At 39.7% G+C, this 115343-nt stretch carries 119 protein-coding genes, 1 tRNA gene and 2 pseudogenes (2 of these 122 cut by a window edge); 89 read left to right on the forward strand and 33 right to left on the reverse strand.

Annotated elements, in window-relative coordinates; all coding sequences use genetic code 11:
- The 27 genes from A3217_RS00515 to A3217_RS00635 all read left to right on the forward strand — a co-directional run.
- Nucleotides 1-896: the 3' portion of a menaquinone biosynthesis family protein gene (locus tag A3217_RS00515; protein WP_082807824.1), read on the forward strand. The gene continues 64 nt to the left of window position 1, outside the view; the window shows 896 of its 960 coding nt (coding positions 65-960); its start codon lies off the left edge, out of view; its stop codon occupies nucleotides 894-896.
- A gap of 17 nt (nucleotides 897-913) precedes the next feature.
- Nucleotides 914-1681, forward strand: a complete 768-nt coding sequence (gene yaaA, locus A3217_RS00520) for a peroxide stress protein YaaA (protein WP_066386689.1) — start codon at nucleotides 914-916, stop codon at nucleotides 1679-1681.
- Between the two features lie 53 nt (nucleotides 1682-1734).
- Nucleotides 1735-3528, forward strand: coding sequence for a sodium-extruding oxaloacetate decarboxylase subunit alpha (gene oadA / locus A3217_RS00525; protein ID WP_066386690.1), 1794 nt, complete (start codon nucleotides 1735-1737; stop codon nucleotides 3526-3528).
- Between the two features lie 83 nt (nucleotides 3529-3611).
- A complete protein-coding gene (mqnE, locus tag A3217_RS00530; RefSeq protein ID WP_066386692.1) occupies nucleotides 3612-4697 on the forward strand; it encodes an aminofutalosine synthase MqnE in 1086 nt (361 codons plus the stop codon).
- A 94-nt stretch (nucleotides 4698-4791) separates the two neighbouring features.
- Nucleotides 4792-4917, forward strand: coding sequence for a hypothetical protein (locus A3217_RS09525; RefSeq protein WP_257722273.1), 126 nt, complete (start codon nucleotides 4792-4794; stop codon nucleotides 4915-4917).
- A gap of 27 nt (nucleotides 4918-4944) precedes the next feature.
- Nucleotides 4945-5844: a UDP-3-O-acyl-N-acetylglucosamine deacetylase gene (lpxC, locus tag A3217_RS00535; protein ID WP_066386694.1), complete on the forward strand. Its 900-nt coding sequence runs from the start codon at nucleotides 4945-4947 to the stop codon at nucleotides 5842-5844.
- Nucleotides 5845-5972: 128 nt separating this feature from the next.
- On the forward strand, nucleotides 5973-7361 hold the full coding sequence (locus A3217_RS00540; protein WP_082807825.1) for a TolC family protein: 1389 nt from the start codon (nucleotides 5973-5975) through the stop codon (nucleotides 7359-7361).
- Nucleotides 7362-7395: 34 nt separating this feature from the next.
- Nucleotides 7396-8112 carry an efflux RND transporter periplasmic adaptor subunit gene (locus A3217_RS00545; RefSeq protein ID WP_066386696.1) on the forward strand — a complete coding sequence of 239 codons (717 nt, stop codon included), beginning with the start codon at nucleotides 7396-7398 and terminating at the stop codon, nucleotides 8110-8112.
- Between the two features lie 91 nt (nucleotides 8113-8203).
- On the forward strand, nucleotides 8204-11278 hold the full coding sequence (locus tag A3217_RS00550; protein ID WP_066386704.1) for an efflux RND transporter permease subunit: 3075 nt from the start codon (nucleotides 8204-8206) through the stop codon (nucleotides 11276-11278).
- 41 nt (nucleotides 11279-11319) lie between these two features.
- Entirely contained in the window at nucleotides 11320-11442 is a 123-nt protein-coding gene (locus A3217_RS09530; protein WP_257722274.1) for a hypothetical protein, read from the forward strand.
- A gap of 90 nt (nucleotides 11443-11532) precedes the next feature.
- Nucleotides 11533-12444: a tetraacyldisaccharide 4'-kinase gene (locus tag A3217_RS00555; protein ID WP_066386706.1), complete on the forward strand. Its 912-nt coding sequence runs from the start codon at nucleotides 11533-11535 to the stop codon at nucleotides 12442-12444.
- A gap of 148 nt (nucleotides 12445-12592) precedes the next feature.
- A complete protein-coding gene (locus tag A3217_RS09600) occupies nucleotides 12593-15046 on the forward strand; it encodes a cation efflux transmembrane domain-containing protein (protein ID WP_082807826.1) in 2454 nt (817 codons plus the stop codon).
- Nucleotides 15047-15347: 301 nt separating this feature from the next.
- On the forward strand, nucleotides 15348-16493 hold the full coding sequence (locus A3217_RS00565; RefSeq protein WP_082807827.1) for a quinone-dependent dihydroorotate dehydrogenase: 1146 nt from the start codon (nucleotides 15348-15350) through the stop codon (nucleotides 16491-16493).
- Between the two features lie 47 nt (nucleotides 16494-16540).
- Nucleotides 16541-17842 (forward strand): M16 family metallopeptidase, encoded by a 1302-nt coding sequence (locus A3217_RS00570; protein WP_066386708.1) that lies wholly within the window; start codon nucleotides 16541-16543, stop codon nucleotides 17840-17842.
- A gap of 39 nt (nucleotides 17843-17881) precedes the next feature.
- Nucleotides 17882-18745, forward strand: coding sequence for a 4-hydroxy-tetrahydrodipicolinate synthase (gene dapA, locus A3217_RS00575; protein WP_066386709.1), 864 nt, complete (start codon nucleotides 17882-17884; stop codon nucleotides 18743-18745).
- Between the two features lie 21 nt (nucleotides 18746-18766).
- A complete protein-coding gene (locus A3217_RS00580) occupies nucleotides 18767-19369 on the forward strand; it encodes a methyltransferase family protein (protein ID WP_066386710.1) in 603 nt (200 codons plus the stop codon).
- A 72-nt stretch (nucleotides 19370-19441) separates the two neighbouring features.
- Entirely contained in the window at nucleotides 19442-20242 is an 801-nt protein-coding gene (locus tag A3217_RS00585; protein WP_066389644.1) for an enoyl-ACP reductase, read from the forward strand.
- 24 nt (nucleotides 20243-20266) lie between these two features.
- On the forward strand, nucleotides 20267-21175 hold the full coding sequence (locus A3217_RS00590; protein WP_066386711.1) for a cation diffusion facilitator family transporter: 909 nt from the start codon (nucleotides 20267-20269) through the stop codon (nucleotides 21173-21175).
- An 8-nt stretch (nucleotides 21176-21183) separates the two neighbouring features.
- Nucleotides 21184-22893: an ATP-binding protein gene (locus A3217_RS00595; RefSeq protein ID WP_066386713.1), complete on the forward strand. Its 1710-nt coding sequence runs from the start codon at nucleotides 21184-21186 to the stop codon at nucleotides 22891-22893.
- A 1-nt stretch (nucleotide 22894) separates the two neighbouring features.
- Nucleotides 22895-23611 carry a 1-(5-phosphoribosyl)-5-[(5-phosphoribosylamino)methylideneamino]imidazole-4-carboxamide isomerase gene (gene hisA / locus A3217_RS00600; RefSeq protein WP_066386715.1) on the forward strand — a complete coding sequence of 239 codons (717 nt, stop codon included), beginning with the start codon at nucleotides 22895-22897 and terminating at the stop codon, nucleotides 23609-23611.
- Between the two features lie 84 nt (nucleotides 23612-23695).
- A complete protein-coding gene (locus A3217_RS00605; RefSeq protein ID WP_066386720.1) occupies nucleotides 23696-24073 on the forward strand; it encodes a chemotaxis response regulator CheY in 378 nt (125 codons plus the stop codon).
- Between the two features lie 55 nt (nucleotides 24074-24128).
- A complete protein-coding gene (gene prmA / locus A3217_RS00610; protein WP_066386722.1) occupies nucleotides 24129-25151 on the forward strand; it encodes a 50S ribosomal protein L11 methyltransferase in 1023 nt (340 codons plus the stop codon).
- A 25-nt stretch (nucleotides 25152-25176) separates the two neighbouring features.
- The gene (gene ftsH / locus A3217_RS00615) at nucleotides 25177-27087 is read left to right on the forward strand and encodes an ATP-dependent zinc metalloprotease FtsH (protein WP_066386724.1); all 1911 of its coding nucleotides are present in this window, start codon (nucleotides 25177-25179) and stop codon (nucleotides 27085-27087) included.
- 37 nt (nucleotides 27088-27124) lie between these two features.
- Complete coding sequence (locus A3217_RS00620; RefSeq protein WP_066386727.1) at nucleotides 27125-27730, forward strand: phosphatidylserine decarboxylase; 606 nt, start codon at nucleotides 27125-27127, stop codon at nucleotides 27728-27730.
- Nucleotides 27731-27732: 2 nt separating this feature from the next.
- Nucleotides 27733-28434: a CDP-diacylglycerol--serine O-phosphatidyltransferase gene (pssA, locus tag A3217_RS00625; RefSeq protein ID WP_066386729.1), complete on the forward strand. Its 702-nt coding sequence runs from the start codon at nucleotides 27733-27735 to the stop codon at nucleotides 28432-28434.
- Between the two features lie 20 nt (nucleotides 28435-28454).
- On the forward strand, nucleotides 28455-29126 hold the full coding sequence (locus tag A3217_RS00630) for a coiled-coil domain-containing 22 family protein (protein ID WP_066386731.1): 672 nt from the start codon (nucleotides 28455-28457) through the stop codon (nucleotides 29124-29126).
- A 48-nt stretch (nucleotides 29127-29174) separates the two neighbouring features.
- Nucleotides 29175-29396, forward strand: a complete 222-nt coding sequence (locus A3217_RS00635; RefSeq protein ID WP_066386733.1) for a hypothetical protein — start codon at nucleotides 29175-29177, stop codon at nucleotides 29394-29396.
- Nucleotides 29397-29454: 58 nt separating this feature from the next.
- Here A3217_RS00635 and A3217_RS00640 read toward each other — a convergent pair.
- Nucleotides 29455-29545: transfer RNA gene (locus A3217_RS00640), tRNA-Ser, on the reverse strand.
- 192 nt (nucleotides 29546-29737) lie between these two features.
- Here A3217_RS00640 and fabD point away from each other — a divergent pair.
- The 9 genes from fabD to A3217_RS00685 all read left to right on the forward strand — a co-directional run bounded on the left by fabD (nucleotide 29738) and on the right by A3217_RS00685 (nucleotide 37043).
- Nucleotides 29738-30673 carry an ACP S-malonyltransferase gene (gene fabD / locus A3217_RS00645; protein WP_066386735.1) on the forward strand — a complete coding sequence of 312 codons (936 nt, stop codon included), beginning with the start codon at nucleotides 29738-29740 and terminating at the stop codon, nucleotides 30671-30673.
- Nucleotides 30674-30683: 10 nt separating this feature from the next.
- Nucleotides 30684-31394 (forward strand): 5'-methylthioadenosine/adenosylhomocysteine nucleosidase, encoded by a 711-nt coding sequence (locus tag A3217_RS00650; protein WP_066386737.1) that lies wholly within the window; start codon nucleotides 30684-30686, stop codon nucleotides 31392-31394.
- Entirely contained in the window at nucleotides 31391-31906 is a 516-nt protein-coding gene (locus tag A3217_RS00655) for a SixA phosphatase family protein (RefSeq protein WP_066386745.1), read from the forward strand. Before A3217_RS00650 ends, A3217_RS00655 begins: the two co-directional genes overlap by 4 nt.
- A 137-nt stretch (nucleotides 31907-32043) precedes the next feature.
- On the forward strand, nucleotides 32044-32496 hold the full coding sequence (locus tag A3217_RS00660) for a type II secretion system protein (protein ID WP_066386752.1): 453 nt from the start codon (nucleotides 32044-32046) through the stop codon (nucleotides 32494-32496).
- 9 nt (nucleotides 32497-32505) lie between these two features.
- Nucleotides 32506-32946 (forward strand): hypothetical protein, encoded by a 441-nt coding sequence (locus A3217_RS00665; RefSeq protein ID WP_066386754.1) that lies wholly within the window; start codon nucleotides 32506-32508, stop codon nucleotides 32944-32946.
- 118 nt (nucleotides 32947-33064) lie between these two features.
- A complete protein-coding gene (locus A3217_RS00670) occupies nucleotides 33065-33685 on the forward strand; it encodes an isochorismatase family protein (RefSeq protein WP_066386755.1) in 621 nt (206 codons plus the stop codon).
- A 210-nt stretch (nucleotides 33686-33895) separates the two neighbouring features.
- Nucleotides 33896-35149 (forward strand): hypothetical protein, encoded by a 1254-nt coding sequence (locus A3217_RS00675; protein ID WP_066386757.1) that lies wholly within the window; start codon nucleotides 33896-33898, stop codon nucleotides 35147-35149.
- 7 nt (nucleotides 35150-35156) lie between these two features.
- On the forward strand, nucleotides 35157-35831 hold the full coding sequence (locus A3217_RS00680; RefSeq protein ID WP_066386759.1) for a hypothetical protein: 675 nt from the start codon (nucleotides 35157-35159) through the stop codon (nucleotides 35829-35831).
- A 48-nt stretch (nucleotides 35832-35879) separates the two neighbouring features.
- Nucleotides 35880-37043, forward strand: coding sequence for a glycosyltransferase family protein (locus A3217_RS00685; protein ID WP_066386761.1), 1164 nt, complete (start codon nucleotides 35880-35882; stop codon nucleotides 37041-37043).
- 44 nt (nucleotides 37044-37087) lie between these two features.
- On the opposite strand, the gene A3217_RS09710 is transcribed toward A3217_RS00685, so the two are convergent.
- The 14 genes from A3217_RS09710 to A3217_RS00760 all read right to left on the reverse strand — a co-directional run bounded on the left by A3217_RS09710 (nucleotide 37088) and on the right by A3217_RS00760 (nucleotide 50194).
- Nucleotides 37088-38848: a methyl-accepting chemotaxis protein gene (locus A3217_RS09710; protein WP_066386763.1), complete on the reverse strand. Its 1761-nt coding sequence runs from the start codon at nucleotides 38846-38848 to the stop codon at nucleotides 37088-37090.
- A gap of 93 nt (nucleotides 38849-38941) precedes the next feature.
- Nucleotides 38942-40114 (reverse strand): FAD-dependent oxidoreductase, encoded by a 1173-nt coding sequence (locus A3217_RS00695; RefSeq protein ID WP_066386766.1) that lies wholly within the window; start codon nucleotides 40112-40114, stop codon nucleotides 38942-38944.
- Entirely contained in the window at nucleotides 40104-41093 is a 990-nt protein-coding gene (locus tag A3217_RS00700; RefSeq protein ID WP_066386769.1) for a Gfo/Idh/MocA family oxidoreductase, read from the reverse strand. The genes A3217_RS00695 and A3217_RS00700 overlap by 11 nt, the downstream gene beginning before the upstream one ends.
- Nucleotides 41081-41845, reverse strand: a complete 765-nt coding sequence (locus A3217_RS00705) for a glycosyltransferase (protein ID WP_066386770.1) — start codon at nucleotides 41843-41845, stop codon at nucleotides 41081-41083. Before A3217_RS00705 ends, A3217_RS00700 begins: the two co-directional genes overlap by 13 nt.
- Nucleotides 41842-42612 (reverse strand): glycosyltransferase family protein, encoded by a 771-nt coding sequence (locus tag A3217_RS00710; protein WP_066386772.1) that lies wholly within the window; start codon nucleotides 42610-42612, stop codon nucleotides 41842-41844. The genes A3217_RS00705 and A3217_RS00710 overlap by 4 nt, the downstream gene beginning before the upstream one ends.
- Before the next feature lie 294 nt (nucleotides 42613-42906).
- The gene (locus tag A3217_RS00720; protein WP_066386778.1) at nucleotides 42907-43092 is read right to left on the reverse strand and encodes a DUF5408 family protein; all 186 of its coding nucleotides are present in this window, start codon (nucleotides 43090-43092) and stop codon (nucleotides 42907-42909) included.
- A 29-nt stretch (nucleotides 43093-43121) separates the two neighbouring features.
- Nucleotides 43122-43949, reverse strand: a complete 828-nt coding sequence (locus tag A3217_RS00725) for a metal ABC transporter solute-binding protein, Zn/Mn family (protein WP_066386779.1) — start codon at nucleotides 43947-43949, stop codon at nucleotides 43122-43124.
- Between the two features lie 16 nt (nucleotides 43950-43965).
- Nucleotides 43966-45315: an SH3 domain-containing C40 family peptidase gene (locus A3217_RS00730; RefSeq protein ID WP_066386781.1), complete on the reverse strand. Its 1350-nt coding sequence runs from the start codon at nucleotides 45313-45315 to the stop codon at nucleotides 43966-43968.
- A gap of 16 nt (nucleotides 45316-45331) precedes the next feature.
- On the reverse strand, nucleotides 45332-45682 hold the full coding sequence (locus tag A3217_RS00735; RefSeq protein WP_066386783.1) for an arsenate reductase family protein: 351 nt from the start codon (nucleotides 45680-45682) through the stop codon (nucleotides 45332-45334).
- Between the two features lie 51 nt (nucleotides 45683-45733).
- Nucleotides 45734-46468 carry a TerC family protein gene (locus A3217_RS00740; protein WP_066386785.1) on the reverse strand — a complete coding sequence of 245 codons (735 nt, stop codon included), beginning with the start codon at nucleotides 46466-46468 and terminating at the stop codon, nucleotides 45734-45736.
- A gap of 5 nt (nucleotides 46469-46473) precedes the next feature.
- Complete coding sequence (gene corA, locus A3217_RS00745; RefSeq protein WP_066386787.1) at nucleotides 46474-47424, reverse strand: magnesium/cobalt transporter CorA; 951 nt, start codon at nucleotides 47422-47424, stop codon at nucleotides 46474-46476.
- A 28-nt stretch (nucleotides 47425-47452) separates the two neighbouring features.
- Nucleotides 47453-48211 carry a hypothetical protein gene (locus A3217_RS00750; RefSeq protein WP_066386790.1) on the reverse strand — a complete coding sequence of 253 codons (759 nt, stop codon included), beginning with the start codon at nucleotides 48209-48211 and terminating at the stop codon, nucleotides 47453-47455.
- 324 nt (nucleotides 48212-48535) lie between these two features.
- Nucleotides 48536-48781, reverse strand: coding sequence for an RNA recognition motif domain-containing protein (locus A3217_RS00755; protein ID WP_066386793.1), 246 nt, complete (start codon nucleotides 48779-48781; stop codon nucleotides 48536-48538).
- Nucleotides 48782-48931: 150 nt separating this feature from the next.
- A complete protein-coding gene (locus tag A3217_RS00760) occupies nucleotides 48932-50194 on the reverse strand; it encodes an ABC transporter permease (protein WP_066386796.1) in 1263 nt (420 codons plus the stop codon).
- A 256-nt stretch (nucleotides 50195-50450) separates the two neighbouring features.
- On the opposite strand from A3217_RS00760, the gene A3217_RS00765 reads away from it, so the two are divergent.
- A complete protein-coding gene (locus A3217_RS00765; protein WP_066386799.1) occupies nucleotides 50451-52097 on the forward strand; it encodes a lactate permease LctP family transporter in 1647 nt (548 codons plus the stop codon).
- A gap of 95 nt (nucleotides 52098-52192) precedes the next feature.
- Here the strand turns inward: A3217_RS00765 and A3217_RS00770 are convergent, their stop codons facing one another.
- From A3217_RS00770 to A3217_RS00780, 3 genes are all read right to left on the reverse strand, one after another.
- On the reverse strand, nucleotides 52193-52471 hold the full coding sequence (locus A3217_RS00770; RefSeq protein WP_066386801.1) for a putative Se/S carrier-like protein: 279 nt from the start codon (nucleotides 52469-52471) through the stop codon (nucleotides 52193-52195).
- A gap of 62 nt (nucleotides 52472-52533) precedes the next feature.
- Nucleotides 52534-53097 (reverse strand): YceI family protein, encoded by a 564-nt coding sequence (locus A3217_RS00775; protein WP_066386804.1) that lies wholly within the window; start codon nucleotides 53095-53097, stop codon nucleotides 52534-52536.
- A gap of 17 nt (nucleotides 53098-53114) precedes the next feature.
- The gene (locus A3217_RS00780) at nucleotides 53115-53540 is read right to left on the reverse strand and encodes a MarR family winged helix-turn-helix transcriptional regulator (RefSeq protein WP_066386808.1); all 426 of its coding nucleotides are present in this window, start codon (nucleotides 53538-53540) and stop codon (nucleotides 53115-53117) included.
- 325 nt (nucleotides 53541-53865) lie between these two features.
- On the opposite strand from A3217_RS00780, the gene rplU reads away from it, so the two are divergent.
- From rplU to obgE, 5 genes are all read left to right on the forward strand, one after another.
- Complete coding sequence (gene rplU / locus A3217_RS00785; RefSeq protein WP_066386811.1) at nucleotides 53866-54180, forward strand: 50S ribosomal protein L21; 315 nt, start codon at nucleotides 53866-53868, stop codon at nucleotides 54178-54180.
- Nucleotides 54181-54209: 29 nt separating this feature from the next.
- Nucleotides 54210-54467: a 50S ribosomal protein L27 gene (gene rpmA, locus A3217_RS00790; protein ID WP_066386813.1), complete on the forward strand. Its 258-nt coding sequence runs from the start codon at nucleotides 54210-54212 to the stop codon at nucleotides 54465-54467.
- A gap of 166 nt (nucleotides 54468-54633) precedes the next feature.
- Nucleotides 54634-54948, forward strand: a complete 315-nt coding sequence (locus tag A3217_RS00795) for a hypothetical protein (RefSeq protein WP_197456892.1) — start codon at nucleotides 54634-54636, stop codon at nucleotides 54946-54948.
- The gene (locus tag A3217_RS08900) at nucleotides 54936-55091 is read left to right on the forward strand and encodes a hypothetical protein (protein ID WP_231860249.1); all 156 of its coding nucleotides are present in this window, start codon (nucleotides 54936-54938) and stop codon (nucleotides 55089-55091) included. Before A3217_RS00795 ends, A3217_RS08900 begins: the two co-directional genes overlap by 13 nt.
- A gap of 13 nt (nucleotides 55092-55104) precedes the next feature.
- Nucleotides 55105-56100, forward strand: a complete 996-nt coding sequence (obgE, locus tag A3217_RS00800; RefSeq protein WP_066386817.1) for a GTPase ObgE — start codon at nucleotides 55105-55107, stop codon at nucleotides 56098-56100.
- An 80-nt stretch (nucleotides 56101-56180) separates the two neighbouring features.
- Here the strand turns inward: obgE and A3217_RS00805 are convergent, their stop codons facing one another.
- Entirely contained in the window at nucleotides 56181-56948 is a 768-nt protein-coding gene (locus tag A3217_RS00805) for a tRNA 2-thiocytidine biosynthesis TtcA family protein (protein ID WP_066386819.1), read from the reverse strand.
- A 130-nt stretch (nucleotides 56949-57078) separates the two neighbouring features.
- Between A3217_RS00805 and A3217_RS00810 the strand changes: the two genes are divergently transcribed.
- The 10 genes from A3217_RS00810 to A3217_RS00855 all read left to right on the forward strand — a co-directional run bounded on the left by A3217_RS00810 (nucleotide 57079) and on the right by A3217_RS00855 (nucleotide 65290).
- Nucleotides 57079-58065: a hypothetical protein gene (locus A3217_RS00810; RefSeq protein WP_066386821.1), complete on the forward strand. Its 987-nt coding sequence runs from the start codon at nucleotides 57079-57081 to the stop codon at nucleotides 58063-58065.
- Complete coding sequence (gene flgA, locus A3217_RS00815; RefSeq protein ID WP_066386823.1) at nucleotides 58055-58978, forward strand: flagellar basal body P-ring formation chaperone FlgA; 924 nt, start codon at nucleotides 58055-58057, stop codon at nucleotides 58976-58978. Before A3217_RS00810 ends, flgA begins: the two co-directional genes overlap by 11 nt.
- On the forward strand, nucleotides 58975-59568 hold the full coding sequence (locus tag A3217_RS00820; protein WP_066386824.1) for a UbiX family flavin prenyltransferase: 594 nt from the start codon (nucleotides 58975-58977) through the stop codon (nucleotides 59566-59568). The genes flgA and A3217_RS00820 overlap by 4 nt, the downstream gene beginning before the upstream one ends.
- Before the next feature lie 2 nt (nucleotides 59569-59570).
- On the forward strand, nucleotides 59571-61166 hold the full coding sequence (locus A3217_RS00825) for an ATP-binding cassette domain-containing protein (protein ID WP_066386825.1): 1596 nt from the start codon (nucleotides 59571-59573) through the stop codon (nucleotides 61164-61166).
- A gap of 46 nt (nucleotides 61167-61212) precedes the next feature.
- Nucleotides 61213-62178, forward strand: coding sequence for a hypothetical protein (locus tag A3217_RS00830; protein WP_066386827.1), 966 nt, complete (start codon nucleotides 61213-61215; stop codon nucleotides 62176-62178).
- A 36-nt stretch (nucleotides 62179-62214) separates the two neighbouring features.
- On the forward strand, nucleotides 62215-62415 hold the full coding sequence (gene thiS, locus A3217_RS00835; RefSeq protein WP_066386829.1) for a sulfur carrier protein ThiS: 201 nt from the start codon (nucleotides 62215-62217) through the stop codon (nucleotides 62413-62415).
- Nucleotides 62378-62998 (forward strand): hypothetical protein, encoded by a 621-nt coding sequence (locus A3217_RS00840; protein ID WP_066386830.1) that lies wholly within the window; start codon nucleotides 62378-62380, stop codon nucleotides 62996-62998. The genes thiS and A3217_RS00840 overlap by 38 nt, the downstream gene beginning before the upstream one ends.
- 131 nt (nucleotides 62999-63129) lie before the next feature.
- Nucleotides 63130-64500 (forward strand): sodium-dependent transporter, encoded by a 1371-nt coding sequence (locus A3217_RS00845; RefSeq protein ID WP_066386831.1) that lies wholly within the window; start codon nucleotides 63130-63132, stop codon nucleotides 64498-64500.
- Nucleotides 64467-64658 carry a hypothetical protein gene (locus A3217_RS00850; protein WP_066386832.1) on the forward strand — a complete coding sequence of 64 codons (192 nt, stop codon included), beginning with the start codon at nucleotides 64467-64469 and terminating at the stop codon, nucleotides 64656-64658. Before A3217_RS00845 ends, A3217_RS00850 begins: the two co-directional genes overlap by 34 nt.
- Nucleotides 64655-65290 (forward strand): TIGR02757 family protein, encoded by a 636-nt coding sequence (locus A3217_RS00855; RefSeq protein ID WP_066386835.1) that lies wholly within the window; start codon nucleotides 64655-64657, stop codon nucleotides 65288-65290. Before A3217_RS00850 ends, A3217_RS00855 begins: the two co-directional genes overlap by 4 nt.
- 89 nt (nucleotides 65291-65379) lie before the next feature.
- Here A3217_RS00855 and A3217_RS00860 read toward each other — a convergent pair whose 3' ends face one another.
- Entirely contained in the window at nucleotides 65380-66009 is a 630-nt protein-coding gene (locus A3217_RS00860) for a class II aldolase and adducin N-terminal domain-containing protein (RefSeq protein WP_066386836.1), read from the reverse strand.
- 253 nt (nucleotides 66010-66262) lie between these two features.
- Between A3217_RS00860 and A3217_RS00865 the strand changes: the two genes are divergently transcribed.
- From A3217_RS00865 to dnaK, 3 genes are read left to right on the forward strand one after another with little or no spacing between them, the layout of a single operon-like run.
- On the forward strand, nucleotides 66263-67051 hold the full coding sequence (locus A3217_RS00865; protein WP_066386838.1) for a hypothetical protein: 789 nt from the start codon (nucleotides 66263-66265) through the stop codon (nucleotides 67049-67051).
- A gap of 24 nt (nucleotides 67052-67075) precedes the next feature.
- Entirely contained in the window at nucleotides 67076-67633 is a 558-nt protein-coding gene (gene grpE / locus A3217_RS00870; RefSeq protein ID WP_066386839.1) for a nucleotide exchange factor GrpE, read from the forward strand.
- 29 nt (nucleotides 67634-67662) lie between these two features.
- On the forward strand, nucleotides 67663-69540 hold the full coding sequence (dnaK, locus tag A3217_RS00875; RefSeq protein ID WP_066386840.1) for a molecular chaperone DnaK: 1878 nt from the start codon (nucleotides 67663-67665) through the stop codon (nucleotides 69538-69540).
- A 22-nt stretch (nucleotides 69541-69562) separates the two neighbouring features.
- Here dnaK and A3217_RS09535 read toward each other — a convergent pair whose 3' ends face one another.
- Nucleotides 69563-69688 carry a hypothetical protein gene (locus A3217_RS09535; protein WP_257722275.1) on the reverse strand — a complete coding sequence of 42 codons (126 nt, stop codon included), beginning with the start codon at nucleotides 69686-69688 and terminating at the stop codon, nucleotides 69563-69565.
- A 19-nt stretch (nucleotides 69689-69707) separates the two neighbouring features.
- On the opposite strand from A3217_RS09535, the gene A3217_RS00880 reads away from it, so the two are divergent.
- Entirely contained in the window at nucleotides 69708-71303 is a 1596-nt protein-coding gene (locus tag A3217_RS00880; RefSeq protein WP_066386844.1) for a YifB family Mg chelatase-like AAA ATPase, read from the forward strand.
- Between the two features lie 147 nt (nucleotides 71304-71450).
- On the opposite strand, the gene lptA is transcribed toward A3217_RS00880, so the two are convergent.
- The 3 genes and pseudogenes from lptA to A3217_RS00895 form a co-directional block, all read right to left on the reverse strand.
- Entirely contained in the window at nucleotides 71451-71933 is a 483-nt protein-coding gene (gene lptA, locus A3217_RS00885) for a lipopolysaccharide transport periplasmic protein LptA (RefSeq protein ID WP_066386845.1), read from the reverse strand.
- Between the two features lie 9 nt (nucleotides 71934-71942).
- Entirely contained in the window at nucleotides 71943-73034 is a 1092-nt protein-coding gene (locus A3217_RS00890) for a lytic transglycosylase domain-containing protein (protein WP_066386846.1), read from the reverse strand.
- Nucleotides 73035-73123: 89 nt separating this feature from the next.
- A pseudogene (locus A3217_RS00895) lies at nucleotides 73124-73882 on the reverse strand (TatD family hydrolase); the annotation flags it as partial.
- A 62-nt stretch (nucleotides 73883-73944) separates the two neighbouring features.
- On the opposite strand from A3217_RS00895, the gene ribE reads away from it, so the two are divergent.
- The 9 genes from ribE (at nucleotide 73945) to A3217_RS08910 (ending at nucleotide 83546) form a co-directional block, all read left to right on the forward strand.
- Entirely contained in the window at nucleotides 73945-74640 is a 696-nt protein-coding gene (ribE, locus tag A3217_RS00900) for a riboflavin synthase (protein ID WP_231860250.1), read from the forward strand.
- Between the two features lie 33 nt (nucleotides 74641-74673).
- On the forward strand, nucleotides 74674-74970 hold the full coding sequence (locus tag A3217_RS00905; RefSeq protein ID WP_066386854.1) for an EscU/YscU/HrcU family type III secretion system export apparatus switch protein: 297 nt from the start codon (nucleotides 74674-74676) through the stop codon (nucleotides 74968-74970).
- Between the two features lie 15 nt (nucleotides 74971-74985).
- Nucleotides 74986-75627 (forward strand): ABC transporter ATP-binding protein, encoded by a 642-nt coding sequence (locus tag A3217_RS00910; RefSeq protein ID WP_066386856.1) that lies wholly within the window; start codon nucleotides 74986-74988, stop codon nucleotides 75625-75627.
- A gap of 172 nt (nucleotides 75628-75799) precedes the next feature.
- Nucleotides 75800-76375, forward strand: a complete 576-nt coding sequence (locus tag A3217_RS00915; protein WP_066386862.1) for a cytochrome c3 family protein — start codon at nucleotides 75800-75802, stop codon at nucleotides 76373-76375.
- On the forward strand, nucleotides 76372-78891 hold the full coding sequence (locus A3217_RS00920; RefSeq protein ID WP_066386864.1) for a molybdopterin guanine dinucleotide-containing S/N-oxide reductase: 2520 nt from the start codon (nucleotides 76372-76374) through the stop codon (nucleotides 78889-78891). The genes A3217_RS00915 and A3217_RS00920 overlap by 4 nt, the downstream gene beginning before the upstream one ends.
- A gap of 130 nt (nucleotides 78892-79021) precedes the next feature.
- Nucleotides 79022-80614 carry an ABC-F family ATP-binding cassette domain-containing protein gene (locus A3217_RS00925; RefSeq protein WP_066386865.1) on the forward strand — a complete coding sequence of 531 codons (1593 nt, stop codon included), beginning with the start codon at nucleotides 79022-79024 and terminating at the stop codon, nucleotides 80612-80614.
- Between the two features lie 817 nt (nucleotides 80615-81431).
- A complete protein-coding gene (locus tag A3217_RS00935; RefSeq protein WP_066386870.1) occupies nucleotides 81432-81782 on the forward strand; it encodes a hypothetical protein in 351 nt (116 codons plus the stop codon).
- A 19-nt stretch (nucleotides 81783-81801) separates the two neighbouring features.
- Nucleotides 81802-83034 carry a phosphoethanolamine transferase gene (locus A3217_RS00940; protein ID WP_066386872.1) on the forward strand — a complete coding sequence of 411 codons (1233 nt, stop codon included), beginning with the start codon at nucleotides 81802-81804 and terminating at the stop codon, nucleotides 83032-83034.
- Nucleotides 83035-83039: 5 nt separating this feature from the next.
- Nucleotides 83040-83546 carry a hypothetical protein gene (locus A3217_RS08910; RefSeq protein ID WP_156471813.1) on the forward strand — a complete coding sequence of 169 codons (507 nt, stop codon included), beginning with the start codon at nucleotides 83040-83042 and terminating at the stop codon, nucleotides 83544-83546.
- A gap of 227 nt (nucleotides 83547-83773) precedes the next feature.
- Here A3217_RS08910 and A3217_RS00950 read toward each other — a convergent pair whose 3' ends face one another.
- Nucleotides 83774-85858, reverse strand: coding sequence for a methyl-accepting chemotaxis protein (locus tag A3217_RS00950; RefSeq protein WP_066386874.1), 2085 nt, complete (start codon nucleotides 85856-85858; stop codon nucleotides 83774-83776).
- Nucleotides 85859-86118: 260 nt separating this feature from the next.
- Between A3217_RS00950 and A3217_RS00955 the strand changes: the two genes are divergently transcribed.
- Genes A3217_RS00955 through A3217_RS00965 form a run of 3 tightly spaced genes read left to right on the forward strand, consistent with a single transcriptional unit; the run spans nucleotide 86119 to nucleotide 88567 of the window.
- A complete protein-coding gene (locus A3217_RS00955; protein WP_066386882.1) occupies nucleotides 86119-87138 on the forward strand; it encodes a flagellar basal body P-ring protein FlgI in 1020 nt (339 codons plus the stop codon).
- Nucleotides 87138-87494, forward strand: coding sequence for a rod-binding protein (locus A3217_RS00960; protein WP_082807830.1), 357 nt, complete (start codon nucleotides 87138-87140; stop codon nucleotides 87492-87494). Before A3217_RS00955 ends, A3217_RS00960 begins: the two co-directional genes overlap by 1 nt.
- Entirely contained in the window at nucleotides 87494-88567 is a 1074-nt protein-coding gene (locus A3217_RS00965; RefSeq protein WP_066386884.1) for a sensor histidine kinase, read from the forward strand. The genes A3217_RS00960 and A3217_RS00965 overlap by 1 nt, the downstream gene beginning before the upstream one ends.
- Nucleotides 88568-88604: 37 nt before the next feature.
- Here A3217_RS00965 and A3217_RS00970 read toward each other — a convergent pair whose 3' ends face one another.
- The gene (locus A3217_RS00970) at nucleotides 88605-89918 is read right to left on the reverse strand and encodes a hypothetical protein (RefSeq protein ID WP_156471814.1); all 1314 of its coding nucleotides are present in this window, start codon (nucleotides 89916-89918) and stop codon (nucleotides 88605-88607) included.
- 105 nt (nucleotides 89919-90023) lie between these two features.
- On the opposite strand from A3217_RS00970, the gene A3217_RS00975 reads away from it, so the two are divergent.
- The 4 genes from A3217_RS00975 to A3217_RS00990 are packed head-to-tail and all read left to right on the forward strand — an operon-like array spanning nucleotide 90024 to nucleotide 93349.
- Nucleotides 90024-91226, forward strand: coding sequence for a 2,3,4,5-tetrahydropyridine-2,6-carboxylate N-succinyltransferase (locus tag A3217_RS00975; protein ID WP_066386888.1), 1203 nt, complete (start codon nucleotides 90024-90026; stop codon nucleotides 91224-91226).
- A gap of 16 nt (nucleotides 91227-91242) precedes the next feature.
- Nucleotides 91243-91893 (forward strand): amino acid ABC transporter permease, encoded by a 651-nt coding sequence (locus A3217_RS00980; protein WP_066386890.1) that lies wholly within the window; start codon nucleotides 91243-91245, stop codon nucleotides 91891-91893.
- Nucleotides 91894-91896: 3 nt separating this feature from the next.
- Nucleotides 91897-92580 (forward strand): amino acid ABC transporter permease, encoded by a 684-nt coding sequence (locus A3217_RS00985; protein WP_066389649.1) that lies wholly within the window; start codon nucleotides 91897-91899, stop codon nucleotides 92578-92580.
- Between the two features lies 1 nt (nucleotide 92581).
- Nucleotides 92582-93349 (forward strand): amino acid ABC transporter ATP-binding protein, encoded by a 768-nt coding sequence (locus tag A3217_RS00990; RefSeq protein ID WP_066386892.1) that lies wholly within the window; start codon nucleotides 92582-92584, stop codon nucleotides 93347-93349.
- 239 nt (nucleotides 93350-93588) lie between these two features.
- Here A3217_RS00990 and A3217_RS00995 read toward each other — a convergent pair whose 3' ends face one another.
- The 5 genes from A3217_RS00995 to hslV form a co-directional block, all read right to left on the reverse strand.
- A complete protein-coding gene (locus tag A3217_RS00995; RefSeq protein ID WP_066386895.1) occupies nucleotides 93589-94278 on the reverse strand; it encodes a Bax inhibitor-1/YccA family protein in 690 nt (229 codons plus the stop codon).
- 66 nt (nucleotides 94279-94344) lie between these two features.
- Nucleotides 94345-94896 (reverse strand): hypothetical protein, encoded by a 552-nt coding sequence (locus A3217_RS01000; RefSeq protein WP_066386896.1) that lies wholly within the window; start codon nucleotides 94894-94896, stop codon nucleotides 94345-94347.
- Between the two features lie 87 nt (nucleotides 94897-94983).
- Nucleotides 94984-95454, reverse strand: a complete 471-nt coding sequence (gene bcp / locus A3217_RS01005; protein ID WP_066386898.1) for a thioredoxin-dependent thiol peroxidase — start codon at nucleotides 95452-95454, stop codon at nucleotides 94984-94986.
- A gap of 43 nt (nucleotides 95455-95497) precedes the next feature.
- On the reverse strand, nucleotides 95498-96814 hold the full coding sequence (gene hslU, locus A3217_RS01010) for an HslU--HslV peptidase ATPase subunit (RefSeq protein ID WP_417935355.1): 1317 nt from the start codon (nucleotides 96812-96814) through the stop codon (nucleotides 95498-95500).
- 11 nt (nucleotides 96815-96825) lie between these two features.
- On the reverse strand, nucleotides 96826-97410 hold the full coding sequence (gene hslV / locus A3217_RS01015) for an ATP-dependent protease subunit HslV (RefSeq protein ID WP_066386902.1): 585 nt from the start codon (nucleotides 97408-97410) through the stop codon (nucleotides 96826-96828).
- Nucleotides 97411-97547: 137 nt separating this feature from the next.
- Here hslV and A3217_RS01020 point away from each other — a divergent pair, with 137 nt between their 5' ends.
- The 6 genes from A3217_RS01020 to A3217_RS01045 all read left to right on the forward strand — a co-directional run bounded on the left by A3217_RS01020 (nucleotide 97548) and on the right by A3217_RS01045 (nucleotide 103649).
- Complete coding sequence (locus A3217_RS01020; RefSeq protein ID WP_066386904.1) at nucleotides 97548-98633, forward strand: tyrosine-type recombinase/integrase; 1086 nt, start codon at nucleotides 97548-97550, stop codon at nucleotides 98631-98633.
- A gap of 12 nt (nucleotides 98634-98645) precedes the next feature.
- Nucleotides 98646-99404, forward strand: a complete 759-nt coding sequence (locus A3217_RS01025) for an NTP transferase domain-containing protein (protein ID WP_066386907.1) — start codon at nucleotides 98646-98648, stop codon at nucleotides 99402-99404.
- Nucleotides 99405-99491: 87 nt separating this feature from the next.
- Entirely contained in the window at nucleotides 99492-100484 is a 993-nt protein-coding gene (argF, locus tag A3217_RS01030) for an ornithine carbamoyltransferase (protein ID WP_066389650.1), read from the forward strand.
- Between the two features lie 54 nt (nucleotides 100485-100538).
- Complete coding sequence (locus A3217_RS01035) at nucleotides 100539-100982, forward strand: DUF2603 domain-containing protein (RefSeq protein WP_066386916.1); 444 nt, start codon at nucleotides 100539-100541, stop codon at nucleotides 100980-100982.
- Nucleotides 100983-100985: 3 nt separating this feature from the next.
- Complete coding sequence (gene hemN / locus A3217_RS01040; RefSeq protein WP_066386917.1) at nucleotides 100986-102353, forward strand: oxygen-independent coproporphyrinogen III oxidase; 1368 nt, start codon at nucleotides 100986-100988, stop codon at nucleotides 102351-102353.
- A 9-nt stretch (nucleotides 102354-102362) separates the two neighbouring features.
- Nucleotides 102363-103649, forward strand: a complete 1287-nt coding sequence (locus tag A3217_RS01045) for a (Fe-S)-binding protein (RefSeq protein ID WP_066386919.1) — start codon at nucleotides 102363-102365, stop codon at nucleotides 103647-103649.
- 142 nt (nucleotides 103650-103791) lie between these two features.
- On the opposite strand, the gene A3217_RS01050 is transcribed toward A3217_RS01045, so the two are convergent.
- Complete coding sequence (locus tag A3217_RS01050; RefSeq protein WP_066386921.1) at nucleotides 103792-104841, reverse strand: agmatine deiminase family protein; 1050 nt, start codon at nucleotides 104839-104841, stop codon at nucleotides 103792-103794.
- Nucleotides 104842-105143: 302 nt separating this feature from the next.
- Here A3217_RS01050 and A3217_RS01055 point away from each other — a divergent pair, with 302 nt between their 5' ends.
- The 4 genes from A3217_RS01055 to A3217_RS01070 all read left to right on the forward strand — a co-directional run bounded on the left by A3217_RS01055 (nucleotide 105144) and on the right by A3217_RS01070 (nucleotide 108637).
- Nucleotides 105144-106211 carry a methionine ABC transporter ATP-binding protein gene (locus A3217_RS01055; RefSeq protein WP_066386923.1) on the forward strand — a complete coding sequence of 356 codons (1068 nt, stop codon included), beginning with the start codon at nucleotides 105144-105146 and terminating at the stop codon, nucleotides 106209-106211.
- A 117-nt stretch (nucleotides 106212-106328) separates the two neighbouring features.
- Nucleotides 106329-106928, forward strand: a complete 600-nt coding sequence (locus tag A3217_RS01060; RefSeq protein WP_231860286.1) for a methionine ABC transporter permease — start codon at nucleotides 106329-106331, stop codon at nucleotides 106926-106928.
- A gap of 25 nt (nucleotides 106929-106953) precedes the next feature.
- Complete coding sequence (locus tag A3217_RS01065; protein ID WP_066386925.1) at nucleotides 106954-107796, forward strand: MetQ/NlpA family ABC transporter substrate-binding protein; 843 nt, start codon at nucleotides 106954-106956, stop codon at nucleotides 107794-107796.
- A 10-nt stretch (nucleotides 107797-107806) separates the two neighbouring features.
- Nucleotides 107807-108637 carry a MetQ/NlpA family ABC transporter substrate-binding protein gene (locus A3217_RS01070; protein ID WP_066386926.1) on the forward strand — a complete coding sequence of 277 codons (831 nt, stop codon included), beginning with the start codon at nucleotides 107807-107809 and terminating at the stop codon, nucleotides 108635-108637.
- Nucleotides 108638-108667: 30 nt separating this feature from the next.
- Here A3217_RS01070 and A3217_RS09540 read toward each other — a convergent pair whose 3' ends face one another.
- A complete protein-coding gene (locus tag A3217_RS09540; protein ID WP_257722276.1) occupies nucleotides 108668-108796 on the reverse strand; it encodes a hypothetical protein in 129 nt (42 codons plus the stop codon).
- 56 nt (nucleotides 108797-108852) lie between these two features.
- On the opposite strand from A3217_RS09540, the gene rpe reads away from it, so the two are divergent.
- The 7 genes and pseudogenes from rpe to A3217_RS01105 form a co-directional block, all read left to right on the forward strand.
- Entirely contained in the window at nucleotides 108853-109494 is a 642-nt protein-coding gene (gene rpe / locus A3217_RS01075) for a ribulose-phosphate 3-epimerase (protein ID WP_066386927.1), read from the forward strand.
- A gap of 63 nt (nucleotides 109495-109557) precedes the next feature.
- On the forward strand, nucleotides 109558-110406 hold the full coding sequence (locus A3217_RS01080) for a class 1 fructose-bisphosphatase (RefSeq protein ID WP_417935356.1): 849 nt from the start codon (nucleotides 109558-109560) through the stop codon (nucleotides 110404-110406).
- A gap of 24 nt (nucleotides 110407-110430) precedes the next feature.
- A complete protein-coding gene (locus A3217_RS01085; protein WP_066386932.1) occupies nucleotides 110431-110646 on the forward strand; it encodes a hypothetical protein in 216 nt (71 codons plus the stop codon).
- Between the two features lie 32 nt (nucleotides 110647-110678).
- Nucleotides 110679-112658, forward strand: a pseudogene (metG, locus tag A3217_RS01090) (methionine--tRNA ligase); the annotation flags it as partial.
- Between the two features lie 50 nt (nucleotides 112659-112708).
- Entirely contained in the window at nucleotides 112709-113500 is a 792-nt protein-coding gene (locus A3217_RS01095) for a 3'-5' exonuclease (protein WP_066386938.1), read from the forward strand.
- A 20-nt stretch (nucleotides 113501-113520) separates the two neighbouring features.
- The gene (locus A3217_RS01100; RefSeq protein ID WP_066386940.1) at nucleotides 113521-114741 is read left to right on the forward strand and encodes a metallophosphoesterase; all 1221 of its coding nucleotides are present in this window, start codon (nucleotides 113521-113523) and stop codon (nucleotides 114739-114741) included.
- 345 nt (nucleotides 114742-115086) lie between these two features.
- Nucleotides 115087-115343, forward strand: the start of a protein-coding gene (locus A3217_RS01105) for a homoserine O-succinyltransferase (RefSeq protein WP_066386942.1). It continues 625 nt past the right edge of the window; the window shows 257 of its 882 coding nt (coding positions 1-257); it begins with the start codon at nucleotides 115087-115089; its stop codon lies beyond the right edge, outside the window.

The following is a 115343-nucleotide window of genomic DNA, read 5'->3' on the forward strand; positions in this document are numbered from 1 at the left end:
CAGGGAATAAAAGCCAAATTTTCACACCCAAAACGCGCAATTTAAGTGTGGCGCATAGCCCTGATGCTGATGATTTGTTTATGTATTATGCGCTCAATTTTGGCTGGATTAGCACACCGCATTTGCGTTTTGAATCTTGTGCGCAGGATATTCAAACCCTCAATGACGCCGCTTTGCAATCACACTTTGATATAAGCGCGATTTCTTTTGCACTTTATCCACTTATCGCGCAAAATTACGCGCTGTTGCGCACGGGCGTGAGCTTTGGCAATGGCTATGGACCAAAACTTATTAAAAAATCCCAAACGCATTTAAAGCAAAATTTTAAAGTAGCCCTTAGTGGCGCACACACGACAAATGCGCTACTTTTTAGGCTTGCGTATCCGAATGCGCGCATTGTGTATAAAAATTTCCTTGACATAGAATCTAGCGTGTTAAATGGCGAAGTTGATGCGGGTGTGCTAATCCACGAATCGATTTTAGAGTTTGATTCTAGCCTTGTGGTGGAAGCCGAGTTGTGGGATATTTGGGAGGATTTGAGCGGTGGTGGGTTACCATTGCCTCTTGGTGGTATGGCGATTTCGCGCTCACTTCCGCTTAATATTGCGCTTGAGTGCGAGGACGCGCTCACACAAGCTGTCAAAGTCGCGGTAAATAACAAAAAAATCCTAAGCAAAATGCTTTTAGAGCGCAATTTGGTGCGGGTGGATTCTCAAAAGCTAGAAGTGTATTTGAATCTCTACGCAAACGCAGATTCTGCGACTTTGAGCGATTTGCAAAAAAGCGCGATTGATAGGCTGTTTGCGCTAGGATTTGATGCGGGCATTTATGCTCAAAAGCTTTTGAGCGAGGATTTTCTTTTGCCCAAAAATTATAATTCCTTGCGTTATAGCTAGATTCTAAGTGAGTAAAAATGACTTTGCTTTTTAGCCCTAGTGAAGGCAAAAACACGCCAGATTTTCAGGGCTTTGTGCAATTTAGTGCGCCTTTAAAATATCTTTTTTCCACAAAAACCTACAAACAAAATGCGCTTAGTGCGTATTTGCACGCGTTAAAAGAATCTAGCCAAAAAGAGTTGCTTTCTTTTTTTGGTGCAAAAGAGCTTGATTTACAAACGCTAAGCTTGTGTCAAAATTTGCTTACTTTGCCTCGCATTGAAGCTATCAAACTTTATAGTGGTGTGGCGTATAAGGCGCTTGGGTTTGAAAGTTTGCCAAAAAATGCCCAAAATTTTTTGTATGAAAATCTCTTTATTTTTAGCAATCTCTTTGGCACAATTCGCGCAAGTGACGCCATTCCTTTTTATAATTTACACCAAAATAAGGGCAAGGGTGCTTTTAGCCTAAAAACACTTTTTAAAGCTCAAGATTCTGATTTGCACACATTTTTGCAAACGCGCCAAACACGCATAGAAAACCAAATTATTGATTTACGCGCAGAAATTTATATCAAAGTCGCGCCAATCGCGCTTCCGCACACGCAAATAGAGTTTTTAAAAAATAATAAAAAACTTAGCCATAGCTCAAAATTTTATCGTGGAATCTACGCAAGAGAGCTTGCACTTAAAGGGAAAAATCTCACGCTAGAATCCTTAGAGCGCGTAAAATTTGAAAACCTAGAGTTTGTGGGAAAAGAACACCAAAATGCGCGCACAATTTTGCGCTATGAAATAGTAACTTAGCAAAACATAGGTATAATGCAACTTTAAAGATTTTGCACTTTTAAGGAAGCGATATGATAAAAATCACAGAAAATTCTTTGCGTGATGGACAACAATCCCTCCTTGCGACAAGAATGCGCACGGAGGATATGATAGAGGCAGCAAGGCTGTTTGAAAAAGTCGGCTTTCATAGCGTGGAAGTGTGGGGTGGCGCGACCTATGATGCGTGCTTGCGCTATACAAAGGAAGACCCATTTGAGCGTCTTGCGACTTTTAAGGAAATTTTTAAAACCACACCATTGCAAATGCTCGTGCGCGGGCAGAATCTCATCGGTTATCGCCATTATGCTGATGATGTAGTGGAGGAATTTATCCGCTTAAGTGCGCAGGCGGGAATGGATATTTTTAGAATCTTTGATGCTTTCAATGACGCGCGCAATCTCAAAACCTGCATAGAATCTATCAAAAAATATGGTAAGCACGCGCAAGGCGCGATTTGCTACACGACTTCACCCGTGCATACGACAAAGGGCTTTGTGGAATATGCAAAAGAAATGGTGAAAATGGGCTGCGATTCTCTAGCAATTAAGGATATGGCGGGCTTACTAACGCCTTTTAAAGCGTATGAACTTGTGAAAGCTTTAAAAGAAGAGATTAATTTGCAGCTTAGTCTGCATACGCATTCAACGGCTGGGTTTGCTTTTGGTGCGCATTTAAAAGCGCTAGAGGCAGGCGTTGATGTGCTTGATTTGGCAAATTCTGCATTGAGTGAAGGCACAAGTCACCCTTGCACGCAATCAATGGTAGCTACGCTCAAAGGAAGTAAGTATGATAGCGGGCTAAATATTGAACTAATGGAGCAGGCAAGTGATATTTTGCGTCGCAATCGCAAGAAATACGCGAAGTTTGAATCTGTGTATAATCAAATCGATACGCGCGTGCTTCTCTCTCAAATCCCCGGCGGTATGATTTCAAATATGGCAAATCAACTAAGAGAGCAAAACGCGCTTGATAGAATGGAAGAGGTGATGGAGGAGATTCCGCGTGTGCGCGAGGATTTTGGGTATCCGCCACTTGTTACGCCTTCAAGCCAGATTGTCGGCACGCAGGCGGTGCTAAATGTGCTTATGGGCGAGCGTTACAAAACTATCACAACTGAAACGCGCAATGTCATTAAAGGGCTGTATGGCAAAACGCCCGCGCCAATTTCCCAAAATCTCATACAAAAAGTTTTGGGAAAAGAAAAGCCAAATACAAAGCGTCCAGCGGATTTGCTTTCGCCTGAACTAGCAGAGGCAAAAAGTGAATCTAAAGACTTTGCAAAAAGTGAGACAGATGTGATTTCATACGCAATTTTCGGCGGTATTGCAAAGGCATTTTTGACCGAGCGCAACGCAGATAAACTAAAGCCTGAAAGTTTGGAAAATTTTGAGGATAAAGGCGCGGATAAATTACCAAAAGAATTTGCGATTACCATTAATGGTGAGCAGTATGAGATTAAGATTGAAGGCAGTGGCGAGAAAAGCGCGGGTGTGAGACCATTTTTTATGCGCGTAGATGGGGAATTGCGTGAAGTGTATGTTGAGGCATTGGGCGAGACTTCTGCGCGTGAAAAGCAAGATTCCAAACCAAAGGGACTACCACAGGCTACTTGCCCAGGACATGCTACAAGTGCAATGCCCGGCACGCTTACAAAGCTAAAAGTAAAAGTTGGAGAGAGTGTGAAAGTCGGCGATACGCTTGCAATCATTGAGGCGATGAAAATGGAAAATGAGGTGCTAGCGGCTGTTGATGGTGTGGTAAAGGAGATTTATGCAGTTGAAGGCACACAAGTTGGCAGTGGCGTGGCGATAATGTTTATTGGGTAGATTCTAATAACCAAATTAAATTAATGAATCTGCGCTACAATGCCAAGCTTTTAAGGATTTTTTTGCATAAATCGAGGTAGGCTATGAAAGATATTTTAGAATCTGCGCTATGTGGAGATGAGCTAAGCGCGCAAGAATTTAGCAAACTCTATGAGCTTGATCTTTTCGTGCTTGGTAATGCTGCAGATTCTATAAGACAAGAAAAATACCAAAAAAAGACTTTTTTTAATATCAATCGCCACATTAATCCTAGCAATATTTGCGCGGATATTTGCAAGTTTTGTGCCTTTAGCGCGCATAGGAAAAATCCAAATCCTTATGAAATGAGTATTGATGAAATCCTAAGTCAAGCCATTCAAAGTGCTAAAAAAGGCGCAAAAGAGGTGCATATCGTCTCAAGTCACAATCCAAACTATACCTATGAATGGTATTTAAATGTGTTTAGAGAGATTAAAAAAGCCTTGCCAGAGCTTCATATTAAAGCGCTCACCGCGGCGGAGGTGGATTTTTTAGACAGGAAATTTAACAAGGGTTTTGAGCGCGTATTAGAAGATATGGCAGAAAATGGCGTGGATTCTATGCCCGGAGGTGGGGCGGAGATTTTCGCACCAAAAGTGCGTGAGTATATTTGCAAGGGAAAGGTAAAGGCGCACAGATGGCTTGAAATCCACAAATACTGGCATTCTCTTGGTAAGATGAGTAATGCCACGATGCTTTTTGGGCATATAGAATCTAGGGAGGATAGGATTGATCATATGCTTCAGCTAAGGGGTGCGCAAAGTGAAAAGGAGAAGGTAGATTCTAAAAAAGGTGGGTTTAATGCCTTTATCCCGTTGCTCTATCAAAAGCAAAATAATTACTTAAAGGTGGGTGAGTTTCCTAGTGGGCAGGAGATTCTCAAGACCATTGCAATTGCTAGGATTTTGCTTCATAATATCCCGCACATTAAGGCGTATTGGGCGACTTTGGGGCTTAATCTCGCACTTGTGGCGCAGGAATTTGGCGCAGATGATATGGACGGGACAATAGAGGTGGAAAGCATACAATCCGCTGCTGGTGCTAAAAGCAGGCACGGCATTAGCAAAGATGAGCTTATTTATCAAATAAAAGACGCGGGATTTGTCCCTGTGGAGCGAGATTCTCTCTATAACGAATGTGGGGTGTATTAACAATACAAGGTGTTATTGCGAGCTGATTTTTCGGCGAGATAATCTATTTTTAGAATCTTGCAAAAACTTTCAATCCCTCCCAATGGATTCTGAATTGAAAAATTTGCAAAGTAAATCTTTAGGGATTTTGCCTTTTATAAAATCTAGGTTTATTAATTTTTCACAAACAAATCCCTTTATGGATAAAAGCACGCTAGAATCCACCGATAAAAGAGCATAAAATTTTAAATTTTATAAGGAGTGCGCGATGAAACAAAAAACAATTGGTAAAAAAGTCGAGCTTGTCGGCATTGGCTTGCATAAAGGCGTGCCCGTAAAGATGACTTTAGGGCCTTTGGCAGAAAATAGCGGTATCGTATTTTATAGAAGTGATTTGGGTGTAAATATCGAACTAAAGCCTGAGAATGTCGTGGATACCAAAATGGCTACCGTGCTAGGAAAAGGTGAGGCGCGCATCTCTACAATCGAGCATTTGCTTTCCGCAATCCACGCACACGGCATTGATAATCTTAAAATCACGCTTGATAATGAAGAAGTCCCGATACTAGATGGGAGCGCGATAGGGCATTGTATGCTTTTAGAAGAAGCGCAAATCGTGCGTCAAAATGCACCAAAACGCGCGCTTGAGATTAAAAAACCAATAGAACTTAAAGATGGCGATAAATTCGTGCGTGTAGAGCCAAGTGAGAGGACAATTTTTGATTTTAGTATTAAATTCCCACACCAAGCTATCAAAGAGCAATCCTATAAATTCACTTTTTCTACCAAAGATTATATTGAGCAGATTGCACGCGCACGCACCTTTGGATTCTTAAATGAAGTAAATTATCTGCGCTCAATTGGGCTGGCAAAAGGTGGCGATCTTTCAAATTGCATTGTGCTTGATGAAAATGGTATTATGAATAAAGAGGGCTTGCGCTACAAAGATGAGTTTGTGCGTCATAAGATTTTAGATGCTATTGGGGATATGGCACTTATTGGTATGCCTTTGCTTGGCACTTACATTGCCTTTGCAGGAAGCCACAAACTCAATCATTTACTTACGGAAAAAATCCTAAGCGATGCGGATTCTTATGAAATTGTGAGTTTGGAAGATTATGCTGAAGATGAGATGATGAACTACGCCTTGCAAACCCAAGAGGGATAAGCCTCGCTTAATTTTGGCTTCAAAGTGAAGCCCGCTTAAATTGTTAAAAATAATTGTAATATATTGTTATAGTAACAATTTTATACTATACTTCTGCCTTATTTTATTGATTTATACAAGGAGATACAATGCGTTTTTTAGGCGTTACACTAGCCACATTTCTTATATTTGGAACTTCTTTGACATTCACAGATGAGGGAGATTCTGCGGTAGTAGATGCGCAAGAACTTAGCTTTCACGAAAATTTAAGCATTCTAAGCCCATCGGCAAATGATGGACTAAGTTTGACTGATCTTTTGGAAGGGGCGAAAAACAACTACAACCTAGAGGCGAAAGATATTGCGATTTTGCAAGCAGAGGCAAACAAGGCTGCAGCGCAAAGAGAGTTTTTCCCCACACTTGATGGAAGCTATGCTTTCCAAGATACAAACAACACTTACCGCAAAATGCAAACTCATACTGCGAGCTTACGCGCAAATTGGGAAGTCTTTAGTGGGCTTAAGACTTACAATAAAGTGCGCGAACGCAGTTCCTTACATCGTTCAAGTATCGCTGATAGGGCAAATACAAAAGAGCAACTTTTCCTAAGCGTGATTGAGCAGTATTATGGATATTTTTCGAATCAAGCGCAGATGATTTCACTTGAGCAACGTCGCAAAGAACTAGCAGCAAATATTAAGCGCATTGAACGTCTTTATAACGCCGGGCTTACAACTATTGATGATTTAGAATCTTTGCGCGCGCAGATTCTCACTACCGAGCACGACATCGCAAATATTGTGCTTGAAATGGAGCGCAATAAACTTATACTTTCTCTTCTTACAAATCTTGATGTGAAAGATTTAAGACGTGTTGATATTAAAATGCCAACTTTAACTCTTCAAAAGCGACAAGATATCATCGCCCTTGAAGAGCGCGCAAAAAGCATCACTTTCCAAGCAAAGCAAGTGACTTATTTGCCAACAATCGCAATTAGTGATAGCTTTAGTTGGAATTCACTAGGTAGCGTTACCTCAAAGCCAGCGCTTAATGAGCTTTTAGGTGGCGGTGGCGCAGGTGGAGGCTTTAACTTTGGCGGGAGTAACTTTATGAAAATGAGCTTCCCACCGACGCAAAATGTGCTAGGAGTGAGCGTGGATATGCGCCTTTTTGACTTTTTTAACCTCTCAAAGCAAAAGGAAGCCTTGCGTTATAGCGCACTGCAAGCGCAAAAAGAGCTAGCGTATAAGAAAAATGAGCAAGAAAAAGATGAAAAACTTTATCGCAAAAGTTTAGAAATCGCCCAAGCAAAAATTAAAAGTGCCGAAGCTGCGCTAAAATCTGCAAATATCAGCTTTGAAAATGTCGCAAAACGTTATAATTCGCAGATTCTCAACTTTACGGATTATTTGCAGTCTTTAAGCACGAAGTTTAATGCGGAAACAACCTTTATCCAAAGTCTCAATGACTATGAAATAGAAAAGGCGCGTTATTTGTATTATAGCGGACAGGAAATCGAGGATTTCATACAAAAATAGTTAAAGCCAAATAAAAGCTAAAAAAGGAGATGTTATGCAAAGATTTATAAGTGCGAGCAAAAGGCTTTGGTTGGCGGGTATGCTTTTTTGCGGGATTGTTAATGCGGAGAGTGTGTATGCGATTTTTAACGCGCAGGCTATCAAAGATGCGAATCTAAGTCTAGGAAATAGCGGCATTGTGACAGAAATTTATGTCGATGTGGGGAGCGAGGTAAAAAAAGGCGATAAACTCTTAGAGCTTTTTAGTCAAGACCAACGCGCACAGATAGAATCTATCCGTCAGCAGTTTATCTTTAACAAAAAGCAATATGAGCGCTATCAAAAATCAGGTGGCGCGGTGGATAAAAACACACTAGAGCGCTATTACGCAGATTACAAAAAATTTGAAGCAGACCTTGCCTACCAAGAAGCACTTTTAAGTAAAAGCGTTTTGCGCGCGCCATTTAATGGAATAATCGCCTCAAAAGATGTTGAATTAGGCGATGGTGTGGGTGCAAATAGCACGCAGCTTTTTAGGCTCATTAGTCAAGAGGTGAAAATTGTGCTAGAGTTTGACTTTAAATACATTAGCAAAGTCAAAGTCGGCGATAAGTTTGAGTTTAGCGTTGATGGGATAGATTCTAAGCAAGTAGCAATCGTTAATAAAATCTATCCGACTGCAAGTGAATCTAATCGTAAAGTCAAGGCAGAAGCGTTGGTAGAAGGCATCATACCCGGGACATTTGGAGATGGGTATATACAGATAAAATAATTATCGTATTTTTGCGCTAGATTTTTCACATAAGCTAATCCATAGAATCTAGCAGATTCTCACCATAAGGCTAAAACAAAAAGGAGTATTTATGTATAAATTCGCCATTACTCGCCCTGTTACGACGCTTATGTTTGCGTTGGCTGTGATGTTTTTTGGCTTTTTGGCGGTAAATAAAATGCCTGTTTCACTTTTCCCAAATGTGGATTTCCCGGTGGTAACGGTGATTACAACCTATCAGGGTGCAAGTGCAGAGACGATTGAAACAAAGGTAACGGATAAAATCGAAGAAGCGGTGCTAGGAATTGATGGGATTAAAAAAGTGACTTCTTCAAGCGTGCGCAATACGAGCATTGTGGTAGTGGAATTCCAGCTTGAAAAAGACCTTGATGTGGCTGTGGCTGATGTGCGCGATAAAATCGGCACGGTGAGGCTTGAAAGCGGGGTGGATTCTCCAAGTGTGCGAAAGGTGGATACCGGCTCTGCGCCTGTGATTTCACTTTTCCTCACAAGCACCAAAGTCCCACCAAGCGAGATGATGAAGCACGCGGATAACATTATAAAGCCAATGTTACAAAAAATTAGCGGTGTGGGAAGCGTGGAGGTGCGTGGATATCGTAAGCGACAAATTAGAATTTACCCAGATCCAACGCTTATGAATAAATACAATCTCACCTATTCAACCCTAGCAAATCTCATCGGACAAGAGAATCTTGAGGTTGATGGTGGGAGATTGGTAAGTCAGAAAACCGAATGGGCGCTTACCACTGATGCTAATAGCTATGATATTGAAGAAATGGGTGAAATCCGCGTGAGTGATGGCGTGCGTTTGAGAGATATTGCGCGTATTGAAGATTCTATTGAAGAGGATAGAACCTATGCAAGCTATGACAAGACGCCCGGCGTTATTTTTGAAGTGCAAAAAATTTCAGGGCAAAATGACATAAAAATTGCTCAAGCCGTCAAACAGACTTTCAAAGAAATTGAAGCTGTGAGTCAAGATTACGAAGTGCAGGTGTTTAAAGACACGACAACTTATATTGAAGATTCTATTGCCGATGTGAAGTTTGACCTTTTGCTTGGGGCGATTTTGGCGGTTAGTATTGTGTTTTTATTCTTGCGGAGTGTGAGTATTACTATTGTCGCGGCACTAAGCTTGCCTGTATCGATTATTGGGACATTTGCGCTTATGAGCGCGTTTGATTTAACGCTTAATATGCTCACCCTCCTTGCGCTTACCCTTGCGATTGGGATTATTATCGATGATGCAATTGTGGTGATTGAAAATATCCACAAAAAGCTAGAAGCTGGACTTCCTAAGCGTGAAGCCGCCTATGAAGGGGTGAGAGAGATTGGTTTTGCGATTGTGGCAATTTCTGCAATGCTGCTTTCAGTGTTTATCCCTGTTGGGAGTATGAGTGGGATTGTGGGGAAATTTTTCCAAAGCTTTGGTATCACTGTAGCCCTCGCAATCGGGCTTTCTTATGTTGTGGTGGTGACTTTTATTCCGATGATAAGCTCTATTGTTGTGAATCCAAAGCACTCGAAATTCTATTATAAGACTGAGGGCTTTTTTAATGCGCTTGATAGAATCTATGTAAAAACGCTTGGCTTTGTGCTAAATAATAAGCTCATCGTGCTTGCTGGCGTGATTTTGGTATTTATCGGCTCGCTATTTTTGGCAAAAATGCTTGGCTTTGATTTTATGAAAAAAGAAGACAAGGGTGAATATAACATTTTCTTAGAAGTTGCACCGGGCATTAGTATGGAAGAGATGAAGCGCAGAAGTGGGATTTTGCAGGATATTGTGCTAAATGAGCCCACCACGCGTTTTGCAACACTCCAAATTGGCTATAATTCTCAAAAAAATATTTTCAAAGCGCAAATTTATACAAAAATGCTTGATAGAAGCGAGCGTAAGGGGAAGGAGGATACGCAGTTTGCGGTTATGAACAAAGTGCGCGGACTTTTGAAAAATAATGAAGCAGCAAAAGATATGACAATTTCAGTTGTGGAAGTTTCAGATTTTGGTGGTGGCGGGGATAACTCGCCTTTCCAAATCGCCATTCTTGCGCCAAATGATGAGATTCTCTATAAAACTCAACAAAATCTCTACAATCTCATTGAAACAAAGCTCGCGGGCAAGGCTACGGATTTGCACTTAAATAAAGCCGATGATGCGCCAGAGTATAGATTCCATATTGTGCGTGCAAATGCTAATAAATACGGCGTGAGTTCGCAAGAAATTGGCAACTCCATACGCGCGGCATTTTCTGGTGAATATCCTGTAGGCTATTACAAAGAAAATGGTAAGGAATACGACATTACTTTGCGTGTGCCAGATTCTGATAGGCGCGTGCTTGAGGACATTAAACGTTTGCAAGTGAAAAATGCTAAGGGTGAGCTTATGTTTTTAGAAGGGCTTGTGAGTATCGAGCAGACAAAGACAGCCTCGACAATTACGCGCTTTAATCGTCAGCGAAGCCTCACTGTGTATGCGCAGGTGAATAAGGCTTCTGGTGCGAGTCTTGGTGATTTGTTTGCGGTGGTGCTTGACCCGCAAAATCAATGGCTAGAGCCCGGTGCGAGCTACAAACTGCAAGGCGAAGTGGAAAACATGCAAGAAACTTTGGTGGCTTTTGGTGTGGCGATTATAACGGCAGTTATTTTGATTTATCTTATTTTGGCGGCATTGTATGAGAGCTTTTTACAGCCACTTATTATTATGGTAACACTCCCGCTAAGTTTTTCAGGTGCTTTTATTGCGCTTTTTATCACGGGAGAAACCTTTAGTATGTTCTCGCTTATGGGGCTTATGTTGCTTATGGGTATGGTTGGGAAAAACGCGACTTTGCTTATTGATGTGGCAAATGAAAAGCGCAAGGAAGGTATGGATATAATGAGCGCGATTGTAAGCGCTGGGGAATTGCGCCTGCGTCCGATTTTGATGACTACAATTGCGATGGTTTTTGGTATGCTTCCGCTTGCAATCGCTAATGGCGCAGGTGAAGCGATGAAAAATCCCATAGGCATTGCGATGATTGGTGGGCTTATTGTTTCAATGCTGCTTTCATTGCTTATCGTGCCGATTTTTTATAGATTCTTAGCGCCACTTGATGATAAACTTGCAAGATTCTATAAGCCAAAAGATGGGGATTCTTTTTAGTCTATTGCGTTAGTTTTGTATCGCTTTGTTAGGCTTGCTTTTTGAAGTTCGCGTTTATGCTTGGTATTTTTTTAGAATCTATTCCTTATAAATATTATCCACCTCGCGGGAGTGAATCTCCTTTCGCCTCGCTTGCGCTCACGTTCATACTCGGCGTTTTTTAGAGGCTTTAAGATTGCGAGATTGTATTGCGTTGCTTGGAGATTTAGAGTCTTGTGCGGTTGATTGAATAAAATTTCAAAAAAAGGGGACATATGCGTTTTATAGATTCTTATTTTTATAATCCGACATTTTGGCAAAAGGTGCTAAGTCTCACGCTTTTACCCCTCTCTTTTTTGTATGCAATCTCAGCGCTACTTCGCAGGAAGCTTTCACGCTATTATGATTTTAACCTTCCGATTATAAGCGTTGGGAATCTCGTGCTAGGTGGCAGTGGGAAGACGCCATTTATCATTGAAGTAGCCAAAAGATATGAAAAAGTAGTTATCATCTCAAGAGGTTACAAACGCCAAAGCAAAGGACTTTTAATCGTGAGCCTTTGGGGAAGGCTGCAATGTGGCGAAAAAGAATCTGGCGATGAAGCCTATCTTTTAGCAAAAAGCGTGAAAAATGCAAGCGTTATCGTCTCCAAAAACCGCGTAGAAGCAATAGAAAAAGCCAAAGAATTAGGTGCGAAATGTATTTTTTTGGATGATGGATTCCGTTTTAATTTTAAAAAGCTCAACCTCATCTTGCAACCAAAGCTTAAGCCCTACTTTCCCTTTCCTATTCCAAGTGGTATGTATCGCGAGATGCCCTATCTTTATAAGAGCGCGGATTTGCTCGTGCGCGAAGGCATAGAATACACGCGCGAGGTGGCGGTGGAGAATGAGAGCGAGCGTATGCTACTTTTGACAGCGATTGCCAATCCTTCGCGTTTAGATGAGTTTTTGCCAAAGGTGGTGGGGAAAATCACGTTGCGTGATCACGCGAGATTTGATGAGGAATTTTTGAAATCCCAAATCATGCATTTTCAAGCTACAAGTTTTCTTGTCACTACAAAAGATGAAGTAAAGCTTCAAGATATGGGCTTTCAACTTAGCGTGCTGTGCTTAAAGCTTCATATCAAAGATGAGGTGTTGCAGGCAATAGATTCTTATATAAAAAGTTTTAGAGAATATTTTTAGGTTCTATTCTTTTTAGTTTTTATTTCGTTTAAGCTTTGCAGAATCTGCTTGCGCTTTTTGTTTGAGTTGTAAGGTCAAAAGCTTTTTTAAGGCATTTTTTCTATAATACGCGTTTTTGTTTCTCTAATAAATCACATAAAGGATTTTCTTGTCTCTGCAAAAAAAGTTTTTTGAGCTTCTTTATTTTTATAGCGCGAAATATGTGGAGATTCTCGTTTTTTTGCTTTTTACTACGGGCTTTGTGTTGTATGCTTTGGGGCTTTCATCATTTGGGAAAAATAGCCTGCACGCACAGACTTTTTTTCATTTAAGTGCTTTTTTATTTATTCTATTTTTTTACAAACGCTTTCAAAAGCAAGATTTTAAGGCGTTAAAAATCCCACTTCTTTGTTTTGGGATTGTTATAGTTTGCGGGTTTTTGACTTATTTTAATCCCATTTTACCCCGCACATTTTCTCAAGTCCTAAGCGCGATAAATTCTAATATTATTGGGCTTGTTTTGCTCTATGTGATTGGCTTTGTGTGGGTGCTTTACACAAGGCGCGTATATTTGCTCTTGTTTTTTATAGTGCTGGCATTTCTTTGTGTGTTAGAAGTCACACAAACTATTGAAATAGCAAAAGCGACAAATAATCATAGGCGTGTGCCATTTTATTTTCAAGAGGTTTATGCTTATAATATTTGGCTTTTATTGCCCACTGCGTTTTGTATAGGCGGGATTTTTGCGTTTAAAAACATTGGGTTAAAAATTCTTTGTGTTGTTGGGGTGTATTTTTGCCTTCTAGCAATGCTGGCAAATGCCGAGCGCTCATTTTTGGTAGCATTTGTAGTTATGATTGTTGGAGCATTTTTACTCTATCGCTATAAATTTAAAAAAATTATTTTGCCTGTATTTTTTCTTGCTCTGCTTGTTTCTGGAATCTATGGCTATAACTACAGCAAAACGCTACCTGAGCGCTATAATTTCGCGTATATGTTGGAGAATTTTTGGGTTGTGATTAATACCAAACCAATTGAAATGGGGAAGTATGATAACGCCTGTTTTAGTGGCTGGAATTGCTCGCAGGAAAGCAAAGCGCAGGGAAAAGACCCTATCACTTGGGAGCATTCTTCGCTCGTGCGTCTTGCGATGAGTAAATCCACCTTTTTAGCCGTGCTTGATAATCCGCTCAAACCCCACATTGTTGGCGTGTTTCAAATAGGTGAATATCTTTGGCATTATTACAATCTCAAAAATCACCAAAACCGCGTGTATATGGCGGTTGATAATGCAAAATATAATGGCTACAATTCGCCACATAATCTCGTGGTAAGTCTTTTGCTAAGTTATGGGATTATTGGTTTTGGCGCGATTTGCGTGTTTTTGTTTTTGCTTTTTAGGCGCACAAGGGCTTTTATGAATGCGCAATCAAATTCTTTTATAAGATTCATCACTCTAAGTTTTTGTCTTCTTCTTTGTGGGATTTGCGCGCAGTGCTTTTTTGATGTGATTTATAATGTCATTTTGCACCCACTTTTTCTTATCTTTGGCTTTATTCAAGGCTTGATATTACGCAAGGATTTGCCACATAATCTAGCATTTGTAGAAAAGCTTTGCAATGCTTACAAACAAGCGGTGAGCACCCTGCGTCAATTTAAACGCGAGCAAAGAGTTGAGAATTATGGCAAAAAAGTGCGCCTTAAAGATTCTCTTACTATTCAAGAAAACAAAGAAAAAGAGCAGCGCGCCTTAAAGGTTTCAATGTATTGTGCGCTTCTTTTGGCGATTTTTGGTATAGGATTTGGGCAGCTTGTCAAATCAAGCGCGATTATTTTTGATGGTATTGTGTGTCTTGTGAGCGTGGCTTTGGGATTTTTGAGTGTGGTGACTTCGCGCTATATTTACAAAGAAGATGATGATATTTTTCAATATGGCTATGTGCGTTTTGAGCCGATGGTGAATTTCTTTAAAAGTGCGGTTTTGCTCGCTGTATGTGTGTATGCGCTACTTTCTGGCGTGCATTCTGTGATTAAAGGTGGTTATAGCTTAGAGCTTGGAAGCGCGGTGATTTATACAATTTGTGCATTTGTGATTTGTCTAGGGATTTTTGCTTATACGCATTTTTTTGCGGAGCGCTTAGATTCTGAATTGCTTTATGTTGATAGGACGGAGTGGCTTATTGATTGTGCGCTGTATTTTGGTGCGATTGTGGCATTTGGCTGTGTGTATCTCTTTGACCCGCAGCAAAAAAGCGCGATTAGCCACTACATTGATCCACTATTGCTTATTTTCCTTTCTTTTGGACTAGCTTTTACACCGCTTAGGATTATGGTTGCGAATTTTAAAGATTTAGTGATGGTTGCCCCACCGGAATTAGATTCTCAAATCACACAAATTATGCAGGATTTGAGTAAGGAATATGGCTTTAGCGAATATGATACGCATGTGGCAAAAAGTGGGCGATTTTTTATGATTGAAGTAAATATTTTAGAGACGCACGGGCTTAGCATTAACGCAAAAGAGCTTGATATTATTAGGGAAAAAATCCAGAATGCACTTAAGCTTCCAAGTTATAGAATCTGGCTTCTAGTCAGCCTTACAGCTAATCCAAAGTGGTTATAAGGACGCAATTTTTCAGAATCTACAATCTCCAAGCAACTTGATAGAATCTACAAATATTCAAGCTTCCAAAAAACGCCGAGTATGAACGCGCAAGCGGAGATAAAGCGGAATTCACTTCCGCGAGGCGATACCTTAAAGGAATCGAATCTAAAGACTTTAGAATCTTGCAAACCTTTGCGATAAGTTAGATACTATGTTGAAACTCGCAAACCCCTTTTTTGTCCGCATTAATTGTTATATTGTTAGTATTTTTATACAATGCCCAACTCGTATTTGTAAATTACCCACTAAAGGCTACTTTATGTATGACAAAGTAAGATCGTTGTTCTTTAAACTTCAGCCAGAGACGGCGCATTCCCTAGCGGAGCGTTTTTTGCGTTATTTTTGCGTGTTGCCGGGCGTGCAAGATGTGCTTGCGCGAAATTTTGTGATTGCAGATTCTCGGCTTGCAAATGATATTTTGGGCTTGCACTTTCCAAATCCGCTTGGGCTTTCAGCGGGTTTTGATAAAAACGCAACAATGATTGAGGGCTTAAGCACATTTGGCTTTGGGTTTTTAGAAATTGGCACAATCACGCAAAGCCCCCAAAGTGGGAATCCAAAACCACGACTTTTTAGATTTCCAAAAGAAAAAAGTTTGCAAAATTGTATGGGTTTTAATAATCAAGGTGTGCTTAGCGTGGCAAAAAGGCTAAAAAAAATCACGCCATTTGCCATTCCTTTGGGGCTAAATCTTGGCAAAAATAAAATTATTGCGCAAAGAGATTCTTTAAAAAATTATGAAAACACATTAAAAGAATTGCTTGAGTATGGGGATTACTTCGTGTTTAATGTCTCAAGTCCAAATACCCCAAAACTGCGTGATTTGCAAAATAAAGAATTTATTGGCTCACTTTGTAAAATGGCGCGCAACAACACGCAAAAGCCTATTTTTATCAAACTTTCTCCTGATATGCATAATGAGGATTTGCTCGAAGTGATAGAATCTGCGTATAAAAATGGTTGCAATGGGATTATTGCGACAAATACGACGATTGATTATTCCTTGCTTGAGGGTGCGAAAAATGAAGGTGGCTTAAGCGGGCAGGTGCTGAAAGAAAAATCGCGCGAAGTGTTTGCAAATATTGCAAAAGAGTTTTTTGGCAAGCTTACACTTATTTCTGTTGGCGGGATTGATGATGCCAAAGAAGCTTATGAGCGCATAAAAATAGGCGCATCACTCATTCAGGCTTACACGGGTTTTGTGTATGAGGGAGCGAGCTTTGCAAAAGATATAAATAAGGGGATTTTAGAGCTTATGCAAAAAGATGGCTTTAGTCATATTAGTGAGGCTATTGGTGCGGATTACAAAAAGGTTAGAAAACCAAAAGAGAAAAGCACAAAAACAGAATCTAAGCTAAGAACACGCAAAACATTACCAAAGGCAAATAAAGATTCTGAAAATTAGGAGTTTTGAAAGTGAGATTTTTGGCAGTAATATTATTAGGAGGATTGATGAGTGCGGTGAGCTTGAATGCTGGAGTGATACCAAAGCATTATGAAGAAGTGCTTGAAAATGGCTTGCAAGTGGTGGTAGTGCCATTGCAAAATAAAAGCTCAGTGATTGAAGTAGATGTGATTTATAAGGTTGGTAGTCGCAATGAGGTGAATGGAAAAAGTGGTATTGCGCATATGCTCGAACATCTTAATTTTAAATCCACCAAAAACCTTAAAGCTGGTGAATTTGATGAGATTGTGAAAAAATTTGGCGGTATGAGTAATGCTTATACAATTTTTGACTACACAAAATACTATATAAACACGACAAATAAGAATCTTGCAAAGTCACTAGAGCTTTTTGCGGAAGTAATGGAAAATCTCACTTTGAGCGATGAGGAATTTCAGCCAGAGCGCAATGTTGTGTTGCAAGAGCGCCTATGGCGAACGGATAATAATCCAACGGGGCTTTTGTATTTTGAGTTTTTTAACACTGCGTTTGAAAAACATCCTTATCATTGGACACCCATAGGATTCAAAGAAGATATACAATCTTGGAAGTTAGAGGATATTATCGCATTTCATAGCACTTACTATCAGCCACAAAATGCCATTGTGCTGGTAACTGGCGATGTCGAGCCAAAAGAGGTGTTTGCAAATGCGAAAAAATATTTTGGCAAGATTAAAAACGCGACAGATTCTATCCCACAAGTGGATATAAAAGAGCCAACCCAAAATGCATCAAAGTTTAAGCAAGTCCAAAAGCAAAGCGAAGTGGAATACCTAGCAATGGGCTATAAAATCCCAGATTATCTTCACAAAGATCAAGTGGCACTAAGCGCGATAAGTGAAATTCTAAGTGACGGAAATTCTAGCCTTTTTCAAATTGAGCTTGTAGATAAAAAACAACTTTCCTCGGGAGTTTCTGCGTATAATATGGAGCTAAAAGATGAGGGTGTGTTTTTTATTATGGCAGTGGCTAATCAAAATGTGAGCGCAAAGACTTTGCAAAAGGAGATTGTTGCGATTTTGGAGCGCATCAAAAAGGGCGAGATAAGCCAAGAAGAGCTAGAAAAAGTAAAAATCTCAACAAAAGCAAGCTTTGTGCATAGTTTTGAAAGTGCAGCTTCCACGGCTGGTGTGTTTGCAAGCTATCTTGCACTGGGCGATTTGTCGCCACTTTTTGAATATGAAAATGCAATTGAAAACCTTAGTATTGAAGAAATCGCGCGCGTGGCGCAAAAATACTTTGTTCCAAATATGCTTACAACAGCTGTGATTTACGCAAATGAAGGCACAAAGAAGAGTACAACAAACTAAAGAGGGGAAATTGTGGAATCTACATTATTGTATGGAGCGATGAGCGCGCTTGTGACACCTTTTTATGAAGGAAAAATCGATACGCAAACTTTTGAATCTCTTATCAAAAGACAAATTGCTTGTGGAATGGACGCGTGCGTGCCTGTAGGGACTACGGGGGAATCTGCGACTTTAAGTCATAAAGAACATATGGAGTGCATTGAGCTAGCTGTAAGTGTATGCAAAGGAAATAAGATAAAAGTGCTTGCAGGTGCGGGGAGCAATGCCACAAGTGAAGCCATTGAACTAGCGCGTTTTGCGCAAAAATGTGGCGCAGATGCGATTTTATGCGTAAGTCCATATTACAACAAACCAAGTCAAGAGGGGCTTTTTGCGCATTATAAGGCAGTGGCAGATTCTGTGGATATTCCGCTTATGCTTTATAATGTCCCTTCACGCACGGGAGTAAGTATTGAAGTTGGCACGGCGATACGACTTTTTAAAGAAGTGAGGAATATCATTGCCATTAAAGAGGCGAGTGGGTCGATGGAGCGCGTGATTGAGCTTGCGGCGAATGCGCCTACTTTTAGCGTTTTTAGTGGAGATGATGCGCTCAATTACCCAATCCTTGCAAATGGCGGTAAAGGCGTGATTTCAGTAACGGGCAATCTTTTGCCCAAAGAGATTTCAGAGCTTACGCATAGTGCGCTAAATGGGGATTTGCAAACAAGCCAAATGCTTAACAATAAGCTCTTTGAGATTAATAAAGCGCTTTTTTGCGAAAGCAATCCAATCCCTATAAAAGCCACAATGTATCTTAGCGGACTTCTTAGAAGCTTAGAATACCGCCTGCCATTAGTTGCACCAACGAGTGAAAATCTCAAATATATAGAATCTGTTTTACAAAAATATGAAATCGCATAAAATAAATTCAAGGAGTTTTTAATGAGACTTAATCGTTTTCCCTTACAGTATGTTTTTGGCGTGCTGTGTATTGTGTGGCTTTTTGTTTCATCAAGTGCGCATAGCGATTTTGTTGCAAATCTTATCCGAGGTGTGGGCGTAGCATTTGTGATTGTGGGCGTGTATGGAAGGCTGTATGCGACAATCTTTATCGGCGGTATGAAAAATGAAGGCGTAGATGGTAAGAGCTTTATTGATTATGGTGCTTATAGCTTGTGTCGCAACCCGCTCTATCTCTTTTCTTTCGTTGCCTTTGTTGGTATCCTTGCACTCAAAGGGCAGATTGCGCTTATTGTCATCGGTGCGCTTATATATTTGTGGATTTATAGAATGACAATTTTAAGCGAAGAAGAGTTTTTGGAATCGAAGTTTGGCGAGCCTTATAAGCAATTTTTGCAAAAAACTTCACGCTTTTTTCCACGCCTTGAGGGTTTTCATTGCCCAGAAAAAATCGAAGTGCGCCCAGAATTTTTACACAAAGAAATCCGCCGTGCGCTCAATTGGTTTTTGGGCGTTGTGACGATTTTGGCAATTGAAGTGTTGCAATATTACGAGATTTTGCCTGTATTTTGGCGTATTTATTAGGTAAAAATAGCAATTAAAGGAAAAATTTATTACAATAGCCCGAAATTTTGCAACTAAAAAAGAGGTTTAATGATGACAAACGACCAAAATACAACGGACTTTATGAGAGGCAAAACTTTAGTTATCAGTGGCGCTACAAGAGGTATTGGGAAGGCTATTTTGTATCGCTTTGCGCAGAATGGTGTGAATGTCGCTTTCACTTACAATAAAAACGAGGAAGAGGCAAATAAGATTGCTCAAGATGTAGAAGCAAAATACAAAATCAAAGCAAAATATTATCCGCTCAATGTCCTAGAGCCAGAGCAGTATGTGGAATTGTTTAAAAAAATCGATGAATATTTTGGACGCGTAGATTTCTTTGTCTCAAACGCTATTATTTATGGTAAAAGCGTAGCGGGCGGATTTGGTCCATTTATGCGCTTGCGTCCTAAGGGGTTAAATAATATCTACACTGCTACCGTGCTAGCCTTTGTCGTGGGCTCACAAGAAGCAGCAAAGAGAATGAAAGAAGTAGGTGGCGGAGCAATCGTATCTTTAAGCTCAACAGGAAATCTCGTTTATATGCCAAATTACGCAGGACACGGGAACTCCAAAAATGCTGTGGAGACGATGGTAAAATACGCCGCCACAGAGCTAGGAGAATGGGGGATCCGTGTTAATGCTGTAAGTGGCGGACCAATTGACACAGACGCGTTGCGTGCATTTCCAGATTATGCAGAGGTACGCGCAAAAGTGGAGGAGCAATCCCCGCTTAACCGTATGGGAACACCTGAAGATTTGGCTGGTGCGGCGTTTTTCCTTTGTGATTCTACGCAAAGCGCGTGGCTTACAGGACAAACGATAGTTATTGATGGTGGAACAACTTTTAAATAATTTTTTTTCACAAAGCGCCTTTTAATGCGTTTTCCTGCTAGTGTTCTTACCCCCAAGTTTGCCGCTCTTACCGCTACAATCACTGCGCTAAGTTTGGCGGTGCTAAAGCTTGTCGTCGGGATTTTAAGTGGCTCGGTGGCTGTGCTTGCGAGTGCGATAGATTCTCTACTTGATGTGGGAATCTCAATCTTTAACTTTTTTGCGTTAAAAAAATCCGAGCAACCTGCAAATAGCGGATTTAATTATGGTTTTGGCAAAATAGAAGCCCTTGCTAGCGCGTTTGAAAGCTTTGTTATCTTTCTTTCTGGATTGTATATTCTTTATACTTCCATTCAAAAGATTTTACAAACACACAGTATTCATAACTTAGAATCCTCACTCGGCGTGATGCTTTTTTCATTTTGTGCGACTTTATTTTTGGTAGTGTTTTTGCAAATCATCGCAAAACGCACAAATTCGCAAGTCATCAAAGTCGATGCGATGCATTATAAAATTGATTTACTTAGTAATGGCGCGGTTTTATGTTCGCTTGGGGTGATTTATGTGAGTGGTTTTGAAAAGCTTGATGCGATTTTAGGACTTCTTATAGCGGTGTATATTATGTTTAGCGCGTTTGGGCTGATGAGAGATAGCGTGTTTTTATTGCTTGATAGAGCCATAGAGCCAGAGATTTTGGAGCGGGTGAAAGACATCTTAGACAAAGCGCCCATCACGGGTTATCACGCTCTACGCACGCGTATTTCTGGAAATATATATTTTTTAGAGGTGCATTTGGTGTTTGATGATTCTATTGCGCTTCTTAGTGCGCATAAGGTTTGTAATGCCATTGAAGAGCAGGTGCGTGCAATAAATCCAGCACTTATATGGGAGATAAACGCGCATTTAGATCCTTATGATGATTATGAAGAAGATGTGGTGTTAAAATATTATTAAGGAACATAATGGAATTGGTGAGTGATTTTTTACAAGCAGAGCCTATTACAACAGCTAGGATTTATCCGCATTTAAAGTGCGATGAGCAAGAGGCGGAGATTCTGCGCGCGTTATTAAAAGAATATTTAGACGGGGAGAGCGATTGGAATGTTGGCATATTTTTATTGAAATTTTTTCACACAAACGCAGTGCAAAACCTCGCCTTTTTGCCAAAAGTGCGCAATCTCATCGGCTTGGGATTGCTTAATCAAAGTGGCTTTGATTTTTTAGAATCTAAAGAATCTCTTTTAGAGCTTTATGCTGAACGCATTCGCTTAAGTGGCAATTTTTTTAAAATCTTAGAGGGCTCGCTTGATGAGGAATTGCCAGAAATTAGCGCGTATAGCGATGATTTGGAGTATTTAAAAGACCAATTTATGCGCATTGATTTGCTCCATAAGCTTAGTAATGCAAAATCTTCAAATGCGCCTTCTCTTAGTTTTTCACTCAAACTTTTAGACGAGCACATTAAAGCGCGTTTGAAGCTTACCCTGAAGCGCATTCCGATTGTGAAATTTCTTAAAGAGTACCATTTAACCCAAAAAGAGCAGATTCTCTTTTTAGCGGTTTTAAAAGAGGAGTATTCCTCAAAAGATGGCGAGCTTTTCCGCGAAAGTGGGACATTGCTAGGGCTTATTAGCAGTGATGAGTATGAGAGAATGCGTAACAGCGCACTTTTGAATGAAAACTCAAAGCTCATTACGGAGGGCTTGCTTGATTATGATGAGTATATTTCAGGTTTTGGGAATATCACGCGCTCATTTTTTATCCCGCAAGAAATTTTGCAAAAAATCACCCACCCTACAAAGCAACGCAACAAAATAAGCCTTTCATCATTAGTAAAAAACCAAGATATTTTTGAGCTTTTAGAGCCAAAGCAGGGGCTGGATTCTGTCGTGTTGCACGAAAGAACAAGAGAGACACTCAATCACCTGCTAGCGCAAGTTGATGCGCGCGTAGCAAAACTACTAAAGCAATGGGGGATAAAGCAAAAGCGCAGTATTGAAGCAAAGATTCTACTTTATGGACCACCGGGCACAGGCAAAACGCTAAGTGCGCTTGCTTTAGCAAAAAGTCTCAAAAAAGAGGTGTTAAGCTTTGATTGCTCAAAGATTCTCTCTATGTATGTGGGGGAATCTGAAAAAAATGTGCGCCAAATTTTTGACACTTATAAAGATATTTGCAAAAAAACCAAAAATGAGCCAATACTTTTGCTTGATGAAGCCGACCAATTTCTCTCTTCGCGTGCAAATGTCGCAAGTAGCGCGGATAAAATGCACAATCAGATGCAAAATATTTTTTTAGAGCAAATTGAACGCTTTGAAGGTATTATCATTGCGACTACAAATCTCATTGAAAACTTCGATAGCGCCTTTTCAAGGCGCTTTAATTATAAGATAGAGTTTAAGCGTCCAAATTTTTCCCAACGCCAAAAATTGTGGAAATCTTTACTTCCGCGCAATATTAGCTTTGTAGATTCTAAGCAAGTGCTTATTGACACATTAAGTGAGTATGATTTAAGTGGCGCGCAAATTAAGCTTGTGATTAAAAACACTGCTTACAAAGTTGCTACAAGAGAAAATCCAGTCTTTAGTATTGAGGATTTTAAAGAGGAGATTAAAAAAGAGCAGAGTGGAAACTTTGATGGTAGCAAAAATGTAGGATTTATAAGGAGATAGTATGCTTGATATTTATCCGGCTATTGATTTAAAAGAAGGCAAGGCAGTGCGGCTTTATAAAGGTGAAATGCAAAGCGCAAAAATCTATGGCGCACCGCTAGAGTTTGCTAAAAAATTTGAAGAAATGGGCGCAAAGTGGTTGCATATCGTGGATTTAGATGGCGCGTTTAAAGGCGTACCAAGCAATATGCAAAGTATCAAAGAGATTCTCTCCCATACAAAGCTTCAAATTCAGTTAGGCGGGGGAATCCGCGATGAAGAAACAATTTCAAAATACATAGATTTAGGCATTGCGCGCGTGATTTTGGGCTCGGTGGCGCTCAAAAATATGGACTTTGCGCTCAAAATGGCACAAAAATATCACGTAGCCATAGGCATTGATGCGCGCGATGGGAAAGTCGCGGTTGAGGGTTGGGCGCAAAGTGGCGAAGTAGAGGCGCTAGAATTTGCCAAAGAGTTTCAAAATAGCGGAGTGGAGGCGATTATCTGCACAGATATTGCGCGTGATGGCGCACTAAGCGGGATTAATGTAACTTTCACTCAAACAATCGCGCAAAATAGCGGAATCCACACTATCGCAAGCGGTGGATTTGCTAATCAAAGTGAGCTAGAGACTTTAGCGCAAAATGAGTTTATTGGCGGGGTGATTATTGGCAAGGCGTTTTATGAAGGAAAAATTGATTTACAAAACTCACTAAAAAATTTTCAAAAAGCATAAGGGATTAAAGCAAATATAAATTAAGTATGGTAAAATTCTGAACTTTTTGCCGATTTTGGGAAAATATTTTATGAGGAGAACACATTGAAATTGCTTGTAGTTGATGACAGCTCCACAATGAGAAGGATTATAAAGAATACATTGCAGAGGTTGGGCTATGAGGATATTCTAGAGGCTGAGCACGGCGTAGAAGCGTGGGGGATACTTGATACTACCGGCGGGATAAATGTGCTTATCACGGATTGGAATATGCCTGAAATGAATGGACTTGACTTGGTGAAAAAAGTGCGTGCAGATGAGCGCTATAAAGATATTCCTATCATTATGGTAACCACTGAAGGCGGTAAGGCTGAGGTTATTACTGCGCTTAAAGCTGGCGTAAATAATTACATCGTGAAGCCTTTCACACCGCAAGTTTTGAAAGAAAAGCTTGAAGTTGTGCTTGGCGTGAATGAGGGCTAACACATTCTCTTGGGCTTAAAGACACACTTTTAAGCCGCACTAACTTCTAAAAATAATGCAAAACTCTTATTTTGAACTTATTCTTTATCCAAATGCTCAACCTGAAGTTTTTTCACAAATGGTTGGGGAATTTCTCACACAAATTTATATATTAGATTCTGATATGTCAGATTTTGACGCGCAAGATTGTGATTTTTCAAGCTATCCTTGTGAATTTGTGGATTCTCAAAGTATTTTTGACTATGTGATTCCTAAAGAAAAATGGCACATTGCCGGGAATCTGAATCTACAAGAAATTACCTCACACCAAAAAACAAAAATTATTTTCGCCATTCCAGAGACAACAACACAGGGGCAAAAAACTTCTGATATGCTAAATGCGATAGAATCTTGCTTAAAGCAAACTTGTGAGATTCTATCCGCGCGTTTGCAGGAGCAAGTAGCACTTGCCTATATCTTACAGGAAAAAAAGAATGAGGATTGGTTACGGGTTTATAGAGATTCTATTATACCCATTGATTGTGGGAAGTTTCATATTACGCCATCTTGGCATTTTAGTGAAGAATCTAGCAAGGATCATATCCCTATTATCATCGATCCAGCCCTTGCTTTTGGCTCAGGACATCACGCAAGTACGTCTATGTGTTTGGAGCTTTTAAGCGCATTAGAGCTTAAGGATAAAAATGTCCTTGATGTGGGTTGCGGGAGTGGGATTTTAAGCATTGCAAGTGCGAAACTTGGTGCAAATGTGTTTGCTTGCGATACAGATTCTCTAAGTATCGAGCAAACAACACTCAATATGCAAAAAAACAACACCACTTGCACGCTGATATATGGTAGCCTGAATAAAATCCCAGCACAACCTCAAGATATAATCATCGCAAATATTACGGCACTTGTGCTAAAAAGCCTTTACAAGGACTTTGTATTGCATTTACTTAAAAATGGAATCCTTATTATTTCTGGAATCTTAGCAGAATATAAAAATGATATAATTGCGTGTTTTACTAGAGGTTTTGCGATTTTACAGACTTTAGAGCGCGATGAGTGGGTGGCGTTTAAAATGCAAAAACTTTAATAAGGCAATTAAGCAAGGAGAAAGAATGCAAGAAAATCAAAATAACAATAAAAAACCATTTAAACAAAATCCTTTTTTAACTTTCGCGCTTTTGGTGATTGGCTTAATGATTGTGTTTAAGTTTTTTTCCCCTTCAGGTGATCTTTTGAGTGAGCGCTTGGGTGGAAGTGTGATAAATAGAGAAGTGAGCTATTATGAGTTAAAACAGCTTATTAAAAATAAAGAAGTAGATTCTGTAAGTATTGGACAGACGATTATTAAGGCGGTGTCTTCAAGCGGTTCGCCAAAGATTCTCTATGTGGCAAAGCGCGTGAGCGACCCAAATCTCACCGCACTTTTAGATGAAAAGCGCATCGAATATAGTGGTTTTAGTGAATCTAATTTTTTTACAGATATGATTAATATGCTTTTGCCAATCTTTATCATCATCGCTATTTGGCTTTTCATCGCTAGCAGAATGCAAAAGTCTATGGGTGGCGGAATGTTTGGTATCGGAAGCTCAAAAAAGCTTGTGAATGCCGAAAAGCCAAAGGTGAGCTTTGATGATATGGCGGGAAATGAAGAGGCAAAAGAAGAAGTTGTGGAGATTGTGGATTTTCTCAAATACCCTGAACGTTATGCGGCTGTGGGGGCGAAGATTCCAAAAGGTGTGCTTTTAGTGGGACCTCCGGGTACAGGCAAAACGCTTCTTGCAAAGGCTGTGGCGGGGGAAGCGAATGTGCCGTTTTTTTCAATGAGCGGAAGTAGTTTTATTGAAATGTTTGTAGGCTTAGGTGCAAGCAGGGTGCGCGATTTGTTTGAAATGGCAAAAAAAGAGGCGCCAAGTATTATTTTCATCGATGAAATTGATGCAATCGGAAAAAGTCGTGCCGCAGGTGGAATGGTGGGTGGCAATGATGAAAGGGAGCAAACGCTCAACCAGCTTTTAGCCGAAATGGACGGCTTTGGCTCTGAAAATGCCCCTGTCATCGTGCTAGCAGCTACCAACCGCCCAGAAGTGTTAGATCCAGCACTTTTGCGCCCGGGACGCTTTGATAGGCAGGTGCTTGTCGATGCGCCGGATTTCAATGGACGCGTGGAGATTCTCAAAGTGCATATCAAAAATGTCAGCCTTGCGCGTGATGTGGATTTGCAAGAGATTGCAAAATTTAGCGCAGGGCTTGCGGGTGCGGATTTGGCAAATATCGTTAATGAAGCAGCACTGCTAGCAGGGCGTGAAAACAAAAAAGAAGTTTCACAAAAGCACTTCAAAGAGGCGATGGAACGCACAATGATAGGCTTAGAGAAAAAATCTCGCAGAATCTCGCCAAAAGAAAAAGAAATTGTCGCCTATCACGAAAGCGGGCACGCGCTGATGGGTGAGCTTACAGAGGGTGCAAATCGTGTGAATAAGGTTTCAATCATTCCGCGCGGAATGGGTGCTTTGGGCTATACCCTCCACACACCAGAGGAAAATAAGCATTTGCAGCAGCGCTATGAGATGATAGCTGAAATCGATGTTTTGCTCGGCGGGCGCAGTGCGGAGGAAGTCTTTTTGGGTGAAATCTCAAATGGTGCGTCTGATGATTTGCGCCGCGCGACAGGCATTATCAAAAATATGATTGTATATTATGGAATGAGCGATGTAAGCGGGCTTATGGTGCTAGATGATTATACAAGACGTAGTAATTTTCTAGGTGGCGGGGGCTCTGCGCGTGAGTTTAGCGAAGAGACTGCGCGTAAAATGGATACTTACATTCAAACAATGCTTAATGAGCGTCACGAGCATGTCAAAAAGACGCTTGAGCTGTATAAAGGTGCGATTGAAGCGATGGTAAAAGAATTACTAGAAAAAGAAGTGATTGATGGCTCGCTCGTGCGTGAAATCATAGAAAAATATGAAAAAGAGCAAGGTATGCAATCGCGTCTCATACCTTTACAGACACAAGAGGATTAGAGGGCAAGTTAAAAAAAGTTAGAAAAGGAGGCTAAAAATGAATGCAAATATCCAAATTATTGCAAAAGAAGGTTGGTTTGGCGCGATTGTGTTAGGGGTGCTGTTTTTGGTATGTGTGTTTTTTGAATGGGAAGTTTTGGGCGTGATTTTTTTACTAGCTTTTGTGCTGTGGCTTTTTATGTTTCGCAATCCAGAACGTATCGCAAAAAACCAACCTAAAGCGTTCCATTCCCCAGTAGATGGCATTGTGCGTCATATTGATATTTTAGAAGAAAATATATGTGTGCAGATTTATACACGCTTTTTTGATGTGGGCGTAGTGCGAGCACCTAGCGATATTTTGCACGCTAGCTTAAAGAAAAAAGGCGGACTTACACTTTGCTTTGCGGATTCTGATAAAAAGCGTATGCTAAATACTTCCTTTAGCCTTGCATGGAAAGATAAGCAAGATTTCTGCCTTGAATTTTTTCCAGAATTTTTTAGAAATTCTGGAATCTATGCAGATTCTAATCTTGCAAGTGGCGAGCGTCTAGGCTTTATGAAAAAAGGAGTGACAAAGATCTACTTGCCAAAAAATGCGGAGCTAAAGGTAAGCATAGGCGACAAAGTCAGCGCGTGCAATAGCGTAATAGGAGAGTTATAAAGATGAAAATAAGCCCTCTTTATATCCTGCCAAATCTTTTTACCGCAGGGAGCATTTTTCTTGGAATCTTAAGCATAATGGCGGCTTCAAAGGGGCTATATAGCTTTGCTTGCTGGTTTATTGTGGTTTCGATGCTTTTAGATGGGCTAGATGGACGCGTGGCACGAATTACAAATACTTCGAGTAAGTTTGGCGTGGAGTTTGATTCTCTAGCGGATATTGTAGCTTTTGGTGTAGCGCCTTCGATTTTGCTGTATTTTTATGTTGGCTTTAGCTTTTCGCGCATAGGTGAGGTGACTTCTGCATTTTTTGTGATTTTTGGTGCGATTAGACTCGCGCGTTTTAATATCACAACTTCTAGCGAGCCAAACTTTTTCATCGGCTTGCCAATCCCTTCAGCAGCGATTTTTATCGTGTTGTGGATTTTGGTAGATTTAGAACATAAGATTTTTTTAGAATGCAAATATTTGCTTATTTTGGGCGCGTTTATCGTCAGTATCTTAATGGTGAGCAATGTGCGCTATCCGAGCTTTAAGAAAATGCAATGGAATCTAAAGTCCTTCATCGTGTTGCTTATTCTCATAGGAATTGTGCTTATTGAGCCTGTGGAGGTGCTTTGCGCGCTAATGAGCTTATATGTGCTGTATGGGGTTTTGCGTTGGCTTGTATTGAGGGTTAGAATCTTGCTAAAATTAAGCAGTTAGGGTCTTGCAAGGATTGCAGTTTGATAGATAGTAGCTATGCACAACTCACACAAAAACAAAAAGAAGAAATTGTTGCATTAAAAGAGAGACTAGATTCTCTCCAAGAGCTACTTTCTCAAAAAGAGCGCGAAATCACCACGCTTACAAATTACACAAAAGAGCTAGAAGAGCGCAACGAAGGACTTGTTGCTACGCTTAAAAATAGAGAATCTGCGCTTAAGCAAATTGAAAAAAGCACAGAAATCTTTGGTGTAGAGCTTGATGAATTATTAAATATTCTTTTTTCTTTACAAAATCAAGGCGTAAAAGCCAAAGATTCTGAATCTTTTATCCAATCTGTCCAATTTAACGAGGACAAAGAGCTGCTATTTGGGCTTAATATCGCAAATGATTTCATCGAACAAAACTCCTACCAAACGATAAAATACTATCTTTTCAATCTTGACTGCAAGTTTTCTCAAACCTTTGATTTGCTCAATCTCCACCCGCAAAACAAAAGCGATTTTGTTTTAATCGGCGAGACTTTTAGCTCTTTTGTGCGTTTGGAAGCCTATAAGCGCAATGAAAGCTTAAGAGGCATTATTGAGATTTTGCCAGCAGATATGTTAAATCCCGTGCAAGTACGCTACTATGGGAATTTGGACCTGAGGGAATATTTTGATTTATTCGTGCAAAATTACAGCAAAAACTAGGTTTTATACACCAAAGACAAGCTTTTTTAAAGGACTTTAGGAGAATCTATGCAAGAGAAAGCAAATTTTTTTTATGTCGCTTTTGCGCTGTGTTTGGTTGGCTGGGCGTATTTGGGCTGGGGATTTTTGCTTTTTCCGCTTAGTCTTTTTCTTGCGCTGTATTCAAGGGTAGCAAATCTCGCATTTTGGGTGCTTGTATTTGCTGATATTGCAGGATTTAGCACTTCGATTTATGCACTATCAATGAAATTTTTTGGTGTAGTGGTGTGAAAATCAAAAAAGCAGAATCTAAGAAAATACCCTCGATTTTTAAATTAATTAGCAGTAATGGCGGACAGGGAGGGATTCGAACCCTCGATAACCTTGCGGCTATGCGTCCTTAGCAGGGACGTGGTTTCAGCCAACTCACCCACCGGTCCAAAGAATCTAAAAGCCAGAAGACCTTTCTTTTTTAAGCATTAAAAGGGCGCAATTCTAACTTAGAAAACATAAAATACCGCTTAACGCAACGCAAACTTTTTCACCCCGCGCATTTGTGATTTGGCTCAAAAATCTTTCAAGCAAAAGTATGTTAGAATGCGGATTTTAAACTTTTTTGCAAGGATTAGGATATGAAAAATTACGCGTTTATTTTCCCCGGGCAGGGCTCGCAGGCTGTGGGTATGGGGAGAGAATTTTATGAAAACTTCTCTTTGGCAAAGGAGCTTTTCGAGCAGGCTTCAGATTCTCTAAGTTTGGACTTCAAAAGTTTGCTTTTTGAAGAAAATGAGAATCTTAATCTCACGCCTTACACACAACCAGCGATTTTTCTTGTGAGCGCGATTGCGTTAGAGATTTTTAAGCAAGAATGCGAAGTGCTCCCAAAAATTGCGCTTGGGCATTCTTTGGGCGAAGTGAGCGCGTTTAGTCTAAATGGTGGCGTGAGTTTTTCAAATGCGATTAAGCTCACACACAAGCGCGGTTTATTGATGACAAAGGCGTGTGAGGGGCAAGATGCTGGAATGATGGTTGTTGTGGGATTAGAAGATGGTGCTGTTGAGGCATTTTGCAAAGAGCGACGGAATGAGGGTAAAAAAATATGGTGTGCCAACTATAATGGTGATGGACAAATCGTGTTGGCTGGTAAAAAAAGCGATTTGGCAAGCGCTGAAAGCGCGTTGAAAGTCCTTGGTGCTAAACGCGCGCTTTTGCTTCCAATGTCTGTGGCAAGCCACTGCCCGATACTAGAATCTATCTTGCCAGAATTTGACGAGCTTTTGCAAATGCTACTAGAAAGGGATTCTAGCGTGCCGATTGTATCAAATGCGAGCTTGCAAACCTACACAACAAAGCAAGATGCGCTCACACGCCTAAGTAGCCAACTCACCCAACCTGTGCTATATAAGCAGTCAATCATTAAGGTGGATTCTGAAATTGATGGTTTTATTGAATTTGGACACGGCAATGTGCTAAAGGGCTTAAACAAGCGCCTAAGTCAAAAACCAACACTCAATGTTTCAAATCCTGCGACACTTAAAGAATGTATAGAATCTTTGCAAAATTCCTAAAGGGGGTGTTATGAAAATAGGTATTATTGGGGCGATGATAGAGGAAGTCACGCCACTTGTAGAATTTTTTAAAAATCAAGGCTATAAAATCGAGGAAATCGCACTAGGCGGGAATGTATTTCATAAAATCATCATACAAAATGATACGCTCTATATTGCTTATAGTAAGATTGGCAAGGTGCATGCGGCAATCACGGCAAGTGTGATGATAGCGCGCTTTGAATGCGAGCGCATTATTTTTACGGGCGTGGCTGGTGGGCTAGATTCTAGGCTCAAAGTCGGCGATTTACTCATCGCTACAAAGCTCGCGCAACACGATGTGGATATTACCGCCTTTGGGCATCCGCTAGGATTTATCCCAGAAAGCGCGGTGTATATTGAAGCTGATAGTGCGCTTAATGCCATTGCAAAAAAAGTCGCACAAAAGCTTAATAAACCACTGATGGAAGGAATTATCGCTTCAGGCGATCAATTTATCTGCGATGAGAGCAAAAAGCAGTGGATTATCCAAAACTTCCAAGCAAGCGCGGTTGAGATGGAGGGCGCGAGTGTAGCGGTGGTGTGCAATGCCTTTAAGATTCCTTTTTGTATTTTGCGTTCAATCAGCGATAGTGCCGATGGGAGCGCAGATGTGAGCTTTGATGAGTTTTTAGAAGAAGCAGCCAGAGTGAGTGCGCAGTTTAGCATTGAGATTCTTAAAGAATTGGGGGTGAAAATTTGAATAAGCTAGAAAGTATTATTTTTATCCGTCACGCGCAGAGTGAGGATAGAGCAGAGTTTGCAAGAAAACATAAGGGGTGTGATGATAGTACGCGTCCGCTTAATAAGGTTGGCAAAAAGCAGAGCAAGCAAATCGCGCGCTTTATGAAAAAATATCTTGCCAATCCTGCGCATAAAATTGATAAAATCATCTCTTCGCCTGCTAAGCGCACATTGCAGAGTATTAGACCGCTTAAAAAGCGTGTGAAAATTCCATTTGAGACAAACGCAAAAATTGCGCCAGATTGTGGGTTAAAAGCCTATCTTGAACTTTTAGATTCTGTTGCAGAATGCCAAAGTGTGCTATTTGTCGGACATCAGCCAGATATACAATCGTGTATAGAATATCTCACAAATAGCGCACAAATCCAAGTGGAAAAAGGTGCGATTATCAAACTGCAACGCAAGGCACAAACGCAGGATTTGCAAAATTGCTTTGAAATCGCACTTCTCCTCCCGCCAGAAAATCTTTAGGTAAAAAGCACAGATTCTTAATAGCCAAAAGTGATTATTGTAGAATCTGCAAACCTAAATGATAAAATGCAGGTGTGGATCGAGTTTTCAATAATTTTCTCTTGCAAGTGATAGATTATTAAGGAATGGAGGCTGTAATGCGTGATGCGTTTAGTATGCTAGAACTTGTGTTTGTGTTGATTATTTTAGGTGTGCTTGCAGCCATTGCGATACCTAGATTTTCCGTAACGCGTATAGACGCGCAGATTGTGGCTATCGAAAATGATATAAATAACGCTATTAGCGGGATTCAGCGCGAAGTCTTTTCTCAAAATCTTGACCCAAAAACCCTTGATATGACGCAAATTTTCACCCTTGCAAATCTAAGTCCCGCGCGCTGGATAGTGCAGGGAAACGCCATTACACTTGGTAAAAATGGCGCGATAGATTCTCAAAACGCGTGCGTGTTTGTGCGCTATAACAGCGCGCAAAGTTTGCTAAGCTATGAAATCACGCAAAAGGCAGATTCTACGCTTTGCACGCGTCTTTTTGCGCGTCACCCAAATGGAGGCAAAAAAATCCCGCTCAACACCTCCAACGCACTTTTTTAAAGGCTCATTTTGCGTGCGCTTTCACTTAGTCCAAAAGCTTTTAGCGCGCTAGAGTTTGTGCTTGTGGTGATAATTTTAAGTGTGTTAGGTTTTAGTGCGATAAGCATATTTTCAAGCTATCGACAAAAAACCTGCCTGCAACTTTTGCGCGCAAAACTTCTCCTTACCCAAGAGCAACTAAGTATGCTTTACTTGCGCGATTTTTATTACACTAATCCAAATTTGCAGGCTCAAGCCTACGTGCTTTTAAGAACCTTACAAACGCAAGAAAAATGCTCTTTTAGTCTTAGTCAAACGTCTAATTTTGCACCTCATCTAATCGCTAATGTAGGAAGCGAGCGTTTAATTTTTTTTATCCAACCGCAAAACCTACTTATAAATCCCAAGATTTTTTGTGATTTTTCTAAACCACTTTGCAAAGCTTTTTGGGAGCGTGTGAATGATAAATAGGCAGAATCTGTGATGATTTTGCTACATTTAAAGCTAAAAATCTTATTTCTTATAGTTTATAACCTTTTAGATTCCAAAAGAATCCTAGAATTTTTTAAAACAACCCAAAGGAGCTAATATGGGAGAAAATATGCAAACTTTACTCAACGCGCAAAAGAGCATACTTGTGGGGATTGATATACAAGAAAGGCTTATTGATGTAATGTGCTATAAGCAAAGGGTGCTGAAAAATGCAAATATTCTCTTGCAGGGCGCGAGAATCTTAGGTGTGAAAACGATTTTAAGCGAGCAATATCCAAAGGGGCTAGGGAAAACTGATAGTAGTTTAAAATTCCACGTGATTGATGATTTTAGCACCCCACTTGACGAAAATAATGAAAATAATAAAAATGATGAAACCCCACAAGTTAGGCTTTTTGAAAAGATTTCTTTTAGTATTTTTAATGACAGCGCACTAAGAAATTTCTTGCAAGATTCTCAATGTAAAAGCCTTATCTTTTTTGGGATTGAGACGCATATATGTATCTTGCAAAGTGTGATAATGGCGCTAGAGATGGGCTTTGAGGTGTGGCTTATTGAAGATTGTCTAAGTTCAAGGAATGAAGCAAACCACAATAACGCACTTTGCTTTATGCGCTCGCAAGGAGCGAAAATCATTAATACCGAGAGTTTTTTATTTGGGTTTTTAAGCCAAGCAAAAGGTACGCAATTTAAGGCTATAAGCGGGCTTATTAAATAAAAGTTTTGGAATCTATTCCTTTAAAGATTGCCTCGCGGAAGTGAATTTCGCTTCAGCTCCGCTTGCGCGTTCATACTCGGCATTTTTTGGAAGCTTTAAGATTTGTAGATTCTATGTTTGGAGATTTTGGAATAAATAGCTATAATGCCCGCGCACTTACAAAGCCCAAAAGCTAAACAAAGAAGCTAAAATCACAGCTAAGGCGTATATATGCAACAGCTTTATTCTCAAAAGAAATTTTTCCTTCTTTTTGTTTTGACGCTACTTTTTCATATTGCCTGCCTTTTGTTTAATATTAATGAAATTAGTATCCACCACAAAGAGGCGTTTGGATTTTTTTATTCTGATGAGTTTATTTATGAGCTTGCGCGCCTAAGCTATGAGAATCTAGGACAGAGTGATTTTGCCTTGCGCGCGCCGTTTTTGGCGGTGCATATTTGCAATGTTATTTTGCTTTATCTTATTAGTTTGCGCTATTTTAAACGCGCACTAGATTCTTATCTTTGTGTGTTGATTTTTATGTTTTTACCCGGCATTGTGCTAAGCTCCATTCTTATTTCTAAGACAAATTTTATTATTTTTATCGCGCTTGCGTGTGTGTATTGGCAGTTAAGATTCTCGCGCAATGCGTATTTTATGCCAGCACTTAGCGTGTTTTTGGATTCTAGTTTTAGTATTTTGTATTTGGGTATGTTTTTTTATGCGCTAAGGACAAAAAACACACCGTATCTCTTTTTTGCACTGCTTTGCTTTGGTGTGAATATGTCGCTTTTTGGCATTGATGTTAGCGGGCATCCGCAGAGTTATTTTATCGACACGCTCGGTGGGCTTGTGCTTTTGTTTTCACCTTTGCTGTTAATTTATTACATTTACGCGCTTATTGTTTCAAGTAGGCGTCAAAATGAATTTATGAGTTATGTATCTTTGAGCGCGTTTGTGTTTGTGTTGATACTTTCTTTGCGTCAAAAGGTGGATTTAGAAACGCTTTTACCTTTAAGTATTATCGGCTTACCAGTGCTTGTGCGGCAGTTTTTGGGAGATATTAGAATCCACTTGCCACAATTTAGGCGTGCTTATATTTTGCGCTTTGTGGTGATTTTTTTGCTTATGCTTTTGCAAAGTAGTGCGCTGTATTTTAATAAACTGCTTTATCTCGCGCAGATAAAGACGCATTTTGCACACTCATATTATTATGGCAAAGAGATTGCAAGCGAGCTTAGGAAAATTAATATTGAATCTATCCAAGTAGAGGACAAACGCCTTGAATTGCAGTTGCGCTTTTATGGCATTGATAATATCTCGCCTAGAATCTTACGCAAGGTAAAAGAGGGTGAAAATGATGATATAAAACTTGTGTATCTAGGCAAGATTATCGCGCGCTATAAAATCACCTATGCGCCCAATGAGCATACACAAAAGGCGGGTAAAGATTCTAAAATCACCACCAAAAAGCGCACAAAATGAGTAGGCTGTGAATTTACTTGAACTTGTCTTTGCTATCGCGCTATGTGGGGTGTTTTATGCCATAAGCACGCCTTTTTCAAATCAATCTCTTTCAATGGCAAAAAACGCGCTTTCTTTTCACCTTAAAAGCGCGCAGATTCTGGCATTAAGCGATGATAGGGAGTTTTTGCATCTGCAAGATACAAGCGCTACAAAAGTTGAATTTCCCTCTATCGACACGACTTCACTTCTCACACAGACGCAAAATGCGCTGTGGCAGGTGCAATTTCACATAGGCAAAATTTATAGCACTTTTAGCTATTCTCTTTTTGTGGATACACCGCGTTTCGCAAAGACTACGGATTTTGACTCGCGCCCGATGGCTGGGGATATTATCGCACTAGATTCCCTAAGGCGTTGTATTAGCGGGTATAACAATACAAATACTTCGGTTGAATGCAGAAATAACACGCTTTTTGAAACACGCTTGAGTGAGCGTTTAGGGATTGAGAATCTAGAAATTTTTGCACCAGTCAAATGCAGTGAGCGCGATACTGCAAGGGTGCATTTTGATAGATTTGCGCGCCCGATGTGTGCGAAAATCCCAACGCGATTTCAAAGCAGCTTCCAAATACATTTAAGCAAAAAATCCCAAACCACCGCGCTTTGTATCTTGCCACAAGGCAAAATCACAGGGTGCTAGAATCTTGCTTTTGCACTTGTTTTGGGAAAATTTATTTAAGGAAAAGTGGTGAAAAAAATAACGATTCTTTGTGATTATGATGTGTTAAAGCGCCCGCGCCCATACCGCCTTTTGCAGATGCTACAAGAGATTGGCGGATTTAATCTTAGCGTGATTGCAAAGGAATGCTCATTAATACAAGGCGTTAAAACCTTTAGTTTTCCGTCTTTGCCAACTGCCAAAGAGCGCACAAAAGAGCAAAATGATACATTAAGGCAATGGTGTCAAAAAGGTGCATTTGAAAAGCTTATTTTCACGTCAAACCGCCTAAAGATCCGAGAATTTTTAAGAGAAATTCCCTTTCAAGATTTGTTGATTGTCGAGGATATTACGCTTTTACCTTTTGCATTGGAATCCAAAAAGCACGCAAGGTGTGGCAAGGTGCTTATTGACCTGCGCGAGTATTACCCGCTAGAGTATGAGAATAGCAAGGAATGGTTGGAGGGTTTTGGGCTATTTTTTAAGCATTTATGTGAGGTGTATTTGCCAGAGGTTGATTATGCATTATGCGTGAGTGAATGGATTTTAAGACGCTATAAGGTGGAGTTTGGGATACAGGGCGAGGTGTTTTTATCCTTGCCTAAATTTGTGCCAGCGCGTAATCTAGCTTTGAGTGTGCGTACGCAAAGCAAAGAGATTTCTTTGCTTTATCACGGCTTTGTGAGTGCAGATAGAAGTAGTGAAAATCTTTTAGAGCTTGCCAAAAAGCTTCCAGCGCACTATAAACTCTATCTTATGGTGCTAAGTAATCAGCCTCAATTTTTGTATTCCTTGCAAGAACGCGCAAAGGGTATTGAGAATCTTGTATTCCTACCGCCTGTGCCTATGGGTGAGATTGTGAATTTTAGTGCGCGTTTTTGTATCGGACTTATACCATTTTTCCCAACGACTTTTAATCTTATGTATTGTATGCCAAACAAGCTTTTTGAATACCTTCAAGCACGCCTTTGTGTCCTTACAACACCACTTGAAAGCGTGGGTGCATTTGTGAAAAAAAATCAATGCGGGATTGTGGCGGAGGATTTCAGTGTAGATTCTCTTGTAAAAGCCCTTCAGCACTCAAGCGTTGAAGACATTGCTAGTATAAAAGCACACAATGAATCTTTAGCGCAAAAATATAACACGCAAGCAAATATCCCGCGATTAAAAACAATTTTACAAAGGGTTTTGTAGGCCTTTTTAGAATCCCAGATTCTCAAAATCCCAAAAGTCTTCCCCTAAAACCTCTTCTTATTCACATCTTCTAATATCTCTTCTGCTATGCCATTTACTCTTTGAGTAATGGTATTTGTAGTGTTAGCTACTTCTACATTTTCTTGTGTGAGTGTTTCTAGTTGTGCTATGGCTTCATTGATTTGTCCTAAGCCTTCTGTTTGCTCTTTTATAGATTCACTCATTTCATTGACTGATTGCACCAAGACATTTACATTTGCCTCTATTTCTCCTAGTGATTTAGAAGTCCTCTCTGCTAGTTTTCTCACTTCATCAGCCACAACAGCAAAGCCTCTGCCGTGCTCTCCTGCTCTTGCTGCTTCAATAGCCGCATTTAAAGCGAGCAAGTTTGTTTGGTCTGCTATATCTTTGATAACACCTACAATGTTTTTAATATCTTCTGCTTGCTTGGTTGCATCGATTGTCTTATCACTTACATTTTGCATAGATGAGCTTATTTCTTCTACTGCTGCGGCTGATTGCTCTAAACTGCTAGCTTGTGCTTGAGAACCATCTGCTAGTCTTTGCATAGAGGATTTAAGCTCATTGCTTTGAATGCTTAAATCTTTTGCAAAGTTTGAGCTAGCTACAAGCATTTTTTTAATCTCTTCACCCAAAGTGTTTGTAACCACTTCCACTCTTCCTTTAGCATCTTTTACTTCAGTGGTGAAATCTAGCCTTGTATAAGAGTCAAAAACTCTTGTTATTTCATTTGTGTCGCTTCCTATCTTTTGCTCTAAGACATCAAGCATAGTGTTAAGCACATTTTTTAATTCTATCAATTGTGGATTAGCAGGATTTTTAATAATCCTTGCTTTGAGATTCCCACTTTCTATTTCTTTAGCAGTCTCTGCTGATTGTGCTATGGCTTCTTCGTCTTGAAGGAGGGATTTTTGAGTGCGGGAGATGTTGGATTCAATTGCCCGCTCCATTTTGCCAAACTCATCTTTTGTATCCAAAGGTTTAAAATGAGGCTCTTTAATCTCGTGATTGAGATATTGGAAAAAGTTCTCAATATTGCTACTTAGTGCATTGACACTGCGCATAAGGTTGGTATAAAAAATAAAAACAAGCGGTGTGAAAACAACCACAAACACGATGATTGAAATCCCCACGATATTTGTTATGGAATCAAGAATAGGGGTAATAATCTCCGTCGCCACTTCTTTTGCGTGTATATCTAGTGTATCCGCATAAACGCCTGTCGAAATCCACATATTTTGGGTGTGTGGGATTTTTTGTGCGTAGCCCACTTTTTGCGCAGTGCCTAGAGTGCCATCAGGCAAGGGCTTTGAAAAAGTAAAATAAACAAATTTTCCTTTTTCATCTTGATTTTTAGAAGTTTCAAACAAGTCGCGCACATAATGTACACCATTAGAATCTTTAGCATCATAAAGCGACTTTCCAAGCAGGTCTTTTCTCGTAGGGTGCGCTACTGGAACATATTCTTTATACACAAAGTAATAGCCGGACTTATCAGATTCAAAGCGGAATCTTTCAATTGCCTTCTCAATAATTGCGATTTGTTCATTTTCTGGCAAGCCTTCCACCAAATCGCCTAATGCATATGCTATAGAATCTGTGGAAAGTTTGATTTTCTGTTCCACTTCAGCTTGGATTGTATGCGTGATTTTAGTTTTTGCCATAGATTCTAGTTCGTGTTCGTTATACGCGATAGTCCCAACAAGCAGGGCAAAACTCACAATAGAACCACTCACAAGAGACAAAATCTTAAGCTTTAAAGAAAGATTTTTATACGATAGCATAGACACCCCTTTATTACTGAGAACTTAGAATTCCTCAAAAAAAAAAAAACGACGCAGGATTATAAGGGATAGCAGCTTAAAACTTCTTAAACTTTATGAAAAATGCACCGCACTCAAGTACGAATCTACACTCTGTAGAATATCATAAATATTGTCTATTTTACCCCCAAGTATGTTTGAAAAATTTTTAAAACCATAATCTTTAGTAAAAATAATGGGTCTGCCATCATCAGATTCATTTTGCATTCGCACAATTTTTACTTCAAAAAGAGAATCTTGATATTCCAAAGAACCTACAATAGGCATATAACGTTTTGCATCTGCTAGCATATAAGGAAAGTTGGAGGTTTTGGGATATGTAGCAAGCGTATCATAAGCATTGATGTTTAGTTTATCACACCAACTTGCATGCGGTGTGTAGCGCACATGGCTTAGCGTGTGTGAATTGAGTGCTGGAAAAGGCATAATGGAGAAAAACGCCCCGTCCATTATAGTGATACTTAAATTTTCCAACTCTTTAGGGATTGAAACAAGTGCCATTTCTGTGATTTCTGCCTTTAAATCTAAAAGTGGAAGGTTGGAATTTTTTAAAAGCGTATTAAGCCCTGCGTAGGTGCAATTAAAAATATATTTTGCATAAAGGGTGGATTGTGTAGATTGTGTGAATTGCGTGGAGTTTTTAAAAGTTGATTTGAAAGTGTTGTTTGTGGTTGAATCTTGTGTAAGAAGCGCTAAATTTTCACCTTCTTGCCATATTTTTTGAGCATTTGTATTCAAGCGGATTTCGCATTTGGTATTTTTGTTAAAAAGTTTATGTTTTAAAATTTGCTTTAAAATCGCGGTATTAAAGGCGCATTCACGCACTAAAAAAACCTCCTCAATCAATCTTTGATTGAAAAACGCCTTGATATGTTTAGGTGCTGGTTTAATGGGCGCGTGCATTTTGGAGAAAAGATGATAAAACTGCTTTGTGCTTGTTTTTGAGCCAATGCGCGCTATACCATAATATTTATCAAAATTATCCACAATTGCTTCTTTATAATCTTTACAAAAGTGTGTAAAACTTCGCATTGAGCTATATGCTGTAAGCAAACTGCGAGGATAGTGATAGCCTCCATGCACGCGCGCTTGATTAGCAAAACTCGCGCGCATTAAAAGTTCATTTTCACGCTCTATAATAAGAATTTTGTCAAAATATTTTTGCAAAAATACCCCAAGAGAACAGCCATAAAATCCCCCACCGATAATAATGCAATCATATTTCATAATGCACCTTTTTTCTGGTTTGAGAGGCAGATTCTGATACAGGTGGTGATTTTAGGGATATAACGTAGGATTCTAAGAATCTTATAACACGTTTATGAAGGGTTAAAAGCCTTGTTGAATGTTTTTTATCTTTAATAGCGCAAGCAAAATCCTGCACGCAAAATGCGAGAGTGTTTGTCTCATCAAAATCAAAATATTGTGTTTCTTTAGATTCTATTTTAAAAGTAATTTTTGGAGCATTTAGCATATCGAAATAAATTGAAAAATTTGATGCAGAAATTTCTAGCGTGCGTGCTTTTTCTTTGCATTCAAGAGAGCAGGTAAGTTCCAAATCTATGGGAAAATCTTTCTCCTTAAATTGAGCATCTAAAGAAAGAGATTCTAAAAATTTTGCGCGGGCTTTTACATAAACACTTAGTGGATAAGATGATGAAGCTTGTGCGGTTATTTCAAAAGGTATAGTTTCTTTGAAAAACAAAGCAAATACGCTCAACCAATGCACGCCAAGCACTTCAAGCGCGCCTTCATTTTCATAAAATTTACCATATTGCGTGATTTTTGCTTGAAATTTTAAAGGGAATTGCGCTAAGTGTAAATGCTTCAAAAGAAGTGTTTTTATGTGTCTTATTGATGGGGAAAGCGTGTAAGGATAGTCGGTGTAGAGTATGGCATTATTTCGCGTGCTTAATGAATGTAAATACTCAAACTCTGCTAGATTCCTGCAAGTTGGCTTTTCAACAAAAATATGAACACCTCTTAATAAAAGCTCTTCGCATAATTTAAAATGAGAATCTAAGGGTGTGGCTACAAACGCACATTTGCAATCCTTTGGCAAAAGCTGTATTTGAAACTCACTACCAAAGATTTTTGATAAATGAAAATATGGACTTTCCTTAATATAGCGCGTTAAAACACTCCCCCAATACCCCTTGCCTATAAGCACGCTAGGAAATGGAGCAGTAGAATCTAACTTTTGCATACTAATTTTCCACGGATTCTATAAATAAAAAGTCGGCTTATTTGCTTGAGATACTCACAACTTAGGCGCATAATTTTTACTTTTGAATTGCTATCATCTTCCCATTTTATGGGGATTTGAGTGATAGTTATGTTGCTGTATTGCGCCACCATTAGCATTTGAGCGCAGTAAAACCAGCCATTATCCTTGTAGCAGTTTTCAACCAAATGTTGCGCAATGGGTGCTTGATAAAATTTAAATCCACACATACAATCATTAAAACGCGCCCCTAACACAAGGTGCATAATGATATTTAGCACGCGTGAAGTAAAAGTGCGCTTCAAGCTGCGTCCATTTACTTGAGAATCTTTAAGCAACCTTGAGCCCACAACGATACTTTCTCCTCGCGTAAGCCTTTCATAAACTTCAATCAAATGTGTAATATCAGTAGATAAATCAATATCCATATAGCCTATAAATTCACAAAACATATCCTTACTGCCTGCAGATTCTGCACGTTTTGCATTATGCAAAATTGCCTCTCTAAAAGCTAGCCCCACGCCAATTTGAGAAACCTTCAAATACTCTACAAAAGAGCTTTTTAGGCATAATTTTTGTGCAATTTGCTTAGTAGAATCTGTGCTGCCATTATCAGCAATGGTAAGAATATAGGGTATTTTTGCATTTTGCAAGAATCTTTCAATCTTGTTAATGCTAGATTCTAAAACTACCTCTTCATTTAATACAGGCAACACAATATTTAGACATTTCATTTGCTTCCTTGTTGTTTTTGGGTTTCTACATTTTTTTCTGCGATATAAAGCTCTAAGTTGCTCTTTTCATCAATTACTTCATAAAATCGTTCTTTGCGCATACTTAAAAGTATGACACGCAAGTATTCTCCAAGAATGCAAAGCATCAAAAATATCACAAAATTCACGCTTACAGCATAAAGTGAGCTAGATGTCCAACCTCCCTCAATGTAGGGTTTTAGCAAAAATGAGACGCCAACAAAAATACCATAACAAAAATTAAAAAATGCCATCAAAAGACATAAAATAGTGCCTATTCGCAGGAGTTTAAAAGAATGTTGCGTGATGTAATCAATGCCGAGGTTTAGATTCTGTAAAAAGCTTTTACTTGGGGATTTTGCAAGTGGAGTGAAAGGGTATTCGTATTTTGAAAATGCCCCATCAAATTGCACGAGTCGCAAAAGTTTGATTTGTGTTTGTGTGTTGAGAAGGGAGTGTATGACTTTTCTATTTAGCACGCAAAAATCGCTGTAATTATGCTTGCATTTAGTAAAATCACCAAAGATTCTAAGGCTTGCATAAAAAGCGCGAGAGAAAATTTTTTCAAATAGATTTTGCTTTTTATCCAAACGTGTGCCGATGATTATGTCGTGCGTTGGTGCAATTTTGAGAATCTCCACACAATCTTTTATACTCTGGGCTTGCAAATCTACAAAGAGCAAATAATCGCCAATACAATTTTGTAGGAAAATTTCGCAGTTAAATGCTGTGCCTGTTGGTGAGCGCACCTCTAGGATTCTAAGATTTGGATAGTTTTCTAATAAGCCTTGTATATGGGGGGGGGGTAATACTATTTTTAGCTAAAGAGCTAAAAATTGGATTTATAAGTAAAATCTCATAATAGGCAAAATGCTTATTTAAAGCATCTTGTAGTTGCGCTAATCGCGCGCAATCTACTTCTTTATTTAACAATGCAATAGAAATAAAAGCAGAATCTAAGAGCATTATTCTAAACCTCTCCTTTTAAAATCGGGTGCTTATTGTAACAGAAATTTTATATTGTTTTCTTATTTGCTCCTAAGTTATTCTAGCTTTTCAAGCTTTTTTTCCACTTCGATAACGCGGTGGCTGATGCCCGCTGTGGAATCCACCTGCACAAGCAACACATAGATATTTACAATACTAAAAAGCACCACCAGCCCTACGCAAAAAAGTGCGATTTTTACCGCGCGCTTAGCAATTGCCCTTACATCTTCTTCGTGTGGCATATTCCCCCCCCCCCTTTTTTTTGTTAAAGTTAATTTTCTTGCTCTGCAATTGTATGCGCAATTTTTAAAAGCATTTCTTTAATATCCGCGCTCAATACATTAAGCTCTTTAATTTGCGCTTTAAGCTCATAGCTTAGTGCTTGTGCTTGCTTTTTTGGGTATTGTGGTTGGATAAAAATTGTGTGGATTTGAGAATCCTTTGTTTGTGTTTTTACCTCGCTTAGTTGCTTTGCTTTTTCCGCACTTTTAAAATCAAGCGCTAACTCCTGCAACCCATAATCGCGCGCAAAATATTTCAAGCAAGAATGCGCCACCACAAAGACTTTTTTAGAATCCCCTTTTGCAAAAATCGCCTTAATTTCAGAATCTAAGTCATCAAGCTCTTTTAGCAACATTTCATAGTTTTCCTTATAAAATTTTTTGTTATGCAAATCAATGCTTGCAATGGCGTAAAAAATCTCTTTTGCTTGCAGTTTTAAAAGCTTTGGTGAAAGCCATATGTGATTGTCGTTTTCAATAAACATATTTTGAGGGATTGCGCTTGCGCTATTGATGACGCGCATTCTAGGATTTACCTGCTTGAAGCGGTTTTGCCATTTTTTTTCATAAGGCATACCAATACCAACAAAAAGGCGCATATCTTTGATTTCTTTCATTTGCTCTGGACGCGGTTCGTAGGATTCTGGTGCGAGATTCTGGGGGATTAGAATACTCACTTTTGCGCGTTCTTTTGCGATTTTTTCCACTAAATAGCTTTGTGGCGCGATGCTTACCATTATGCGCAATTGCCTTGGTGTAGCAAACGCATTTGAGACAAGACACAACACAAAAAAACAACAAAAAAGACTTTTTCTCATTTTTCCAGTATTTCCTTTATTTGCTTTGTAAGATTTTCTCACTCAAAACTCGCATATCAGACATTGCACCTACGCGTTCAAGAAGTGTTTTGCTGCGTGAGAAAATACCATTTTTTTCATCTCCAACATACAGGCTGCTTACCACGACGCCACCAAGCAAGTTCTCATATTTTTTGCCACTAGTTACGCTCCACGCGCTGTGAGCGACTATTGCCCTACCTTCAATTGCGCCTAGATAAATCATTATATGCCCCTGAAGCCACAAAATCGTATAAAAAGGCGTGGCATTTTCGATAATAAACTTTTCTTTTTTCTTTGCGCTCATTTTGCTTAAATCTATCGCATTGCTTGCGTATAACGCTTGAGCTTTAGAATTTCGTGGTAAAAAGATTCCATTATGCGCAAAAATATCGCGTACCAACGCCGAACAATCCCTTTCCTCATACATTCCGCCCCAGCCGTATTTTTTCCCCATTAATTGTGTGAGAAAATCCGCCACTAAGCTAGAATCTAGCGTATTTGGGAAGGGGATAAAATCCTGCTTGCTCACACGTGCGGTGGTGATTTTAGCAGTTGCGGATTCTGTGCGCATATAGATATAGATTTCATACTCTTGCGCGTTTTTGAAGTTTGGATTGAGTGCAAAAACCTGCCCCAAACGTGCAGTGGTATAAAAATTCCCCTTAATATCTTTAATAGTGATATTATCTCTATTTGGTGTAATATAATCGCTAAATTTTTGGATTGTTGCACTATCTTTTGCCCCCACAAAGCCTATGTCGCTTAGCTCCACCCAGCCATACACGAAGCTTGATTGTATGTGCGCAAAGCGTGCGCTTGTGTCAAAATGTGTGATAAGCACGGGCGTGCCAGCAAAGATAAGTGAGTTTTGCCACCTATCAAAAGGGTAGCCATCTTTTTTTGAAAATTTTGGCATAATTGTAGGCACAGCACGCACACTTGTAGTTTTTGTGATAATGGCTTTAATTTTAGCTGATGGGTAAGATTCTAACTGCATAGAATCTAGAAGGCTTTGTGCTTCTTGCAATGTGTAGGGCTTGGTATTTTCCCCATAGCCTTTGTTTTGAAGCATACCATAGCGCACCCAAAATACAGAATCTACATCTTCATTTGGCTCTTCGCTCCACGGGGAAAAAAACTTGCTTAGATAATCATTTTTTAACTTTTTTAACTCTTCGGGATTCAAAGTTGGCAGGGTGAAGTTCAAGCTCGTCTGCTCTAGGTAGTAGTTAGCATTTTGCGGATAGGTGCTTAGATCTTTTGGTGTTACCTGCACTTTTGTATGCGAGCACGCGCCCAAAAAAAGCGCTATAAAAACACCTAACGCCCAAAAATTCTTGCACATAACACACCTTGTTTGTTTAGAGAGATTTTAGAGCAGATAGAATTGCGCTTTCATCAAATCCCACTACAAGGCTAGAATGCGTAACCTCTATCACTGGTCGTTTTATGAGGCTTGGATTTTCAAGCATTACTTGGATTTTTTGCTCCTCACCGAGATTTTTTTCCTTCAATCCAAGTTTTTTGTAAGTCGTGCTTTTGGTGTTTAGCAGTATTTGCATACTTGATTTTTCAAGCCAAGAATGGATATTCTGCAAGGTTGGGGGTGTTTTTTTAAAATCAATAAACTCATACGCAATATTTTTAGAATCTAGCAAAGCACGCGCTTTTGCCACACTCCCACAATTCTTAATCCCATAAAGCTTTATCATTATTAAAATCCTTCTTTGCAATATCAAAGGCGCGATTATAGCATAAATGCTTCACTCTTTTCTTTGTTTGCGCCTTTGTAACCAAAGATTTATCATCTCTACACCTAAACTAAAGACGATGGCAAAATACAAATAACCCTTTGGTATATGAAAATGCAGAGAATCTGCTACAAGTGCCACGCCAATAAGGATTAAAAACGCTAGGGCGAGCACTTTTATCGTTGGGTTGCGTTCGACAAATTCCGAAACACTCTGTGCGGCGAGCATCATCACGCCAATAGCTATAACAATGGCTAAAATCATCACCACAAGATTTTCTGCCATACCAACTGCTGTGATGACAGAATCTAGACTAAAGACAATATCAAGCAACGCGATTTGCGCGATGACAAGAAAAAAAGAATGCGTGAGTTTTGCTTTTTGCTCGCTTTCGCCTTGTGCCATTTGATGGATTTCAAGCGTGCTTTTGTAGATTAAAAACAATCCACCCAAAAACAGCACCACATCGCGCCACGAAATTCCAAAATCACCAATATAAAAAAACGACTCTTTTAAATGCACGAGCAAAAAGATAAGACTTAAAAGCAAGATTCTCGTTACACACGCAAATGCAAGCCCTAGAATCCTAGCTTTTTGACGCAGAGATTCTGGCAGGCGCGAAACAAGCACAGCAATAAAAATAATATTATCAATCCCTAGCACAATTTCCATAATGCTAAGCGTGCCAAGTGCCAGCCAATTATGCACATCAAATATCCATGTAAATAAAAAAGAAAATGTCTCCATAAAAGTTACAACCATCCTTTTTTCTTAAAATACACAATGGGGAAAATCGTGGAGAGTATCATAATGACAAGCACCACAGGATAGGCAAACTCCCAATGTGTCTCTGGCATATAGTCAAAGTTCATTCCATAAATCGTGCCAATGAGCGTTGGGGGCATCATCGCCACGGTTACAACGGTAAAAAGCTTAATTGTCTTGTTTTGCTCGATATTGATTTGGTTTGTCAAAATATTTTGAATATTATCAAGTGCATTCATATTTACTGCGGTAAATTCTACAAGCGAATTTAAGTCCTTTAGCACGATTGTGAGATTTTTTTTCGTATCAATATCGGCTTTGTTGCTTTTCAAAATCGCAGTAATTGCGCGACGCTTATCAAATAGAGAATCCCTTACACTCATATTTAGTTCTTGGAGGTTTGAGAGTCGCTCAAGCATTTCATCATGGTCTGTAAGCTGCTCGCTAAAGACACTTTTACGTAGGATTCTGGTTTCTTTTGCCGCAGATTCTAGTAAGTCAGCGTCTTTCTCCACGCGTGCTTCGAAGATTTTGGCGATGAGGTCAAAGCCATCTTCAAAGTTTTTTGGGCTTGCAAGCACAATGGCTTGTATCTCATCAAATACTTTAAACTCGCTGTATCTGATAGTAAAAAGGATATTTTTATGTAGGATAAAGGTAATGGTTTCATTGATAAGCTCGCTGGCGTTGCGCACGAGGAAGTAAGTATTTATCGTAATGCTATTGCTATCTTCCCAATAGCGTGCGGATTGCTCGATTTCCTCGCGCTCCTCTTTGGTAGGAATGTCAAGATTATAGGTATGTGCGATGTAATTAACCTCCGCGCTCGTAGGCTCAAAAAGGTCAATCCAAAGAATCGTCTCGCCTAACTCAATGCCTGAAGTTAGCTCAAAACTTTCCCTGCTTACAAAACCATTTTTTTTGAAAAATATATTCATCGCTATTCCTTAAGATGTATCACCAAACCTACTCACATATTAAACTTATTTGCGCGCCAAGTTGCTTTTGTTGCGCTGATTCTATGGGCTCTGCGCTCAAATTTGACGCAAGTGTCATATGTGAGCGCAAAAGTTGATTTTCATTAAGAGAGAGTTTCACGCTTTTGCAAGTTTTCCCCAAATGCTGGCTAAAGTTGTTTTCACTCTCTTTAATTTTTTCAAACAGCACCCCTTCAAGCTCACCTCGCACCTTTTCAACCTGCTCCTTGCTCAGTGTAGTATTAACTGAAGGGATAATCAGCGTAAAATACCCGAGATTATCGCTTATAGAATCCACTTCCTTTATCATTGTTGCGTATTTTTCAAACTCCTCCTTTTTGAAACTGCAAGAAAAATCTGCACTCAGGCGCTGTCCGATCAAAGTTTTCACACCATCTTTGTAAGAATAGTTCGGCTCAAGTGTGTAGCTTCCACCTTTGCAAAGCTCGCTCTGTGCAAACTTTTCAGAAACTTTTTGAAATGCCACATCAATGACAGCCTTTTCTTCATTGCTAAGATTTATCTTTTTAGCAAGATTTTCACTTTCCCTAATTTTTGGGAGAGCAACATAAGAATCCGGCATAATGCTCACTTGCACCTCAATATACGCCTCCACTGCCACAGACTCTTCTTTTATAAAGCGCGAAAACAGCGCGTTGCCTTGCAAAAAAAGCATATAAAATACAATCCCGCCCACAAAAAGCGCCAACGAAAACACCGCAAATAAAAAAGTCTTAATCCAAGCCATTTTCAATCCTTCAAAAACAAAATCCGCCCATTATAGCAAAATAAAGCGACTTAAGTCTTGGTAAGATTCTAAAGATTTAATCAATAGCAAAGTAATACCATCATGGAAAGGGATTGCAGCCAAAGCGGGGCTTGCTCACACAGATAATGCTATATAAGAAAATAGATTCTTAAAAAATAAGAATCCTTGAAAATTATTGAGTAAATCCTAGCTTTATGTGAAAATTTAGTGATAAAGTATTTGAAGTGTTTAAAAAAGATAAAGTGTGTCAAGCGTATGCCCAACACAAAGATTTAAAAACACAAAAAGTGTCTTTTATGTTGCTTACACGCGAGGTTTTGCCTCATTTACACGCAAATTGCGCCCTTGGAAGTCTTTATCATTAAGCGCTTCAATGGCTTTGAGTGCATCAGCATCTTCCATTTCCACGAAGCCAAAGCCTTTTGGTCTGCCACTCTCGTGGTCATTAATCAGCTTTACTGAAAAAACTTCCCCGAACTGCGAAAAAAGCTCCTTAACGCTCTCTTTTGATGCGGAATACACCAAATTCCCTACATAAATCGTCTTCAAACCAAACTCCTTTGTGTTTTCCTTAAAACTTTGGGTTGCAAACAAAAAGGAAAGATCTTTTTTGAGGGCAAGCTAAAGCTTAGGTTTAAGCATTCTATTCTTAGAAAACTTAAACTTAGCTTAATATTATGCCTGTAAAGCCCTTGCAAACTATTCATTACGCAAAACTGCAAGTGCGTCAATTTGTGAAGCTTTGTAAGCTGGGTAATATGATGACGCACATACAATCATAATTGCCCCAAAAAGTGTGAGTAAGAAATCAATCGCGCTTAGTTCAAGCGGAAGTGTGCTTGTGCCATACACATCAGCAGGCAGAGAAATAATAGGAAAATGACTTAGCACAAAAAGCGCAATGCAGGTAAGAATCACACCAAGCACAATACCACCTCCGCCAATCACCACGCCGAGCGAAAAAAAACTCTGCTTTATCTCCCCTTTGCTTGCACCCATTGAAAGCATAAGTGCAATCTCGCGTCTGCGCGTCATCACAACCATTAAAAGCGAGCTAATAATATTCAAACTTGCCATAAGGATAATAAGCATTAGTACGATAAAAAGCGCACGTTTTTCTAGCTCCATCGCGGAGAAAAAATTCCCATTTTGCTCCCACCAGCCTTCAACACCCACAGGTTCGCTAAAATTTTGGTGCAAAAAATCTTTTAAAAGTTCTTTGTCCTTAAAAGCGTCCTTGCTAAAAATGTGGATTCCATCATACAACCCAGAATCTAACTTTCTAAGCTTCTGCAACGCACTCAAATTCGTATAAATATACGCCTCATTATACGCCCTAAGTCCAGAATCAAACACTTCTGCCACTTCAAAACGTTTGCTTTGAGGGAAAAGCCCAAATGCGCTAGGCTCAAGATTTGTAAAATACAAGCTAAGCTTATCGCCAGATTCTAAAAAATAGTGCAAACTTAGCTCTTTGCCAATGAGTGCGGAAAACCCATTTTCCTTGAATTGTGTAATTTTCTCCGTGTTTAAAGCACCATTTTCCCCCTCATACGCCTTTTTTACCACTTCATTAATAGCAATCTCACTCTCTATATCAACGCCAATCACCACTGCTGCACCCATATTATTTCCCACGCGACTTAGAGCATTTGCGCGCAAATATGGACTAAATAAAAGATTGGGAAAATGTGCCCTCAAAGCCTGTAAAATCTCATCATTCACGCCTTTTGAGCTCATCGCATAAATACTTAAAGGATAATTCATAATAAAAAGCTTGCGCTCAAATTCCTTGCTCATACCATTCATAATCGCCATCGCCACGCACAGCACCATCACGCCAATACCAACGCCAAAAAACGCCAAAAGTGCCGTGATACTGATAAAAGGCTGGCTTTTATCAAAACGCAAATATTTTGGTAAAACATATAAACTTAATCGCAAATTTGGTCGCACACGCATTTTTTGAAAATCCTTTACATTTATCCTTGAGGGCAATTTTGAAGCGGATTCTAGCATTTTTATAAATTGATAGAGAAAGCTTTGGAGTAAAAATTTTCTTGCAATTATTGTTTTAGAGACGAGATTTTCTTTAAAGAATGTTTAATTCTTACACAAAAAGCGTTTAGATTTGCATTTTTTTATGAAAGTGATTTTTGATTTTTAAAAAAAGTTGTTAGGATAGGTCGTTTTAATAAAACTTTAAGAAGGAGTGTGTATGGAGTGGGTTCAGAATTATTACCCATTTGAGAATATTTGGTTAAGCGCATTTGTGGCGTTTCTACCTATACTTGTTTTCTTTGTTTCTCTTGTGGTATTTAAGTTAAAGGGGCATACGGCGGGATTTTTGACCGTTGTGAGTGCGGCAGTTATTGCGGTGGCTGTGTATGGTATGCCTATTGATAAGATGGCTTGGAGCTTTGTGTATGGGGCATTGTATGGATTTTGGCCAATTGCTTGGATTATCATCGCTGCAATTTTCCTCTATAAACTTACGGTGAAATCTGGCTATTTTGACATTTTGCGAGAATCTATCATCGCTATCACGCCAGACCAACGCTTGCAGGTTATCCTTATAGGATTCTGTTTTGGTGCATTTTTAGAAGGTGCTATCGGATTTGGAGGACCTGTGGCTATTACAGCGGCACTGCTTGTGGGATTGGGATTGCGTCCGCTTTATGCAGCTGGACTTTGTATGATTGCAAACACTGCTCCTGTTGCATTTGGTGCTGTTGGGATTCCGATAACAGCAATGGCTGGTGCTGTGCAAGTAGAAGCACTTAAAATTTCAGCGATGGCAGGACATATGCTTCCGCCACTTTCACTTTTTATACCATTTTTCCTAGTCTTTTTGATGAATGGATTTAAAGGTGTGAAAGAAACTTGGCCAGCGTGTTTTGTGGCAGGTGGAAGCTTTGCTATTGTGCAGTTTATCACTGCCACACAGCTTGGACCAGAGCTACCAGATATTGCATCAGCAGTTGTTTCAATTGCGTGTGTGGCGATATTCTTACGCTTTTGGAAACCAAAAAATGTTTTCAAATTTGATGAAGAAGTCGGTGGCAACACAAAACTTGAAGTTAAAAAACATTCTGTAAAAGAAATTGTTTTAGCGTGGATGCCTTTTGTTATCCTTATTGCGGTGATTATTGTTTGGACACAACCTTGGTTTAAAGCGCTTTTTGCTGCTGGAGGACCTTTGAGTGCGCTTGTGTTGAAGTTTAACTTCAGCGATTTGGCAAATATTATCCAAACAACGCCTGTTGTAACGGAAAATAAAGCAGTGAAATCAGTCTTTGAAATCCCGCTTATTAATACTGTTGGGACATCGATTCTTATCGTTGCACTCATCACAATGGTGATGCTTAAAGTTAAGGTTTCCACAGCTGTGAGTACTTTTGGTGAGACACTCAATGAGATGAAATTCGCAATACTCACAATCTCGCTTGTTGTGGGCTTTGCATATGTTTCAAATTATAGTGGTATTTCAGCTACACTTGCGCTTGCACTTGCAGAAACAGGCAATGCGTTTGCGTTCTTCTCACCTATTGTTGGCTGGATTGGCGTGTTCTTAACAGGAAGCGATACAAGCTCAAACTTGCTCTTTGGGTCTTTGCAACAACTTACAGCGCGTCAGCTTGACATACCAGAAGTGTTATTCCTCGCAGCAAACTCTGTTGGCGGTGTGGTAGGAAAGATGATAAGCCCACAAAGTATCGCTATCGCATGCGCGGCAGTTGGCTTGGTTGGCAAAGAATCCGACCTTTTCAAATACACGGTGAAATATTCTGTTCTATTTGTCATAGGCATTGGTATCTTTACTTACCTCATTGCCTTCCATCTTACTTGGATTATCCCTTCATAAAAGGGATTTTCTAGCAAAAGAGAATCTGCGAAGATTCTCTTTTATCTTTCTATATTCTTAAAAAAATTAATCAATAGAATCCAAAAATTTACTCTCTATATTTTTTTACTCGTGCAGATAAACTTGAAAGCGACTTCTTTTTGTGTCAAAAGATTCTCAAATTCTGTGCTTAAAAGCAGAATCTCTTCTTTGCTAAAGTCTTCTCTTGTGCTTTCAAGGTAGATTGCTAATGTGCAGTCGTGGGAGTATTCTCTCGGGGCTGGGCAATGCTCAAAAACAAGCCCAAACTTCGCAAAGCTCGGGCTTGCGAGTGCTCTACTTGCGACAAATGCCGCGCTTGTGGTTGAGAAAATAAGGTAACCTTGAAAAATCATTGCGCCCCTAGCCCTAGAATGTAGAAATTTATTAATTTTTGTGAGATTTTACAAAAGATTCTCTATTTTGCTTTCCATATTGTGTGAAATTCTAACTTCACGCTATTGCTATTCATCGCGCTTCCTTTAATCTCAAAATCCTTGATATTTAGCTCTCCGCGCAAAATAAGCTCTAACTCTTGGCTGTTTTGTAGCTCTGTTGTGAGTTCAAGCTCTTTTTGCACCCCATGTAAATCAAGCACTACCCTCATCGTGCCTAGAATCTTGTTATCTTTTTGCTCTTTTGTCTCATAATTTAGCATTTTTAAATGCGCTTGCTTAAAGTTTGCTGTATCAAGAAAATCTTTTTCTTTCAAATGTTTATCGCGCCCCTTGCTATTACTAAAAACAGATTCTAGCTCGACTACGCCTTCAAGCGCAAGGATTGTGCTTTTATCTAAGCACAAATTTCCTGCAAATTTCTTAAACTCGCCACTAACGCCAATAAAGCCAAGCTTTTTCACATAAAAAGCGATCTTAGAATCTTGCTGTTTGATATCATAGCTCTCCGCGCCAAATACGCTACTCACGCCAAAAATTAACCAAAATGCTACGCCTACTAAAAATGATTTTTGAAAAAAATTCATACTTGCTCCTTAAAAAGTTAGTGAAGTCCCAAGTAGATTTTTTGCAAAACTGCCTTTAAGCTTTCGTATTCAGATTTTGAGATATGCATTTGCAGTTGTTCTTTTTGGAATCTATCCATCATCACGTATGTTTTTATCGCAAGCGTTCTGCCAGATTCTGTCAAATGAATCATATTTTCGCGCCTATTTTGCGGATTTTTCACACGCGTTACAAGCCCCTTAGCTTCCAAATCATCGATGAAAAACCGCACATAATTTTTGTCTGCGTTTGCAATTTCACAAAGATGAGTTTGAGAAGTGGGGGTATGAAAACATTTCCAAAGAATCCCTGCCTGCTTATGCGTGATACCAAATTCTTCAAGCTGGCTGTCAAACCTCTTTGAGAGAATATCTCGCATACTTGTTGCAAGAAGTCCGATACACTGCATAATATCTAACTGCATAACTTACCTCATTTGCCAAAAGTAGGAAACATCTAGGGCTGAATTATAGCTTTTTAAAAGCAATTTTGCCTAATTCTACTTAGAAAGAATATTATAGATTATAGTAATTTTTAATTATTATAATCTATAAGGAAATATTACAGAATCTTGCTTGAAGTAAAACTTAAATAGTAATTTTTAATTATTTTCATTAGAAAATATTATTAAGATTCTCTCTTTGTAGCAAACTCATCACCTAATAAAGCTTATATTAAAAATTTTTCAGCTAAAATCCACACCTTGTTTTCGCAAAAAAAACAAAACTTTTAAATTCTAAGGAATGCAGATGTATGCAATATTTAAGAATGGAGGCAAACAATACAAGGTAAGCGAGGGAAGCATTGTTTTGCTTGACAAGCTAAGCCTTGAGCCAAAGTCAAAGATGGAGTTTAATGAAGTTTTGGCACTGCATAATGGAAGCGAGCTAAATGTCGGCACACCGCTTGTTGTAGGGGCTAAAATACAGGCTGAAGTGATTAATGAAGGCAGAGGCAAAAAAGTAATCACTTTCAAAAAGCGTCGTCGCAAAGATAGCAAGACTAAACGCGGATTTCGTAGGGATTTCACACGCGTGAGAATCCTCAAAATCTCTGAAAAATAAGCTTTTGGCAAAACTTTAAGGAGCAAAATATGGCACATAAAAAAGGTCAGGGTAGCACCCAAAACAACCGCGATTCTGCGGGGCGTCGCTTAGGTGTGAAAAAGTTTGGTTCGCAGTTTGTGCGTGCGGGAAATATTATCATTAGACAGCGAGGCACAAAAGTGCATCCGGGTGATAATGTAGGCATAGGAAAAGATCATACGATTTTCGCACTTGTTGATGGTGTGGTGAAATTCACACAAAAATCAAAAGAGCGCAAAAAAGTCTCTGTAATCCCAGCGTCTTAGAAAGCGTGGCGTGCGTCTGCGCGCTTTTTCGCGTATTTTGCAAGTAGCTATAATGAGCAGATTCTATTTTTTGCACTAAACATACTAGTTTTTGCAGAATCTCTATACTTAAAACACAATGTTACAGCAGCCATAAACCTTAATAATAAAGGATTGTGAAGTGTGTGTGCGAAATGGCTCGGAGCAGAGGCGAAGTGGAATTTATCCCCGCGAGATGATAGCCTTTAATGAGGCAGATTCTCACTCCTCCACAACACAGCAAGAAACCACACAGCAAACGCTCATAAAAACTAAAAAATCTCACAAGATGCTCACCACCATGCGTCTAGAACTTTTGAATGGATTCCAACTGCAATTTAGTAAATTTGATAACAATTCAAATATTTTTGAAGTCGCGCTTTTGCAACATCTGCGCTATTATTTGGGCGCACATTTTTCACTTAGTGCGCATTGGGCTTGGCGCGTGTGGTGGATTCTATAAGTTTTAGCAGAGGCACTTTTGGCTTTTATATACCCTTAGGCGTGGAACTAAGCATTGTTGGTAAGCCACCTGTTAGGGAGGTTGGTTACTCTTATTTTGGTATTGGCGCGAATTGTCTTTGGTATTTTTATGCGTTTTTCTGAATAAAGGATTGTAATGTTTGTAGATAGTGTAGATATTTTTGTAAGTTCTGGGAATGGTGGCGCGGGAGCGGTGAGCTTTCGGCGGGAAAAGTTTGTTGTACAGGGTGGTCCTGATGGGGGCGATGGAGGTAAGGGTGGCGATGTCATCTTTGAAGTGGATACCGCGCTTAACACCCTTGTGAGATTCCGTGGCACAAAGCATCATAAAGCGCAAAATGGCGCGCCCGGTGGCGCTCGACGTTGCACGGGGAAAAGTGGCGAGGATTTGATTATTAAAGTCCCGCTTGGCACGCAGATTCTTAATTTTGAAACCAAAGAGATTTTGGCAGATTTAGAGAGACTGGATTCTCGCGTGGTGTTTTTACACGGCGGTAAAGGTGGGCTTGGCAACGCACGCTTTAAAAGTGCAACTAATCAAGCCCCAACCTACGCACAAAAAGGCATTAATGGTGAAAGTCTGCATATCCGCTTAGAGCTCAAACTCATCGCTGATGTGGGGCTTGTGGGCTATCCAAATGTGGGGAAATCAAGCCTTATTTCTACACTTTCAAACGCTAAGCCTGAAGTGGCGAATTATGAATTCACCACGATTACGCCTCATCTTGGCGTGGTGGAAGTGGATATGTTGCATTCCTTTGTGATGGCGGATATTCCGGGTATTATCGAGGGCGCAAGTGAGGGCAAAGGATTGGGGCTGAAATTTTTAAAGCATATTGAGCGCGTGAAGTTTTTGCTTTTTGTACTAGATTTGACACGCAGTGATTTATCCGCGCTTATGCAGTTTGAAAATCTTAAATTTGAATTAGGTAACTTTTCAGAAGAGCTTGGCAATAGAGACTTTGGAATCGTCCTAAGCAAAGCTGATACACTAGAATCTGATGAGTTTCTTAAGATAAAAGATGAGCTTTCCGCGCTTGCACCAAATGCGCATTTTATCCTTGAAATTTCCTCTATCGCGCATATAAACACGGAAAAACTTAAATTTTTGCTCTTAGAGGCTCTTACTTAATTGCCTCTTAAGGAAATCAAATTTCTCTACAAAAGCCTAGAGAGAAGTAAAATAAGCACTCTATCACGTTTCTAGCGCTTTTATTCTAAATACCTTTCATCGCAAAAGCTTCCTGCGTGCAAATGTGAGAAGGCATTTTTGAGTGATTTAAAAAAAACTGGATTTTTAGATTCTAAACTCGCAAGAAATTGCTTTGTGTTTTCGCGTGCAAAGGGGCGTTTGTCATCATCAAGCCAATTTATGGGGCAATTGCAATCAGGCGCGATATAGATTTGATTATGCGCAATGAAGTCAATAATCTGGCGTTCGCGCACAAAAATGAGCGGACGGATAACTTTCAAGCCATTATGCGCGGTGTAGATTGGTGGCATTGAGCGCAACGCGCCATTATAGGTAAGATTCATAAAAAAACTCTCCGCCGCATCATCTAAATGATGCGCTAAAGCAAGTTTAGTAAAGCCTCCTTCTAGCGCCTTTGTATAAAGTGCACCTCTACGCATACGCGAGCAAAAACTACAATATATTGTCCCCTCTCTTTTATGGTCTTCCAAAATCTTATAAATATCTGTGCGGTAGAGTTCATAGGGCATTCCGATACGCTCGCAGTATTCAAAAATATACTCATATTCGCCCCCGCGCCCATAATCCACGGTGAGTGCTTTGACTTCAAAATCAAAAGGTGCGTGGCGCTTCATATAGGCTAAAAGTGTGGCTAAAAGGATAGAATCCTTACCCCCGCTTAAACCCAAAAGTACCTTATCGCCCTCTTGTATGAGCTTGTATTGCGCGTTTGTCTTGCCTGTGAGGCTTAGGATTTTTTTGCTGATTTGTGGGTAAGTGCTGCCCATAAAATTCCTTTGAAATCTTTAGATTCCGCAATTATACAAAAGAAAATGGCATAAATGACGCGATGTGTTTTAACCTTTGCTTAGAATCTTTTCATTATAATTTTGAAAAATTATTTTTTAAGGCGAGTTTGTGGGTGGGATTGAAAAGATTGTGGGCATTTTTTTGCTTTGTGGGATTGTGGCGCAGGGGGCAAATTTGCAAGATTCTGTGCAAGATTCCACGCGAAAACTCGCACAAGATTCTATAAAAAATCTAACCAAAAAACGCGCAGATTCCACACAACGCACGCAAACCACAAAAAAGCCCATACAAGAATCACAAAATATCAAAAAATCAAGCACACAAGAGCAAAATATGGCTTTGCAGGAAAACGACTTGACAGATGGGAGCACAGAGTATGGGGCTTTGCAAGATTTAGCACAAAAGCGCAGCGAGCAAGAGCGCAGAAAATCCCTAAAACCGCTTGATTACAGCAATCTTTTTAGTAAGCCACCCATTGAATGGGGTAAAATCGCTTCTGAAAAAAGCGGGTTTTTTGTGGGCGTTGGTGGGGCGCTCACCCCAACTATTCGCGCTGAAGATGGCGCCGAGCAAGTATATAGAGCAGATTATCCCCTTGGGTATGGATATGATTTGAAGCTAGGATTTATGTATTTTTCAAATCCTTATGTGGGCTTTCGTCTGTATGGGCAGTATGCTAATGCAAAGTCTTCTGAGCCTTACACCAGCGCGCGTAGCACACTTTCTCGGGAATATCAAGTGAGTATGTATAGTGTTGGGCTTAGTGTGATTTTGGATACCACATTGGGAAGTCGCTATGAGCACGCCATAAGCGTGGCGATTGATGTGTCTTATAGCCCAAAGATTGATTTTCAATCACGTTGGAGCGATGAGTTTGGCAATAGTGGCGTAAATGCCTTTAAAACGGGAAATAAGATTGTGCTAGGGCTTGGACTTGGCTATGTGTATCGCTCAAAACACCGCCTTGAGGTGATGTTTAAACGTTTTACTGATATTAAAGAAGGTGTGGATTCTTTTGTGGCGATTGGAAATAATGCACCTATTGTGTTTAATCAACTGCTTGGCGTGAGTATAGGATATAGCTATGTTTTTTAAAAAGCTTTTTTTATTTTGCGTGTTTGCTTGTGTTTTTGCTGATGAACTAGCGCATTTCCCAACCAAGCGGGAATTTAGCCTTGCAAAAAGCTATATTGTAGAAGATTCTGAAATTTACGCTCACACACTTTTCCCTGAGATACAAAAACGCTTTTTGCTTTTTATGATGCCACAAGATTCTCTAAAATTTATAGTACCTTCTTTTGAAGTGGCGCGCATTTTTGAGCGCAATGGCTACAAATTGCAAACGCCTTTTAAAGAGGTGCTTTTCACCTACCAACCTTCTTTAAAATTCCAAAAGCCCCGTGAGTTTCTCCAAAAGCTCTACACTAATTTTTTTAATGCCAATTGCCCGCAGAGTTTGAGGATAGATTCTATAAAATTTAGCAATTTAGAGGAATTGCAGGGCGTGGATTTCACAAACGCAGACTTTGAGCTTTTTGGCAAAATTAGCGCGCTGAAAAAATCTAGCGGCACACTCGTAGCGAAATTCCCACAGGATAAGAAAAAAATTTTTTTGCAATATGAAGTGTATGCGTTTGTAAAAACACTTTCCACAACGCGCAATGTAAGTGCAGGCGAGGAATTGCAAGATTCTGTTAGCGCGCAAGAAGTAGCATTTGAGCGATTTTCTGTCTTGCCTGCGTGTGAAAGCGACTTGGCTCTTGCAAGTGCGAAAGTCTATCTTACAAAAGGAAGTTTTGTAAGCAAGGATAAATTGCGCCCAAAGATTTTGGTAAAAAAGGGCGAGCTTGTGCTTGTGCAAAGTGAGGGCGAGGGATTTAGTATGCAAAATAGCCTTGAAGCGTTGCAAAATGGGACTTTTGGCGAGGTGATAAATGCTAAAAATACGCAAAGTGGGAAAGTCGTGCGCATAAAAATCACAAACAAAAACAAAGGCACACTTTTATGAATTATCCAAAAAAGCTTGCGGTTGGGATTTGTGGGGCAAGTGGCGTGCATTTGGCATTACGCTTTATTGAATCTTTACCCAAAGATATTGAAGTTTTTGTCGTACCAAGTGAGGGTGCGTTAAAGGTGTATGCGCGCGAGATAAGCGCATTTAAGCGCGATTGTGCATTTTCACTCAAAGAGGCGATTTTGGGCTTAAAGCGCGAGAATCTTATGCTTTTGGATTCTTACGCGCTAGATTCTTGCATTGCATCAGGAAGCTTTGGACTTGAAGCACTTTGCATAATTCCAACAAGCACCGATACATTGGCAAAAATCGCCCACGGTATTAGTGATAATCTCATCACGCGCAGTGCAAGTGTGATACTAAAAGAGCGCAAGACTTTATTGCTAGCTGTGCGTGAAATGCCACTAAATGCGATAATGCTAGAAAATATGCTAAGCCTTTCAAGGCTGGGTGCGCATATTGCCCCGCCGATTGTTGGCTATTATGCCCAGATTGCGGATTTGGATTCAATGGAGAGATTTTTTATCGGTAAATGGTTTGATTTACTGCATATCCCACACACGCTTTTTAAACGTTGGGAGTAGAAATGTCGCTTTTAAAAGTACAGAATCTAAATTTTTGCGTGAGTGAAAGTTTTGCATTGCAAAATATTAGCTTTGAGTTAGAGAAAAATGAGATTCTCGCCATTGTGGGAGAATCTGGCAGTGGAAAGAGTATGCTAGCCCAACTTTTGCTAAACCTCTTGCCACAAGCAAAGTTTCCAAAACAAAGCATTTTTTTTGAAGGGAAAGATTTAAGTAAGGTAAAAAATTGGCGTGCAATCCGTGGGAAGCAAATCGCCTATATTCCGCAAGAGCCATTAAGCGCGCTCAATCCTTTGCAAAAAATTGGCAAGCAACTCCTAGAATCTTACCTCTTACATAATCCAAAGCCTACAAAAGCGCGTCTTAATGAGATTCTCACCGAATCCTTGCAACGCGTTGGGCTAGATAAAGAGCTAGCAAATCGCTATCCCCACGAGCTAAGTGGTGGGCAGAGACAGCGCGCGCTTATCGCGCTAAGCGTGATTAATAAGCCACAGATTCTAATTTGTGATGAGCCTACAACTGCGCTTGATAGTATTTTGCAGGCGCAAATTATAGAGCTTTTAGGAAGTTTGGCAAAAAATTGCGCGCTTATTCTTATCACGCACGATTTAGCGCAGGTGAGGGGTTTTGCGGATAAAATCATTGTTATGCACAAAGGCAGAATTATAGAATCTAACAGCGCGGAGAAGCTTTTTAGCGTGCCACAGCAAGCCTACACAAAGGAGCTTTTAAACGCGCTTGAGTTTGGGGAATTTAGGCTGAATGATTTTAGCGATGAAGTTTTATTGCAATTGCAGGATTTTAGCGCGGTGGTTGCGAGCGGAGGATTTTTACGCAAAAAAGACAAGGCGCTTGTAAGTGGTGTAAATATGTGCTTACATAAAGGTGAGATTCTAGGCGTAGCTGGAGAATCTGGTAGCGGAAAGTCAAGCCTAGCGTTTAGTATTTTGCGTCTTATGTGCCATAGCGGTGCTTTGCGCTTTTTTGGCAAGGATATAAAGGATTTTACAAATGCGCAAGCGCGCGCGCTGTGTCAAAAAGTTAGCATTGTGTTTCAAGATCCATTTGCTTCGCTTAGCCCTAGAATGCGTATAGGTGAGATTATTACAGAGGGTTTGGAGGTAGCTTTGCAAGGCAAAAACGCGTATAAAGACAAATCCGCGCGCAAAGAGATTTTGAAACTCGCACGGATAGAATCCTTGCAACGCGTTGGGTTAGATAAAGAGCTAGCAAATCGCTATCCCCACGAGCTAAGTGGTGGGCAAAGACAGCGCGTAAGTATCGCTCGCGCGCTTGCACTAAAGCCAAATATTTTGGTGCTAGATGAGCCCACAAGTGCGCTTGATAAATCCTCGCAAAAGCAGATTCTGCGCCTTTTGTTACAATTGCAAAAAGAGCTTGATTTGTCGCTTCTTTTTATCACGCACGATTTAGAAATTTTGCAAGCATTAAGCCATAGCATTTTGGTGCTAAAAGATGGCAAGGTGCTTGAGCAGGGCGCAAGTAAAGAGGTTTTTAACGCGCCAAAAAGCGCCTATATGAAAGCACTTTTACAAGCACAGGTTAAAAAGAATTTAAAAATAAAGAGTGTATAATCGCGGATTTTTTAACTAAAAATCACTATGTGAAAAAGGAGTGCGTATGCAAGCAAAGCCAGAGGGACAAGAGGAAAGGAAAGAAGGGAGAGATGAGCTAAAGCAGTTTATCATCATAGTGTTGCGCTATAAGGTAACAATTGGCGTGTGCTTGTTGCTTGGATTGCTAGGGTCGATTTTGTATTTGTATGTGCTTGTGAAGCCAGCTTATCAAGTGAATGCGCTTATTGATCCGGGTTATATTACAGATATTGATGGGAAACGCGTGCGTTTTAATAGTGTCGAGGAACTCGTGCAAGAAATCAAAGATGTATTTATTGAATCTAAGAAAATTGTTGATAAAGACGCGGAGAAACCTCGAGTTGCAGTGTCAGTGGTTGAGTTGATTGCAGATAGCTCAGGGAGGGGCAAATTGCCTTATTTGAAAATCCAAGCGCAGGGCAAAGAGTATGAAGACGCGCAAAAAATTGCTGATGATGTGTTAAGCTATGTGCAAGAAAAAAATAAACTTATTCTGCAACGACATATAAAAAAGATTCAAGATTCAGTCAGTGTCATTGATTCGCGTGTAAAGAGTATAAAAGAAGCGCAGATTCCTTATATTGACTCTAAAATTTTGCAGACAGATTCCGATATAAAGGAATTCAAAAAGGAATTCAAAAAGGAATCTGCATCTCTTAGCCAAACACAAACCCTTACTACTTATTTAAACCAACTTCAATCTTCACTTGATGCCTTGCAAAACCAAAAAACACAACTTGAGAATGAAACATTATTGACATTGGAACAAGATAAATTGCGTTATGAAGCGATGCTAAGTGAAGGTGCGGTGCAAGATGCGTTTTTTATCCCAAAAGCAAATGTGGATACAAAGCCCACTATCAAAGCGCGCAAATGGCTTGTGCTTTTGCTAGGGCTTTTCTCTGGTTGTGTGGTAGCAGGTGTGGTTGTGTTTTCTCGTGAGATGATTTCACAGATTAAAAAAGAGGGTTTGGATAAAGAGCTAGCGTGAAAATCTCGCTAGATTCTCACGCAAAAAGGGACAACTATGGCACATATCACTCTTAATGGAGAATCTTATGAATGCAACGCAAGCACGATTGAAGAGCTTGTTGTTGAGGTGGGAGCAAGCACTAAGGCAATCGCTTTGGCGCAAAATATGCAGGTAGTGCATACAAAAAATTGGGCACAAACACCAATCAAAGAAAATGATGAAATTGAGATTTTGCAATTTGTCGGCGGAGGGTGAAAAAGAGAAGCGAAAATGGGATAAAAATTTCCCCCCCCGCCTGTTTTTCCTATTTTGTCCGCTTAGATTCTTTCTACAAATATTCTTAATTTTTAGCTTTCTTGGCACTTTGCATGGTTATGAGTTTTTCCGCGTAGGTTATAGCTTTGGGAATCTTAGCTTGCAAAAGGGCGAGATTCCTAGCAAAAATATTTCCGGCATTTTGTTTGGCATAGAAAAAGCGCGCGTTTTTGATAATCTCTTGTTTGGAGGCTATTTAGAAGGCAATGTCTCTCCGCTAGATTCTGTCATTGATGGCGGATATTACAGCTTAGGGTTTGGTGCAAAAGTTGGCTATAAGCTTAATGATTTGCTTGCTTACACAAAGCTTGGAGCGGAATATATGAGTCTTAATCACACATCGCGCAATATCGAGCAAAAAAATATCGGTGGCGTTGCGCTGGAGATTGGGGGATTTTATCACATTATTGAAGGCTTTGGTTTGGGGTTAGGCATTAAAACTTCTGTGCCTAGCTTTTATGCAGGTGGTGCAAAAGTTGGGCTTGTGGGGATTATGTGCTATTTTGGCTATGCGGAATTTTAAAGCTTCGCGCAAAAAAGCGTAGAATCTACCCTTAAGACACAATATACTTCATAAACAAGTAAGAAAATATCCCTTTATGCTACAATCATTTACTTTACACAAAACAGCATGCAAACACGCAAGGAGGGGAAATGTATTTTTCAAAAATCGGCTTTATCTTAGTCGCACTTGGGAGTTCGATAGGCTTAGGACATATTTGGAAATTTCCCTACACAGCCGGACTTAATGGCGGTGGCGCGTTTGTGGTGTTGTATGTCTTGCTAGCTTTTGGCGTTGGCGTGGCATTGCTTCTTACTGAAATGATTCTTGGGCAAGCTTCGCGCAAAAATGCACTTGAGTGCTACCCCACGCTTTATGCGCGTAGTTCAGGCACGCCCCCTAATAAAAAATTCCGCCTTTTTGGCTTTAGCGTAGTGGTTGGACCTTTGATATTGTCATTTTACGCGGTGATTTTAGGCTGGATTGTGTGCTATTTGATGTTGGCATTTATGGGGTATCCCAGCAGTGTGGAGGAGGCAAAAGGGCTTTTTTCAGATTTGAGCGAACATTCTTTTTGGTATCAATCTTTTGGTTTTAGTGCGATTTTATTTTTTAGCTCTTTTATCGTTGCATCGGGCATAAAAGAGGGGATTGAGCGTTTTAATATCATCTTTATGCCATTGCTTTTTGTGATTTTTATTGGGCTGCTTATTTATGCGATGAATATGAGTAGCTTTGGGAAAAGTGTGGATTTTATGTTTAAATTTGATTTTAGTAAAATCACTTCACGCGTGGTGATTGAGGCACTAGGACAGGTGTTTTTCTCGCTTTCTTTGGGCGTTGGGACGATTCTCACTTACGCGCGCTATGCACCACAATCACAGAATCTCCTTAAAAGCTCGCTGTGGATTGTGCTAAGTGGGATTATTATTTCACTTATTGCGGGACTAATGATTTTTACTTTTTTGTATGAGTTTGGGCAAGAGCCAAAAGGCGGTTCGGAATTACTCTTTGAGGCGCTTCCGCTTGCGTTTGGCAAGATGAATGCTACCATTCATCATAGCGGCGAGGTTGTGGGATTTCTCTTTTTTCTTGCGGTGATTTTTGCGGGCATTACCTCGGCGGTGTCGATTTTAGAGCCAGCGGTTGCGACGTTTAAGGATAGATTCAACATTTCGCAGGCTAAAAGTGTGTGGATTATCACTCTTGGGATATGGATTTTGGGCGAGATTATTATTGTGAGTTTTTTAAGCGCGTTTGCACCGAGCTTTAGGCTGTTTAATCATAGTTTGTTTGAGAATATCGCCTTTGTGAGTTCGGATTTCCTTATGCCTTTGGGTGGGCTTTTGGCGGTGATTTTTGTAGGTTATAGGCTTAAAACAAAGTTTTTGCAAGAAATCACAGGAAGTTTTTTGGGAAAATGGCAGTTTAGAGTGTGGATTTTCTTGGTGCGTTTTGTTGCACCAATCGCGATTGTAGGGATTTTGGTTTGGGAAGTTTCGAGCGTTTTAAAGATTTTTTAGATTCTCAATACGCGTTTTTTAGTGAGGAATTGCAAACCGACAAGCAGTTGCCAGACCCGCTCCTTGTCGTGCGTCAATACGCAGAAAATAGGCATTTTTCCGAGATTGCACTTTTTTGTGCGTTGCTTTCTTATGGGGGAATGCGCGTGCGATTGTGAGCTTTCTTTCACGCGTTGATTTTACGCTTTTTAGCACGCAGGATTTTGCTGTGTCAAATCCTTCTTTGTATTACCGCTTTCAGAGCGCAGAGGATATTGCGCATTTGCTAGAGATTTTCAGAATCTTAAGCGCGCAAGGTGGGGTGAAAGAAATTTTTTTGTATGGTTATAAACACATTACACACACGCCTTTTAGAATCCTAAATGCGATTTATTATACAATCGCGCACCTTTGGGAAATTGCACGCGTGCTTAAGATTAAAAGCTCGCAAGGCTTGAGCTTTGCGCTAGGGAATGCAGAAAATCTTGTGCCTTTTAATCCGCGTGGGCGCAGTGCATTGAAGCGGTGGAATATGTTTGCGCGCTGGATGGTGCGAAAAGATGGTGTAGATTTTGGGCTGTGGAGTGAAATTGTGCCAAGTGAGTTACTTATCCCGCTTGATACACATACTTTTAACACAGCACGGAAACTCGGGCTTTTAACGCGCAAAAGTGCGGATTTGCAAGCTGTGATTGAATTAAGTCAAAATCTTAAAACCCTCTGCCCTAAAGATCCTATGCGCTATGACTTTGCACTTTATCGGATAGGACAACAACGCGTGGAAACGCGTGGAATTAGATTCCATCCTTAAAATATGTCACTTACCAAGCGCAAAACCCTTGTAAGTTCCGCTTCGTGTGTATATTGAGTATTTTTTGCTTGTTTAGAATCTTAAAGATTCTAAATCTCAAAACGTGTGGAATCCTCGAGGTTTAAATCTAGTTTTTGGCTCAAAACTAGAATCTTGCAACTTAGCTCAATAAGTGCCAAAGTTTTTGCAATCTGTGCCAAAGTGCGCCCAAAGGTAAAAATCCCATAACCTCGTATGATGACAAACTCGCGCGCGCTTTGCTTCAAATAACGCACAATATCCGTGTCCGCGCGCTCATACCAGCTCTCAAAATCTTTTGTATCAAAAATGCTAATGCGCTCGCCCAAAATCTCGTACCCGAAATAATCCTTTGGCTCTAAAAATGTATTTTTAAGCGCGTATGCCATACAAAAAGGTGGCGTGGCTTGGATAATAAACTTCGCCTCGCTGAAATGAGCATAAATATCTGCGTGGATATGCGCATCGATGCTCGCGTCATTCCAGCGATAGTCTTGAATCTTGTCAAGCAAAATGAGATTTTCCTCACAAATGCGGTCAAAAATCGCCTCACTTTTATTAATCACAAAGCGATCTTGGGAGATTCTTGCACTTATAGAGCCGTGAAAGATTCCAAAAAAATCCTTGCGAAATAATGAAAGGCAAACCTTTGAAAGCTCGTCAATCAGCTCGTTACTAACTTCTCTTATATGGATACTCATAGGCGTGATTGTAACGATTTTTGGTTTAAGTTGGCTTAAAGTGTCGGTTTTAGCGTGGATTTTTAAATGTGAGTTTGCTTAAATTATAAGAAACTCTGATATATTTTCTAAATATATAAACTTAAAAAACTTTATATAACTAAACTAAACTTTAGCAATTTTTAGCAATTCATTTACTAATTTGCTAAAAATTTAGTTATAATGCGACGAAATTTTTACATAATAACTTAAAATTATTTTAAAGGAGGGAACGATGAGCAAACGCAAAGACATTTTGCTAGAACAAGTCATTATGCAGTATTTGCACTCAAAAGAACCGATAGGTTCAGAATCCCTCAAGGCTTTTTTTGGTAATTCTTTTTCATCAGCTACGATTCGCAACCACTTCAAAGCGCTTTCCCTTGAGGGCTGGCTTTTCCAACCTCATGTGAGTAGCGGGCGGATTCCGACAAGTGCCGCGCTTAAAAATCATTGGCTTAAGAAAATCAATCCAAAAATCACACTAAACACAAGCTTGCGCGCACTAAAAACGAGTAGTTATAAGCATAAAATTTGCTGTATTCTTTCTATTGAATCTAGCAATAAATTAGAGCGCATTATTAATATAGAGGATAGTTTTTTGGTGCTACTTTTTGAAAAAAGTCAAATTGTAGTTGCCTACAACGCGTCTTTAGAGCGATTTTTACAGGAATTAAAGAATCTTGATATTACAGATATTAAAAAAATTGCCCATCAAGTGCGCGCAAGCGAGCTTTTGGCACTTTTAGAAAACGTGCATAAAGCAAATATTTCGCGTTTTTGCATTAGCGCGCTGAAGGAAATGCTTAGTCAATCTCAAAACGAGGAGGTATTTTTAGATATTGTCAATGGTTTTATTTTTCATAAACTTGAAAATGGAATCTATTTTGAAAAAAGCTTGCCAAAAGACTATCTTGGCGTTATGCAAGAGGTGTGTTTGAATGAAAATCTTAGCGGGCGCATATTTTGCATAGGGCGCATAGATAGTGATTATACGAGATTTTACAGCGAGTTGGCGAGTTAAATTTATTTTATAAGGAGGTAAGAGATGGAAAATGAGAATCACGACACCCAAAATTCTAATGAAAATACAAATGAGGTATTAAATGATGAGATATTAAGCGAGGCGGATTCTGAACAAAGCGTGGAAGAATCGCAAGATTTTGAAGCAAAATATGCAGAGCTAAAAGATCAATATGCGCGGGCTTATGCGGATTTTGAAAACACCAAAAAACGTTTAGAGCGCGAAAAGTATCAAAGTTTGGAGTATGCAAATGAGCGTTTTGGGTTAGATTTGCTTCCTGTGCTTGATACTTTGCAAAAAGCTTTAGAATCTGCCAAAAACGCACAGGCAGATTCTACGCAAAATGCAATCGCAGAGGGCTTAGAACTCACGCTTGAGACTTTTTATAAGGCTTTGGCAAAGCACGGGATTGAGCTTATCGCAACTGATGGTGAGTTTGACCCAAATTTGCACGAATGCCTTATGCAAGTCAAAGACGAGGCAAAGCAAAATGGCGCAATCGCGCAGGTTTTGCAAAATGGCTACACTTACAAGCAGCGACTTTTACGCCCTGCGATGGTAAGTATTGTAAAAAACGACTAATTTAATCTTAAATACGAAAGGATACAACAATGGCAAAAGTAATAGGTATAGACTTAGGGACTACAAACTCTGCAATGAGTGTATATGAGGGCAATGAAGCAAAGGTAATCGCAAATAAAGAGGGCAAAAACACAACACCTTCAATCGTGGCTTTTACTGACAAAGGCGAGGTGCTAGTGGGCGAGCCTGCAAAAAGACAGGCTGTTACTAATCCAAAGAAAACGATTTATTCTATTAAGCGCATTATGGGGCTTATGTTTAACGAAGACAAGGCAAAAGAGGCTGAAAAACGTCTTCCTTATAAAATCATCGATAGAAATGGCGCGTGTGCGGTAGAAATAGATGACAAAATCTACACGCCACAAGAAATTTCTGCGAAGATTCTTATGAAGCTCAAAGAAGATGCAGAAAGCTATCTAGGTGAAAGCGTAACAGAGGCGGTAATCACAGTTCCTGCGTATTTTAATGATTCTCAACGCAAAGCAACAAAAGAAGCTGGCACAATCGCAGGGCTTAATGTGCTAAGAATTATCAATGAGCCAACTTCTGCGGCACTTGCCTATGGGTTAGATAAAAAAGAATCTGAAAAAATTATGGTGTATGACTTGGGCGGGGGGACATTTGATGTTACCGTGCTAGAGACTGGCGATAATGTCGTGGAAGTGCTAGCTACCGGCGGGGACGCATTCCTTGGAGGCGATGATTTTGACAATCGCATTATTGATTGGGCGGCAAAAGAATTTAAAGATGAAAGTGGTATTGACATTAAAGGCGATGTGATGGCGTTGCAACGTTTAAAAGATGCGGCGGAAAATGCGAAAAAAGAGCTTTCATCTGCGCAAGAAACTGAAATCAACCTGCCATTTATCACCGCAGATGCAAGCGGTCCAAAACACTTGGTAAAAAAGCTTACACGTGCGAAGTTTGAAAGCCTTATCGATGACTTAATCGAAGAGACAATTAAAAAGATAGATTTTGTGATAAAGGATGCTGGACTTGGCAAAGGCGATATTAGCGAAGTTGTGATGGTGGGCGGTTCTACGAGGATTCCAAAAGTGCAGGAGCGCGTGAAAGAATTTATCGGCAAAGATTTAAATAAGTCTGTGAATCCTGATGAGGTCGTGGCTGTGGGTGCAGCAATACAAGGTGGTGTGCTCAAAGGCGATGTGAAAGACGTGCTTTTGCTTGATGTCACGCCTCTAAGTTTAGGTATTGAGACTGCAGGGGGGATTTGCACTAAAATTGTTGAGCGTGGTGTAACAATCCCAACCAAAAAAGCACAGGTTTTCTCCACCTATGAAGATAATCAGCCGGCGGTAAGTATCAATGTCTTGCAAGGCGAGCGCGAACTTGCAAGAGACAATAAATCACTTGGTAGATTTGACCTTACAGGTATCCCTGCTGCGCCTCGCGGTGTGCCACAAATCGAGGTTACTTTTGACATTGACGCCAATGGAATCCTAACCGTGAGCGCAAAAGATAAAACCACAGGCAAAAGCCAAGAAATCCAAATCAGTGGTTCAAGCGGGCTTTCAGATTCTGAAATCGAAAAAATGGTAAAGGACGCGGAGCTCCACAAAGAAGAGGACGCGAAGAAAAAAGAGCTTATCGAGCTTAGGAATCAAGCAGATAGCCTAGTATATCAGACAAGAAAGAGCCTAGATGAAAACAAGGATAAGCTAGATTCTGCCGTTGTTAGCGAGATTGAAACTGCGCTTAATGATTTAGAATCCAGCCTAAAAAATGAAAATGTTTCAAAAGAAGAATTGGAGGCAAAAATAAAAACTCTAGGTGAAAAAAGCCAAGCACTCGCTCAAGCAATGCAAGCAAACGCACAAAATGCTAGCAACACACAAAGTGCAAAAAAAGGCAAAGATGATGATGTAATCGATGCAGAGGTGGAGTAATCCCCCTGCGCGGTTATGAAAATTAGCTTTTGTGCTTAAAATGCGTAGTTTTGGTGCAAGATTCTGTAATTTTTAACATTTTATTTTTTCTCATAGGCTTTTGAAATTCCAAGCGCTCATAATGCGTTTTTATGTCTTTGAGTTTCATTTTTAATTAAAGGCTATAAATGACAAATAAAATTTACTGCGCTGGGCTTGTGGGCACGGATACGCGTATTATTGAGATAGAATCTGCCTTTACAAGAGGTTTGCCAAATTTCCACATAACAGGGCTTGCCACAAGTTCTATCCAAGAATCTAAACAACGTGTGCAATCTGCCCTTGCAAATTCTAACTTCACCCTGCCACCGCTTAAAATCACCATTAATCTCTCGCCTTCAGATATTCCAAAAAGCGGTAGTTATTTTGACTTACCAATCGCGCTTGTATTGCAGGCAAACGCTCAACCAACGCTCCAGCAAGAAGCACAAGATTCAAAAAAGTGGTTTGCTTTTGGCGAGTTGGGACTTGATGGAAGCATAAAATATACACAAAGTATGTATCCACTGCTTTTTGACCTTGCCTTGCTCGCACCTTCTTCGCATATCATCGTGCCTGAAAGCGCCAAAGATATGCTTGAAGTTATCCCGCATTTGCATTTTCACTTTGCCTCCACACTTACCCACGCGCTTGATATTTTGACCACACCACTTCCTAGCACTTCGCAAGATTCTTTTTTAGATTCTCAAACTTTTAAGGAAAATCAAAATACAAAAGAAAAGCATTGTATGCAAAAATTGGGCTTTTCTTGCCTTGAAGTAGGGGAGGAGCTGTATTATTATTTGCGTGATTTTGAGCTTGATTTTAGCGAGGTGCGTAATCAAGAAGTCGCCAAGCGAGCAGCATTGATTGCAGCGGCTGGATTTCACAATATTATTTTTGAAGGGAGTCCGGGCTGTGGAAAAAGTATGATAGCAAAGCGTATGCGCGCGATTTTGCCCCCAATGAGTTTGAAAGAAATGATGCAAACACTCAAACTTCAATCCCTTGATTCTCATAATCCCACTTATTCGCCTCTGCGCCCTTTTAGGAATCCCCACCAAAGTGCATCAAAAGCAAGTGTTCTAGGCTCTGCGACACAATATGAGCCAAAGCCCGGGGAAATCGCACTCGCGCACAATGGAATCTTATTTTTTGATGAGTTGCCACATTTTAAACGCGATATTTTAGAATCCTTGCGCGAGCCACTGGAAAACAATAAAATGACAATTTCGCGCGTGCATTCAAAGCTGGAATATGACACTTCTTTTCAATTTATCGGCGCGCAGAATCCCTGTCCTTGTGGGAATCTGCTAAGTACGACGAAAGAGTGTCGCTGCCAAGATAAAGAAATAGCTGCGTATAAAAACCGCCTAAGCGAGCCATTTTTAGACAGAATAGATTTATTTGTGCAGATGAATGAGAGCGAGGAAGGTATGACAGCCACGCAAGGGCTGGATTCCCAAAGTATGCAAAAAAGTGTTTTTGAGGCTTTTATTTTTGCAAGGCAAACGCGCGGACAGAAAGTTTTTAATGCAAAATTGAGCGAAAAAGAAATTGAGGAATTTTGCATCCTTAACGCAGATGCGCAAACTCTGCTTTCACAAGCAAGTGAGCGATTTAATCTTTCAATGCGCTCGCTAAATAAAATAAAAAAAATCGCGCGCACCATTGCGGACTTAGCCAAAAGCCCACAAATCCACAAAGAGCATATTTTAGAAGCACTTTCATTCCGCAGAATCTAAGAATAAGAAAGCAAAGACTTGTGCGCGCAAAAGCGATATAAAAATAGATTATCACGCTTTTATACGCTTGCAACATTCCATAAAGATTTTAAATTCACAAAAGCGCGTTGAAAATCTTACAGGCTTGATAGCCAAAAAAAAGTAATATTATTTTTTCTCGTTATCATCATTGAGCTCAAAAATAAGTGTGGTTGGCTTGTCTTTCGCACCTTCAGAGTAGGCTTGCCCTTTTTTGTTATTAAGCGTGATAAATTCGCCTGTTATGGTATTTGGGCTGCCAATTTCTTGAATCTTAGCATTTTCATAGAGGCGATATTCATCGTTTATCGTGTCATAGATGACTTTTTGTGCGCTACCATTGATTTTCCTGCCATCTTGTGTTTCGACATAAAACTTCACTTTGCCTGTGGCGGTGTATTCTAGCGGTTTGCGATTTTTGTCAGTGGAGACAATCACCACATCTGCCCAAAGTTTATCAGCACCCTTTTTGATAAAAACTTCGCCCTTAAGCTCCGTGCGCCCAGCCCTATCATCGCTACTAAAAGTCTTTGCCTGCACTTCAAGCTTATCCGCGCCAAACGTGCACAAAGCGCAGATTCCAAATATTACCAAATATCTTATTTTGCTCATTTTGCGCTCCTAGGTTTTAAGGATAGGGATTACGAGTTTTTGGTTGATTGAAAGAAATGAGTTTTTTAGCCCATTGACACGTTTGAGCTCATTAATCGTTGTTTTGTATTGACGCGATATGGAAGTGAGCGTCTCACCCTTTTGCACCTTGTGAAGGATAAAAGCGGAATTTGGCTTGTAATTTGTGTCAAAATTTTGCCTAAAAAGCGAAAGCTTTTCATAAGGAATATAAACATTATATTCCTTATCCGCAGGTCCGGGCGGGAGGAAAGCATATTTAAAGTGCATATTATATTTTCTTAGCTCATTCAGACTTAGCCCAATGCTACTTGCCACAAGTCCCAAAGGCAGCCCGCTTTTAAGCTTCAAGGTCGCTAGCGTATCAGTCGCACCGCGATTAAGCAAATATTCTAAATTGTTATTTTTCAAAAAATCCGCATCGTTAAATACAAGGCTCATCGCCACAATCTTGCGGATATAATTACGTGTCTCCGGCGGAAGATATTGCTTTTCTTCATCTAAAAGCGTGTTTAGGTTTGTATCACCATCTGCTTGCTCTATGGCTTTTAGCAAACGCCCATAACCGCAATTATACGCCATCACCGCGAGATACCATTGCTGCCCCATCTGTTCGTATAAAAATTTCAAATACTCTAACGCCGCGCGCGTAGATTTTATTAAATCTTTGCGCTCATCAATGTAGTCGTTTATTTCAAGTCCAAGAGATTTTGCAGTGTTTGGCATAAACTGCCAAATCCCACTTGCGCGCTTTGAGCTTTGTGCGTTTATGATAAATTCAGATTCCACCATCGCCACAAATAAAAATTCCTGTGGCAAGCCCTCTTTGGCTATCATATTTCGGATAATGGGGATAAAGGTATAGCTATTTTCAAAACGTTTCAAAAAATACTGCGCGCTAGATTCAATTGCAACGCGTTGTTCATCTTGTTCGCCTAAAAAATCAAGCTCTAAATCAAAAGATTGCAAAATCTTTGGCGCCATAACATCAGAGCTTGCCACAAAGGAATAATATTCGCTCGCATATGTGTTTGTAAAAAATATACTAGTAAGCAAGGCAAAGAATCTGTAAAGTTTTTTCATAGCGCATTTGCCAAATTTGGGGTGGATTCTCTAAATGTTTTAGAATCTTGTGTGCAATTTTGAGAATCCGCAAGCGGTTGCAATTTCCCAAAAAGCGCGTAGGTATTTTGCAAAACTTGAGCTTGCAAAGAATCTAGAGGCATTTGAAGGATTTCAGAGACTTTTTGCGCGATTAAAGGAATGTAAGAAGGCTCATTGCGCGTGCCACGGAATGGGTGAGGCGTGAGATAAGGCGCATCAGTTTCAAAGAGGATTCTATTTTTTGGGATAAGTGGAAGCACCTCAATAAGCCTGCGTGCGTTTTTAAAAGTGCTAACTCCGCCAATGCCATAGTAAAAATTTTCACTTAAATTTAGCAAAATTCTATCCGCATTAAAGCAGTGCAAAACACCCCTCAAACCTTTCTCTACATAAGGTTTGAGAATCTCAAATGCATCATTTGTTGCTTCCCTAATATGCACGATTAAGGGGAGTTTTAGTTCCATTGCTAGTTCAATTTGCGCGATAAAAGCCTCTTTTTGGCACGTTTTAAAAGCTGGAATTTCCTCGCTATTTTCAGGCAAGCGGTAATAATCAAGCCCACATTCGCCAATCGCCACGCATTTTGGGTGCTGCGCGCTTAAACGCGACAATTCTTTATCAAAATATTCTAACTCATAGGGGTGCGCACCTGCGGCAAAATAGATATTTTCATACTTACTAACAATTTCTTGCGCGCGACAAAGAGTTCGCATATCAGCCGCTGGGATAATGATTTGCTTGATATTATTTTCGTACGCAGATTCTATAATCTTGTCTAAATCCTGCGCAAAATCGCTAGAATCTAGATGGCAGTGCGTGTCTATCATAAAGTTTTGCATAAAATTGCCTTTAGAAATCTATAAAAAGTTTTGTTAAAATTGTAGCATTAATGTATAAATTTGTTTTAAAAAAGGCTTGTTGGGTGTTTAGCGGGTTGGTGAGAGAGATTGGCAAGGTGGTAGGTTTGCGCGGGAATACTTTGCAAATAGAATGCGCGCATAAAGCGCAAGTTGGGGATTCTATCGCGGTAAATGGCACGTGTTTGACAGCCATAAGTGTGGATTCTAGGGGATTTAGCGCGGAGTTAAGTGATGAAAGCAAGCAATGCGTGGCGCTAGAAAATTTTAGCGCAGGAAACAAAGTGCATATTGAGCCGGCACTGCGCGCGGATTCTTGTCTTGATGGACATATCGTGCAGGGTCATATTGATGCGATTGGTAAAATCACGCATATTTCGCATAAAGGCGCGCAGAGCGAGTTTATCTTGCAGTTAGATTCTGTTCCTTTGCGCTATATCCTCCCCAAAGGCTCGGTATGTGTAGATGGCATAAGTCTCACAAGTGGTAAGAAAAGCGCGAGTGGCTTTGAGCTTGTTATTATCCCACACACGCTAAAAAACACGCTTTTTGGGGAATATAAAATTGGGCGCAGGGTGAATATCGAAACGGATATGTTTGTGCGTAATGCTTTTAGTGCGGTCGAGTATTTTTTGCAGACAAAAGATTTGACGCAGGGCGTAGATTCTGTAAATTTATCCAAAAATCTATCTTGGTCGCAAATTGATTTTATGCAGATGCGATTTTGAAACTACGCAAGAGAATCTAAGAGAATCCACAAAATGAAAGAATCTATAAAAAATATTTCAAAAGCTGCCGCACTCGCCTACAATGCGCAAGTAAAAACCCCACAAGCTCCAAGGGTTCTAGCAAGCGGGAAGGGTGAAATCGCACAGCAAATTATAAATAAGGCAAAGGAGTTTAACGTGCCACTTTTTAGCAATCAATTGCTTGTGGATTCTCTGCTTGCGCTACCTTTGGATTCTGAAATCCCACCAGAGCTTTATAAAAGCGTGGCACAGGTGCTTGTGTGGATTATGGATACTGAGCAAAAAGCGCAACTTAGCAAACAGACTTAAGCTAAAGGATTTTTTATGTTATTGCAAGCAAGGGCATTAACACACCGCTTCGAGCGTGTGTTGTATGAGGATTTGAATCTCACCTTAGCGCGCGGAGAATCTGTGGCGATTGTAGGTGTGAGTGGTAGTGGAAAAAGCACGATTTTAAACAACCTTTCAACTATGCTAAAGCCAAGTAGCGGGGAAGTTGATATTTTAGATTCTAAAGACATTTACTCTTTGAACCAAAATGTGCTTCTTAATTTGCGCCGTCATAAAATTGGCATTATTTTTCAAGCGCATTATCTTTTTCGCGGATTTAGTGTGAAAGAAAACCTACAAATTGCCACGATTTTAAGCAAACAAGAGCTTGATTTAGCGCTTTTAGAACGTTTTAATATCGCCCAAACGCTCAACCAAAATATAGGCGAGCTAAGTGGCGGACAGCAACAACGCTTATCAATTGCAAGAATCCTCACCAAAAAGCCACAAATTATTTTCGCTGATGAGCCTACGGGAAATCTGGATTCTCAAACAGCGCGCAATGTGATGGAGTGCGTGCTTGAATATGTGAGTTCCGCGCGTGCAGGGCTTATCATTGCCACGCACGATATGCAAATCGCGCAAATGTGCGATAGAATCTTGCAACTACACGAGGGCAAACTAACTACTATTTAAGGAGAAACTAAGCCCTAGATAATCAATCTAACAATGCGATATAGATTTAACAAAAATATTCCACTAAAAATTGATTTTAAATCAAAGCTTTATATATTTTTAAATATCTTGCAATGATATTCAATATTAGTATAGAATTACAAATTATTTCATAAAATAAGGAGGTTTTGGAATGAAAATTTTCATTGTTTGTTTATTTTTTGCAACAGGTTTATTTGCAAAAAATATAGGCTTTAGCGATGAGGTTTTATCGTTATTTTTGGGTAAAGATGATAGTAAAGTTGCAGGAAGATTGCTTCCTACAAATGCCTTTTCTGTCTTAGAGAGTGATGGAACAAGAGTAAAGATTAAAGTGGATGGATTTGTTAATCCAAAAGCACCTTATGTGCTGTACTTTAATGATAGCCAAAGAATCATTGTAGCAGCCTTTAGTAAAAACACTCAACTAGATTTTACGCAAAGAGTTGCTGGTAAAAATGGCAAATGGGATAAAGTTAGCATTGAGGTTTGGACAGACAAAAAAGAATTTGCAAAAAATAATAAAGAAATGCTTGCAAGGGCAAAGACATTGTATGCAGAAAATTGCGGAATCTGCCATACTGCACACAAAACACAAGAATTCACAGCAAATCAATGGCCAAGCACTTTTAGGTCTATGGTGGATAGAACGGGAATTGACAAAAAGGATAGATGGCTAGTCATTGAATATTTACAAAAAAATGCAAAAGACTTTAAGGAGACAAAATGAGTGTAGATAGAAGAAAGTTTTTAAAAATTGGTGCTGGACTTAGTGCATTGCCTTTAATGCCAAGTTTTGTGAGTGCAAAAAACCCACAAGCAACATCTATCAAACCCGGACTCGTTAAAAATGGTAAAGTTATCACAGCAACGCACTGGGGTATTTTAAATCTAAGTATCAAAGATGGTAAAGTTGTAAAATCTGAACCTTATGAAAAAATTACAAAAATGGATAATCCACTTCAGCACTATACAGCGGATATGATTTATAAATCAAGAGTTAAATATCCTTATGTAAGAAAAAGCTACTTAGAAAATCCGGATAATCCCAAAAGAGAACTTAGAGGCAAAGAGGAGTTTGTGCGTGTAAGCTACGAAGAAGCAATTAAATTAATCGCAAGAGAGCTTAAAAAGACACGTGATACAAAAGGGGCAAGCGCAATTTTTGGCGGAAGTTATGGTTGGAAATCAAGTGGAAATATGCAAAACTCTCGTATTTTGCTCCATAGATTCTTAAATGTTACAGGTGGTTTTGTTGGTGTTACAGGAGACTATTCTACAGGTGCTTCGCAAGTTATTATGCCTTATGTTGTTGGAAGCATTGAGGTTTATGAGCAACAAACTTCTTGGGAGAATATTTTAAGCGATTCTAAAGTTGTTGTAATTTGGGGAGCTAATCCGCTTGCTACATTAAGAATCTCTTGGACTGCCACAGAACAAGAGGGTTTAGCTTATTTTGAAAAACTAAAAGAGAGTAAAATTAAAGTCATCTGCATAGACCCTGTGCGCACAGAAACTTGTAAATTCCTTGATGCTGAGTGGGTTGCTCCTCGTCCAAATACAGATGTGGCTTTAATGCTTGGAATGGCACATCATCTTATTTCTGTCAATAAAGTGAATTATGAGTTCTTAGAAAACTACACAACAGGTTTCAATGAGTTTAAAGCATATTTAGATGGAAAAGAAGACGGAGTTGTAAAAAATGTAAAATGGGCAAGTGAGATTTGTGGTATTAAAGAAAGAAAAATCAAGCAACTCGCAGAGCTTTTTTATGATAATCCAACAATGCTAATGAGTGGTTGGGGAATGCAAAGGGCTCACCATGGAGAGCAACCCCACTGGATGCTAGTAACACTAGCTTCAATGTTAGGACAAATTGGAACAAAAGGTGGTGGTTTTGGACTAAGCTATCATTATAGTAATGGCGGTGTTCCTACTTGCAAAGGAGGCGTAATTGGAGGTATAACAGCAGGACCTGTTGGAATTTGGAAAAATGGCAAATTTCAAGGATTACCAAAAGATAATTCCACACAAAGCGGTGCTGAATGGCTTCAAAATGCAGCAACCTATTCTTTTCCATTAGCTAGAATTGCTGATGCCCTTTTAAATCCGGGCAAAAAAATTCAACACAATGGTCAAGAAATCACTTACCCTGATATTGACTTTATTTATTGGGTTGGAGGAAATCCTTTAGTGCATCATCAAGATACAAACACAAATGTTAAAGCTTGGAGAAAACCACGCACGGTGGTGGTTAATGAAATCTATTGGACACCAACAGCAAAAATGGCAGATATTGTTATGCCTGCGACAAGCTCTTATGAGAGAGATGATATTACAATGGTTGGGGACTACTCTAATATGTTTATTTCACCGATGAAACAGGCTGTTTTACCAGTGGGAGAGAGTCGCGATGATTATGAAATATTCTCTGATTTATGTAGAGTTTATGGCAAAAATGTGTATAACGCATTCACTGAAAATGGCAAAAAAGCTAAAGATTTTATTAAAGAATATTACAATAGCGCACTTACACAAACACAAGCCTATGGGGCAGAGTTTGCAACACCTATGCCAAGCTTTGAAGAATTTTGGGCGAAGAATGAGCCTATTAAATTTGCAGCAAATATTGAAAGTTTAGAGTGGGTTAGATTCAAAGATTTCATAGAAGACCCTATCTTAGAAGCTCTAGGAACAGAATCGGGACTGATTGAAATTTATTCTAAAACCATTGAGGCGTATAACTATGATGACTGCAAGGCGCATCCTACTTGGTTTGAGCCTGTTGAATGGCTAGGAAATGCGACAAAAGAAGCTCCATTCCACCTACTTACAAACCACCCAACAGATAGGTTGCACTCGCAAATGTGCCATACTAGCTTAAGAGAAACTTATGCTGTAAATGCTAGAGAGCCAATTTTAATCAACGCAAAAGATGCTAGAAAACTAGGCATTAAAAATGGCGATGTTGTGCGTGTGTTCAATAAAAGGGGAGAAGTTTTAGCAGGTGCAGTGGTTAGCAACGATATTATGCAAGGCGTAGTGAGGCTATGCGAAGGCGGATGGTATGACCCAAACGAAGAGGGAATGTGCAAATATGGTAGTGTAAATGTCCTAACTATTGATATTCCAACTTCTAAGCTAGCAAATGGAAATATTGCACATACAGGACTTGTTAATATTGAAAAATTCAAAGGTGAGCTTCCAAAGGTTACCGCTTTTTCTGCTCCAAAAGGTGCTGAGTAAGCCTTTTTCTCTCCTTTGGAGGGAAAGGTTACAAACAAAGCTTTAAGCAATCTTTCTTTAATATTTTCTTTCGTTTTGATAAAATACATTTTAAAATAAAACACAAGCAATCAAATTTTAAGGAAAAATTATGGTTCAAATTACAGGGCTTGGTATGCAATATGCCACAAAAAAACTTTTTGAAAATGTGAATTTAAAATTAGATAAGGGCAAACGCTATGGACTCATTGGTGCAAATGGAGCAGGGAAATCCACTTTTTTAAAAATCTTAAGCGGAGAAATAGAACACACAAGCGGAGAGATTGCATTTGACCCAAATGCGCGCTTAGGAGTGCTTGGACAAAATCAATTTGCTTTTGAAGAGTTTAGCATTAAAGATTGTGTGCTTTATGGTAACAAACGCCTTTATAGCGCGATTAAAGAAAAAGAAAGGCTTTATGATGCGGGGGATTTTAGCGATGAAGTTAATGCGCGCCTAGGCGAGTTAGAGATGATTTGCGCAGAAGAGGACCCAACTTATGAATATGATGTGCAAATTGAAAAGATTTTAGAGGATTTAGGATTCCAATCTAGTATCCACGATAATCTTATGCAAACACTAACAAGTGGGGATAAATTCAAAGTTTTACTCGCACAAGTGCTATTCCCAAAACCTGATATTTTATTTTTAGATGAACCTACAAATAACCTTGATTTAAAGACAATTAGTTATCTTGAAGAGCAGTTAAAGCGACATGAAGGCACGCTTGTTGTTATTAGCCACGATAGGCATTTTTTAAACAGCGTTTGCACACATATTTTGGATTTAGATTTTAAAAATGTGCGTGAATTTAGCGGTAATTATGACGATTGGTATATTGCTTCTACTTTAATTGCAAAACAGCAAGAAATGGAACACAATAAAAAGCTCAAAGAAAAAGAGGAGCTAGAAAACTTTATCCGACGCTTTTCTGCAAATGCAAGCAAGGCAAAGCAAGCCACTTCCCGACAAAAGCAACTTGACAAATTAGATATTCAGGGACTTAAAGTCTCAAGTCGTAGAGACCCTAGCATTGTTTTTAAAGCAAACCGCACTATTGGTAATGAAGCCCTAAGTCTTGAAAATCTTAGTTTTAGCTATGGGGATTTATGTGTGTTAAAGAATCTTAATCTAACGATTTTACCCGGAGATAAAATCGCACTCATTGGACGCAATGGAATCGGAAAAACAACATTTTGTGAGTTGATTTGCGAAAATATAAAACCATTAAGCGGAAGAATTAAATGGGGGGCGACAATTGAGCGTGGATACTTTCCGCAAGATACCACAGAACAAGTCAAAGGCGAGGAGACGCTCTATGAATGGCTACGCGGATTTGACAAAAAAAAGGAAGCAAATGAGATTAGAAATGCGCTTGGAAGAATGCTTTTTAGCGGAGAAGAACAAGAAAAAAGTGTTAATGCGCTAAGTGGTGGAGAAAAACACCGCATGATGTTAAGCAAACTAATGCTAGAGGGTGGAAATTTCCTTGTGCTTGATGAGCCTACAAACCACTTAGATTTAGAGGCAATCATTGCACTTGGCGAGGCACTTTATAAGTTTAATGGAAATGTGATTTGTGTAAGCCACGATAGAGAGTTGATTGACGCGTATGCAAACCGTATTATTGAATTAAAAGAAAATAATGAAATTATAGATTTTCGCGGGAGTTATGAGGAATATTTAGAAAGCAAGGGCGGATAATTCAGCAGAGAAAAGTAAAAGAATTTATTGATGAGAATCCAAGATTTAAAGATTTAAAGATATTTCGCGCCCACTCAATATGATAAAATAAGGCTTGTCATTCTGACCTCTCCCTTTGTTGTTCTAAGCCTTTAGGCGAAGAATCTAAAATCTAATAGAATCTACAAATTTTAAAGCCTCCAAAAAATGCCGAGTATGAACGCGAGCGCGAAGCGGGATTCACTCCCGCGAGATGATACAATTTGATGGAATAGAATCTAAAATAACCAAAAAGCGTGATAGAATCTTGCAATCTTAGCGACCAAAAAGGTAAAATATGCGTGCTAAGCGGAGCTTACAAGAGCTTTGCTTTTGTAAGTGATATGTTTTAAGGAATAGAGGAATCCTTTGTGCTTTTTTTAAGTCTGATGGAGTAAATTTTAAGTATTTAAGGAGATGATTATGAAAATTTGGAGATTTTTAACGCGCCCTGCAAATTTGCCAATTTTTAACACGAAATTTTTCTTTGTTGTGAGCTCAAGCGCATTTTTTTTCTATTGCTATTTTTGTAGTGATACGACTGGATTTTTAAATATAACCAAACAATTTTTGAAGGTTTTTGTTTTTAATTTTTCATTTTTTTATCTGCTTTGGTATGGAGTGGGAGTTTTTGGAGAAAAGGCGCTTCGTGTAACTAGCAATGCTTGTCTAATGCTTGCCTTGATTTTTGGCTGCGTAGAGATATTTACACTTTATAATTTTCGGACGCTTTTTTAATCAAGTTTTTGCGGGCGTGGTTTTGGGGACAAATTGGCACGAAAGCAAGGAATTTCTTTCAATGTATCTCAATACGGAAATATTTGCGTTTGTAAGTGTTTTTCTTGCCTTAGGTATAGTATGCGTGTTTATCAAACGCTCTATTATGTTGCCACGCGTGATTTGTGTTGTGTGCGCATTGTTTAGTGTTGGGATACTTTCGCTTATTGGTATGCGTGCTGATAAGAATCCATTACTTGTTGTTTGTGAGCGCGCACAGATTCCTAGAATCTTAAAAACTTGTTTTGATGGCGCGCTGTATCAAGTCCAGATTCTTAAAGAATATAAAAATCTCAATGAAAATATCCAATTGCTTGCAAATTTTAAAGTCTTAGAGGGGGGGCAATACAACACTTTATGCCTCTACGAATAAGGCAAAAACACCTCCCTTAGTGATTCTCATCATTGGGGAATCCACCCAGCGCAATTATCTCAATCTTTATGGTTATCCACTTCCCACCACACCAAAGCTTAATGCTCTAAGGGATTCTCAAAATCTTTTTGTGTTTAGCGATGTTATTTCACCTGCCACGCACACTGATGAATCTTTGCGCAAAGTGCTGACTTTTAGCAATTATGAAAATGAGCAAATTCCGTGGTATAAGCAAATGAATATTATTGATACGATGAAAATTGCTGGTTTTAAAACATTTTGGCTTAGCAATCAAGAGCCTATATCAATTTATGGAAATTCCCCGCAAGCAATCGCTAAACGCGCAGATTATCTTGCTTATACTTCTTGGGCAGATTCTTATACTGCTGGCGCGCTCAAAGATGAAAAGATTCTAGAGCTTTTAGAATCTATTCCAAATTCTCAAAACTCCAATCAATTTTTTGTTTTTCATCTTATGGGGACGCATGGAGGCTATAATGCGCGTTATCCAAATACATTTGAACGCTTTAATCACCAATCGTTAAAGCATGCAGGATTAGATTCTCTCGCGCCATTTTGGGGGCAAATGCCCGCAAGTTCGAGTCCTGCTGTAAATCTCACACCGCTTACAGAAACTCAGAGCACTTTGAAAGCGCAGTATTTAAACGCCGTGCTTTATAATGATTTTGTGGTGAGCGAGATTATCAAGCGTTTTGAGGACAAAGAGGCAATTGTTTTTTATCTAAGCGACCACGGCGATGAAGTGTATGATTTTAGGGATTTTGTAGGACATAGCTTTAGTATGGTTAGTCGCTATATGGTGGAAGTGCCTTTTATGATTTATGTAAGTGATAGCTTGAAAAAATCGCACCCACATTTAGTAGAGCGTATCACACAAGCACAGAATCTCCCTTTTATGAGCGATGATTTTTTGCATTCTTTTTTCGATTTGCTTGAAATCCAAGTGGCTGATTTGCAACCACAAAGAAGCATTTTTAATGAAAAGTTTGACAAATCCCGCACACGCATAATGTATGGCAAAGACTATGAAAGGGATTTGAAACAAGGCTTTGAAGTTCCAGATAAAATCTGGCTTCATAGAGTAGATGAGTTGCCAAAACTCAATGATTTTTTACACAAATATCGTAATTTTGAAATCGATGTGCATTTTTTAGAAAATGATTCTAATGTGGGGGGGGGTATTATGATGTTGGACACGATGGCAAAGAATATTCTATCAATCTCAATTTAGCACAAATGTTACAAGCCATCATCACACGCGATAAACACGATAAGCAGGATTCTATTATTGCAAAAGTTTGGCTTGATTTTAAGAATCTTTCAGATTCTAATGAAAAAGAGGCGTTAAAAGAGCTTAAAATGCTTTGTGATAGCTTAGGGTTTCCATATTTTCATATTATCGTAGAGAGTGGAAGTTTCAAAAACCTCGCGTCTTTTCGCAAAGCTGGCTTTAAGACAAGCTATTATGTGCCTTATTATAAGAGCTTGGATTCTAATGAGATAGAAACACATTTGCAAAATATCATCAAAAGCCAAAGCGTAGATTATATGAGCTTTGCTTATTATTTGTATGAGTTTATTAAGTCTTTGGAACTCAAAGTCTGTAAAGATGGGATTTGCGAGGATATGCCTCTGCTTACATGGAATGAAAGTGCGAATTATAAAATCAATATGCTAGAAAAAGCCTATCTTGACCCACAAGTGCGCGTAATCCTCGCGGGTGAAAAAGGCGCGTATCGCTGATTTTGTTCCATATTTGCTAGTGAGGGTGAAATCCTTGCGCCTACGCACGAGGCAAAGCCGAAATATCTTAGAATCTAGATTCTTCGTCTAAAGCCTCAGAATGACAAGAGGGGATTCGGAATGACAAGCCTTGTTTTTTTGTCATTACTTAAGTGCAAGCGAAGAATCTAAAAACGTCAAACAAGACGTTTAGAATCCCAGATTCTCAAAATCCCAAAAGTCTTCCCCTAAAACCTCTTCTTATTCACATCTTCTAATATCTCTTCTGCTATGCCATTTACTCTTTGAGTAATGGTATTTGTAGTGTTAGCTACTTCTACATTTTCTTGTGTGAGTGTTTCTAGTTGTGCTATGGCTTCATTGATTTGTCCTAAGCCTTCTGTTTGCTCTTTTATAGATTCACTCATTTCATTGACTGATTGCACCAAGACATTTACATTTGCCTCTATTTCTCCTAGTGATTTAGAAGTCCTCTCTGCTAGTTTTCTCACTTCATCAGCCACAACAGCAAAGCCTCTGCCGTGCTCTCCTGCTCTTGCTGCTTCAATAGCCGCATTTAAAGCGAGCAAGTTTGTTTGGTCTGCTATATCTTTGATAACACCTACAATGTTTTTAATATCTTCTGCTTGCTTGGTTGCATCGATTGTCTTATCACTTACATTTTGCATAGATGAACTTATTTCTTCTACTGCTGCAGCTGATTGCTCTAAACTGCTAGCTTGTGCTTGAGAACCATCTGCTAGTCTTTGCATAGAGGATTTAAGCTCATTGCTTTGAATGCTTAAATCTTTTGCAAAGTTTGAGCTAGCTACAAGCATTTTTTTAATCTCTTCACCCAAAGTGTTTGTAACCACTTCCACTCTTCCTTTAGCATCTTTTACTTCAGTGGTGAAATCTAGCCTTGTATAAGAGTCAAAAACTCTTGTTATTTCATTTGTATCGCTTCCTATCTTTTGCTCTAAGACATCAAGCATAGTGTTAAGCACATTTTTTAATTCTATCAATTGTGGATTAGCAGGATTTTTAATAATCCTTGCTTTGAGATTCCCACTTTCTATTTCTTTAGCAGTCTCTGCTGATTGTGCTATGGCTTCTTCGTCTTGAAGGAGGGATTTTTGAGTGCGGGAGATGTTGTCATTGATGATTTTTCCCATTGCTCCTAATTCATCTTGGGCTCTAATCCTGATAGTATGCACCTCTTTAGATTCATAATTAAGATAGCGGAAGAAGGAATGGAGGGTGTGGAGAATAATACCGAGGCGATTTGTTAGTGCGCTTTTTACAAAGAACAATATCGCAGCTATGATGACTAAAATAACAATAAAGCTCGTAAGCGCGATAATGGTTTGCACGCTTGCAAGTGGAGCATACACAGCCTTTTTTGGTGCAGTTACTATCATAACCCAAGTACCGCCAAGCTCTTGTGTGCCAATTTCAAAAGTTTTAAGATACGCAAGCGTTTCATCACTGCTTCCATAATTTACATAATCATATAAGCCTTCACCCTTGTTTGCCGCAACCCCTAGTATTTTTTGCGTACTTGGGTCGGGATTGAGGTTTGCAAGATTCTGACCTATGATATCAGATTTCGGGTGGATTGCTATAGTGCCATCTTGAGTGAGCACAGAGCGGACATTGTTCTCATAAATATCAAATCGTGGGTTAAGCAAAAAATCTGACATAACTTTCAAATCCAGAATATTCCCCAGCACCGCAATCATATTACCTTGAGAATCAAAAAGCGGTGCGGTGACATTTACACCCACAAAGCTTGTGCCGTTAATAGTCATTTGCAATGGCTTACCAATGCGTGCCCTTTTAGAATCTAGTGTGTATTTAAGCGCTGGAAAATCTGCGATAACATCATCTGCTTGCACGAGCACGGATTCTGATGCGGTTTCTGAGTGATATGAAATAATTGTTCTGCCGCTTTTTGTTTTGTATAGCGGATTGTTTGTTTTAAGCGGTTGGGTGAAATATACATACGCGAAATTGCTCCACTTTGAGTTATTAAGCACATCTTGCAAAATGCGTCCGATTTCTTTATCCATATCAGGGTCATTAAAATCTACATTGTGTTCTATAATATCGTGTGTAGTGAGAAGTGAAGAAACCATACCATCAAGATTTGCCTGTGTGTAGTTAGCGTAACGCAAGGTATTCGCTTCTAGAATCTTTGTAATATCGATGTTGATTTCATCTCTTACCTGTTTGCTAATAATAATTGAAAGCGTGAGAATCCCCGCTAATAAAAGCAACGAAACAATGCTTACAATCTTTGTTCCTATTTTTAAGTTTGAAAAAAACTTCATCTCGCACCCCACTCCATTGATCAAGATACCTACAAAAAATATTCGGAATTTTTTAATTAAATTTTTCTTAAAGTTTTATTAAATAAACAAAACTTTAAATTTTAAGTATTTGCTTATTACAAATTTACCCAAAAAAGCACCTGTGCTTAAGCCCATATTTCAATAAAATTCTCTAAGGAATGTAATTTGCTTAAATTTTAATCATAAAAATTTCTAAGGGCAGATTCTAAAAACTTTTTCAAGGCGTAAGGATTGCGATAATGAAAAAAACTCTCTTTTTATTTGGTGCGTGTTTGTGTCTCGCGTGGGGGCAAAAGGTTTCTGAACTCGCGCAAATTGTTGGAATCCGCGAAAACTCGCTCATTGGCTATGGCTTGGTGATTGGGCTAAATGGCAGTGGAGATAAAAACGGCTCAAAATTTACCGCACAAAGTATGGCAAATATGCTTGAAACTATGAATGTTAAGCTCTCTGCAAATGATATAAAATCAAAAAATGTCGCCGCAGTGATGGTAACGGCAAATATGCCTGCTTTCGCAAGGCAGGGCGATAAAATCGATATACAAGTCTCCTCCATTGGCGATGCGAAGTCTATTGCCGGTGGCACGCTCGTGCTTACACCTTTGAGCGCAGTAGATGGGAATATCTACGCCCTCGCACAAGGTGTGCTCACGCAAGGTAATACTCAAAACTTCCTTTCTGCTACGCTTATTGGCGGGGCGACTATTGAGCGCGAAATCGCTTATAATATTTCACAATCAGAATCTGCAACATTAAGCCTTAAAAAATCCGACTTGCAAAATGCGGTGAAAATCCAACAGGCACTCAATGAAACCTTTAATGCCAATGTCGCTTCCGCACAAGATTCCCGCACGATTAGGCTCAATAAGCCAGAGGTTATGAGTATGGTAGAGTTTCTAGCACTTGTGGAGGAAGTAGAGGTGGATTATCTCCAAAAGCAGCGCGTGGTGATTGATGAAAAAAGCGGGACGATTGTCGCCGGACTTGGCATTACAATCGAGCCTATTGTCCTAACGCACGGGGATTTGACGCTTAAAATTTCACAAGATTTTGAGGAAGATCCTAATGCGCTAAGTCTAGGCGATGATGTGAGTATCTCACAAACGCAAAATACACTTTCCACGAATGGCAAAAAGCCCACACTTGCCAATGTCGTGCGGGCATTGCAAAAAATGGGTGCAAGTCCTAAAAATATCGTTTCAATCCTAGAGACAATGAAACATAGCGGGGCGATAACAGCCGAAATCGAGGTGATATGATGGACTTAACAACAAATGCGCTTAATGCGTATCAAAATGTGCAAAGCATAGCGACATTACAGAAACTAAAATCCGCGCAAAACGCGCAAAATAGCGCAAAGGATATAAAAACTTCATTGCAGAAGATTCAAGCAAATGAAGATAAGGCATTAAGAGAGCAGACAGATAATTTTGAGGCGCTATTTTTGCAGATTATGCTTAAAGACGCGATAAAAAATGAGAATCCACTCTACCCAAAGCAGCCCGGTAGCGATATTTACCACTCTATGTATGTAGAAGATCTCGCGCAAAATTTAAGTGGTTCGTTTGGATATTCTGAACTTTTATACAATTATCTTAAAGAGCAACAACGCTAATGGAAAATGAGAGCCTTATCAACCAAAAGCTTATTGAAAGTTTGGATTCTCAAGATAAGCAAAAGGTGCTAGATTCTCTAACAGAGCTCATAGAGGCAAGCTATAAAATTGAGCTAGAATTGCACGCACTTAAGGAATTTCATTATAATTTTTTGGAGATTTTACCCCAAGCTGTGTGGGTGCTAGAATCTAACAACACAATTTCTTTTCAAAACAACCAAGCCTATAATTTAGACGAGGTGCTACATATCATCAGAAATAGCTTGATTGTCTCCAATATAAAAGCTGGGCAGTTTTATGAAAGCGAGCTTGAATGTAAGGGCAGTGCGTATCTTTTGCGGATTAATTCTTTGAGTAATAAAATCATCATCACCGCCACAGATATTACCAATCAAAAGCGTCAAGAGCGCCTTGCATCTATGGGGCAAGTCTCCGCGCACCTAGCGCATGAAATCCGCAATCCTGTGGGTTCAATCGCCCTTCTTACCACCACTTTATTAAAAAACAAAGATATTCAAACGCAAAATACCGCCATTGAGATTAAAAAATCCCTGTGGCGCATTGAGCGACTTATCAATGCTACGTTACTTTTTTCTAAAGGCATTGGTAGTAAAAATCAAAGGGCGTGCAAACTGCGGGATTTTAAAGAGGAATTGCAAACCTGCATTAGCTACTACACTTACAGCGCGCAGATTGAATTTGTGTTTAGCAAAGCGTTTGAAAGCGATGAAGAGGTGTTTGTGGATTTTGACTTATTTAGTATTGTGTTGCAGAATTTTATTTTCAATGCAATTGATGCGATAGAAGAGCTTGATGAAAGCGAACATAGCGGGTGTGTAGAGATTGACTTTGCACGTGAAAATGGAAAAAATATTTTTTATATCAGCGACACGGGCAAGGCGATTGAAGATAAGCGCATACTTTTTGAAGCTTTTAAAAGCACCAAACTTAAGGGCAATGGCTTAGGGCTGGCGCTAAGTCAGCAAATTGTCCGCGCACACAATGGAAATATAACGCTCAAAGAGGGTGAGGGTAAAAAGACTTTTATTATAGAAATTGCAAATGAGCCGTGAAACTTGAAAAAACTTGATATCTTAATTGATTTTAGGTCTAAAACTCATACTGCGCGAATGCTTTAAGGTAGCTTGAGTTAATATCCTCTTGTGCAAAGCGTTGCATTTGGCGCATATATACCGCCACCGCGCCAATGCTTATGTGGGAATCTAGCGCATACCCAAAGCCCACACTTATTTGCCGCTGCGAGCCACCATGCACCCTAGCTTTTTGCCCGTTAGATTCTCTAGCGTGAAAATTAAGCGCGAGCCTCCCAAATTTTAGCGCACTAAAAGCATAAAAAGAGCGCGTTTGTCCATAAAACATATTTGTCGCGTTGCTTCCATTGTGCCATCCACCGGGCGCGATGACATTAAAGAGAAAAGGCGTGGCATCATCAGCTTCAAAAACAAAGCGATTGCCAAGAAAGGCATTTGTGAAGTCCTTTTTCCCACTTTGCGTAAATCCTAGTCCGATGAGAAAACGCTTTTTGTAATGCAAGCTTAAGCGCGCAAAGGTAAAGAAAGTATCGCCAATATCCTTTTGCCCGTGCGTATAGACATTGCCTTGAGGCATTAAAAGTGTGGGGTTAAAGCTTTTTGAATACGCAAAATGCGTAAGAAACTGCAAGCTCCACTTTGGCGCGGAATTTTTGGAATCTAAGGCGCGCGCATTATCCGAAGATTCTGTGGATTCTCTTACCGCTGAATCTAGCGGGATTTGTAAATGCACTTTTGCGCCCATAGTATTAAAAATGCCCTCAAAATAATAATCATAGATTCCTAAGAAATTTTCCTCGCTACCAAAATCTGCATTAAATGCAAACATTTCCTTCGAATTGTATTCTTTCTTAAACTCTTCAAACGCGGATTGTTCCTCTCTGTTGATATGCGCTTGCTCGTTTGCATAAGTTACACCTGCCCTAAACGCATTGAAGCCAAAAAGCGACTTTGTGAAATGCGCCTGCACGCCTTGTATATGCTCGCCTAGCCAATCAAGATGAGATTCAAATCTTCCTGCTTGTAGGCTAAAAGTGGCATTTTCATTTCCCACTTGATAAAGCGCGAATGCCTTGTCATTGACATAATGCGTGCGTGAGTAGTCATTGACATTGCCCTTTGGGTTATCAAGTGTGGGTATCGCTCCAAAAACACCAAGCCAAAGGCTTAAGCGCTCATTTATGTGATGATGAAGCATAAGGGAGAGATTTATCGTGCCATAGGAATCTTTATTGTCCCCAAGCGCGGAGCTTTTAGCAAATGTGCCTATATAACCACTTAGCAAGGGTAAATCGCTAGGATTTTGCATAGCTGTGAGTTGCGCGCAGGCAAAGCCTACAAATCCCACTATGCTAAAAAATTTTTTTCTCATTTTTATATTCTTTGGTTTGTATTTCATTTTTGGGAAGCATTATAACACGCCTTATCTTTTATAAAGTTTTGCTACAATTGTCCTTTAATCAAAAAAGGAGATCTTATGCGAGATTTTAAAGTGTTTGTTGATAATTTTCAAAAATCCCCAAATTATAAAGAACCGCTAGGCTTTGGTATCGCGCGCGTGGAGATTGGCAAGAAATCAAAGGCTGTGCTGTGTGCGACTTATCCAACAATGAATTGGGTGGGTGAGAATTTGGGAACTTATGCCGTGCTAAGTGAGTGTGCCAAAAGTGCGGAGTGTATTTCTCAAAGTGAAAATGAAGCAGTGTATGGAATCAATCGAGAGTTTGTTAATAAGGCGTTGGAATTGTATGCGCCTTTCTTGAGTGAGGCATTGAGCGATACGCAAACACATAAAAATATACAAGTGATTTTGGAGCTTAAAAAGCAAGACAATAAAGGCAAGCTCAAAACCAAAGGCGGGCGCACGCGCTATCGCTTTTGCGTGATTTATAAGGATACAAAATGCGAAAGTGTGGAATCTGCATACCTCAAGCTTTTGGCTCTGTCTTTAGGCAAAGCACCTTTAAGAAGTTTGCAGCTTGATGGTATCTTTGGCTTATTGCAAAATGTCGCGTGGAGTGGAAATAAACCCTACGAACTAGAATGGCTACGCGAAAATGAAGTGCGCTTGAAAATGGAGGGCACATTCCCTAGCATTGATTTTGTGGATAAATTCCCACGTTATCTCATGCAGGTAATCCCGCAGTTTGACAATATCCGCTTGCTAGATACTGCCAAAACGCGCTTTGGTGCGTATCTAGGCAGTGGTGGCTATACGCAAATGCCCGGTGCTAGCTATGTGAATTTTAACGCAGGAGCGATGGGCGCATGTATGAATGAAGGGCGCATAAGCTCAAGTGTGATTGTAGGCGAAGGAAGCGATATAGGCGGAGGTGCTAGCATTTTAGGTGTGCTAAGTGGTGGGAATGCTGATCCTATCAGTATTGGCAAGAACTGCCTGCTAGGTGTGAATAGCTCAACAGGCATAAGCCTAGGCGATGGGTGTATCGTAGATGGTGGCATCGCGGTGCTTGCTGGCACGGTGTTTGAAATCTCAAAAGCAGAAGCAGAAAAGCTAGCAGAGATAAATCCGGGTTTTGTCATCAATCCTGGTGGTTTGTATAAAGGCAGGGAACTTTCAGGCAAAAATGGCGTGCATTTTAGGCAAGATTCTAAAAGTGGCAATATGATAGCTTTCCGCTCAAATCGCAAAATTGAGCTAAACGCTGCGCTACATTAAACATTGAATCTTATTGATGTTTGATTTGGAGTTTGTTTTTACTCACGCGTATTTGTTTAAAGACGCGCTTATTTTGACTTTGCAGATTTCGGCAGTTGGGATTATACTTTCTTTCATCATCGGCTTTGTTTGTGCGCTTTTACTTTCTTTTAGGAAAATATTTTTCTTAAGCGCCTGTGCGAGTGTTTATACAGAAATCGCGCGCAACACACCTTTAGTCTTGCAGATATTTTTCCTTTACTTTGGGTTAAATCGCATAGGGTTAGAGTTAAGCGCATTTTGGTGTGCGAGTTTAGGACTTATGTTTTTAGGCGGTGGCTATATGTGTGAATCTTTTCGCGCAGGATTGCAAAGTGTGGGAAAATCACAAATAGAATCCGCCCTAAGTTTGGGATTTAAAAAATCCCAAATTATGCGTTTTGTACTTGTGCCTCAAGCTTTAGGTGTGAGTATGCCAAGCATTGCTGCAAATGTGATTTTTCTCATCAAAGAAACTTCAGTGGTGAGCGTCATTGCGCTAGCTGATGTGCTGTATGTGGGCAAGGATATTATTAGCATTTATAGTAAAACTTACGAGGCACTTTTTATGCTTCTTTGCGCGTATTTGGTCGTGCTGTTTCCACTTTCGATATTTTTTAGCTTTTGTGAAAAGCGCTTTAGGATTTAGATGATGGATACAGATTCTCTGCTTGCTACCTTACAAGCTCTTTTTGGTGGTGTGAATGCGTGGCGCTTGTGTGAGGGGCTTTTTATGAGCTTTTTTATTTCTTTTGTGAGTATCTTTTTTTCTATTATTTTTGGGAGTATTTGCGGGCTGTGTATGCTTTCGCGTTTTTTTGTATTGAGAGTGCTTGCAAAGCTATATTTAGAGTTTGTGCGTATTGTGCCAATCTTAGCACTTTTGTATGTGTTTTATTTTGGTTTGCCACAATTGCTTGATATGAATTTGAGTAATATTTTTGTCGGTATTGTGGTTTTTAGTATTTGGGGGAGTGCGGAGATTGGGGATTTGGTGCGTGGGGCGTTTAGCTCGATTGATAAGCATCAAAGAGAATCTGCGCTTAGTCTTGGACTAAGTCCGCTAAAAGTGCAATTTTTTATCATCTTACCACAAGCTACAAAGCGCCTTTTGCCAACGAGTATCAATCTTTTCACACGGATTATTAAAACAACTTCGCTTTTGCTTTTTATCGGCGTGGCAGATGTGCTGCTTGTGGCAAGGCAGATTATTGAGGCAAATCAAAGGTTTGATCTTGCGCCTTTTATTATGTATGGGTTGTTGCTGGTGCTGTATTTTGTGCTGTGCTACCCGCTTAGCTTTTTATCAAAAAAATTAGAATCTAAATGGAGCTGATATGCTAAGAATCTGCAACCTAATCAAAGAATACAATGCCCATCGCGTGCTAGATTCCATAAGTTTTGAAGTGCAAAAGGGCGAAGTGGTGGTGTTGCTAGGACCTAGTGGCTGTGGAAAAAGCACGCTTTTGCGCTGTATCAATGGCTTAGAATCCACACAAGGTGGGGAAATCTACCTAGAAAATACACTTATAAACACACCAAAAAGCAATTGGGGAAAAATCCGACAAGAAATTGGTATGGTGTTTCAAAATTATGAGCTTTTTTCGCATTTAAGTGTGGAGGAAAATATCTTGCTCGCCCCGCTAAAGGTGCAAAAACGCGCTAAAGATGAGGTGAGGGAGCAAGCACATACGCTTTTAAAGCGCGTAGGATTAGAATCTAAGCTTAAAGCTATGCCAAAATCCCTAAGCGGTGGGCAAAAACAACGCGTGGCGATTGTGCGCGCGCTTTGTATGAATCCAAAAATTATGCTTTTTGATGAAATCACTGCTTCGCTTGATCCTGAAATGGTACGCGAGGTGCTTGATGTAGTGCTAGAGCTTGCAGATGAAGGTATGACGATGCTACTTGTGACGCACGAAATGGGCTTTGCAAAGGCGGTGAGCGATAAAGTGGTGTTTTTGGATTCTGGCAAAATTATCGAACTTGCAAGGAGTGTGGAGTTTTTTAATAATCCCCAAACTAAGCGCGCGCAAAATTTCTTACAGACTTTTGATTTTAAACGCAAATCTATTTCATCAAGCGTATCACCCGCGCGGGAATAAATCCCCGTTTTGTTTCCGGCTCCACACGCATACACGATCTTTTTTTTTTTTTGATTAATAAAGCTCCAAGATTCTGTAACGCTGTTTGGTTTTTTTGACGGGGATAGAAACTTAAGATTTTTAATTTCTTAGTAAAGTTTCCAAGACTTTTATTAATTAAAAAAATGCCGAGTATGTGTGCGTAACGAAGTAGAGTGGAGCGGGATTACTCCCGCGAGGTGATATAAAACAGGATAGATTTAATCTCTGCTACCAAAGATTCCAAAAAGTTGCAAAAGGCTTACAAAGATATTGTAAAAATCCAAATAAAGCGCGATAGCCGCATCTACCGGACTGCTATAAAGCCCACGAATAATATTTTGCGTATCATAGGCTACATACACACTAAAAAGTATTGCCACTGCACCAGCGATGAGTGTTTGAAACATTGGATTACCCAAAAAGATATTCACAATCGAACATACAAGTACCACGATAAGCGAAATAAAGAGCATTTTACCCATATTTGCGAGATCTTTTTTAGTTTTTACACCAAAGATACTCATCACACCAAAAATAATTGTCGTCATACCAAAAGCTGAAACCACCGCACCAGCACCATTTTTCGCAATTACGATTCCCAAAAGTGGCGTAATCGCAAGCCCTGTAAGGAATGTAAAGATAAAAAGCATCGCGATATTAAGCCCGGGCTTACTACGTGAAAACATAAGCCCAAAAAGTGCTGCAAACTCTGCAATAAAAATAAGCATACGATATTGCATTACTGCTTCAAAATACATAAATCCTACAAGCGCACCAATTGTAGCAATCAGCAAACTTGCACCAAAAAATTTATAAGTAGTTTTTACAAAATTTACCAACGCGCTTTCTTGTGCTTGAGCCATAGAAGCGACATTTGCATTTGTGTAATCTCTATCATAAAGTGCCATATTTTCTCCTTTTTCCAAAAAATAAGCGCGTATTATCGCAAGTTTTGGTAAATAGCTTTGAATATGCTATTTGAGCGCATTTAAGATAAAAATAAGGTTTCGCAACAAAAGCTCTTTTATATCTTGTCGCGAGAGCTTATTATCATTTTGCAAGCCAAAGTAGCGATCCGCAGAGATTCTAAGCTCACCATTTGAAGTTTGCGTGATTTGTTTTTGCTTTGAATGCAAGTCAAGCACGATAAGCGATTTTAGGCTAATTTCATCTTGACTTTTTAGCACATTAATATCTTGACTTTCCTCATCAGCTTTCAGTTCATAGCTTACAGCAAGGCTGAAAGTTTCCGCACTAGCATTTTGGGTAAAGCTAAAGCAATTTGATTGTTTAAAGACAGAATTTAAGAGTTCTACAAAACTTTCTTTGCTAAATAAACGCTCACTTTCTTTTTTTGCGCTTACTTGAGTCGTGCTAATACGTCCTTCTGGGAGTAACACTTCATATTTTGGCGTATCACAAGTTGGGATTACAGGACCCTTAGCCTCTAGCTCAACATCTTGACATCCACTAAAAAACAACAACACCCCAAAAGTCGCACCTAGCGTAAATGTAACCAATCTCATTTCTCACTCCTTACTTAAAAAATAGTTTCTATTGTATCTCTAAAAAGCTTAAGATTCTAAAGGAATGTTCCAAATAAAAAAAAGCAATCAAAAGCCCTCTTTTATCTCATCTAGCACTTTTTGTGCGTGTCCTTTGGCTTTGACATTGTAATATGCTTTAGCGATTTTGCCCTCTGTATCGATAATAAAGCTTGAGCGTATGATTCCCATTACTTTTTTTCCATACATAAGTTTTTCACCATACGCACCATAGCTTGTAGCGATTTGTTTGTCAGGATCGCTTAAAAGTGTGATTTTAAGGTTTTGTTTTGCGATGAAGTTTTGATGACTTTTTTGACTATCAGGACTTACACCAAGTATCACATAGTTGAGATTCTCAAACTCCTCTAAAAGCGCGCTAAAGTCCTGCGCTTCAGTCGTACAACCGGGCGTATTATCCTTTGGATAAAAATACAGCACAACATTTTTTCCTGCAAAATCACTCAAATTCACTTCAAGCCCAAAGCTATCTTGCGCGCAAAAAGCAGGCGCAAGGTTTCCAGATTCCAGCTTTGCCATAAATCCTCCTTTTTAAAATTTATTTATACAGAATCTGCACTTTTTACAAAATATAGCGCGCTAAATCGACATTTTCTACAAGCTCGCCGAGCTTTTCTCGCACCATTTGTGCAGTGACTACCACTTCCTTGCCTATGTAGTCTTCACACTCAAAGCTAATATCCTCCAACACGCGCTCTATTGTCGTGTGCAACCTACGCGCGCCAATATCTTCTGTCTTTTCATTTGCGTGAAATGACAGCCTCGCAAGCTCTCTAATTGCCTCATCTTCGAACTCTAGCGTAATATATTCAGTTTGCAAAAGCAATTGGTATTGACGGATAATGGAGCTTTTTACCTGCGTGAGAATCTTATAAAGGCTCTCTTGTGTGAGATTTTCTAGCTCCACGCGCAAGGGAAAGCGCCCTTGCAATTCTGGTATCAAATCGCTTGGCTTGCTAAAGTGAAACGCGCCTGCTGCGATAAAAAGAATATAATCCGTGCGGATTTGCCCATATTTTGTGCTTACCACGCTTCCCTCCACGATAGGAAGCAAATCGCGTTGCACGCCCTCTTTACTTGGATCTTGACGCGAGCTATCTTTGCTACTTACGGCGATTTTATCAATCTCATCGATGAAAATCACACCTTTTTGCTCGGCACGCTTTAAGCCCTCTTGCTTGATTGCTTCATAATCCAAACATTCCCTGAGCGCCTCTTGTGTAAGCGCTTCCTTTGCTTCTTTGACACTCATTTCACGCTTTTGTTTTTCTTGCTGGGGAGAAAGCACTTTGATGATAGATTCTTGCACTTTAAGCACATCTGGTGGCAAGCCCTCATCAAAAGTAGGCAGATTCTTGCTCACTTCGATATTTATCATTAGAGAATCCATCTCGCCATTTCGCACGCGCTCTTTCATTTTTTCAAAGCTTTGTGCGTATTCTTGCTTTTTTTGCTCATTCACGCTACTTGGAAGCGGGGGAAGAATTTTTTGCGTGATTTTATCAAGAATATATTCTTTGATATTTTGCTCCTCTTTTTGTTTGTATTCTTTTTCAACAAGATTCACACTTGCAAGCACCAAATCACGCACCATAGATTCCACATCGCGCCCCACAAAGCCAACTTCTGTGTATTTGCTCGCTTCAACCTTGACAAAAGGCAGTCCCATAATTTTTGCCATTCTGCGTGCAATTTCAGTTTTCCCAACGCCTGTGGCACCTATCATAAGGATATTTTTTGGCGTGATTTCCTCTTGCACTGCTTTTTCTAGGTTCATTCTGCGGTAGCGATTACGCAAGGCAATAGCCACCGCCTTTTTGGCATCAGCCTGCCCGATAATATAGTCATCTAAATACGCCACAATTTGGCGCGGGGTCATATTTTCTTTCATTATTCAAGCTCCAAAATTTTGATATTTGTGTTTGTGTAAATGCAAAGCTCACCAGCAATTTGCAAGGATTGCCTCACAAGCTCTTTTGGTGGGATTTGCAAATTTTTAGAATCTGTATTTGTTTGTATCACGCCACTTTGCATTCTATCAAGCGCACGAGCAGCGCAAAGCGCATAGTTCCCACCACTTCCAATAGCTGCGATTTTCCTATCTTCTGGCTCGAGCACATCGCCACTTCCGCTCAAAATAAAAAGATGTTCTTTATCAAGCACAATCATCATCGCTTCCAATTTGCGCAAATACTTATCATTCCTCCACTGCTTTGCAAACTCCAGCACAGAACGCATTAGCTCGCCTTTTTTGCCTTCCAAAATGCGCTCAAAATTATCAAACAAGCTAAACGCATCAGTCGTGCTTCCAGCAAAACCGCTTAGGATTTTATCGTGATAGAGTGTGCGCACCTTTGTCGCATTGCCTTTCATCACGCAGTTTCCAAAGCTCACCTGCCCATCGCCCCCAATCACTGCACATTTTTTTCCTTCAAACTCGCCTCTATAAGCCAAAATTGTTGTCGCTTTAAACATAATTTTCTCCTAAAATCTTAAATCCCAAATTTTAGATTCTATCAGAATCCTATTCAATACGCTGTTAATAAGTTTTTATTTTCTTGTAGTGGAATTATTTTTGTTTGAAAAAAGCTATCTTAACACAAAGGCATTTTATGCACTATCCCTTAGAGCCTTTTAGCGCGTTTGAAGAAAATCTGCTTTTGTGGATGGGGCGCTTTGTGCGGTGGAAAATTAACACGCTTTCAAATCATCAAGTGCGCGACAAAGAAGCCATCTTGCAATGTTTGCAGATTCTTAATCAATTGCCACAAAGCATTCAGCATCTCCTGCAAATATGCAAAAATGCGCGTAAAGCCGGGCTTATAGGGATCAATATTTTTATCACACCGCTTGGGAAATTGTATGAGTATCTTTGCGCACTTAGGCTAATGTCCTTGCGCGAGATTAATGAAGAGATTATTATTGATTTTCTAAGCGTGCATACTTCGACACTTAGCGATGCGAGTAAAAAAAATTACAGAATCGTGCTTATTGGATTCTTTGGTTTTATTGACAAGCGCAATGAGGATAATGGCACCTCGCATGTGTTTGGAATCGAGCTTGCGATTAAGCATTTGCTCGCGCAAAATAATGGGCAAAAACTCCCTGCATATTTAGAAGAGCGCGAGTTAGAGCGGTTTTTGGAAGCCATAGATTCTACGCCATTGCCATTTTCTCACGCTACACGCGATAAGCTCATTATAAAAATCATTGTTTATACCGGCGTGCGTGTCAATGAGATTCTCAACCTTCGCACAAAAGATTTAATCCCGCAAGAGGATTTGTGGATGTTTGCAGTGCGTGGGAAGGGCAATAAAATGCGTATGGTGATGGTAAAAAAAGAAAAGATTGAGAATCTTATGAACGCGTGGATGGAGCAGCGCAGTCAAATTGCGCTCAATACAGCGATTGAAGATAGTCTCATTTTTTGTAACAAAAAAGGTGGCAAGCTTACGCAAGCGCGCGTGTATCAGGTGCTAGGCGCTATTTTAGCCCAAGCCGGAATAAAAAAGGAAAAAATGGGCGCGCATATGCTTCGTCATACCTTTGCTACGATGCTTTATACAAAAAAGCACGATTTGGTGCTGGTGCAAGAAGCGCTCGGACACGCTAATCTCAACACAAGCAGAATCTACACGCATTTTGATAAGCAAAGGCTCATCGAAGCTGCAAGCGTGATGGACGATTTTGAAAAGTGAAAGTAAAGATTTATGCAAAAAATCTCTTCTTTTCCTTGTGTGATTCTCTGTGGTGGGAAATCTAGCAGAATGGGCTGCGACAAGGCACTTTTGCCTTTTGATGCAAATTTTGCAGAGCAAGATTCTAAGCAGAGCATAGAATGCGAGGCAAGACAAGATTTTAGGCAAAATTCTCTCACGCAATTTGTTTATAATAACCTAAGCGAGTGGTTTGAGCGCGTTTTTCTTTGTGTGAAAAGCAAAGATTCTAAGCTTTTGGAATATAATTTGCCAACGATTATAGAATCGCGCGTGTTACAAGAAAATGCTCTAGATTGCACGTTAAATATTCAAAATCTCGCATTTAAAGAGAGGTTTTCTCCGCTTTATGGAATCTTTTGTGCGCTAGAATTTGCACAAAAGCATTTAGACGCGCAGTATGTGGCGTTTGTAAGTGTGGATACGCCTTTTATCAATCCAATGCATTTTGAGAATCTTGCCACGCTTTCACAGCAAAAAAACTACAAGGTTGCTTACATCACACAGATTTTAGAAAATGGCGACAAAAAAGAGCATTTTTTGCTTTCCCTTTGGCATATGAGTATGAAAGACACGCTTTTAAATGCGCTAAAAAATAAAGATTTTAAAATCGGTGTGTTGATAAAAAACACAATGCATACAAGTTTAGAGATTAAAGATAATGCATTAAGTTTTAATCTCAACACAAAAGAAACCTATCACAACGCATTAAAATTTCTGCAATCCTATGCAACGCGCCACAAGAAACATTAAAAAATAAAATGTTTGCAAATTGCTACAAATGCAGGTTTTTTTGCTAGAATCTGGGGCTTATTTTTTAAGCCAAAAGGTAGCAAGATGATACGGCATTTTTTGACTTTGCAGGATTTTTCAAATGAGGAGATTCTGCAAATCCTAGACTTGGCATTAGAGATTAAAGCCCAACATAAATCTAACACCCAAACACCATATATGCGTAATAAAACATTAGGAATGATTTTTGAAAAATCCTCTACGCGCACAAGAGTGAGCTTTGAGGCGGGGATTTATCAGCTTGGCGGGACGGGGATTTTTCTTTCAAACAAAGACATTCAGCTTGGGCGTGGTGAGCCGATGAAGGACACTGCGCGCGTGATAAGCTCAATGCTTGATATGGTGATGATTCGCACAGGCGAACATTCTAGAATCTTAGAATTTGCGAAATATTCACGCGTGCCTGTGATCAATGGCTTGACTGATGATTTCCACCCTGTGCAGCTTTTGGCAGATTATATGACGATGATAGAATGTGGAATCTATGTCCAAGCAGATTCTAAATTTTGCAGATTCTATCCAAAAAGCGTGGCAAAGCCCGTTGTTGCTTACATTGGTGATGGGAATAATATGGCGCATTCTTGGCTAAACCTAAGCGCGATTCTTGGTTTTGAGCTAAGAATTGCTTCCCCAAAAGGCTATGAGCCAAAAGATGAGGTTGTGAAATTTGCGCGCGAGATGGCAAAAACAAGTGGCGCAAAAATCCTTATTGGGCAGGATATTGATGTTGCAATTTCTGGAGCAAATGTCGTAACCACGGACACTTGGGCGTCAATGGGACAAGAAAATGAGAAAAAAGAGCGCGAAAAGGCGTTTAAAGAATATTGTGTGGATAGTGCTAAAATGGCGCTTGCGCAAAAAGAGGCGATTTTCTTGCATTGCTTGCCAGCATATCGCGGGCAGGAGGTGAGCGAAGAGGTACTAGAGGGCGCGCAAAGTCGCGTTTTTGAAGAAGCACAAAACCGCTTGCACGCACAAAAAGGTGTTATGGTATGGCTAGCAAGAGAAAATGAAGAGAAGCAACAAATTATAAAGAAATAAGCAATTTTTTTACAAAATATTTCTCAAAACATTTTTGAGTTTAAGGAGGGCAAAATGAAAATAGCAAAAAAAACTGCTACGCTTTTTGATGAAAATATCCATCAACAATACAGCTTTGGTGTGTTAAATAAAATTGATTCCAAAAATGCCCTTATTGCGTTGCAAAAAGGTGAGTTAAAGAATGAAAATATTTGGCTTTTGAGAGATAATGAGGACAATGAATTTGCACTTATCCCAAGTCAGGTGCTAAATACGCTCAATCAGCGCATGAGGGATTTACAAGAGGAGCGCTTTTTTATACGATTAGAGCGTGAAATCGCCCAGCAAATGCCAATTGATATGGACGATGTGGTGGTGATTGCATCAGAATATATTGAAAGTTTTCGCAAAAAAGATGGTTCTTTGCCTTTACTCAATGCTCGCGCAATCGCTCGCGATTTAAAGAAACAATATCCAAATCTTTTTTTTAACCTTCAAGATTTGCTTGATAAGAGATAAGATATGATTGATTTTCAAAAATATGTGCGTTATTCAAAGCCCGGACCTCGCTACACAAGCTATCCTACTGCGGTAGAATTTAGTAATGCTTTTGAATCTAGCGCATACAAGGAAGCGCTAAAACGCGCGGATTTAACCAAAATCCCACTTTCACTCTATACGCATTTGCCATTTTGTCGTTCGGCGTGTTATTTTTGCGGGTGCAATGTAATTTACACAAGCAAAGAAGAAAAGAAGCCCCGCTATATTGAATATCTCAAAAAAGAACTCGCACTTTTAAAGCAAAGCTTTGATACTACGCGTGAAGTCGTGCAGTTTCATTTTGGTGGAGGAACACCTACATTTTTTAATGCTAAAGAATTAGAATCTGTTATAAAAGCCCTGTGCGAGTGCTTTCCAAACTTTGCAAAAGATTGTGAAATCAGCTGCGAGATTGACCCAAGATATTTTGATATTGAGCAAATGCGCGTTTTAAAAGCGTATGGCTTTAGTCGCTTAAGCTTTGGTGTGCAGGATTTTGAGGAATGCGTGCAGGACGCAATCCATCGCAAACAAAGCTTTAAAATTGTTAAAAATGCTATTGAGCTTGCGCGCAGTTTTGGGATTAAATCTATTAATTTTGATTTAATTTATGGCTTGCCATTTCAGAGCTTGCAGAGCTTTGAGCGCACGCTAGATTCTGTGTTAGAGCTAAGTCCGGAGCGTTTGGCGGTGTTTAATTACGCACATGTACCTTGGCTTAAAAAAACAATGCGAAAAATTGATGAAACCACGCTCCCGCGCCCACAAGAGAAGTTGCAGATTCTGCAAAATAGCATAGAAAAACTTACAAAAAATGGCTATGAAATGATTGGTATGGATCATTTTGCAAAAAAAGATGATGAGCTTTATCTAGCAAAGGCGCGCAAACAGCTCCGCCGAAACTTTCAAGGCTACACGACAAAGGGTTTTTCACAAACTATTGGTGTGGGTGTGACGAGCATTAGTGAGGGGATTGATTATTATGCGCAGAATTTTAAGGATTTGAGCTTGTATGAAAACGCGCTTGATAATGGGATTTTACCCACAGAACGGGGCATTAGGCTAAGTAAAGAGGATATTTTACGCAAGAGCGTGATAATGGAGCTTATGAATAATTTAAGCCTGAATTTTGCCTCCATTGAAAGCGCGTTTGGGATTGATTTTAAAACGCATTTTGCCAAAGAGTTGAGCGAACTAAAGCCTTTTGAAAAAGCGAATTTGCTCAAAGTGAATAGTGAAGGGATTTTTACCACGCCAACAGGGGGTATGCTTATCCGCAATATTGCGATGCTTTTTGATGCGTATTTGTATAAAAATGTCGGTAAAGATACTTTCAGCAAGACGATTTAAGGTGTGTGCGTGCAGTTACTTGATTTAAAAAACCTTGCAAACTCGTGTGTGAAATGTGGTAAATGTATCCCAAGTTGCACGATTTATCAAGTCAATCGCGATGAAACGACTTCACCAAGGGGATTTTTAGATCTCTTAGGCGCGTATAAAGATGGCAAATTACCCTTAGATTCTAATGCAAAAAAAATCTTTGAATCTTGCTTTCTCTGCACCACTTGCGTAAGCGTGTGTCCTGCGAGCTTGCCAACTGATTTAGCCATAGAATCTGTGCGCGTAGAAATTGCCAAAAAATATGGAATCAGCTGGTATAAACGTGCATATTTTTTTCTTTTGCGCCATAGAAAATGGGCGGATTTTGTCTTTAATTTTCTAGCATTTATTGCGCCTTGCACGTTTAAAAGCGAGAGCTACAAAGGAGAGAAAACAAAATTGCGCGCAAGAAGCTTTGTTTTTGGCTTAAGAGGGCGCAGTATTTTTCCTTTTGTCAAAAAGTCCTTTTTGCAACGTCACGGAGGAGAAAAAGACAGGTTAGATTTTCAAGCACAAAAGCGCGTGGCGATTTTTATCGGTTGTATTAGCAATTACAATTACCCAAATGTGGGGGAAAGTTTGTTAAAGATTCTTAATAAACTCGGTATCTCTTATTTTGTGCCAAAGTCGCAGGAGTGTTGCGGTGCGCCGGCGTTTTTCACAGGTGATATACAAACCGTGCTTTTTTTAGTCAAAAAAAATATAGAGTATTTTGAGAGTTTTTGGAATGAAATTGATGCGATGCTTATTCCTGAAGCTACTTGTGCGGCGATGTTGAAGATCGATTGGAAGCACGCACTTGAGCTAAGTGGAGAAAGTGAATGGGTGGAGCGCTTAGAGAAACTTTTGCCAAAAATCCATATGGCAAGTGCGTGGCTACAAAAACAAACTGATTTATCCAAGCATTTGCAAGAATCAAAGCAGCAAGAAAGTCTCACTTACCACGATCCTTGTCACGCGCGCAAAGTGCTTGGAATCTACAAAGAGCCACGCGCACTTTTAAGCAAAAATTTTAATCTTATAGAAATGCAGGATTCTGCGCGTTGCTGTGGCTTTGGTGGCGTTAGTATGCAGAGTTCAAACTACGCGCTCACGCTGAAAGCTGGCATACCAAAAGCAAAGGACATAGAAAATTCAAAGGCGCATATCGTAAGCGCGGAATGTGGCGCGTGCAGAATGCAGATTACAAACACATTAGATTCTATTCATTCAAAAGTGCGCTTTATCCACCCGCTGGAGCTTTTGGCTGAGAATCTTAAAAGTTAGTCTATAATTTAACTAACACATTTATCACGCGTTTTTACGATTGAAAACATTGCAAGCATTTTGTGCTAATTTCTATCCTGAGTTTTGTTGCTGTTTCAAAAGCCATTAAAGATGCAGAAGATAAAGAATAAATTTCTTAAGTTTAATACAACTGCATACTGGCGCAATGCAAGCTTCCGTGCCATTTTATAAGAGCGGAGCAATCTATCCCTATCACTTCCAAATGTGGCAATTCTGCGCGTAGAGCTTCAAGCGCGCGTTTGTCATTTTTCTTGTCATTGTAAGTTGGCACAAGGAGCGCGCCATTGATAAATAAAAAATTCACATAGCTTGCCGGCAAGCGCTCTTTTTTGTGAAATTGCGCTTTTGGTAAAGGCAGTGCCACAAGTTTAAATGGTGCGTCATTCTCATCACGTAGGGCTTTTAGCTCATTTTCCATTTTTGCCAAACTCTCAAAATGTATATCCTTGCTATCCTCACATTTTACATAGGCAATGGTTTTTGGCGCGATAAAGCGCGCGAGATTGTCAATGTGACTATCCGTATCATCGCCTGCTAAAAATCCTTGCTCTAGCCAAAAAATCTTTGTAAGCCCAAATGTTTCACACAGGATTTTTTCAATCTCTATTTTGCTTAGATGTGCGTTGCGATTTGGCTCTAGGAGGCAGTTTGTGGTGGTTAGAAGTAGGTTTTGACCATTGCTATCAATGCTTCCACCTTCTAGCACAAGGTTTTGCTTGCTAAGGTTTTCTAAGATTCCAAGTTCGTGAAGTCGCGTGTTTATTTGGTTATCAAAATTCGCGCTAAATTTCAGTCCCCAACCATTGAAAGTAAAATTAAGATTTTTATTAAGCCCATTTTCTGTTATGCTAATAGGACCAAAATCGCGCGCCCAAGTATCATTAAGAGGGATTCTAAAAACTTGCAAATTACCGGATTTAAGCTGTTTTTTGCAATGTTGTCGGATAAATTTCAGCCCGCTTTTATCACGAGGATCGATACAAAGATACACGCGCTCACGCGCGCAAATGAGCTTAATAATGTGCTCAAAGCACACACGTGCTTCCTTTAACATACTTTTCCAATCGCTGTGTTTATGTGGGAGGGCGAGTAAAATCGCGCGCTGTTTTTCCCACTCCGCATAAAGGCGCGGGGATTGCGTAGGGTTTTTGCTAGAAGCAAAGGCTTTCACTTTTAAGCTCCTTATTAACTTAGGAATAAAACTCCTACCTTAGCACGAGTTTTATTAAAAGGTTTTGAAAGTGGAGTATTGCATGGAAATTTTATTAAAAAGTTAAAACACATATTGTATTTTTAAAATTTTGTGTTATAATTGGCACTTTCTTAGGCTTTTTAGATTCCAAAAAATATATTTTTCAGAATCTCTCAATTTAATCAAACGCGTTTTTAAAAATGGGTTTATTCGACAAGGGGAGAAGATTCTAAGCGGTGGCGCTTGCGCACAATTGACATTTTTAACACAAGGAGTTTCCCATTATCTCATTACAACAAGTAACCAAAACCTACCCTAATGGCTTTTGCGCGATTAAAGGCATTGATTTAGAAGTGCAAGAAGGCGATATTATGGGGATTATCGGCTATTCTGGTGCGGGGAAAAGTACATTAATTAGGCTTATAAATCGCCTTGAAGAGCCAAGTAGTGGGCGTGTGGAAATCGATGGAATCGATATGCTCGCGCTTTCTCAAAAGCAGCTTCAAAAGCAACGTCAAAATATAGGTATGATTTTTCAGCATTTCAATCTTCTAAGCGCACGCGATGTGTTTGGGAATGTCGCCTTTGCGCTTGAAATTGCTAAGTGGAAAAAAGAGAGCATAAAGGCGCGTGTAGATGAGCTTTTAGAGCTTGTGGGCTTGAGTGAAAAAGCGCATTTTTATCCAAGTCAGCTAAGTGGCGGGCAAAAACAGCGCGTGGCTATTGCGCGTGCGTTAGCCAACCACCCAAAAGTGCTTCTTTGTGATGAAGCCACAAGCGCGCTAGATACGAAAACTACGCGCTCAATCCTTTCACTGCTTAAAGATATTCAAGCAAAACTTTCTCTTACAATAGTGCTTATCACGCATCAAATCGAGGTGGTGCAACAAATTTGCAACAAAGTCTGTGTGATTAGCAATGGTGAGATTGTGGAGCGCGGGAAGGTTGAAGAAGTGTTTGCAAATCCAAAAGAAGCCATCACAAGGGAGCTTATCTCGTTTTTGCCACTCGATGAGAGTAAGCTTATCGCGCATGTGGGTGCTAGTGAGAATACTTATCGTGTGATTTTCACAGGACCTAACGCGCAAAGTCCGCTCATTAGTCAAATGATTAAGAAATTTGACGTAGATGTAAATATTTTGAGTGGTAGTATTGAAGAGTTTAACAAACAAGATATTGGGCATTTGGTGGTGAAATTTTTGCAAAAAGATACAGATTCTATCCACAAAAGCCTTGAATGGCTACAATCTCAAGGCGTGACAATAGAATCTCTGAGTTCGCAATCTCTCAATCTCAAACAAGATTCACAAATCACGCACAATCCACACGTCACGCAAAATAAGGATTAAAAAATGATAAAAGATTTTTTACGCTCTGCGGATAGGGAATTTGAAGCGATTTTGCATTCTCTTTTTGGGAATGATTTAGGTTATTTGCTTTCAAAAGGTTTGCTTGAAACGCTTTATATGGTGCAGTTTTCCGCGCTTTTTGCTGTGCTTTTTGGCTTGCCACTTGGGGTTTTACTCGCTATCACGCGCGAAGATTCTATCAAGCCCGCACCACTTTTTAATAAAATCCTTGGGTGGGTTGTAAATATGGTGCGCTCCTTTCCTTTTATGGTGCTAATCCTCGTGCTACTACCATTTTCTGGTGCGCTTATTGGTATGAGCACAGGCTCGACAGCTGCGATTATCGCGCTTAGTATTGCGGCGATTCCTTTTATTGCGCGCCTTTTTGAGGGGGCATTGCTTGAAGTGCCAAAAGATTTGATTGAAGCCACGCAAAGTATGGGTGCGAGCAATTTTACGATTATCAGAATGATGCTTTGTGAATGCAAGCCCGCACTTGCAAATGCCATTGTGATAACCTCCATTAGCCTTGTTGGGTATTCTGCGATGGCTGGGATTGTGGGTGGTGGCGGATTAGGAGATTTGGCTTATCGTATAGGATTCCAATCTTTTAAGCCTGATGTGTTGCTATACGCGGTGATTGTTACGATGATTTTAGTCCAGCTTATCCAAAGCGGCGGGGATTTTATCGTAAAAATCCTGCGCGCAAATCGTTAAATTTAACTTTAAAAAAGGAGTAAAAATGAAAATACTACAAAAACTAGGCTTTGGGTTTTTAAGTGTCATTATCGCGCTTAGCCTCAATGCTTGCGGAGAAGAGAAAGAAAAGAGTGTAGAATCTGCAGATTCTAGCAAAATGCCTTTGCTTGTGGTGGGTGCGACACCTGTGCCAGCAAGTGAGGTTTTAGAGTTTGCCAAACCACTTTTAGCTAAAAAAGGCGTGGAGATGAAAGTGCAAGTTTTCACAGACTACACAACGCCTGATATTGCGCTAAATGATGGCAGCAATGACGCTAATCTTTATCAGCATAAGCCCTTTATGGAGGCGCAAAATGCGCAAAGAGGTTTTAATCTTGTTGCACTAGAGCCAATTTATGTTGTGCCACTTGGCTTTTATTCTAAAAAATATAAGAGTGTTGATGAGATTCCAGATGGTGCGGATATCGCATTGCCCGGAGATAGCTCAAATCTCGCGCGAGCGCTTATTTTGCTTCACGATTTTGGTGTGATTGAGCTAAAAGACCCTAAGAATCTTGCAAGCACCATTGAATATGATATTGTAAAAAATCCTAAGAATTTACGTTTCAGACCCGTAGAGGCTGCAGGCTTGCCGAGTTTGTTGCCTAATGTTGATGCTGCGGTGATTAATGCAAACTATGCGCTACAAGCAGGGCTTAGCATTAAAAGTGCATTTTTCCACGAAGATGCGAAGTCTGAGTATGTCAATGTCTTTGTAACGCGCAAAGAACTAGAAAATGACGAACGCATCCAAAAGCTCAAAGAAGTGCTTATGGGTGATGAAGTCGCAGGCTTTATCATCGAAAAATATAAGGGTGAAATTTTGCCTGTGAATCTAAAAAAATAAAGGAGACAATATGAAAATATTAAAAAACTTAGGATTAATTGCTTTAGGTGCAATTCTTGCAGTTGGCTTTAGTGCGTGTGGAGAGGAAAAAGAAAAAGCGCAAACAGAATCTAAAAACACAAAGAAAAATGAAGTTGTCGTTGGCGCTACACCTATCCCACATGGGCAGATTCTAGAATTTATCAAAGAGGATTTGCAAAAAGAGGGTGTGAATCTTAAGATTGTCGAATTTACTGATTATGTCACACCAAATATAAGTCTGCATGATAAGAGTTTGGACGCGAACTTTATGCAGCATAAGCCATATTTAGATTCTATTAATAAGGATAGAGGTTATAGGCTTGTCTCAATTGCCGAAATCCACCTAGAGCCTATCGGACTTTATTCTACAAAGCATAAAAGCATAGATTCTTTGTCAGATGGTGCTAGGATTGCGATTCCAAATGATGTGACAAATGGCGGACGCGCGCTTATTTTGCTACATAATCAAGGGCTTATCACGCTCAAAGATGCAACCAATCTCGGTAGCACAGAATCTGATATTGTGCAAAATTCTAAGGACTTAAAAATTATTCCAATTGAAGGTGCGCTTTTGCCTCGTGTAGTTGATGAATATGATGGTGCGGTGATAAATGGAAATTATGCACTGCAAGCGGGTTTCAAATCAAAAGACGCAATTTTGCTTGAAGATAAAAAGTCGCCTTATGTAAATGTCCTAGTCGTGCGCGAGGAGAGTGTGAATGATGAAAATATCGCAAAGCTTAAAAAAGCACTGCAAAGCGAGAAAGTAAAAGAATTTATTATTGACACCTATGATGGCGAAGTAGTCCCGGCGTTTTAAGGTTAGGATTACAGAATCTTAAGAATCTCATCAACCAAAAAATCTCAAATATGCGCGCGAGCAAAGCGAAGCAGAATTTACTTCCGCGAAGGTGATGTATTTAAAGGGATAGAATCTCACTACACCCCTAATATCGCTAAGTAGCGCGCAAGCTAGCATTAAAAGCCTTTGGCTATAATTGCGCTTTTTACAAAGCCACAAAAAAAGGAGGGTGTATGCTTGTCGCGCCGAGTTTGCTATCTGCGGATTTTTTGAATCTAGCCCAAGAGGTGGAGAAAATCTGCGCCACAGAATGCGATTATTTGCATATTGATGTAATGGACGGGCATTTTGTGCCAAATCTAACCATCGGTCCCTTAGTCGTTGAAAAAATTGCAAAAATTGCCACAAAGCCCCTAGATATTCATCTAATGACAAAAAATACCGAGTTTTTCGTCTCGCTTTTTGCGCCATTAAAGCCGGCATTTTTAAGCGTGCATATTGAGGAAGTGGTGCATTTAGATAGGCTTGTAAATCTTATAAAATCCTATGGAATCAAAGCTGGCGTGGTGCTAAACCCGCATACAAATATAGAATCTTTGCGCTATTTACTTCCAAGCTTAGATTTGGTGCTTTTAATGAGCGTTAATCCGGGCTTTGGCGGGCAGAGCTTTCTCCCTTATGTGGCGGAGAAATTACGCGATTTACGCACTTTGCGCGATAAGATTGCCCCAAATTGCTTGCTTGAGGTTGATGGTGGTGTAAGTGATAAAAATATTGCACTTTTAAAAGAATGTGGCGCGGATATGGTCGTGGCTGGAAGCTATGTGTTTTCAAGCGATGACTATAAGAACGCGGTTTTAAGGCTTAAAGTCTAGCTAAAGGCTTGCGTGTTACAATATGCGTTCATTTTTTTATTAAATAAAGAGGGAGAATAAATGATTGAAAGCATTTTTGCAACGCTCAAATCCTGCGCGCTTGAAATTGATACACTGCTAAAAAATCCAAGCACAGATTATCTTTCCTCGCAAAATTCAAGCGGTGATACGCAGCTAAAGGTCGATGTAGAGGCTGATAAGCTCATCGAAAAAGCACTTTTATCGCTTGTATGTGTCAAAGGCGTATGCAGTGAGGAAAAAAATCAAGCAGTTTTAAAAGAGAAAGATTCTGCAAACTCTGCAAATTATATCATCGCCTACGATCCGCTTGATGGCTCTTCACTCATTGATAGTAATCTAAGTGTAGGGAGCATTTTTGGAATCTATGAAGATTCTCTAATCGCTCAAAATCTCGTGGCGGCAGCATATGTGCTTTATGGTCCGAGATTAGAGATTATTTTAGCGCAAAAGGAAGTTGAGCATTTTCGCTATTGTGGCAACGCGTGGGAAAAAATTGGGAATCTACACTTAGGCAAAAAAGGCAAAATCAACGCACCCGGTGGCACGCAGGCAAATTGGGAATCTAAACATAAGCAAATGGTGGATTCTCTTTTTTCGCAAGGCTATCGTTTGCGCTATTCAGGCGGTATGGTGCCGGATTTGCACCAGATTCTTATTAAAGGTGGGGGGCTTTTTAGCTATCCAGCGACAAGCGACGCAAAAGAGGGTAAATTAAGAAAACTTTTTGAGGTTTTTCCTTTTGCATTTATCTATGAGCGCGCGGGTGGAATAGCGAGTGATGGAAAAGTCCGCCTCTTAGAGCTAGAATGCGCACATATCCACGATACGACACCTTGCTTTTTTGGCAGTAGCGAAGAAATGGCACTAGTGGCAAAAACCTACCGAAACTAGAATAGATTTTACAAGGAGATTCTAATGCAAACACAAGAACCTCAGCAAATGCGACTTGATAACTTTAGCCAGCATTTAGATGATGAAATAAAAATCCTGCAATCCTGTCAGCAAGAAAAGAATCTGCATTCTTGTATGCCTTGTGATTCTTTTTTTTCTTGCCAAAAACGCAAGAACTATGTCAAAGCAGTGTATGATAATCTCAATAAAGGACAAGATGGTGCGTTTGATTTTAACTAGATTTTAAGCGCACAAAATTTTCATCAAGGAATAGTATGCAAAAAACCTACATTACCTCGCCAATTTATTATGTCAATGATGTGCCACATATCGGACACGCTTATACAACAATCCTTTGTGATATGCTGAAAAAATACCGCACACTTTTGGGTGAAGAAGTCTTTTTACTCACAGGCACTGATGAGCACGGACAAAAAATTGAGCTCTCCGCTAAAAAACACAACCAAACCCCGCAAGATTTTGCAGATTCTATAAGCGCAAAATTCCACGCGATTTGGGAAGAGTTTGACATTGACTTTGATTACTTTGTCCGCACGACAGATGCAAGCAACTGCACCGCTGCACAAACTGCCTTTAGCAAAATGTATCAAAAAGGTGATATTTACAAAGGCGAGTATGAGGGTTTTTACTGCGTGTCGTGTGAAACGCATTTTGGGAAATCACAAGTTGTAGATAATAAATGCCCAGATTGTGGCAAGGAAGTAAGCACTATTAAAGAAGAGAGCTACTTTTTTGCGCTTTCACGCTATGAGAAGGCGCTTTTGGAGTGGTATGAGCGCGAGCCAAATGTGATACAGCCCGCACATAAGAGAAATGAGGTCATCAAGTTTGTAAAATCTGGCTTGCTTGACCTCTCCATCACGCGCACGAGCTTTGAATGGGGTGTGAGCGTGCCAAAAGAGCTTAATGACCCTAAGCATATTTTGTATGTGTGGCTTGATGCGCTGATAAGTTATATTAGCGCGCTTGGGTGGGGAAATGAGACAATCGATCCTGCAAGGGCGCAAAAAGGCGCACACACAAAGCTTGGCAAAAAGATAGCCTCCCAGCCTTTTGTGAGCGAATTTTGGGAAAATGCTACGCATATTGTCGGAAAAGATATTTTACGCTTTCACGCAGTGTATTGGCCTGCGTTTTTGCTAAGTCTTGGATTGCCTTTGCCAAAGCATATTTACGCGCATGGCTGGTGGTTATGTGAGGGGCAAAAAATGAGTAAAAGTATCGGCAATGTCATCAATCCAAAAGAAGTTGCGCAAACCTACGGCTTAGAGGTGTTGCGTTATTTTTTGGTGCGTGAAGTGCCTTTTGGACAAGATGGCGATTTCAGTCAAAAAGCGCTTGTTGAGCGGGTAAATTCTGATTTGAGCAATGATATTGGGAATCTGCTCAATCGCCTTTTGGGTATGGCGGAAAAATATTTTGCCATGCAAGTGCAAAGCACGCAGATTGCGACTTTCTACCCAAAAGAATTGGAATCTTTAACCCAAAAAATCACGCGGTATCAAAATTTTATGGAGCAAATGCAACCACACAACGCGCTTAATGAACTTTGGCAAATCCTAAGCATTGGGAATGTAAGCATTAGCACCTATGCCCCTTGGAATCTGATAAAAGAAAATAAGGTGCAAGAGACACAAGCCCTTTTAGCGTTGATAGCAAATATTTTATATAAAGTAAGCCTTTGTCTGTATCCTGTAATGCCACAAACTGCGCAAAAAATCGCCCAAGCACTTGGACTTAAGATTAGTGCGCAGGATTTTGCGTGTGTGATTAAAGAAAATGGTGTGATTGAAACATTTAGCTTAGAAAAAATCCCCCCACTTTTTCCGCGCATTGAAACTCACAACACGCAAGATTCTCAACAGACAAAAAGCGCGCCTACACAGGATTCTAAAAGCACTCAGAATCTTATTAGTATTGATACCTTTAAAGAAGTCGATTTGCGCGTAGGACTTGTTCTAGAATGCGCGCGTGTGGAAAAGAGCGAAAAACTTTTGCGTTTTTTGATTGATTTGGGCGAGGAGAAGCCACGACAGATTCTCTCTGGCATCGCGCAGTATTATGAGCCACAAGATTTGGTGGGCAAAAGCGTGTGCGTGGTGGCAAACTTAAAGCCCCTCAAGCTTATGGGATTAATGAGCGAGGGAATGATACTAAGCGCGCAAGATGAAAATGGGCTTAATTTGCTCGGTGTGCAGGGGAGCAAAAATGCCGGCGCAAAAATTTCATAAAAGATGAGATTCCATAAAATTTCTTAATATCTAAGGGGTTAAGAGGTGCTATGAGTTCGAAAACTGCTATTTCCGCGAATACGCTTAAGGGCTTTAACGAGCTACTTAACAAGCTTTGTGTTATGCCACTTGAAAAAAATGTATTTGAAAGTCATTTGCAAAATATTGGCGGGTTTTTTAGTGATTTAGACACGCAGCGTGAGATTCTGCGCGCGTTTGGATTCCCTATTATTGAGAGCGAAGATAAGGTTTTTTTAAGCACGAAAAATCTTCGTTTAAATGAGGCGAACTTTTGCTTTGTGGATATTGAAACCACAGGCGCAAAAGCGCACGAGCACGAGATTATCGAAATTGGCGCGTTAAAATACAGAAATGGAGAGGTGATTGAGTGCTTTGAGAGCTTTATTTACGCACCTTTTGTACCACAAGAGATTACACATTTAACCGGCATTAGCGCTAAAGATTTACAAAATGCTCCGCGCGCAGATGAGATTCTAGCGCGATTTCGGCTGTTTTTGCAGGATTGCATTTTTGTAGCGCATAATGTGAATTTTGACTATGAATTTTTAAATGTGAGCTTTCAAAAGCATAATCTCCCGGGGTTGCTATGTCCTAAGCTTTGCACAATCGAGCTAGCGCGTAAAAGCATTCTTTCTCCGCGTTATGCGCTAAGTTTTTTAAATACTTTTTTAGGCATCAACACCCCAACAAGCCATCGCGCATATGCTGATGCATTCACTTGCCTAGAAGTGTATAAAATCGCTTCTTTATGCCTGCCAGATTCTGTAAAAAGCGTGCAGGATTTGATTGATTTTAGCAAAGGACGCAAGCAGATTTTGTGAATCTAACTGAAGGAGTTTTTATGGATACGACACTTTCGCCATTTCAAATGCAAAATTTTTATTTCCCAGCTATTGGCATTGTGGCATTTGCACTCTTACATTTTTATATGTATAAAGCACTTTTAAAAAACCTTGCTACTACGCCACTTTTCAAGGCATTTTGGCTGGGCTTTAGCGTGTTAAATATGCTTGGCTGTGGTTTGTATTTTATTTTTATGCACACAGGACTTGGTTCGCAAGCTGCGTATTTTTTGATGTCGCTTGCAGTGGGTATGGCGTTTTGCTTATTTATTATTACTTTGCTTTATCAAATCTGCTCGCTTGCAATTCTTGGTGTAGAGCCAAAACATAAGCGTGCTAGAGCGCGTTTTTGGCTGAAAAGAGCGATGGGGATTTTAGCGCTTATTTTTATTATTTATGGCGTTGTCAATGGCGTGCAAAAGCCAAAAGTGCGAGAAATGGAGGTGCAAATTGCAGGGTTACAAAATGGGCTAAAAGCTGTGCAGTTAAGCGATTTGCATATCGGAGGCATTATAGAATCTTCGCGTGTCAAAGATATTGTAGAGCGCGTGAATGCGCTAGAGCCTGATGTGATTTTTCTCACCGGCGATATTGTAGATTCTAAGCTTGCAAATGTGGTGAGTGCTGTTGATGAGTTGGCGCATTTGCGTGCGCGCTATGGCGTGTATTATGTGCTTGGCAATCACGAGTATTTCCACGAGGTGAAAGAGATTTTACAAAAAATGCGCGATTTTGGCTTTATCGTGCTTGAAAACGATACGCATATTTTGCAGACAGAATCTTCACAGATTCTCATCGCTGGCATTAGGGATTTAGTCGGTGTGCGCGCGGCATTTAGCGCGCTAGAGTTGCAACCTGATGTGCGCGGGACTTTGTTTCAAGCCTTAGAGCAAGGCGCAGAGCTAGATTCTCATACACCTATAATTTTGCTCTCCCATCAACCAAAGGTCATTGAGGAGCTAGAATCTATTAGCCTTGAAGAGCCAGAGCTTACAAAAAATATCGCGCTTATTTTAAGCGGACACACGCACGGCGGGCAGATTTTCCCATTTTCGCTTCTTGTGCTTTTGCAGCAGCCGCATATAAAAGGGCTTTTTGATGTGCAAAATTTACCAAACACAAAGCTTTACATTAATCAAGGTACGGGCTATTGGGGACCACCTATGCGTGTAGGAAGTGAATCTGAAATCACGCTTTTGCATCTTAAGCCCAAATCTTAGGTGTAGCAAGCCTAGATTTTCATTGTACTTTTAGAAGATTAGCCCAAAATTAACTTAAAAAATAAGAGTTCATTACGCCAACACAATTTATTTATTAAAGACTTCTACTTTTTCTGGTGTGATTTGTGAGATTTTCACTTCCACACCATTTAGCCAATTGCACGTCAAATTTTAAATGTCTTGCAGAATCTACATTGCAATTTTTTAAAAACACAATATGTATTTTGAAAAATTGTAACATTCTGTCAAAATATTTTGTAAATTTTTATAAAACACATATTGTATTTTTGATTTTTTGTATAATCAACTCACCAAAAGTATTTTTGATTCTTAAGGAGCAAAGCAATGCCTTTAATTGTGCCTGAAAATATCCCAGCTTTTTCTATTTTACAAAAATGGGCTTTTGTGATGGGGAATAAAAGAGCGCTAAGTCAAGACATACGCCCTTTGCGTGTGCTGATTTGCAATCTTATGCCAACAAAGATAGAGACAGAAAACCAGATTCTCTCTCTTCTTGGCAATTCTGCCTTGCAAGTGGAAATCACGCTACTTGCGACCGAAAGCTATGTGGGTAAAAACACGCCACTAAACCATTTGGAGCG

Origin of the sequence: Helicobacter himalayensis, assembly GCF_001602095.1 — a bacterium.
Taxonomy (GTDB): domain Bacteria; phylum Campylobacterota; class Campylobacteria; order Campylobacterales; family Helicobacteraceae; genus Helicobacter_F; species Helicobacter_F himalayensis.

Coding starts and splice junctions, on each gene's coding strand:
- yaaA (WP_066386689.1), top strand. CDS start 914: ATGACTTTGCTTTTTAGCCCTAGTGAAGGCAAAAACACGCCAGATTTT.
- oadA (WP_066386690.1), top strand. CDS start 1,735: ATGATAAAAATCACAGAAAATTCTTTGCGTGATGGACAACAATCCCTC.
- mqnE (WP_066386692.1), top strand. CDS start 3,612: ATGAAAGATATTTTAGAATCTGCGCTATGTGGAGATGAGCTAAGCGCG.
- lpxC (WP_066386694.1), top strand. CDS start 4,945: ATGAAACAAAAAACAATTGGTAAAAAAGTCGAGCTTGTCGGCATTGGC.
- A3217_RS00540 (WP_082807825.1), top strand. CDS start 5,973: ATGCGTTTTTTAGGCGTTACACTAGCCACATTTCTTATATTTGGAACT.
- A3217_RS00545 (WP_066386696.1), top strand. CDS start 7,396: ATGCAAAGATTTATAAGTGCGAGCAAAAGGCTTTGGTTGGCGGGTATG.
- A3217_RS00550 (WP_066386704.1), top strand. CDS start 8,204: ATGTATAAATTCGCCATTACTCGCCCTGTTACGACGCTTATGTTTGCG.
- A3217_RS00555 (WP_066386706.1), top strand. CDS start 11,533: ATGCGTTTTATAGATTCTTATTTTTATAATCCGACATTTTGGCAAAAG.
- A3217_RS00565 (WP_082807827.1), top strand. CDS start 15,348: ATGTATGACAAAGTAAGATCGTTGTTCTTTAAACTTCAGCCAGAGACG.
- A3217_RS00570 (WP_066386708.1), top strand. CDS start 16,541: ATGAGTGCGGTGAGCTTGAATGCTGGAGTGATACCAAAGCATTATGAA.
- dapA (WP_066386709.1), top strand. CDS start 17,882: ATGAGCGCGCTTGTGACACCTTTTTATGAAGGAAAAATCGATACGCAA.
- A3217_RS00580 (WP_066386710.1), top strand. CDS start 18,767: ATGAGACTTAATCGTTTTCCCTTACAGTATGTTTTTGGCGTGCTGTGT.
- A3217_RS00585 (WP_066389644.1), top strand. CDS start 19,442: ATGACAAACGACCAAAATACAACGGACTTTATGAGAGGCAAAACTTTA.
- A3217_RS00590 (WP_066386711.1), top strand. CDS start 20,267: ATGCGTTTTCCTGCTAGTGTTCTTACCCCCAAGTTTGCCGCTCTTACC.
- A3217_RS00595 (WP_066386713.1), top strand. CDS start 21,184: ATGGAATTGGTGAGTGATTTTTTACAAGCAGAGCCTATTACAACAGCT.
- hisA (WP_066386715.1), top strand. CDS start 22,895: ATGCTTGATATTTATCCGGCTATTGATTTAAAAGAAGGCAAGGCAGTG.
- prmA (WP_066386722.1), top strand. CDS start 24,129: ATGCAAAACTCTTATTTTGAACTTATTCTTTATCCAAATGCTCAACCT.
- ftsH (WP_066386724.1), top strand. CDS start 25,177: ATGCAAGAAAATCAAAATAACAATAAAAAACCATTTAAACAAAATCCT.
- A3217_RS00620 (WP_066386727.1), top strand. CDS start 27,125: ATGAATGCAAATATCCAAATTATTGCAAAAGAAGGTTGGTTTGGCGCG.
- pssA (WP_066386729.1), top strand. CDS start 27,733: ATGAAAATAAGCCCTCTTTATATCCTGCCAAATCTTTTTACCGCAGGG.
- A3217_RS00635 (WP_066386733.1), top strand. CDS start 29,175: ATGCAAGAGAAAGCAAATTTTTTTTATGTCGCTTTTGCGCTGTGTTTG.
- fabD (WP_066386735.1), top strand. CDS start 29,738: ATGAAAAATTACGCGTTTATTTTCCCCGGGCAGGGCTCGCAGGCTGTG.
- A3217_RS00650 (WP_066386737.1), top strand. CDS start 30,684: ATGAAAATAGGTATTATTGGGGCGATGATAGAGGAAGTCACGCCACTT.
- A3217_RS00660 (WP_066386752.1), top strand. CDS start 32,044: ATGCGTGATGCGTTTAGTATGCTAGAACTTGTGTTTGTGTTGATTATT.
- A3217_RS00670 (WP_066386755.1), top strand. CDS start 33,065: ATGGGAGAAAATATGCAAACTTTACTCAACGCGCAAAAGAGCATACTT.
- A3217_RS00675 (WP_066386757.1), top strand. CDS start 33,896: ATGCAACAGCTTTATTCTCAAAAGAAATTTTTCCTTCTTTTTGTTTTG.
- A3217_RS09710 (WP_066386763.1), bottom strand. CDS start 38,848: ATGCTATCGTATAAAAATCTTTCTTTAAAGCTTAAGATTTTGTCTCTT.
- A3217_RS00695 (WP_066386766.1), bottom strand. CDS start 40,114: ATGAAATATGATTGCATTATTATCGGTGGGGGATTTTATGGCTGTTCT.
- A3217_RS00700 (WP_066386769.1), bottom strand. CDS start 41,093: ATGCAAAAGTTAGATTCTACTGCTCCATTTCCTAGCGTGCTTATAGGC.
- A3217_RS00705 (WP_066386770.1), bottom strand. CDS start 41,845: ATGAAATGTCTAAATATTGTGTTGCCTGTATTAAATGAAGAGGTAGTT.
- A3217_RS00720 (WP_066386778.1), bottom strand. CDS start 43,092: ATGCCACACGAAGAAGATGTAAGGGCAATTGCTAAGCGCGCGGTAAAA.
- A3217_RS00725 (WP_066386779.1), bottom strand. CDS start 43,949: ATGAGAAAAAGTCTTTTTTGTTGTTTTTTTGTGTTGTGTCTTGTCTCA.
- A3217_RS00730 (WP_066386781.1), bottom strand. CDS start 45,315: ATGTGCAAGAATTTTTGGGCGTTAGGTGTTTTTATAGCGCTTTTTTTG.
- A3217_RS00735 (WP_066386783.1), bottom strand. CDS start 45,682: ATGATAAAGCTTTATGGGATTAAGAATTGTGGGAGTGTGGCAAAAGCG.
- A3217_RS00740 (WP_066386785.1), bottom strand. CDS start 46,468: ATGGAGACATTTTCTTTTTTATTTACATGGATATTTGATGTGCATAAT.
- corA (WP_066386787.1), bottom strand. CDS start 47,424: ATGAATATATTTTTCAAAAAAAATGGTTTTGTAAGCAGGGAAAGTTTT.
- A3217_RS00750 (WP_066386790.1), bottom strand. CDS start 48,211: ATGGCTTGGATTAAGACTTTTTTATTTGCGGTGTTTTCGTTGGCGCTT.
- A3217_RS00760 (WP_066386796.1), bottom strand. CDS start 50,194: ATGCGTGTGCGACCAAATTTGCGATTAAGTTTATATGTTTTACCAAAA.
- A3217_RS00765 (WP_066386799.1), top strand. CDS start 50,451: ATGGAGTGGGTTCAGAATTATTACCCATTTGAGAATATTTGGTTAAGC.
- A3217_RS00770 (WP_066386801.1), bottom strand. CDS start 52,471: ATGATTTTTCAAGGTTACCTTATTTTCTCAACCACAAGCGCGGCATTT.
- A3217_RS00775 (WP_066386804.1), bottom strand. CDS start 53,097: ATGAATTTTTTTCAAAAATCATTTTTAGTAGGCGTAGCATTTTGGTTA.
- A3217_RS00780 (WP_066386808.1), bottom strand. CDS start 53,540: ATGCAGTTAGATATTATGCAGTGTATCGGACTTCTTGCAACAAGTATG.
- rplU (WP_066386811.1), top strand. CDS start 53,866: ATGTATGCAATATTTAAGAATGGAGGCAAACAATACAAGGTAAGCGAG.
- rpmA (WP_066386813.1), top strand. CDS start 54,210: ATGGCACATAAAAAAGGTCAGGGTAGCACCCAAAACAACCGCGATTCT.
- obgE (WP_066386817.1), top strand. CDS start 55,105: ATGTTTGTAGATAGTGTAGATATTTTTGTAAGTTCTGGGAATGGTGGC.
- A3217_RS00805 (WP_066386819.1), bottom strand. CDS start 56,948: ATGGGCAGCACTTACCCACAAATCAGCAAAAAAATCCTAAGCCTCACA.
- flgA (WP_066386823.1), top strand. CDS start 58,055: ATGTTTTTTAAAAAGCTTTTTTTATTTTGCGTGTTTGCTTGTGTTTTT.
- A3217_RS00820 (WP_066386824.1), top strand. CDS start 58,975: ATGAATTATCCAAAAAAGCTTGCGGTTGGGATTTGTGGGGCAAGTGGC.
- A3217_RS00825 (WP_066386825.1), top strand. CDS start 59,571: ATGTCGCTTTTAAAAGTACAGAATCTAAATTTTTGCGTGAGTGAAAGT.
- A3217_RS00830 (WP_066386827.1), top strand. CDS start 61,213: ATGCAAGCAAAGCCAGAGGGACAAGAGGAAAGGAAAGAAGGGAGAGAT.
- thiS (WP_066386829.1), top strand. CDS start 62,215: ATGGCACATATCACTCTTAATGGAGAATCTTATGAATGCAACGCAAGC.
- A3217_RS00840 (WP_066386830.1), top strand. CDS start 62,378: ATGAAATTGAGATTTTGCAATTTGTCGGCGGAGGGTGAAAAAGAGAAG.
- A3217_RS00845 (WP_066386831.1), top strand. CDS start 63,130: ATGTATTTTTCAAAAATCGGCTTTATCTTAGTCGCACTTGGGAGTTCG.
- A3217_RS00860 (WP_066386836.1), bottom strand. CDS start 66,009: ATGAGTATCCATATAAGAGAAGTTAGTAACGAGCTGATTGACGAGCTT.
- A3217_RS00865 (WP_066386838.1), top strand. CDS start 66,263: ATGAGCAAACGCAAAGACATTTTGCTAGAACAAGTCATTATGCAGTAT.
- grpE (WP_066386839.1), top strand. CDS start 67,076: ATGGAAAATGAGAATCACGACACCCAAAATTCTAATGAAAATACAAAT.
- dnaK (WP_066386840.1), top strand. CDS start 67,663: ATGGCAAAAGTAATAGGTATAGACTTAGGGACTACAAACTCTGCAATG.
- A3217_RS09535 (WP_257722275.1), bottom strand. CDS start 69,688: ATGAAACTCAAAGACATAAAAACGCATTATGAGCGCTTGGAATTTCAA.
- A3217_RS00880 (WP_066386844.1), top strand. CDS start 69,708: ATGACAAATAAAATTTACTGCGCTGGGCTTGTGGGCACGGATACGCGT.
- lptA (WP_066386845.1), bottom strand. CDS start 71,933: ATGAGCAAAATAAGATATTTGGTAATATTTGGAATCTGCGCTTTGTGC.
- A3217_RS00890 (WP_066386846.1), bottom strand. CDS start 73,034: ATGAAAAAACTTTACAGATTCTTTGCCTTGCTTACTAGTATATTTTTT.
- ribE (WP_231860250.1), top strand. CDS start 73,945: ATGTATAAATTTGTTTTAAAAAAGGCTTGTTGGGTGTTTAGCGGGTTG.
- A3217_RS00905 (WP_066386854.1), top strand. CDS start 74,674: ATGAAAGAATCTATAAAAAATATTTCAAAAGCTGCCGCACTCGCCTAC.
- A3217_RS00910 (WP_066386856.1), top strand. CDS start 74,986: ATGTTATTGCAAGCAAGGGCATTAACACACCGCTTCGAGCGTGTGTTG.
- A3217_RS00915 (WP_066386862.1), top strand. CDS start 75,800: ATGAAAATTTTCATTGTTTGTTTATTTTTTGCAACAGGTTTATTTGCA.
- A3217_RS00920 (WP_066386864.1), top strand. CDS start 76,372: ATGAGTGTAGATAGAAGAAAGTTTTTAAAAATTGGTGCTGGACTTAGT.
- A3217_RS00925 (WP_066386865.1), top strand. CDS start 79,022: ATGGTTCAAATTACAGGGCTTGGTATGCAATATGCCACAAAAAAACTT.
- A3217_RS00935 (WP_066386870.1), top strand. CDS start 81,432: ATGTATCTCAATACGGAAATATTTGCGTTTGTAAGTGTTTTTCTTGCC.
- A3217_RS08910 (WP_156471813.1), top strand. CDS start 83,040: ATGTTACAAGCCATCATCACACGCGATAAACACGATAAGCAGGATTCT.
- A3217_RS00950 (WP_066386874.1), bottom strand. CDS start 85,858: ATGAAGTTTTTTTCAAACTTAAAAATAGGAACAAAGATTGTAAGCATT.
- A3217_RS00955 (WP_066386882.1), top strand. CDS start 86,119: ATGAAAAAAACTCTCTTTTTATTTGGTGCGTGTTTGTGTCTCGCGTGG.
- A3217_RS00960 (WP_082807830.1), top strand. CDS start 87,138: ATGGACTTAACAACAAATGCGCTTAATGCGTATCAAAATGTGCAAAGC.
- A3217_RS00965 (WP_066386884.1), top strand. CDS start 87,494: ATGGAAAATGAGAGCCTTATCAACCAAAAGCTTATTGAAAGTTTGGAT.
- A3217_RS00970 (WP_156471814.1), bottom strand. CDS start 89,918: ATGAGAAAAAAATTTTTTAGCATAGTGGGATTTGTAGGCTTTGCCTGC.
- A3217_RS00975 (WP_066386888.1), top strand. CDS start 90,024: ATGCGAGATTTTAAAGTGTTTGTTGATAATTTTCAAAAATCCCCAAAT.
- A3217_RS00980 (WP_066386890.1), top strand. CDS start 91,243: ATGTTTGATTTGGAGTTTGTTTTTACTCACGCGTATTTGTTTAAAGAC.
- A3217_RS00985 (WP_066389649.1), top strand. CDS start 91,897: ATGGATACAGATTCTCTGCTTGCTACCTTACAAGCTCTTTTTGGTGGT.
- A3217_RS00990 (WP_066386892.1), top strand. CDS start 92,582: ATGCTAAGAATCTGCAACCTAATCAAAGAATACAATGCCCATCGCGTG.
- A3217_RS00995 (WP_066386895.1), bottom strand. CDS start 94,278: ATGGCACTTTATGATAGAGATTACACAAATGCAAATGTCGCTTCTATG.
- A3217_RS01000 (WP_066386896.1), bottom strand. CDS start 94,896: ATGAGATTGGTTACATTTACGCTAGGTGCGACTTTTGGGGTGTTGTTG.
- bcp (WP_066386898.1), bottom strand. CDS start 95,454: ATGGCAAAGCTGGAATCTGGAAACCTTGCGCCTGCTTTTTGCGCGCAA.
- hslU (WP_417935355.1), bottom strand. CDS start 96,814: ATGACCCCGCGCCAAATTGTGGCGTATTTAGATGACTATATTATCGGG.
- hslV (WP_066386902.1), bottom strand. CDS start 97,410: ATGTTTAAAGCGACAACAATTTTGGCTTATAGAGGCGAGTTTGAAGGA.
- A3217_RS01020 (WP_066386904.1), top strand. CDS start 97,548: ATGCACTATCCCTTAGAGCCTTTTAGCGCGTTTGAAGAAAATCTGCTT.
- A3217_RS01025 (WP_066386907.1), top strand. CDS start 98,646: ATGCAAAAAATCTCTTCTTTTCCTTGTGTGATTCTCTGTGGTGGGAAA.
- A3217_RS01035 (WP_066386916.1), top strand. CDS start 100,539: ATGAAAATAGCAAAAAAAACTGCTACGCTTTTTGATGAAAATATCCAT.
- hemN (WP_066386917.1), top strand. CDS start 100,986: ATGATTGATTTTCAAAAATATGTGCGTTATTCAAAGCCCGGACCTCGC.
- A3217_RS01060 (WP_231860286.1), top strand. CDS start 106,329: ATGGTGCAGTTTTCCGCGCTTTTTGCTGTGCTTTTTGGCTTGCCACTT.
- A3217_RS01065 (WP_066386925.1), top strand. CDS start 106,954: ATGAAAATACTACAAAAACTAGGCTTTGGGTTTTTAAGTGTCATTATC.
- A3217_RS01070 (WP_066386926.1), top strand. CDS start 107,807: ATGAAAATATTAAAAAACTTAGGATTAATTGCTTTAGGTGCAATTCTT.
- A3217_RS09540 (WP_257722276.1), bottom strand. CDS start 108,796: ATGCTAGCTTGCGCGCTACTTAGCGATATTAGGGGTGTAGTGAGATTC.
- rpe (WP_066386927.1), top strand. CDS start 108,853: ATGCTTGTCGCGCCGAGTTTGCTATCTGCGGATTTTTTGAATCTAGCC.
- A3217_RS01085 (WP_066386932.1), top strand. CDS start 110,431: ATGCAAACACAAGAACCTCAGCAAATGCGACTTGATAACTTTAGCCAG.
- A3217_RS01095 (WP_066386938.1), top strand. CDS start 112,709: ATGAGTTCGAAAACTGCTATTTCCGCGAATACGCTTAAGGGCTTTAAC.
- A3217_RS01100 (WP_066386940.1), top strand. CDS start 113,521: ATGGATACGACACTTTCGCCATTTCAAATGCAAAATTTTTATTTCCCA.